The sequence below is a fragment of the Jeotgalibacillus salarius genome (genome assembly GCF_004405125.1).
Taxonomy (GTDB): domain Bacteria; phylum Bacillota; class Bacilli; order Bacillales; family Jeotgalibacillaceae; genus Jeotgalibacillus; species Jeotgalibacillus salarius.
The window spans coordinates 115,343-230,685 of the sequence record NZ_SORX01000005.1 but is presented as its reverse complement, the minus strand read 5'-3'; the positions used below and the strand labels follow the sequence as shown (position 1 = coordinate 230,685).

At 41.2% G+C, this 115,343-nt stretch carries 114 protein-coding genes, 1 tRNA gene, 1 other RNA gene, 1 riboswitch and 4 other annotated features (2 of these 121 running past the window's edge); of the genes, 13 read left to right on the top strand and 103 right to left on the bottom strand.

Annotated elements, in window-relative coordinates:
- The 3 genes from sda to sigK all read left to right on the top strand — a co-directional run.
- Nucleotides 1-86, top strand: the 3' portion of a protein-coding gene (gene sda / locus E2626_RS10495) for a sporulation histidine kinase inhibitor Sda (protein WP_134381701.1). Its footprint begins 28 nt before the window's first position; only the last 86 of its 114 coding nucleotides appear in the window; the start codon falls outside the window, past its left edge; it ends in the stop codon at nucleotides 84-86.
- An 86-nt stretch (nucleotides 87-172) separates the two neighbouring features.
- Nucleotides 173-310, top strand: coding sequence for a hypothetical protein (locus E2626_RS17200; RefSeq protein WP_166786793.1), 138 nt, complete (start codon nucleotides 173-175; stop codon nucleotides 308-310).
- 70 nt (nucleotides 311-380) lie between these two features.
- Nucleotides 381-1,067, top strand: coding sequence for an RNA polymerase sporulation sigma factor SigK (gene sigK / locus E2626_RS10490; RefSeq protein WP_424955131.1), 687 nt, complete (start codon nucleotides 381-383; stop codon nucleotides 1,065-1,067).
- On the opposite strand, the gene mtnN is transcribed toward sigK, so the two are convergent.
- A complete protein-coding gene (mtnN, locus tag E2626_RS10485; protein WP_134381699.1) occupies nucleotides 1,064-1,756 on the bottom strand; it encodes a 5'-methylthioadenosine/S-adenosylhomocysteine nucleosidase in 693 nt (230 codons plus the stop codon). The genes sigK and mtnN overlap by 4 nt on opposite strands.
- A 114-nt stretch (nucleotides 1,757-1,870) precedes the next feature.
- On the opposite strand from mtnN, the gene E2626_RS10480 reads away from it, so the two are divergent.
- Complete coding sequence (locus E2626_RS10480) at nucleotides 1,871-2,071, top strand: YrzA family protein (protein ID WP_134381698.1); 201 nt, start codon at nucleotides 1,871-1,873, stop codon at nucleotides 2,069-2,071.
- A gap of 245 nt (nucleotides 2,072-2,316) precedes the next feature.
- On the opposite strand, the gene E2626_RS10475 is transcribed toward E2626_RS10480, so the two are convergent.
- The 14 genes from E2626_RS10475 to cymR all read right to left on the bottom strand — a co-directional run bounded on the left by E2626_RS10475 (nucleotide 2,317) and on the right by cymR (nucleotide 17,069).
- On the bottom strand, nucleotides 2,317-3,042 hold the full coding sequence (locus tag E2626_RS10475; RefSeq protein ID WP_134381697.1) for a YrrS family protein: 726 nt from the start codon (nucleotides 3,040-3,042) through the stop codon (nucleotides 2,317-2,319).
- Nucleotides 3,043-3,256: 214 nt separating this feature from the next.
- Nucleotides 3,257-3,733, bottom strand: coding sequence for a transcription elongation factor GreA (greA, locus tag E2626_RS10470; protein WP_134381696.1), 477 nt, complete (start codon nucleotides 3,731-3,733; stop codon nucleotides 3,257-3,259).
- Between the two features lie 113 nt (nucleotides 3,734-3,846).
- Nucleotides 3,847-4,485 (bottom strand): uridine kinase, encoded by a 639-nt coding sequence (gene udk, locus E2626_RS10465; RefSeq protein WP_134381695.1) that lies wholly within the window; start codon nucleotides 4,483-4,485, stop codon nucleotides 3,847-3,849.
- A gap of 437 nt (nucleotides 4,486-4,922) precedes the next feature.
- Nucleotides 4,923-5,558 carry an O-methyltransferase gene (locus tag E2626_RS10460; RefSeq protein WP_341785739.1) on the bottom strand — a complete coding sequence of 212 codons (636 nt, stop codon included), beginning with the start codon at nucleotides 5,556-5,558 and terminating at the stop codon, nucleotides 4,923-4,925.
- A gap of 161 nt (nucleotides 5,559-5,719) precedes the next feature.
- On the bottom strand, nucleotides 5,720-6,904 hold the full coding sequence (mltG, locus tag E2626_RS10455) for an endolytic transglycosylase MltG (RefSeq protein ID WP_134381694.1): 1,185 nt from the start codon (nucleotides 6,902-6,904) through the stop codon (nucleotides 5,720-5,722).
- Between the two features lie 98 nt (nucleotides 6,905-7,002).
- On the bottom strand, nucleotides 7,003-7,284 hold the full coding sequence (locus tag E2626_RS10450) for a DUF1292 domain-containing protein (protein ID WP_134381693.1): 282 nt from the start codon (nucleotides 7,282-7,284) through the stop codon (nucleotides 7,003-7,005).
- A gap of 10 nt (nucleotides 7,285-7,294) precedes the next feature.
- Entirely contained in the window at nucleotides 7,295-7,714 is a 420-nt protein-coding gene (gene ruvX / locus E2626_RS10445; protein ID WP_134381692.1) for a Holliday junction resolvase RuvX, read from the bottom strand.
- Nucleotides 7,715-7,716: 2 nt separating this feature from the next.
- Entirely contained in the window at nucleotides 7,717-7,983 is a 267-nt protein-coding gene (locus E2626_RS10440) for an IreB family regulatory phosphoprotein (RefSeq protein ID WP_134381691.1), read from the bottom strand.
- A 72-nt stretch (nucleotides 7,984-8,055) separates the two neighbouring features.
- Nucleotides 8,056-10,689, bottom strand: a complete 2,634-nt coding sequence (alaS, locus tag E2626_RS10435; RefSeq protein ID WP_134381690.1) for an alanine--tRNA ligase — start codon at nucleotides 10,687-10,689, stop codon at nucleotides 8,056-8,058.
- Between the two features lie 61 nt (nucleotides 10,690-10,750).
- Nucleotides 10,751-10,953 (bottom strand) — a binding site (T-box leader).
- A gap of 45 nt (nucleotides 10,954-10,998) precedes the next feature.
- Entirely contained in the window at nucleotides 10,999-13,383 is a 2,385-nt protein-coding gene (recD2, locus tag E2626_RS10430; RefSeq protein WP_424955130.1) for an SF1B family DNA helicase RecD2, read from the bottom strand.
- 12 nt (nucleotides 13,384-13,395) lie between these two features.
- Complete coding sequence (locus tag E2626_RS10425) at nucleotides 13,396-14,064, bottom strand: tetratricopeptide repeat protein (RefSeq protein WP_134381688.1); 669 nt, start codon at nucleotides 14,062-14,064, stop codon at nucleotides 13,396-13,398.
- Nucleotides 14,065-14,357: 293 nt separating this feature from the next.
- Nucleotides 14,358-15,473, bottom strand: coding sequence for a tRNA 2-thiouridine(34) synthase MnmA (mnmA, locus tag E2626_RS10420; RefSeq protein WP_134381687.1), 1,116 nt, complete (start codon nucleotides 15,471-15,473; stop codon nucleotides 14,358-14,360).
- Nucleotides 15,474-15,497: 24 nt separating this feature from the next.
- Complete coding sequence (locus E2626_RS10415) at nucleotides 15,498-16,634, bottom strand: cysteine desulfurase family protein (protein WP_134381686.1); 1,137 nt, start codon at nucleotides 16,632-16,634, stop codon at nucleotides 15,498-15,500.
- A 15-nt stretch (nucleotides 16,635-16,649) separates the two neighbouring features.
- The gene (cymR, locus tag E2626_RS10410; RefSeq protein WP_134381685.1) at nucleotides 16,650-17,069 is read right to left on the bottom strand and encodes a cysteine metabolism transcriptional regulator CymR; all 420 of its coding nucleotides are present in this window, start codon (nucleotides 17,067-17,069) and stop codon (nucleotides 16,650-16,652) included.
- Between the two features lie 114 nt (nucleotides 17,070-17,183).
- Here cymR and E2626_RS10405 point away from each other — a divergent pair, with 114 nt between their 5' ends.
- Nucleotides 17,184-18,446 carry a replication-associated recombination protein A gene (locus E2626_RS10405; protein WP_134381684.1) on the top strand — a complete coding sequence of 421 codons (1,263 nt, stop codon included), beginning with the start codon at nucleotides 17,184-17,186 and terminating at the stop codon, nucleotides 18,444-18,446.
- Nucleotides 18,447-18,472: 26 nt separating this feature from the next.
- On the opposite strand, the gene E2626_RS10400 is transcribed toward E2626_RS10405, so the two are convergent.
- The 6 genes from E2626_RS10400 to hisS all read right to left on the bottom strand — a co-directional run bounded on the left by E2626_RS10400 (nucleotide 18,473) and on the right by hisS (nucleotide 24,635).
- On the bottom strand, nucleotides 18,473-19,414 hold the full coding sequence (locus tag E2626_RS10400; RefSeq protein ID WP_134381683.1) for an ABC transporter permease: 942 nt from the start codon (nucleotides 19,412-19,414) through the stop codon (nucleotides 18,473-18,475).
- Entirely contained in the window at nucleotides 19,407-20,339 is a 933-nt protein-coding gene (locus E2626_RS10395) for an ABC transporter ATP-binding protein (RefSeq protein WP_134381682.1), read from the bottom strand. Before E2626_RS10395 ends, E2626_RS10400 begins: the two co-directional genes overlap by 8 nt.
- Before the next feature lie 92 nt (nucleotides 20,340-20,431).
- Nucleotides 20,432-21,190, bottom strand: a complete 759-nt coding sequence (locus E2626_RS10390) for a tRNA threonylcarbamoyladenosine dehydratase (RefSeq protein WP_134381681.1) — start codon at nucleotides 21,188-21,190, stop codon at nucleotides 20,432-20,434.
- Nucleotides 21,191-21,335: 145 nt separating this feature from the next.
- A non-coding RNA gene (ssrS, locus tag E2626_RS10385) (6S RNA) lies at nucleotides 21,336-21,524 on the bottom strand.
- A gap of 57 nt (nucleotides 21,525-21,581) precedes the next feature.
- Nucleotides 21,582-23,357, bottom strand: coding sequence for an aspartate--tRNA ligase (gene aspS / locus E2626_RS10380; RefSeq protein WP_134381680.1), 1,776 nt, complete (start codon nucleotides 23,355-23,357; stop codon nucleotides 21,582-21,584).
- Nucleotides 23,358-23,369: 12 nt separating this feature from the next.
- The gene (hisS, locus tag E2626_RS10375) at nucleotides 23,370-24,635 is read right to left on the bottom strand and encodes a histidine--tRNA ligase (protein ID WP_134381679.1); all 1,266 of its coding nucleotides are present in this window, start codon (nucleotides 24,633-24,635) and stop codon (nucleotides 23,370-23,372) included.
- A gap of 72 nt (nucleotides 24,636-24,707) precedes the next feature.
- Nucleotides 24,708-24,923: a binding site (T-box leader), on the bottom strand.
- A gap of 139 nt (nucleotides 24,924-25,062) precedes the next feature.
- Between hisS and E2626_RS10370 the strand changes: the two genes are divergently transcribed.
- Nucleotides 25,063-26,598 carry an N-acetylmuramoyl-L-alanine amidase family protein gene (locus E2626_RS10370; protein WP_166786792.1) on the top strand — a complete coding sequence of 512 codons (1,536 nt, stop codon included), beginning with the start codon at nucleotides 25,063-25,065 and terminating at the stop codon, nucleotides 26,596-26,598.
- A 160-nt stretch (nucleotides 26,599-26,758) separates the two neighbouring features.
- Here E2626_RS10370 and dtd read toward each other — a convergent pair whose 3' ends face one another.
- The 7 genes from dtd to E2626_RS10335 all read right to left on the bottom strand — a co-directional run bounded on the left by dtd (nucleotide 26,759) and on the right by E2626_RS10335 (nucleotide 35,964).
- Entirely contained in the window at nucleotides 26,759-27,196 is a 438-nt protein-coding gene (dtd, locus tag E2626_RS10365) for a D-aminoacyl-tRNA deacylase (RefSeq protein ID WP_134381677.1), read from the bottom strand.
- A gap of 18 nt (nucleotides 27,197-27,214) precedes the next feature.
- Complete coding sequence (locus tag E2626_RS10360; protein ID WP_134381676.1) at nucleotides 27,215-29,407, bottom strand: RelA/SpoT family protein; 2,193 nt, start codon at nucleotides 29,405-29,407, stop codon at nucleotides 27,215-27,217.
- 157 nt (nucleotides 29,408-29,564) lie between these two features.
- Entirely contained in the window at nucleotides 29,565-30,077 is a 513-nt protein-coding gene (locus tag E2626_RS10355; RefSeq protein ID WP_134381675.1) for an adenine phosphoribosyltransferase, read from the bottom strand.
- Nucleotides 30,068-32,422 carry a single-stranded-DNA-specific exonuclease RecJ gene (gene recJ / locus E2626_RS10350; protein ID WP_134381674.1) on the bottom strand — a complete coding sequence of 785 codons (2,355 nt, stop codon included), beginning with the start codon at nucleotides 32,420-32,422 and terminating at the stop codon, nucleotides 30,068-30,070. The genes E2626_RS10355 and recJ overlap by 10 nt, the downstream gene beginning before the upstream one ends.
- 84 nt (nucleotides 32,423-32,506) lie before the next feature.
- A complete protein-coding gene (locus E2626_RS10345; RefSeq protein WP_134381673.1) occupies nucleotides 32,507-32,845 on the bottom strand; it encodes a LapA family protein in 339 nt (112 codons plus the stop codon).
- Nucleotides 32,846-33,221: 376 nt separating this feature from the next.
- The gene (gene secDF / locus E2626_RS10340; protein WP_134381672.1) at nucleotides 33,222-35,492 is read right to left on the bottom strand and encodes a protein translocase subunit SecDF; all 2,271 of its coding nucleotides are present in this window, start codon (nucleotides 35,490-35,492) and stop codon (nucleotides 33,222-33,224) included.
- A gap of 151 nt (nucleotides 35,493-35,643) precedes the next feature.
- Entirely contained in the window at nucleotides 35,644-35,964 is a 321-nt protein-coding gene (locus E2626_RS10335; protein ID WP_134381671.1) for a post-transcriptional regulator, read from the bottom strand.
- 99 nt (nucleotides 35,965-36,063) lie between these two features.
- Here E2626_RS10335 and spoVB point away from each other — a divergent pair, with 99 nt between their 5' ends.
- Nucleotides 36,064-37,563 carry a stage V sporulation protein B gene (gene spoVB / locus E2626_RS10330; RefSeq protein WP_166786791.1) on the top strand — a complete coding sequence of 500 codons (1,500 nt, stop codon included), beginning with the start codon at nucleotides 36,064-36,066 and terminating at the stop codon, nucleotides 37,561-37,563.
- Here spoVB and E2626_RS10325 read toward each other — a convergent pair.
- Nucleotides 37,550-38,185: a DUF421 domain-containing protein gene (locus tag E2626_RS10325; RefSeq protein WP_244094302.1), complete on the bottom strand. Its 636-nt coding sequence runs from the start codon at nucleotides 38,183-38,185 to the stop codon at nucleotides 37,550-37,552. The two genes, spoVB and E2626_RS10325, sit on opposite strands and share 14 nt — an antisense overlap.
- 91 nt (nucleotides 38,186-38,276) lie before the next feature.
- Between E2626_RS10325 and E2626_RS10320 the strand changes: the two genes are divergently transcribed.
- Entirely contained in the window at nucleotides 38,277-38,654 is a 378-nt protein-coding gene (locus E2626_RS10320; RefSeq protein ID WP_134381669.1) for a TIGR04086 family membrane protein, read from the top strand.
- A 51-nt stretch (nucleotides 38,655-38,705) separates the two neighbouring features.
- On the opposite strand, the gene yajC is transcribed toward E2626_RS10320, so the two are convergent.
- The 8 genes from yajC to safA form a co-directional block, all read right to left on the bottom strand.
- Complete coding sequence (gene yajC / locus E2626_RS10315; protein ID WP_134381668.1) at nucleotides 38,706-38,978, bottom strand: preprotein translocase subunit YajC; 273 nt, start codon at nucleotides 38,976-38,978, stop codon at nucleotides 38,706-38,708.
- 33 nt (nucleotides 38,979-39,011) lie between these two features.
- A complete protein-coding gene (gene tgt / locus E2626_RS10310; protein ID WP_134381667.1) occupies nucleotides 39,012-40,151 on the bottom strand; it encodes a tRNA guanosine(34) transglycosylase Tgt in 1,140 nt (379 codons plus the stop codon).
- A 15-nt stretch (nucleotides 40,152-40,166) separates the two neighbouring features.
- Nucleotides 40,167-41,192, bottom strand: coding sequence for a tRNA preQ1(34) S-adenosylmethionine ribosyltransferase-isomerase QueA (gene queA / locus E2626_RS10305; RefSeq protein WP_134381666.1), 1,026 nt, complete (start codon nucleotides 41,190-41,192; stop codon nucleotides 40,167-40,169).
- A gap of 12 nt (nucleotides 41,193-41,204) precedes the next feature.
- Nucleotides 41,205-41,408 (bottom strand): DUF2905 domain-containing protein, encoded by a 204-nt coding sequence (locus E2626_RS10300; RefSeq protein ID WP_041121025.1) that lies wholly within the window; start codon nucleotides 41,406-41,408, stop codon nucleotides 41,205-41,207.
- On the bottom strand, nucleotides 41,405-42,403 hold the full coding sequence (gene ruvB, locus E2626_RS10295; protein ID WP_134381665.1) for a Holliday junction branch migration DNA helicase RuvB: 999 nt from the start codon (nucleotides 42,401-42,403) through the stop codon (nucleotides 41,405-41,407). Before ruvB ends, E2626_RS10300 begins: the two co-directional genes overlap by 4 nt.
- 12 nt (nucleotides 42,404-42,415) lie before the next feature.
- Nucleotides 42,416-43,027 (bottom strand): Holliday junction branch migration protein RuvA, encoded by a 612-nt coding sequence (ruvA, locus tag E2626_RS10290; RefSeq protein ID WP_134381664.1) that lies wholly within the window; start codon nucleotides 43,025-43,027, stop codon nucleotides 42,416-42,418.
- Between the two features lie 176 nt (nucleotides 43,028-43,203).
- The gene (locus E2626_RS10285; protein WP_134381663.1) at nucleotides 43,204-43,491 is read right to left on the bottom strand and encodes a BofC N-terminal domain-containing protein; all 288 of its coding nucleotides are present in this window, start codon (nucleotides 43,489-43,491) and stop codon (nucleotides 43,204-43,206) included.
- Between the two features lie 67 nt (nucleotides 43,492-43,558).
- Entirely contained in the window at nucleotides 43,559-44,176 is a 618-nt protein-coding gene (safA, locus tag E2626_RS17485; protein WP_134381662.1) for a SafA/ExsA family spore coat assembly protein, read from the bottom strand.
- Nucleotides 44,177-44,270: 94 nt separating this feature from the next.
- Here safA and E2626_RS10275 point away from each other — a divergent pair, with 94 nt between their 5' ends.
- On the top strand, nucleotides 44,271-44,807 hold the full coding sequence (locus tag E2626_RS10275) for a transcription repressor NadR (RefSeq protein WP_134381661.1): 537 nt from the start codon (nucleotides 44,271-44,273) through the stop codon (nucleotides 44,805-44,807).
- A gap of 39 nt (nucleotides 44,808-44,846) precedes the next feature.
- Here E2626_RS10275 and pheA read toward each other — a convergent pair whose 3' ends face one another.
- The 30 genes from pheA to E2626_RS10125 all read right to left on the bottom strand — a co-directional run bounded on the left by pheA (nucleotide 44,847) and on the right by E2626_RS10125 (nucleotide 70,139).
- Entirely contained in the window at nucleotides 44,847-45,707 is an 861-nt protein-coding gene (pheA, locus tag E2626_RS10270; protein WP_134381786.1) for a prephenate dehydratase, read from the bottom strand.
- 22 nt (nucleotides 45,708-45,729) lie between these two features.
- Nucleotides 45,730-46,185, bottom strand: a complete 456-nt coding sequence (locus E2626_RS10265; RefSeq protein WP_134381660.1) for an ACT domain-containing protein — start codon at nucleotides 46,183-46,185, stop codon at nucleotides 45,730-45,732.
- Nucleotides 46,186-46,201: 16 nt separating this feature from the next.
- Complete coding sequence (gene obgE / locus E2626_RS10260) at nucleotides 46,202-47,488, bottom strand: GTPase ObgE (RefSeq protein WP_134381659.1); 1,287 nt, start codon at nucleotides 47,486-47,488, stop codon at nucleotides 46,202-46,204.
- Between the two features lie 20 nt (nucleotides 47,489-47,508).
- Nucleotides 47,509-48,060, bottom strand: coding sequence for a Spo0B domain-containing protein (locus E2626_RS10255; protein ID WP_134381658.1), 552 nt, complete (start codon nucleotides 48,058-48,060; stop codon nucleotides 47,509-47,511).
- A gap of 108 nt (nucleotides 48,061-48,168) precedes the next feature.
- Nucleotides 48,169-48,459, bottom strand: coding sequence for a 50S ribosomal protein L27 (gene rpmA / locus E2626_RS10250; RefSeq protein WP_039810086.1), 291 nt, complete (start codon nucleotides 48,457-48,459; stop codon nucleotides 48,169-48,171).
- 13 nt (nucleotides 48,460-48,472) lie between these two features.
- A complete protein-coding gene (locus E2626_RS10245; protein ID WP_134381657.1) occupies nucleotides 48,473-48,805 on the bottom strand; it encodes a ribosomal-processing cysteine protease Prp in 333 nt (110 codons plus the stop codon).
- 11 nt (nucleotides 48,806-48,816) lie between these two features.
- Nucleotides 48,817-49,125: a 50S ribosomal protein L21 gene (gene rplU / locus E2626_RS10240; protein WP_134381656.1), complete on the bottom strand. Its 309-nt coding sequence runs from the start codon at nucleotides 49,123-49,125 to the stop codon at nucleotides 48,817-48,819.
- Between the two features lie 16 nt (nucleotides 49,126-49,141).
- Nucleotides 49,142-49,217: a sequence feature (ribosomal protein L21 leader region), on the bottom strand.
- Between the two features lie 67 nt (nucleotides 49,218-49,284).
- Nucleotides 49,285-50,670: a ribonuclease E/G gene (locus tag E2626_RS10235; RefSeq protein ID WP_134381655.1), complete on the bottom strand. Its 1,386-nt coding sequence runs from the start codon at nucleotides 50,668-50,670 to the stop codon at nucleotides 49,285-49,287.
- Nucleotides 50,671-50,696: 26 nt separating this feature from the next.
- Nucleotides 50,697-51,506: a site-2 protease family protein gene (locus E2626_RS10230; RefSeq protein ID WP_134381654.1), complete on the bottom strand. Its 810-nt coding sequence runs from the start codon at nucleotides 51,504-51,506 to the stop codon at nucleotides 50,697-50,699.
- The gene (locus E2626_RS10225; protein WP_166786790.1) at nucleotides 51,484-52,086 is read right to left on the bottom strand and encodes a M23 family metallopeptidase; all 603 of its coding nucleotides are present in this window, start codon (nucleotides 52,084-52,086) and stop codon (nucleotides 51,484-51,486) included. Before E2626_RS10225 ends, E2626_RS10230 begins: the two co-directional genes overlap by 23 nt.
- A 75-nt stretch (nucleotides 52,087-52,161) precedes the next feature.
- The gene (minD, locus tag E2626_RS10220; protein ID WP_134381652.1) at nucleotides 52,162-52,962 is read right to left on the bottom strand and encodes a septum site-determining protein MinD; all 801 of its coding nucleotides are present in this window, start codon (nucleotides 52,960-52,962) and stop codon (nucleotides 52,162-52,164) included.
- A gap of 2 nt (nucleotides 52,963-52,964) precedes the next feature.
- Nucleotides 52,965-53,618, bottom strand: a complete 654-nt coding sequence (gene minC / locus E2626_RS10215) for a septum site-determining protein MinC (RefSeq protein WP_134381785.1) — start codon at nucleotides 53,616-53,618, stop codon at nucleotides 52,965-52,967.
- A 43-nt stretch (nucleotides 53,619-53,661) separates the two neighbouring features.
- A complete protein-coding gene (gene mreD / locus E2626_RS10210; RefSeq protein WP_134381651.1) occupies nucleotides 53,662-54,180 on the bottom strand; it encodes a rod shape-determining protein MreD in 519 nt (172 codons plus the stop codon).
- A complete protein-coding gene (gene mreC, locus E2626_RS10205) occupies nucleotides 54,177-55,058 on the bottom strand; it encodes a rod shape-determining protein MreC (RefSeq protein ID WP_134381650.1) in 882 nt (293 codons plus the stop codon). Before mreC ends, mreD begins: the two co-directional genes overlap by 4 nt.
- A 32-nt stretch (nucleotides 55,059-55,090) precedes the next feature.
- Nucleotides 55,091-56,092, bottom strand: coding sequence for a rod shape-determining protein (locus tag E2626_RS10200; RefSeq protein ID WP_134381649.1), 1,002 nt, complete (start codon nucleotides 56,090-56,092; stop codon nucleotides 55,091-55,093).
- Nucleotides 56,093-56,188: 96 nt separating this feature from the next.
- Complete coding sequence (gene radC / locus E2626_RS10195) at nucleotides 56,189-56,884, bottom strand: RadC family protein (protein ID WP_244094294.1); 696 nt, start codon at nucleotides 56,882-56,884, stop codon at nucleotides 56,189-56,191.
- A 28-nt stretch (nucleotides 56,885-56,912) separates the two neighbouring features.
- Nucleotides 56,913-57,467: a Maf family protein gene (locus E2626_RS10190; protein ID WP_424955129.1), complete on the bottom strand. Its 555-nt coding sequence runs from the start codon at nucleotides 57,465-57,467 to the stop codon at nucleotides 56,913-56,915.
- 94 nt (nucleotides 57,468-57,561) lie between these two features.
- Complete coding sequence (locus E2626_RS10185; protein ID WP_134381647.1) at nucleotides 57,562-58,233, bottom strand: hypothetical protein; 672 nt, start codon at nucleotides 58,231-58,233, stop codon at nucleotides 57,562-57,564.
- A 112-nt stretch (nucleotides 58,234-58,345) separates the two neighbouring features.
- Nucleotides 58,346-59,101: a prepilin peptidase gene (locus E2626_RS10180; RefSeq protein ID WP_134381646.1), complete on the bottom strand. Its 756-nt coding sequence runs from the start codon at nucleotides 59,099-59,101 to the stop codon at nucleotides 58,346-58,348.
- Nucleotides 59,102-59,132: 31 nt separating this feature from the next.
- Entirely contained in the window at nucleotides 59,133-59,573 is a 441-nt protein-coding gene (locus E2626_RS10175) for a type II secretion system protein (RefSeq protein ID WP_134381645.1), read from the bottom strand.
- Nucleotides 59,570-60,364, bottom strand: coding sequence for a pilus assembly protein PilO (locus E2626_RS10170; RefSeq protein ID WP_134381644.1), 795 nt, complete (start codon nucleotides 60,362-60,364; stop codon nucleotides 59,570-59,572). Before E2626_RS10170 ends, E2626_RS10175 begins: the two co-directional genes overlap by 4 nt.
- Entirely contained in the window at nucleotides 60,357-60,938 is a 582-nt protein-coding gene (locus E2626_RS10165; RefSeq protein WP_134381643.1) for a PilN domain-containing protein, read from the bottom strand. The genes E2626_RS10170 and E2626_RS10165 overlap by 8 nt, the downstream gene beginning before the upstream one ends.
- The gene (gene pilM, locus E2626_RS10160) at nucleotides 60,935-61,852 is read right to left on the bottom strand and encodes a type IV pilus biogenesis protein PilM (protein ID WP_134381642.1); all 918 of its coding nucleotides are present in this window, start codon (nucleotides 61,850-61,852) and stop codon (nucleotides 60,935-60,937) included. The genes E2626_RS10165 and pilM overlap by 4 nt, the downstream gene beginning before the upstream one ends.
- Nucleotides 61,853-61,979: 127 nt before the next feature.
- Nucleotides 61,980-62,480: a prepilin-type N-terminal cleavage/methylation domain-containing protein gene (locus E2626_RS10155; protein WP_134381641.1), complete on the bottom strand. Its 501-nt coding sequence runs from the start codon at nucleotides 62,478-62,480 to the stop codon at nucleotides 61,980-61,982.
- A 93-nt stretch (nucleotides 62,481-62,573) separates the two neighbouring features.
- Nucleotides 62,574-63,785, bottom strand: coding sequence for a type II secretion system F family protein (locus E2626_RS10150; RefSeq protein WP_134381640.1), 1,212 nt, complete (start codon nucleotides 63,783-63,785; stop codon nucleotides 62,574-62,576).
- Nucleotides 63,786-63,797: 12 nt separating this feature from the next.
- A complete protein-coding gene (locus E2626_RS10145; protein ID WP_134381639.1) occupies nucleotides 63,798-64,823 on the bottom strand; it encodes a type IV pilus twitching motility protein PilT in 1,026 nt (341 codons plus the stop codon).
- 11 nt (nucleotides 64,824-64,834) lie between these two features.
- A complete protein-coding gene (locus E2626_RS10140) occupies nucleotides 64,835-66,490 on the bottom strand; it encodes a GspE/PulE family protein (protein WP_134381783.1) in 1,656 nt (551 codons plus the stop codon).
- 19 nt (nucleotides 66,491-66,509) lie between these two features.
- A complete protein-coding gene (locus tag E2626_RS10135; RefSeq protein ID WP_134381638.1) occupies nucleotides 66,510-67,991 on the bottom strand; it encodes a VanW family protein in 1,482 nt (493 codons plus the stop codon).
- Nucleotides 67,992-68,009: 18 nt separating this feature from the next.
- The gene (locus E2626_RS10130) at nucleotides 68,010-68,705 is read right to left on the bottom strand and encodes a PRC-barrel domain-containing protein (RefSeq protein ID WP_134381637.1); all 696 of its coding nucleotides are present in this window, start codon (nucleotides 68,703-68,705) and stop codon (nucleotides 68,010-68,012) included.
- Nucleotides 68,706-68,744: 39 nt separating this feature from the next.
- The gene (locus E2626_RS10125) at nucleotides 68,745-70,139 is read right to left on the bottom strand and encodes a midas domain-containing protein (RefSeq protein ID WP_134381636.1); all 1,395 of its coding nucleotides are present in this window, start codon (nucleotides 70,137-70,139) and stop codon (nucleotides 68,745-68,747) included.
- A 92-nt stretch (nucleotides 70,140-70,231) separates the two neighbouring features.
- Here E2626_RS10125 and E2626_RS10120 point away from each other — a divergent pair, with 92 nt between their 5' ends.
- Genes E2626_RS10120 through E2626_RS10110 form a run of 3 tightly spaced genes read left to right on the top strand, consistent with a single transcriptional unit; the run spans nucleotide 70,232 to nucleotide 72,959 of the window.
- Nucleotides 70,232-70,735, top strand: a complete 504-nt coding sequence (locus E2626_RS10120; RefSeq protein ID WP_134381635.1) for a prepilin-type N-terminal cleavage/methylation domain-containing protein — start codon at nucleotides 70,232-70,234, stop codon at nucleotides 70,733-70,735.
- Nucleotides 70,728-71,327, top strand: a complete 600-nt coding sequence (locus tag E2626_RS10115; RefSeq protein WP_134381634.1) for a PilW family protein — start codon at nucleotides 70,728-70,730, stop codon at nucleotides 71,325-71,327. Before E2626_RS10120 ends, E2626_RS10115 begins: the two co-directional genes overlap by 8 nt.
- Before the next feature lie 12 nt (nucleotides 71,328-71,339).
- Entirely contained in the window at nucleotides 71,340-72,959 is a 1,620-nt protein-coding gene (locus tag E2626_RS10110; protein WP_134381633.1) for a hypothetical protein, read from the top strand.
- Nucleotides 72,960-72,991: 32 nt separating this feature from the next.
- Here E2626_RS10110 and E2626_RS10105 read toward each other — a convergent pair whose 3' ends face one another.
- The 28 genes from E2626_RS10105 to E2626_RS09965 form a co-directional block, all read right to left on the bottom strand.
- Nucleotides 72,992-73,867 (bottom strand): ankyrin repeat domain-containing protein, encoded by an 876-nt coding sequence (locus E2626_RS10105; protein ID WP_134381632.1) that lies wholly within the window; start codon nucleotides 73,865-73,867, stop codon nucleotides 72,992-72,994.
- A 57-nt stretch (nucleotides 73,868-73,924) separates the two neighbouring features.
- Entirely contained in the window at nucleotides 73,925-77,464 is a 3,540-nt protein-coding gene (locus tag E2626_RS10100) for an Ig-like domain-containing protein (RefSeq protein ID WP_134381631.1), read from the bottom strand.
- A 97-nt stretch (nucleotides 77,465-77,561) separates the two neighbouring features.
- Nucleotides 77,562-79,271, bottom strand: a complete 1,710-nt coding sequence (locus E2626_RS10095) for a sensor domain-containing diguanylate cyclase (protein ID WP_134381630.1) — start codon at nucleotides 79,269-79,271, stop codon at nucleotides 77,562-77,564.
- A 103-nt stretch (nucleotides 79,272-79,374) separates the two neighbouring features.
- Complete coding sequence (locus tag E2626_RS10090; protein ID WP_134381629.1) at nucleotides 79,375-80,649, bottom strand: bifunctional folylpolyglutamate synthase/dihydrofolate synthase; 1,275 nt, start codon at nucleotides 80,647-80,649, stop codon at nucleotides 79,375-79,377.
- 53 nt (nucleotides 80,650-80,702) lie between these two features.
- Nucleotides 80,703-83,342: a valine--tRNA ligase gene (locus E2626_RS10085; protein WP_134381628.1), complete on the bottom strand. Its 2,640-nt coding sequence runs from the start codon at nucleotides 83,340-83,342 to the stop codon at nucleotides 80,703-80,705.
- Between the two features lie 120 nt (nucleotides 83,343-83,462).
- Nucleotides 83,463-83,685, bottom strand: a binding site (T-box leader).
- A gap of 282 nt (nucleotides 83,686-83,967) precedes the next feature.
- Nucleotides 83,968-84,882, bottom strand: coding sequence for a hypothetical protein (locus tag E2626_RS10075; protein ID WP_134381626.1), 915 nt, complete (start codon nucleotides 84,880-84,882; stop codon nucleotides 83,968-83,970).
- Between the two features lie 98 nt (nucleotides 84,883-84,980).
- Nucleotides 84,981-86,276 carry a glutamate-1-semialdehyde 2,1-aminomutase gene (gene hemL, locus E2626_RS10070; RefSeq protein WP_134381625.1) on the bottom strand — a complete coding sequence of 432 codons (1,296 nt, stop codon included), beginning with the start codon at nucleotides 86,274-86,276 and terminating at the stop codon, nucleotides 84,981-84,983.
- 15 nt (nucleotides 86,277-86,291) lie between these two features.
- The gene (hemB, locus tag E2626_RS10065) at nucleotides 86,292-87,272 is read right to left on the bottom strand and encodes a porphobilinogen synthase (RefSeq protein ID WP_134381624.1); all 981 of its coding nucleotides are present in this window, start codon (nucleotides 87,270-87,272) and stop codon (nucleotides 86,292-86,294) included.
- 50 nt (nucleotides 87,273-87,322) lie between these two features.
- Nucleotides 87,323-88,084 (bottom strand): uroporphyrinogen-III synthase, encoded by a 762-nt coding sequence (locus tag E2626_RS10060; RefSeq protein WP_134381623.1) that lies wholly within the window; start codon nucleotides 88,082-88,084, stop codon nucleotides 87,323-87,325.
- A gap of 1 nt (nucleotide 88,085) precedes the next feature.
- Nucleotides 88,086-89,018 (bottom strand): hydroxymethylbilane synthase, encoded by a 933-nt coding sequence (gene hemC, locus E2626_RS10055; protein ID WP_134381622.1) that lies wholly within the window; start codon nucleotides 89,016-89,018, stop codon nucleotides 88,086-88,088.
- 34 nt (nucleotides 89,019-89,052) lie between these two features.
- Nucleotides 89,053-89,886, bottom strand: coding sequence for a cytochrome c biogenesis protein (locus tag E2626_RS10050; RefSeq protein ID WP_134381621.1), 834 nt, complete (start codon nucleotides 89,884-89,886; stop codon nucleotides 89,053-89,055).
- 15 nt (nucleotides 89,887-89,901) lie between these two features.
- Nucleotides 89,902-91,236, bottom strand: coding sequence for a glutamyl-tRNA reductase (hemA, locus tag E2626_RS10045; protein WP_134381620.1), 1,335 nt, complete (start codon nucleotides 91,234-91,236; stop codon nucleotides 89,902-89,904).
- A gap of 519 nt (nucleotides 91,237-91,755) precedes the next feature.
- On the bottom strand, nucleotides 91,756-92,343 hold the full coding sequence (gene yihA / locus E2626_RS10040) for a ribosome biogenesis GTP-binding protein YihA/YsxC (RefSeq protein ID WP_134381619.1): 588 nt from the start codon (nucleotides 92,341-92,343) through the stop codon (nucleotides 91,756-91,758).
- A complete protein-coding gene (gene lon, locus E2626_RS10035; RefSeq protein ID WP_134381618.1) occupies nucleotides 92,340-94,664 on the bottom strand; it encodes an endopeptidase La in 2,325 nt (774 codons plus the stop codon). Before lon ends, yihA begins: the two co-directional genes overlap by 4 nt.
- 140 nt (nucleotides 94,665-94,804) lie before the next feature.
- Nucleotides 94,805-96,076 (bottom strand): ATP-dependent protease ATP-binding subunit ClpX, encoded by a 1,272-nt coding sequence (gene clpX, locus E2626_RS10030; RefSeq protein WP_134381617.1) that lies wholly within the window; start codon nucleotides 96,074-96,076, stop codon nucleotides 94,805-94,807.
- Between the two features lie 231 nt (nucleotides 96,077-96,307).
- Nucleotides 96,308-97,597, bottom strand: coding sequence for a trigger factor (tig, locus tag E2626_RS10025; RefSeq protein WP_134381616.1), 1,290 nt, complete (start codon nucleotides 97,595-97,597; stop codon nucleotides 96,308-96,310).
- A 143-nt stretch (nucleotides 97,598-97,740) separates the two neighbouring features.
- A complete protein-coding gene (locus E2626_RS10020) occupies nucleotides 97,741-98,688 on the bottom strand; it encodes a tetratricopeptide repeat protein (RefSeq protein ID WP_134381615.1) in 948 nt (315 codons plus the stop codon).
- A gap of 137 nt (nucleotides 98,689-98,825) precedes the next feature.
- Nucleotides 98,826-98,899: transfer RNA gene (locus tag E2626_RS10015), tRNA-Arg, on the bottom strand.
- A 192-nt stretch (nucleotides 98,900-99,091) separates the two neighbouring features.
- The gene (locus E2626_RS10010) at nucleotides 99,092-99,595 is read right to left on the bottom strand and encodes a metallophosphoesterase (protein ID WP_134381614.1); all 504 of its coding nucleotides are present in this window, start codon (nucleotides 99,593-99,595) and stop codon (nucleotides 99,092-99,094) included.
- 9 nt (nucleotides 99,596-99,604) lie between these two features.
- Nucleotides 99,605-100,189 (bottom strand): XTP/dITP diphosphatase, encoded by a 585-nt coding sequence (locus E2626_RS10005; protein WP_134381613.1) that lies wholly within the window; start codon nucleotides 100,187-100,189, stop codon nucleotides 99,605-99,607.
- The gene (gene rph / locus E2626_RS10000; protein WP_134381782.1) at nucleotides 100,189-100,941 is read right to left on the bottom strand and encodes a ribonuclease PH; all 753 of its coding nucleotides are present in this window, start codon (nucleotides 100,939-100,941) and stop codon (nucleotides 100,189-100,191) included. Before rph ends, E2626_RS10005 begins: the two co-directional genes overlap by 1 nt.
- 52 nt (nucleotides 100,942-100,993) lie before the next feature.
- The gene (racE, locus tag E2626_RS09995; RefSeq protein WP_134381612.1) at nucleotides 100,994-101,791 is read right to left on the bottom strand and encodes a glutamate racemase; all 798 of its coding nucleotides are present in this window, start codon (nucleotides 101,789-101,791) and stop codon (nucleotides 100,994-100,996) included.
- 16 nt (nucleotides 101,792-101,807) lie between these two features.
- Nucleotides 101,808-102,260, bottom strand: a complete 453-nt coding sequence (locus tag E2626_RS09990; protein ID WP_134381611.1) for a MarR family winged helix-turn-helix transcriptional regulator — start codon at nucleotides 102,258-102,260, stop codon at nucleotides 101,808-101,810.
- 108 nt (nucleotides 102,261-102,368) lie between these two features.
- Nucleotides 102,369-102,581 (bottom strand): helix-turn-helix domain-containing protein, encoded by a 213-nt coding sequence (locus E2626_RS09985; RefSeq protein ID WP_134381610.1) that lies wholly within the window; start codon nucleotides 102,579-102,581, stop codon nucleotides 102,369-102,371.
- Nucleotides 102,582-102,658: 77 nt separating this feature from the next.
- Nucleotides 102,659-103,114, bottom strand: a complete 456-nt coding sequence (locus E2626_RS09980; RefSeq protein WP_134381609.1) for an acyl-CoA thioesterase — start codon at nucleotides 103,112-103,114, stop codon at nucleotides 102,659-102,661.
- A 116-nt stretch (nucleotides 103,115-103,230) separates the two neighbouring features.
- Nucleotides 103,231-104,004, bottom strand: coding sequence for a succinate dehydrogenase iron-sulfur subunit (gene sdhB / locus E2626_RS09975; RefSeq protein ID WP_134381608.1), 774 nt, complete (start codon nucleotides 104,002-104,004; stop codon nucleotides 103,231-103,233).
- A 2-nt stretch (nucleotides 104,005-104,006) separates the two neighbouring features.
- Nucleotides 104,007-105,767 (bottom strand): succinate dehydrogenase flavoprotein subunit, encoded by a 1,761-nt coding sequence (gene sdhA, locus E2626_RS09970; RefSeq protein WP_134381607.1) that lies wholly within the window; start codon nucleotides 105,765-105,767, stop codon nucleotides 104,007-104,009.
- A 58-nt stretch (nucleotides 105,768-105,825) separates the two neighbouring features.
- Complete coding sequence (locus E2626_RS09965) at nucleotides 105,826-106,434, bottom strand: succinate dehydrogenase cytochrome b558 subunit (protein WP_134381606.1); 609 nt, start codon at nucleotides 106,432-106,434, stop codon at nucleotides 105,826-105,828.
- A 384-nt stretch (nucleotides 106,435-106,818) separates the two neighbouring features.
- Here E2626_RS09965 and E2626_RS09960 point away from each other — a divergent pair, with 384 nt between their 5' ends.
- The gene (locus E2626_RS09960) at nucleotides 106,819-107,268 is read left to right on the top strand and encodes a YslB family protein (RefSeq protein ID WP_134381605.1); all 450 of its coding nucleotides are present in this window, start codon (nucleotides 106,819-106,821) and stop codon (nucleotides 107,266-107,268) included.
- A 42-nt stretch (nucleotides 107,269-107,310) separates the two neighbouring features.
- On the opposite strand, the gene E2626_RS09955 is transcribed toward E2626_RS09960, so the two are convergent.
- From E2626_RS09955 to E2626_RS09920, 8 genes are all read right to left on the bottom strand, one after another.
- On the bottom strand, nucleotides 107,311-108,540 hold the full coding sequence (locus tag E2626_RS09955; RefSeq protein ID WP_134381604.1) for an aspartate kinase: 1,230 nt from the start codon (nucleotides 108,538-108,540) through the stop codon (nucleotides 107,311-107,313).
- Nucleotides 108,541-108,651: 111 nt separating this feature from the next.
- Nucleotides 108,652-108,831, bottom strand: a riboswitch (Lysine riboswitch).
- A 57-nt stretch (nucleotides 108,832-108,888) separates the two neighbouring features.
- Entirely contained in the window at nucleotides 108,889-110,661 is a 1,773-nt protein-coding gene (gene uvrC / locus E2626_RS09950) for an excinuclease ABC subunit UvrC (RefSeq protein WP_134381603.1), read from the bottom strand.
- A gap of 92 nt (nucleotides 110,662-110,753) precedes the next feature.
- On the bottom strand, nucleotides 110,754-111,068 hold the full coding sequence (gene trxA / locus E2626_RS09945; RefSeq protein WP_041120966.1) for a thioredoxin: 315 nt from the start codon (nucleotides 111,066-111,068) through the stop codon (nucleotides 110,754-110,756).
- Between the two features lie 295 nt (nucleotides 111,069-111,363).
- Complete coding sequence (locus E2626_RS09940) at nucleotides 111,364-112,338, bottom strand: electron transfer flavoprotein subunit alpha/FixB family protein (RefSeq protein WP_134381602.1); 975 nt, start codon at nucleotides 112,336-112,338, stop codon at nucleotides 111,364-111,366.
- A gap of 34 nt (nucleotides 112,339-112,372) precedes the next feature.
- Nucleotides 112,373-113,146, bottom strand: a complete 774-nt coding sequence (locus E2626_RS09935) for an electron transfer flavoprotein subunit beta/FixA family protein (protein WP_134381601.1) — start codon at nucleotides 113,144-113,146, stop codon at nucleotides 112,373-112,375.
- 27 nt (nucleotides 113,147-113,173) lie between these two features.
- The gene (locus E2626_RS09930; protein WP_134381600.1) at nucleotides 113,174-113,947 is read right to left on the bottom strand and encodes an enoyl-CoA hydratase; all 774 of its coding nucleotides are present in this window, start codon (nucleotides 113,945-113,947) and stop codon (nucleotides 113,174-113,176) included.
- A 15-nt stretch (nucleotides 113,948-113,962) separates the two neighbouring features.
- A complete protein-coding gene (locus E2626_RS09925) occupies nucleotides 113,963-114,544 on the bottom strand; it encodes a TetR/AcrR family transcriptional regulator (RefSeq protein ID WP_134381599.1) in 582 nt (193 codons plus the stop codon).
- Nucleotides 114,545-114,654: 110 nt separating this feature from the next.
- Nucleotides 114,655-115,343, bottom strand: the 3' end of a protein-coding gene (locus tag E2626_RS09920; RefSeq protein ID WP_134381598.1) for a long-chain-fatty-acid--CoA ligase. Its footprint extends 1,006 nt past the window's final position; only the last 689 of its 1,695 coding nucleotides appear in the window; its start codon lies off the right edge, out of view; the stop codon is at nucleotides 114,655-114,657.

Sequence of the window (115,343 nt, the reverse complement as noted above, 5' to 3'; positions counted from 1 at the left end):
TCAAAGCATATGAAGCAGCGAAAAAACAAAAACTGTCCGATGATTTTCTTCATCTGCTTGAAATAGAAATTTTGAAAAAAAAATAATACTAGATTGATATAGCAGCAACGAGCAGCAGAGTCAGGTAAAATAAAATAAAGAGTTCGGAATATTCAATACAGGAGGACCCATCATGAGAATGATTGTGATTTGTCCAGGCTGTCGTGGAAGTGGCTCTGTTAAGAAAGCTGGCCTGCTGTTACGAAAATGTTCTGAATGTAACGGCTCAGGAAAGATCAGCAAAACACTCGCTGAATATAAGATGAATTAATGGGACTGGCAAGTTTTCTGTTTTCTGTCATACGGTGTAATAACCGGTGAAAGGAGGAGAAAGCTTGTCTATTTTTTTAATTTTATCTGCATTGATTGATCTGCCTGCACTCACAGGTTACTTTAAACAAAATGCATTCCCTGAGCCGCTCAGCAAAGAAGAAGAAAAAAAAGCAATTTTACAACTGCAAAACGGAAGTGATGATGCGAAGAAACTGTTAATTGAACATAATCTCAGGCTTGTGGCACATATTATCAAAAAATTTGAGAACACGGGAGAGACGACAGAAGACCTGATATCAATTGGTACAATCGGTTTAATCAAAGCGATCGACAGCTATTCCTATGACAAAGGAACTAAGCTTGCTACGTACGCTGCGCGATGCATTGAAAATGAAGTGCTCATGTTTTTACGTTCTCTTAAAAAAACAAAAAAAGATATTTCTCTTCATGACCCCATTGGAGAAGACAAAGATGGAAATGCAATCAGCCTGATTGATGTGTTGCAGAGCGATGAGGATGAATTGGATGAAGTGATCGCACAAAAAATGAATGGAGAAAAAATCAGACGTTTTGTAACGAAGCTAGATGAACGTGAGCGTGACGTCATCAGTGCACGTTTTGGGATAAATGGTGAAGAAGAAAAAACGCAGCGTGAGATCGCCAAAGAGCTGGGCATCTCGAGAAGCTACGTTTCACGAATTGAAAAAAGAGCATTAATGAAACTGTTTCACCAGTTTGATGAGGACACGTATTAAATTTCTTCTGTCATACTAATAATCAGATTTGCAGAGTTGATGGCAGCTGTTTTCAAATACTGATCAAAAGAGATATGTGATTCTTTCCCGGCAATATCTGAAAGAGAACGAATGATTACAAATGGAATCTGATATTGATATGCGACCTGAGCAATTGCTGCCGCCTCCATTTCCAATGCCTGTAATCCTTCAAATTTACCCTGCAGTGCCTCAACTCTAATTGGATCATTCATAAATGAATCACCAGTTGCAATCAGCCCTGATACGGTTTTTATATCCTCAATTAAACCCGCACACTTTAAAGCTGTTAATTTTAAATTTTCGTCAGCTTTAAAAGCAGCTGGCATATCCGGCACCTGACCATACTCATAATTAAAAGCAGTTACATCTACATCGTGATGCCGCACTTCATTTGAAATGACAATATCTCCAACACTGAGTTCCGGGTCAAAGCCGCCGGCAGAACCAGTATTAATGATTACATCAGGTTGATAGCGCTCCATCAGAATTGTAGTGGTCATTGCCGCATTTACTTTTCCAATACCACTTTTGACTAAAACGACTTCTTTACCTTTTAAAATGCCAGATGTAAATTCACTATTCGCAATTGTTTTTGTTTGAACATCTTCCATACTGGAACGAAGATATTTCACTTCTTCTTCCATTGCACCGATGATACCTAATTTCATCCGAATCCCTGCCTTCTGTCTCATTCTGAAAACTTATTTGAACTTACCATAGAGAATCGTAAAGATCAATAACCCCATGATATAATGGTCTAAAACGTGAATCGGAGGATGACAATGAGTTTTCAGCTGGATTTAATTAAGGATAAAATAGAGCTATTTGAAGCAGGCTCTTTAAAGGATCTCGAGAAAAAAATACAGGTGCAAATTGAGAATAACCATGCATTAATGCTGCGTGTGCACCATGTGGATCATCAAACCGTATTTACACCTGAAGGAAAACCATATTATACGGCAAGCGTTCACTTTAAATCATAACCCTTTCAAAGTCGGCTGTTAGTTTCCGCTTCAGGCGGATGCTTTCCGCGGCCGGGCGCTGAGCCATCAGGCTTCGCCGTGATCGTCTCACCTGTCCCTTCCTGCCGCAGGAGTCACCGCCTTACGCTCCAACCACCAGCTGTACAATAACAACAATAGGCTTTAACAAAGCCTCAATCATAAGAAAATGCTGCGGGCATCCGCAGCATTTTTTAATATCAGAAATATTTTGTGACGAATGCTTTTTACAGTTCATCCACTTTCACTGGTTTCCAGCCTTTTTTATCTACCCATTCCATATGAACACGATATTCAGCCTGACCCCCGGCTGACGAGGAAACTTCTACGACTGATTTTTGAGGTCCACCATCATTTCCTACCCACCATACAGTCATTGTGCTGGTGTCAAGACCTGTAGCATATGCAGCTGCCTTTAATTTTTCATTCCAGTCTACACTGCCCTCTTCATAAGAAGATACATGCTCACCTGTCTGCTTTGTGCCTACTGGCTTCCACTCTCCATCTTGAGGACTTGCTGTTTCCCTGTCGTTCTCGGCATCTTCTTTTTCTTCATCTCGTTTCTGTTGTTCTTCTTTTTCTTCATCTTGTTTTTGTTGTTCTTCTTTTTGTTCATCTTCTTTCTTTTTTTCTTCGACTTCTTCAGATGATTGTGTTTCATTTTTCTCATCAGTATTCTCTTTCTCTTCTGACTCTATTTCGCTAGCTGAAAGTTCATTATTTTCACCCTGATCAGATGAATCTTCATTTTCATCCTCAACGCCTGAATTTTCCTGGACCTGTTCAGCAATTGTTTTTTCTTCACTTGTCTCAGCCGCCTGATTTTCGTTATCTCCTAAAAATATAAATGCAGAAACACCGGCTATTAAGAGAAAAACAACTGCAATTGAACCGTTAAGAAGTATATTTTGTTTTCTCTTCTTACTTTGAACTTTTGCTCTTGAATTATTCACTTTATCACTCCTCGTTCAACTCTTCCCTTGTCACTTAAATCTAAACTAGCATATCACGGTTAACGGTTTCAGTTACAAGAGCCACTTTTCCTTTTATAAAAACAGTACATCTGTCCCGTATTTCATTAGACGTAATAATTCATTAAAAGTTTCAGTTCCTGTTCATGCAGAATGAAAAAAGGTATTCCGGGAGTTATCACGGAATACCTTTAGATTAGTTGATTGACGTAATACGAACGTCCATGTCGCCGCCTGGCGTTTGAACTTTTACTTCATCGCCGACTACTTTGCCAATAAGACTTTTGGCGATAGGAGAATCGTTTGAAATTTTTCCTTCAAATGGATCTGCTTCTGCACTTCCAACAATCGTGTATGATTCTTCGTCACCGTCAGGGAGTTCCACAAAAGTAACTTTTTTACCTAGAGAAACAACACCATCAAGTGTTTGGTCATCTTCAATTATTTTCGCGTTACGGATCATTGATTCAAGTGTAGAGATACGTCCTTCTACAAATGCCTGTTCTTCTTTAGCTGAATCGTACTCCGAGTTCTCCGAAAGATCTCCGAAGCTTCTGGCGATTTTAATTCTCTCTACAACTTCTTTTCTCTTTACTGATTTTAACTGCTCAAGCTCAAGTTCAAGCTTTTGCTTACCTTCTTCTGTCATTGGAAATATTTTCTCGTTTGCCAAATCCCTTCACTCCTTTAAAAATGCATGAGCTAGTTCATGCTATGTGACTGAAACCCCTTTTATGAAGTATGCTAAAAAGAGGATAAATTATCCTCTCAGCCTTTGCTATCATATTACACAATAGACTTTTGTTCAAGAATTGTTTGAATTTTCGTTACCATTAAATCAATGGCAACGTGGTTTTGCCCGCCTTCCGGAATAATAATGTCTGCGTAGCGTTTTGTAGGCTCAATAAATTGGTTGTGCATCGGCCGTACGACATTTATATACTGATCTACTACAGAATCAATCGTACGTCCTCTTTCATTTATATCACGCAGCAGACGGCGGATAATCCTAAGGTCTGAGTCAGTGTCTACATATAATTTAATATCCATCAGGTTACGCAGTCGTTCATCCTCAAGTACTAATATCCCCTCGACAATGATAACATCCTTTGGTTCTACCGGAATCGTTTTGTCCGACCTCGTGTGTACAGTATAATCATATACCGGTTTTTCAATAGCATTTCTGTTTAAAAGCAAACCGATATGTTCGATCAGAAGATCATTGTCAAAAGCGAGCGGATGATCATAATTTGTATTTAAACGCTCCTCATATGGAATGTTGCTTTGATCCTTGTAGTAATAATCCTGTTCAATCATTGCGATTGACTGGTCCTGAAAAACATCGTAAATTGCTTTGGTTACGGAAGTTTTTCCTGAACCGGAACCGCCTGTTACTCCAATAATAACGGGTTTATTATTCGTCATTTTGCCGTTAGCTCCTTTCTCAATTTGTTGAGTGGACGCGGCGGCTTATTCACTTTAAATTTTACAATTTGAAGCGGATGTCTTGCGGCGTCTGATTTTGTTTTGGAAAATATAAAGTTAATTCAGTAAAAATAATTCACATTTTGCTATAAGAGTTGAACAACACTATGTTACGACAAAGCCTTATATTCTGATGTTAATTAAAATTTTTCGATGTTAAAGCTGCCGGCTAATTTCCGCTTCAGACGGACGCTTTCCACGGTCGGGCGCATGTGGTGTCACCTTATGCTCTAATTACCTGCAGTTCAAAAACAACAATATGGACTTTAACATAGCTTAAGACTTTCAAATTTTAATTTAACCACATACAGAAAAGGTTTTACAAGTATTAAACGCTGAAAAACACTTCAGCGATTTATGCTTTCCTCATGATATTGTCACTTCTTCTTACTAATTGACAATCCGTCGCCAACAGGCAGGATCACAGTATGATATTCTTCATGATCTGCAATCCACTGATTAAAACGGTCGAGCTTTCTAAGCATTTGTTTTACATTTCTGCTTTCCGTCCCACTCTGCTCTGCTACAAGCCCTTTAAACAGTACATTATCAGTATAAATGCATGCACTTGCAGAGAAAAGTGGTTCATACAGTTCAAAGAAACGAATATTCTGGCTCTTGGCAGCATCTATAAACACTGCATCAAAATCACCAAAACCGGCAACTTGATCCGAAATCTCCAAGGCATCCCCTTCAAGCAGGTGGATCTGTTTATGAAACCCTGATTTTAGTACAAACTTTTTTGCCAGCCGTGCTCTTTCTGAATCTCTTTCTATCGATACAATTTCTGCCTCAGGAAGTGCTTCAGCCATTCTGACAGCCGAATACCCAATGGCAGTGCCGATTTCCAGAATCCTTTGGGGCTGTTGAATTCTTAACAGTTGAAGCAGCGTTTCGATTCCGGATGGTTCCATAATCGGCACGTCATTTTCTTTTGCGAATTGAGCCATTTCTTCCGCTATCTCAGAGCGGGAAGTAAACAGATTTTCAATATATTGATGGACTTTATCCAATGTTATCTCACCTTTTCTGCTCTCGGGTTCCATAAAAAAGAGCGCTCACATACAATCCTTGAGATCGAAATCCGGAAAGTAGTGATAAACGCTAAAAATTCTTTACTTATTCTAACACAAAGATTGAGGGAAAGTGAATGTTCTTTCCCTCTTTCAATACATTATTCTTCGTTATTCACATTATAGATATACTCTTCAGCTTTTCTTTCATGCTCATCCAGTGTTTCGGAGTAATACATTGCACCATCTTCTGCAGACGTAAGGAAGTAAAAGTAATCAGAATCCTCCGGAAGAATCGCGGCTTCTATTGAAGTTGCACCTGGAGCTGCAATTGGACCCGGTGGTAATCCCTGAACCTGATAAGTATTATAAGGATCTTCTATTTCAAGGTCTTCAAACAGTACTCTTTCCTGCCACTGACCTTTAGCGTAAAGAACGGTAGGATCTGTTTGCAGCGGCATGCCTTCTTCTAATCGATTATAGAAAATTCCGGCGATCATTGCTCTGTCAGTTGTTGCTGCTGCTTCCTCTTCAAGAAGAGATGCCATTGTGATGAGGTCATGAACTGTCATCACCTTTCCATCTTCAGCTTCGGCACCTGTGAAGTCGCCTTCCGAAAATTCTGCAAGCATGTCCACGTAAGGTGCAACATTATTATTCATTGCATCAACCATTTGTGTAATGATCACTTCGAGTGACGGATTTTCTTCGTAGTAAGGATACGTCGCGGGATACAAATATCCTTCGAGCGCCAGCTTTACATTTTCACCTTTTATCTCTTCAGTAATAAGTGATGGGTATTGCCCCATCAGAGAATCAATAAATGCTTCATCTGTTACTTTCTCCATAAATTCTTCCTGACTGTAATCGGTATTTTCAGCGATAATTTCCCCGATCTCTTCCAGCCTTAACCCTTCTGGAATGGTCACGTTAAAAATTGGTTCATGATAAATTTTGCCCGATTTAAGACTCTCTGCTATTTCGCTGAGTGTCATTGAAGGTGTCAGGTTATACGTCCCTGCCTGAAAATCCGATTCATTGTTAAACTTCAGGTAGTACTTGAATACCTGGGCATTTTTGATGATGCCATTTTCCTCGAGCGTTTCAGTAATCCCATCAACTGATGAACCGATAGGAATTTCCACAGAGACTGCATTTTCATCTGTATCATCCATTGGTTCTAACGCAGAACTGATGTAAGAGTATGCGCCTAACACAGCACCTACTGTCAAAAACAAAAAAACGATTAACAGGATAAATACGATCTTTCTGACTTGCTTTGCCTCATTTTTTCTTTCCTGCAGGTTCAACTTCCACTGATCTATTAAACTTGATTTTTCACTCAATCAATTTCCCTCCAAAAACTACTGCTCAATTTTCCCAATGGTCTCATTATACAATAAAAAGAAGCGGGGGCAAATAGCTGCCCCCGCTTTTAAATGTGTTATTCGCTTTCTTCTTCATCAAGGAATGTATTAAGCATTTCCTCAATCAGATCCCACTCTTCGTCAGTTTCAACAGGCTTAAGCTCGCCTTCTGAGTTTTCATCGTTAGGTTCAAATGAAGAAGCATGAATTTCGATCTCTTCTTCCTCTGTATCTCCTAGTGGATAGTAAAGAACATAAGATTTTTGGAATTGATCTGAATCGAATGTGAATAATACCTCACAAAGTACTTCATTTCCCTGTTCATCAATTACTGTAATTTGCTTTTCTCCGTGTTCCATTTCAGTCACCTCATTTAGTAGTGCTGTCTAAATACCCTTGAAGGATCATAACAGCCGCCATCTTGTCGATTACTTTTTTTCTTTTACTCCGGCTTACATCAGCTTCGAGCAATACCCGCTCGGCCGCCATTGTACTTAATCGCTCATCCCAGAATATGATCTCAGCTTCCACTCTTCTGCCGAGCATATCAGCATATCTTTGACTCGCTTCAGCACGGGGACCGATAGAATTGTTCATATTCTTCGGTAAACCTATGACAATTTTTGATACTTCATGTTCATCAATTAATTCTTTAATCCGCTTGAAGCCAAATTGCCCTGCAGCTTCATCAATTTTAACAGTTTCAATTCCCTGGGCAGTCCACCCGAGGGCATCACTGACGGCAACTCCAATTGTTTTAGAGCCAACGTCAAGTCCCATTGTTCTCATGTTTAACCCTCTTTATGATGCTGAAGATAGAACTTCACCAATTCTTCAATCATTTCGTCCCGTTCAAGTTTACGGATAACATTCCTTGCATCATTATGACGTGGAATATAGGCAGGGTCACCTGACAAAAGATACCCTACAATTTGATTGATCGGATTGTACCCTTTTTCTTCAAGAGCTTCGAATACCTGTACCAGAACGCGCTGCACTTCCTGATCAGCTGAATCATCTCCAAAGTCAAACCGCATCGTTTTATCAAATGAGCTCATCAACAACACCTCACTACGGAATCGAATTCCTATTATCCAACTATTGCTATTGTACACCAGATAGCATTAGAATCAAATTGATTTTACCCATTCCGGCACAAATTGAAGTGCTTCGTCTACACGGGATGGATCTTTACCGCCAGCTTGTGCCATATCTGGACGGCCACCACCACCGCCGCCACAAATTGCTGCAATTTCTTTCACGAGTTTACCTGCATGATAACCTTCTTCGATTAAGTCTTTTGTCACTCCTGCGATAATTTGTACTTTATCATCATTAACAGCCAGTAACAAGAGTACACCTGAACCGATTTTGTTTTTCACATCATCTGCCATTGTTCTGAGTGTGTTCATATCTGTCGCCTGGACTTTCTCAGCGAGTACTCTGACACCATCTACTTCCTGAACTTGATCCATAATACTTTTTGCTTCAATGTTTGAAAGCTTTGCATGCAGAGATTCATTTTCTCTTTGAACAGATTTAAGATCCGTTTGAACTGCTTCAATTCTGCTTTCAAGGTCTTTCGGGTTCGCTTTAAGCAATTGTGCTGAACGATTTAATACAGCAATTTGTTCGTTCATCAGACGATATGCTGATTCTCCGGTCACTGCTTCAATACGTCGTGTTCCAGCTCCAATACCAGCTTCAGAAGCAATTCTGAAAAGACCGATTTCAGCAGTGTTGCCTACGTGGCATCCCCCACACAGTTCAAGGCTGTAATCACCAATTGATACAACACGTACTTCAGAGCCATATTTTTCTCCGAATAATGCCATCGCACCCATCGCTTTTGCTTCATCTAAAGATTTTAGCGCAGTGTCCACTGAATAGCTTGTCCAAATCTTCTCATTCACAATCTCTTCAATTTTACTCAATTCTTCTTTAGTCACTTGACCGAAGTGAGAGAAATCAAAACGCAGACGATCCGGTTCAACAAGTGAGCCTGCCTGATTAACATGATCACCTAATACATCTTTAAGAGCCTGGTGAAGCAAGTGCGTTGCAGTATGATTTTTTGTAATTTTATTTCTTGACGCATCACTCACATTAGCCTGAATGCGTTCGCCTTTAATAAATTTGCCGCTTATTACAATCCCCGTATGAAGATTTTGTCCATTCGGAGCCTTTTTAACATCCTGAACTTCAATGACGCCGTTGTCATGTAAGACAGTGCCTTTATCACCGATTTGACCGCCACTTTCAGCGTAAAACGGTGTTTCAGCAAGGACAAATTGAACTTCTGAGCCTGCAATCACTTCTTCAGCAAAATCACCTGCAACAACAAGTTCTTCAATCGTTGTTGTATGGGACAAAGTGCTGTAACCTACGAACTTACTTTTAGTGTGGATATCTCCAAGAACACCACCCTGGACTTGCATCGATCCACTTTCCTGACGGGCAGCTCTTGCACGACTTCTTTGCCCTTCCATTTCATGCTCAAAACCATTCTGATCGATCGAAAGACCTTTTTCTTCAGCATATTCCTGTGTAAGTTCTACTGGAAAACCAAATGTGTCATATAATCTGAAAACATCTTTTCCACTAATTTCATTGGAGCCATCTTCCTGCGCTTTTTTCATTAATTCAGTGAGAATTGAAAGACCTTCATTCAGTGTCTCATGGAAACGCTCTTCTTCAGTTTTAATGACCTTTTGAATGAATTCCTGTTTACTTTTCACTTCCGGATAGAAATCAATCATGATATCTGCCACAACAGGAACCAGTTCATACATAAATGGACGGTTAATACCAATTTGCTTCGCGTATCTTACCGCTCTTCTCAATAATCGGCGAAGCACGTAGCCTCTGCCTTCATTTGATGGCAATGCACCGTCACCGACTGCAAATGAGACAGTTCTGATATGATCAGCGACTACTTTAAATGCCGTGTCTTCTTCTTCATTTTTACCATAACGCCTTTTGGCAACCAGCTCAGTCGCTTCGATGATTGGCATAAAGAGATCCGTTTCAAAGTTTGTCGGTACATCCTGAACAACACACGCCATTCTTTCAAGGCCCATACCAGTATCTATGTTCTGCTTAGGAAGTGGCGTGTACGTATCGTCAGCATTATGATTAAACTGAGAAAATACAAGATTCCAGATTTCAAGGTAACGCTCGTTTTCTCCACCAGCGTATAATTCAGGATCAGACGGGTCATGACCGTATTCTTCTCCGCGGTCGTAGAAAATCTCTGAGTTGGGACCACTTGGCCCTTCTCCGATATCCCAGAAGTTTCCTTCCAGCCTGATAATTCTCTCTTCAGGCACGCCTACTTTTTTATTCCAGATATCATATGCCTCATCATCTTCAGGATGGATGGTTACTGACAGTTTTTCAGGATCGAAACCGACCCATTTTTCCGAAGTAAGGAATTCCCATGCCCATTCAATTGCTTCTTCTTTAAAATATTCTCCAATTGAGAAGTTTCCGAGCATTTCAAAAAACGTATGATGTCTTGCAGTTTTACCTACGTTTTCGATATCGTTCGTTCTGATCGATTTTTGTGCGTTCACAATCCTCGGATTTTGAGGAACAACGCGACCGTCAAAATATTTTTTTAAAGTAGCAACACCGCTGTTGATCCATAAAAGAGATGGATCTTCATGAGGTACAAGTGAAGCACTCGGTTCTACGTCGTGATTTTTTTCCTTAAAGAAATCTAAATACATTTGTCTGAGTTGTGCACCTGTCCATTTTTCCATTCATGTATCCTCCTTTTAATTCCCGAAACGTCCTGAAAATAGAAAAGGGTCCTCAATCATACACAGGGACGAGATTACACTCGCGGTACCACCCTGGTTATGGATTGACAACCCATCACTCTCATTGCTTTAACGCAGCAGACGGCAGTATTTTACTGCACTCCGGATCAGCTTTCCACAGATACATCGATAAATTCCTTACAGCCTGAGGGAATTCTCTCTTCAAACGAGTTGTCTGTGTACTTGTTCCATCTTCGAGATTTATTATCCTATATGAAATTATATGAAAGATCGTCACGGTTTGTCAATTTAACCTTGTGAGGTTTCGAGAAAATCATATGGTGTGATGTCATCCATTCCGATCATTGGGTCCGCTCCACCTTCAAATGGATCTGCCCCTTCTTCAATTTGAATCTGTTCACCTGCAAGTCTCTCTTTAAGGGAAGTCATTCTCGAAAGATCGTCTTTTCTTTCTACACCATAACGAAAAGCATCCTCTTCACCACACATAATCAGAAACTTACTGCTTCGCGTAATTGCCGTATAAAGAAGATTTCGTCTCAGCATTCTTGAATAACTTTTTACAACGGGTAATACAACAATCGGAAATTCACTGCCCTGGGATTTATGAATTGAGCAGCAGAATGCGTGTGTGATCTGATTGAGATCCTGCCTCGTATAAGTAACCTCTACTCCATCAAATGAAACGAGAATCATATCCTGCTTCTCAGTGTTTTCTTTCGCATAAAAAATTGAAATCACTTCACCCATATCTCCATTAAATACGTTGCTTTCAGGTTGATTCACCAGCTGTAAAACTTTATCGCCGATTCTATAAACGACATCTCCCCACTTCAGCTCTTTTCTCGACCCGTCATCATTCGGGTTCATTAACTGCTGAAGAAGTGAGTTTAATTTATCTATTCCAGCCGGTCCTCTGTACATGGGAGCAAGTACTTGAATTTCTTTTGCAGTATACCCTTTTTTCATGGCATTCTTTACGATTTTCCCTACGACATCATCCATCTGATGCGCCTTGCATGGAATAAATGACCTGTCCGGAAAAGGCTGCCTGATCGAATCAGGTACTTGCCTTTTTTTCATGTGATGGGCAAGCTCAATAATTGATGAGCCCTCTTCCTGTCTGTATATATCAGTCAGCTCGACTGCTGGTACTTTTTTTGCCTCAAGTAAGTCCTGCAGTACCTGGCCCGGACCAACAGATGGAAGCTGATCCTGATCCCCGACAAGAACAACCTGCATTGATTCCGGCACCGCCTGCAGAAGTTTGTTGGCCAGCCACGTATCAACCATGGACATTTCATCAATGATCAGCAGCCTGCCCGAAATCATTCGGTCCTCTTCATCTTCGTCCATGTCTTCCTGACCATTAAATCCAAGTAAGCGGTGAATGGTCATTGCTTTAAGTCCGGTTGATTCTGTCATTCTTTTCGCAGCTCTTCCTGTCGGTGCAGCAAGTACAACAGGAAACGGTTCATCTTTTGAATAATTATCCGGATCAAGTGAAAGACCGTGAAGTTCAGCATAAAGCTCTACTATTCCTTTAATTACGGTGGTTTTACCTGTCCCCGGTCCACCCGTAAGAATCATAATAGGCGAAGACAATGCAGTTTGGATCGCTTCTTTTTGCGAAGGGGCATATGTAACCTGAATGCGCTCCTCTAAATCACCAAGTGCAAGCAGAAATTCCGCTTCGGGAAATTGATCATGTACGTCTGTATTGGACGTGATACTTTCAATACTCGATGCGATTCCAACTTCTGAGTAATAGAGCGAAGGCAAATAAACTTTCTTATTTTCTCCAACAATTTTCCCTTCTTCATGAAGCGCAACAAGACTTTTAGAAATATCACTGTACTCAATCTTTTCAGGCTGATGCTTCTCAAGGAGTTCTTTCACCCTGACCAGGAGCTGTTTTGAGTCAGCATAGACGTGTCCTTCCTGCATAGAAAGCTGGGTCACTGTATATAGGCAGGCCGCCTTGATCCGGTCAGGGTGACTGCCTGACAGTCCAAGCTGCCTGCCCAGCTCATCTGCTTTACCGAATCCTACACCTTCTATATCATTCACTAGCTGATAAGGATTTTCTTCAAGCACTTCGACTGTTTTTTCCTGATAAAACTGATAAATCTTCATGGAAAGCTGCGGACCGAATCCCCAGTCGTTTAATAGCACCATGATTCGCTCAAGACCCTGATGTTCAATCAGCACTTCATGGATATGGTGAGCCTTTTCCTCTGAAAGTTTTGGCACTTCAAACAGAACAGACTCATTCTCCATAATTTTAGTAATGGCATTTTCACCAAGCGTCTCAACAATTTTTTCTGCGGTTTTTCTTCCTACCCCGGTAAACAGATCGCTGGACAGATAATGAATCATTCCCTGTTTTGTCTGGGGCAGCTCTTTTTTGAACCGCTCTGTAATGAATTGAGGACCAAAGCGGGGATGTTCTTTGACTCTGCCGAAAAAGATATACGTATCCTCTTCCTGCATAGAAGGAAAATGACCGGTCACGACCATTTCCTTCTCAGCATTTGCAATGTTGGTATCAGAAACACGGATTCTGACGACTGAATACATATTGTCTTCATTATAAAAAATTGAAACGATTAACGTTCCCTTCACATATAACTCTTCTTCAGTAAACAGATCCGTCTGCTGATCCTTCATCAAAGACCCCTCCTATCAATTTCCGTCTATCGCCTGCTTCATCATTTCCCGGCCATTTAATGCAAGGTAATGGTCAGGCTGTACTTCGACCGCTTTTTCAAAACAGCTGAGCGCAGCTTGTGCATCTTCTTCAAAACCTGCATATGCTACGCCAAGATTGTAAAGTGCATCTGCATGTTCAGGGTCCAGTTCAACCGCACGTTTCAGCTGAGATACCGCTTCAGTACCGTGCTCAAGCTTAGCTAAAGCAAGTCCGAACTGAAAATGAACTTCAGCATCTTCTTTTGATAGTTCCGCAGCTCTTTGTAAATAAGGAACAGCAAGCTTTACCTGATCATTGTTCATAAACGACATGCCAAGCATAAAGTAAGCATCATGATCGTCAAGTCCTGCTTTTAATGCTTTCTCGTAAAGCACTGCTGCTTCTTTAAAACGTTCCTGATTATAGTAAAGGTTAGCGAGTGCATAGTATGCCGCACCTGCATTCTCATCCAGTGTAAGCGCTTTTTGATAAAAACGCTCTGCTTTTTCAACTTCTTCGAATCTTGCCAGAATATTTCCAAAGTTAATATATGCTGCCGGATCCTCAGGGTTTTTTTCAATTTGCTCATTTAACAGCTTTAATGCTGTTTCGATTTCACCTTTCTGAATAAGTTCGATCGCTTGTTCATTTAATGATTGCATGTGTCCTGTCTCCTTCGATCACTTTGATTTGGGCATAGTATACCATAAGGCACAAAAAATGACCTGATGTGAATCAGCTTCACAAAAGGTCACACTTATAAAAACTCTGTAACATTGCTGTTTATCGCAGCTCCAGGCGGAAGCTTTCCGCGCGGCGTGCGCTGAGCTTCCTCGAGCTAAAGCTCTGTGGGGTCTCAGCTGTCACGCTTTTCTGAGCCATCGCCTTCCGCAGAGATAAACAGTGTGCTAGTACAAGGTTATTATCCTCACAAAAATAAAATCAAACCCAGAAATTAACCTACGTACATCAGTTGTTTCGCGCTTTTAAAGATTTTATCAATTGTACCGCCGCCAAGACATTCGTCTCCGTTGTAGAGAACGACTGCCTGACCTGGTGTAACGGCACGTACAGGCTCGTCAAATACGATTTCTGCTGTACCGTTATCTTTCATATGCACAGTAACACCCTGATCCGGCTGACGATAACGAAATTTCGCTGTGCAATGGAATGATTCTGAAGGCGTTTGTTCAGAAGTGAATCCCATATCGACAGCTGTAATTGAATCTGAATAAAGCGCTTCATGATCAAACCCCTGGCCTACATAAAGCTCGTTCGTTTCTAGGATTTTACCAAGAACAAACCATGGCTCACCTGAACCACCGATGCCTAATCCGTGGCGCTGACCGATAGTGTAATACATAAGACCGTCATGCTTGCCGACTTTTTCTCCGTCCATCGTCACCATCTGTCCCGGCTGTGCAGGAAGATACTGACCCAGGAATTCTTTGAAGTTCCTTTCGCCGATGAAACAGATACCCGTACTGTCTTTTTTCGCTGCAGTAGCAAGACCTGCTTCAGCTGCTATTTTTCTAACATCTTTTTTATCGATATCACCGATTGGGAACATTACCTTTGAAAGCTGTTCCTGGGATAACTGGTTAAGGAAGTAAGTCTGATCTTTATTCTGGTCAATTCCGCGCAGCATTTTCACTTCGTCACCAGTGCGATCTGCTTGAGCGTAATGACCTGTAGCGAGATAATCTGCACCAAGCTTCATCGCGTGATCAAGAAATGCTTTGAACTTGATTTCCTTATTGCACATCACGTCAGGGTTAGGTGTTCTGCCTGCTTTATATTCTTCCAGGAAATAAGTGAACACTTTATCCCAATATTGTTTTTCAAAATTAACTGCATAGTAAGGAATACCGATCTGATTACATACACGGATCACATCATTATAATCTTCCGTGGCTGTACATACGCCGTTTTCATCAGTATCATCCCAGTTTTTCATGAAGATTCCGATGACATCATAACCCTGCTGCTTTAATAGGTATGCAGCTACAGATGAGTCAACGCCTCCGGACATCCCCACTACCACTCTTGTTTCAGCGGGTGTTTTTGTCATTTATATCACCTTTATCATTAACCGCTAAAAGCGGTCTGTAATTTTCTTTATACTTTGAGCAATAAACGCTGCATCTTCAACCGTGTTGTTATATCCAAAGCTAAACCGGACTGAATTAAAAAGCTTTTCACTATTTGCTCCATACATAGCAGCGAGCACGTGTGATGGTTCTACTGATCCTGCTGTGCAGGCTGAGCCGCTTGATGCAGCAATCCCTTCCAGATCAAGATTAATGAGCAGGGATTCAATCTCAGCTCCTGGAATGCTTAAGTTTATCACGTGTGGAAGTGAATGCTCAAGAGATCCGTTTACCTCAAATTGAACGTCCTGTTGATTTAATTCTGAAAGGAGCGTTTCTTTTAATTCAACCAGATACGCTGATTTTTCTTCACTTTTAGCAAAGCTCATTTTAAAAGCTTCAGCAAAGCCTGCAATCGCTGATAAATTTTCTGTCCCTGCTCTTTTCTTACGTTCCTGCTCCCCGCCAAATACTGTTGCGTGATGAGGGGTTCCATTTTTGATATACAAAAACCCCGCACCTTTTGGACCGTTAATCTTATGTGAAGAGGCAGACAACATATCAATTCCTTCTGCTTCAACATCAATTTTTATCAGTCCCAAAGCCTGGACAGCATCTGTATGAAAAATAGCCTGATGGCTCTTTACTACTTGTCCAATTTCGCTGATCGGCTGAAGCGTGCCTGATTCATTATTGCCATACATGATGGTTACCAATATCGTATCTTCACGAAGAGCCGCTTCAAACTCTTCCATCTTAACCCTGCCAGTGTCATCCACTTGAAGATATGTGACATCAAACCCTCGTTTTTCAAGCTCCTGGCAAGGGTGTAATACTGCATGGTGCTCAACAGCAGTCGTAATAATGTGTTTACCTTTATCTTTCATCGCATCAACTGCACCGAAAATAGCGAGGTTGTCCGCTTCAGTGCCACCGCTCGTAAAATGAATCTCATTAAAATGAACGCCAAGCTTACCAGCTATCAGCGTTCTCGCATCATCCAATATTTTTCTCGCTGCTCTTCCTGTCTGATGGATACTTGAAGGGTTTCCATATGTCTCCTCCATGATCTTTATCATTACAGTGGATACTTCAGGAAGCATAGGGGTCGTTGCAGCGTGATCAGCATAAATTCTGTTCAAACCAAAACCCTCCTGTTAAATATAGAACATGTAGGCGTCTGATTCGCCTTCTTCTGTATAGTTTGCTAAATCTTCAATTGTCGTATGGTCCAGAACATTCCTTACAGCATCCCTGATTCGGATCCATAATTCCTTTTGTGGCGGCGCTTCATTTTCAAGACCTTCAACAGGACTGATTGGCCCTTCTAACGTTCTGATAATATCTCCTGCTGTAATATTCGCAGGTTCATCTGCTAAAACATATCCGCCATAAGCGCCTCTGACGCTCTTTACAAAGCCTGAATTTCTGAGCGGAGCGATTAGCTGCTCAAGATAATGTTCAGATAAACTATGTGTTGTTGCAATAGATTTCAAAGAGATTGGACCTTCTCCATAATTTTTTGCCAGTTCAATCATGATTGTCAGACCGTAGCGGCCTTTTGTTGAGACTTTCATGTGTCATCCACCTTTACGCCTAATTTGCTTTTGCCATTATAGCATATAACCCTTAGAATTGGCATTGATGCAGTTTATATGATTATGATGTATAAAGTAAACGGAGGGGATTAAATGGCAGTTAAACCACTGGCTTTCAGAATGCGTCCTGCTGAGATTGATGAAATCATCGGGCAGGAACATCTGGTTGGAGAAGGTAAGATTATCAGAAGAATGGTAGAGGCTAATCAGTTGTCATCGATGATTTTGTACGGTCCTCCCGGAATTGGAAAGACGTCTATTGCTTCAGCAATTGCGGGCAGTACGAAATATGCCTTCAGAATGCTGAATGCAGTGTCCAATAATAAGAAAGATATGGAAGCAGTTGTTCAGGAAGGTAAGATGTCCGGCCGTGTAATTCTCCTGTTGGATGAAGTGCACCGCCTCGATAAAACTAAACAGGATTTTTTACTCCCTCATCTGGAAAACGGCACAGTCATCTTAATTGGCGCAACAACCAGCAATCCATATCATGCGATTAACCCTGCCATTAGAAGCAGAGTCCAGATTTTTGAATTGAAGCCGCTTGAAGAGCGTGAAATGAGAGCCGCTGTTGAAAGAGCCATTCATGATAACGGAAGAGGTTTCGGCGATAAGGTGATAGATATTACTGATGACGCGCTTGGTCACTTTGCATCAGCAAGCGGAGGCGATGTTAGAAGTGCACTGAACGCTTTAGAACTTGCGGTTTTGTCAACAAAAGAAAATGAAGATGGAAAGATAAAGATTACCGTCCAGACAGCTGAAGAATGTCTTCAGAAAAAATACTTTTCTCATGATAAAGATGGCGATGCGCATTATGATGTGATGAGTGCATTTCAGAAATCAATTCGCGGAAGTGATGCCAATGCAGCACTTCATTATTTAGGAAGGTTAATTGAAGCTGGTGATTTACCTACTATTGCACGCAGGCTGCTGGTGATCGCATACGAGGATGTTGGGTTAGCAAGTCCTCAGGCAGGTCAGCGAACATTAGCTGCAATTGAATCAGCAGAACGCCTCGGTTTTCCTGAAGCACGTATTCCACTTGCCAATGCAGTGATTGAGCTTTGTCTGTCCCCGAAATCAAATTCAGCGATTTCAGCGATCGACAGCGCATTAAGTGATATTAGAAAAGGAAAAGCAGGCGCTGTTCCTGACCATTTAAAAGATGCGCACTACAAAGGAGCGGAAAAGCTTGGACGTGGAACCGAATATAAGTATCCTCACAGTTATTCGGGCGGCTGGGTGAAGCAGCAGTATTTACCTGACACGATTAAACGGGCAGCTTATTATGAACCGAAAGAAACAGGAAAGTTTGAACAGGCCTTAAAGCAAATATACGAAAAATTAAAATAGGGTGCCGAAGAGCACCCTATTTTTTATTATGAAGCGATATCTCTTTTTGTAAAAATAGTAAAAGCCAATGTCATAAATACAGAGAAATAAATCAGGATCATGATGATGGAAAATTGCATCGTCATCCCTTCAACCAGCGGCATGTTCATTTCGTATAATGAAAGATTCGTATTTGCAAAGAGACTGTATTTTGCCCAGTCATAATATACTGCGATAAAGCCTGTTGCTGTTCCGCCAACAAACAGCAGGAACAGACTGATCCCAATCGCGAGAGAACTGCTGCGAAAAACTGCTGAAATCATAAATGCCATCGTTGTCAGCATGATGACATCAATTGAATTGAACAAGTATACACGCACAATGTATGCTGCCATACTTTTTTCAACTATCTGTCCATCTTCAAAAACAAGTCTGACGGAAGAACCCGGATCAAAGAAGATAAATCCTAAAATAACTGAAAGGACTGCAGTAATTGCCACCAGGAAAAGTCCAAAAGCACCTACCGTTATAAATTTTGATAAAAGAATTTTCCACCTGGCAATCGGCCGGATCATCAGTAGTTTGATCGTTCCCCAGGAGAACTCACCTGCGACGATACCAGATGCGACTATGATGGCAAACAATCCGATGATTGAAATCAAAAAGGTACTGTTCTCAAGGTATGTCCAGACAGTGTTCATATCATTTGGAGGGATGTTGTTATCAAGTGCATATTGATTGATCGCGAGCTGTTCTTCCGGATCCTGTCCCGCAAACCATTCTTCCCCATTTTCAATTGTCTGTTCAAGCTGCGCATTTTCAGCCTGAAGCTGAGATTGCCAATTATCACTCTGTTCTTCTCCCAGTGAGCTGATAAATAGCGTAATGACTGTTGCAGCAATGACAGCAAGGACGATCAATCCGGTCATCACATAGGTAGCCGGTCTGCTGAACAACTTCATCCATTCATTTCTGATCAAATTAAACATTAGCCGGTTCCCCCTTTTTATCAGAGGTTACTTCAAGGAATCTGTCTTCCAGTGTTCTTGCAGCCTTTGCTGCGCCATACACTGCAACCCCTTCTTCGACACACCACTTGATAATTTCCGGTATATCTTCTTTCTTACAATTGATCAGCAGATCCTGATTCACCAGTTCAATCTCCCAAGCAGAAAATGACGCTCTCATCTTGGCTACGATCTGATCAGCATTCGAGATCTCAATTTTATATACTTGAGACTGCGTGCCGACAAAGTCTTCAATTAATTGCACATCTTTCAATTTCCCATGCTGAATAATCCCAATTCGGTCGCACATCATTTCCATCTCTGAAAGCAGGTGACTCGAGACAATGACAGCCATATCTCTTTCTTTTGCAAGTTTTCTTATGTAATCTCTGATCTCACGTATTCCTGCAGGATCAAGTCCATTTGTCGGTTCATCAAGAATAAGTACTTTTGGGTCATGAAGCAGACTTTGAGCGATGCCAAGTCTTTGTCTCATACCAAGAGAGTATGTTTTAACCTTTTCATTGATCCTGCCTTCAAGACCTACCAGCTTGACTACTTCATCAATTTTTTCTTTGGAAATTCCTTTGTACATTCTTGAATAATGGACTAAATTCTTATAACCTGACATGAATTTATACATTTCAGGATTTTCAACGATTGCGCCTACATGGCGAACTGCATCTTCAAAATCGGTTTTAATACTTTTACCATTAATCACAATGTCACCTGAAGACATCTCCATCAAGCCCACAATCATACGGATTGTCGTCGTTTTACCAGCGCCATTTGGCCCCAGAAAACCAAAAACTTCACCAGTGTAAACGTTGAAAGAAATATCATCAATAATTGTTTTACTGCGAATTTTTTTCGTGACTTTTCTAAGTTCAACAACTTGCGTGCTCATTTTCCACTCCCCTTTTTTCTTTCTGATACTATTTACGCACCAAATGGAAAAAAGTTTCAGACAAAATAAAAAAACGGCATGAAAGCCGTTTTTTATCTTACAGTTTTAATCTCGATATCCTTTAAGAATTCTCTCATTACATAACTTGCCGCAATCAGCCCTGCTGCTGATGGAACAAAAGCATTCGAGGATGGCGGCATTTTTGCTTTTCTTATCGGCGCATTTTCTTTTCCGACTGTTTTATTTACCTCTTCACGTGTAATAATTGGACTTTCATCTGAAAAAATAACCGGAATACCTTTTTTAATTCCATCTTTTCGTAAGTGTTTTCGAATGATTTTCGCAATTGGATCTGTGTGCGTTTTAGATATGTCTGAAATCTGAAAGCCCGTTGGATCCATTTTGTTGGCTGCGCCCATACTTGAAATAATTGGAATATCTCTTTTCAGACACTCCTTCATCAAATGAATCTTATATGATATTGTGTCTGAAGCATCCACAACAAAATCAAGACCGTAACTGAAAAACTCTTCGTATGTTTCTTCTGTATAGAACATTTTTAAAGAGTGTACTTCGCAGTCAGGGTTAATATCCGCAATTCTTTCTTTCATCAGATCAGCTTTTGGCTGACCAACCGTTGACAGTAAAGCAATGATTTGTCGATTAACATTTGTAATATCCACATCATCTTTATCTACAAGGATCAAACGGCCGACTCCGCTTCTTGCCAGAGCCTCAGCCGCAAAAGAACCAACGCCTCCGATGCCAAGTACTGCTACAGTTTTACCTTTTAAAAGATCAAGTCCTTCCGACCCGATCGCAAGTTCATTTCTGGAAAATTGGTGAAGCATAAGATCAACTCCGTTTATTGGATTAGCGGTTTTTAGAATAGCGTAAATTTTAACTTCATGCAACTTACTGTTTATCTTTTTCAACACCTTACATAAAACAAGCCCGGAGCAAAAGCTCCAGGCTTGTTTCGTATGTAAGATGTGGGTAAATCCCGATTGTGCCGTTTGATGTAGGAATCTATCGTTTTGAACCCGCTCTCAGCAGGTGGGTGTCCTATTTTCAGTTTTATGCTTCCCCGCAAAGGGCGTGCAAGCGACTGAAAAACGCGAACTCCCGGATATTGAATTGTTCGGTCAAAACTGATGGATATTAAAACGAACACTTCAGGACTTACCTTGTGAAATCATCATAGCATACGATTAATCAAAAAACAATTGTTAAGACGAAAAATTATAGATTTTTCTGAAGATTCAGTGATAGATTTAATTCATCCAATTGTGCCTCGCTCACCTGGCCCGGAGCGTCTGTTAACACACAGCTTGCACTCGCTGTTTTTGGGAAAGCAATTGTGTCGCGCAGGTTTGTACTTCCGGCAAGAAGCATAACTAGTCGGTCAAGCCCAAGTGCGATCCCACCATGTGGAGGAGTGCCGTATTCAAATGCTTCAAGCAGGAATCCAAATTGATCTACTGCTTCTTCTTTAGAAAATCCAAGAACTTCAAACATCTTCTCCTGTATGTCCCTTTCGAAAATACGAAGAGATCCACCGCCCAATTCATAGCCATTTAACACTATGTCATATGCCTGCGCTCTGACTGCGCCAGGATCTGAATCCAGCAGGTGAAGATCTTCCCTTACCGGCATTGTGAAAGGATGATGTGCTGCGTAATAACGGCCCTCGTCTTCATCATACTCAAATAACGGCCAGTCAGTTACCCACAGGAAGTTAAATGCAGTTTCATCGATCAGGTCAAGCTCTTTACCAAGTTTCGAACGGAGCGCACCAAGTGCATCCGCTACAACTGATTTCTTATCGGCTACGAATAAAAGAAGATCTCCAGCTTCTGCTCCAGCTGCTGCAGTCAGCTCTTTTTGTTCTTTTTCATCAAAGAACTTTGCAATTGGTCCTGCAAAACCTTCTTCTGTTACTTTTAGCCATGCAAGACCTTTTGCTCCGTAGCGACCTGCAAATTCTCCAAGTGCATCAATATCTTTTCGGGAATACTGATCTGCTGCCTGTTTTGCATTGATCAGTTTAACCTGACCTCCGCTCGATACTGCTCCACTGAATACCTTAAAGCCTGAACTTTCAACAATGGATGAAACATTAATCAGTTCCATACCAAAACGCGTATCCGGCTTGTCAGAACCAAAACGTTCCATTGCATCCGAATAAGTCATACGCGGAATTGGCAGCTGAATTTCAAGGCCTTTCACGTCTTTCATCATCTGGAAAAGCATGTTTTCGTTCATCGTCATGATGTCTTCCTGGCTCATGAAGCTCGTCTCAATATCAATCTGAGTGAACTCAGGCTGTCTGTCAGCTCGAAGGTCCTCATCACGGAAACATCTCGCAATTTGATAATAGCGGTCAAAACCGCCGACCATTAACAGCTGTTTAAAAAGTTGTGGTGACTGCGGCAGTGCGTAAAACTCACCTTCATGCACTCTGCTCGGTACAAGATAGTCACGCGCACCTTCAGGCGTGCTCTTAGTCAGCATTGGTGTTTCAACTTCGATAAATTGCTCATCATCAAGGAATCTGCGAACAGACTTTGTGATACTGTGACGCATTTTAAAAGTCTCTGCCATCACAGGACGACGAAGATCAAGGTAACGATACTTCAGACGGATCTCTTCAGCAGTTTCGGCTTTATCCTCGATCGCGAATGGAGGGGTTTTTGCACTGCTTAAAACAGTTACTTCTTCTGCCTGTATTTCGATTGATCCGGTTGCGAGGTTTGGGTTTACAGTCCCCTCTCCCCGAGCCTGCACAGTACCTTCAATACTTAAAACATATTCGCTGCGAATTCCTTCAGCAGTCTCAAGCGCTTCTTTTGATGTTTCAGGGTTAAAGACAACCTGAACGATGCCTGACCTGTCACGCAGGTCAATAAATATCAGTCCTCCAAGGTCCCGTCTTTTTTGGACCCACCCTTTTAAAGTAATCTTTTCTCCAATTGCGGCTTCAGGTACTTCACCGCAGTAAAATGAACGTCCAAACATTTGAATTCCTCCCTAAGCTTTCTCTATATATTGTAAAATTTCATCAAAAAGCACTTCTTCCTGTGTGCCGCTTTCCATATTCTTTACAGCTGCCTTACCTGTATTCAACTCATCTTCACCGATAATTACAACATTAGCTGCTTTCATACGATCTGCCGCCTTAAACTGCCCCTTCATTTTGCGATTCAGGTAATCAAGTTCAACGCTTAACCCATTTTTACGGGCTTCAAAAGATAAAGCAACTGCTTTTTCTTTCGCTGCTTCTCCCATTGCAACAAAGTAACAGTCCACCTGATCATTGATCGGAAGCGCAATATTTTCAGCTTCAAGTGCTGCCATCAATCTCTCAATACTCAGTGCAAAACCAATGCCCGGCGATGCAGGACCGCCAATTTCTTCAGTCAGTCCGTTATAACGGCCGCCTCCACACAACGTTGTAATCGCACCAAAGCCTTCAGCATCACTCATAATTTCAAAAGCTGTGTGGTTATAATAGTCAAGTCCGCGCACCAGATTAGGATCAAGTTCATATTCAATCCCCATAACATCTAAATATCGCTTCACTTTTTCAAAGTAGTGTTGAGAATCTTCATTCAAATAATCCTTTAAGGAAGAAGCATTTTCTATCAATTCATGTCCCCGGTCTTTTTTACAATCAAGAATTCTAAGCGGGTTTTTATCGAGACGAACCTGGCAGTCTGAACAAAATTCATCAATTCTCGGACTGAAGTGTTCAATGAGCGCATTTTTATGAGCGCTCCGGCTTTCTGTATCCCCAAGACTATTCAGGACAAGCTTTACTTTTTTCAATCCGAGACGGCTGTATAATTCCATTGCAAGTGAAATGACTTCTGCATCAATTGCAGGATCATCACTGCCGATCGCTTCAACACCGAATTGAACAAATTGACGAAAACGGCCTGCCTGCGGTCTCTCGTATCTGAACATAGGCCCCGTATAGAACAGCTTGACCGGCTGAACCGGCTGACCATGCATCTTATGCTGAACATATGAACGCACTACGCTTGCAGTACCTTCAGGACGAAGTGTTAAATTCCGATCTCCCCGGTCTTTAAATGTATACATTTCTTTTTGAACAATATCCGTTGTATCTCCAACGCCTCTTTCAAATAACTCTGTGTGTTCAAAGATCGGCGTACGAATTTCTTTATATTGATACTGCCTGCAGATTTCTGCTGCAGTCTGTTCAATAAACTGCCAGTGCTCTGAGACACCAGGTAAAATATCCTGAGTACCTCTGGGTATATTAATTGCCATTTATATTTCCTCCTTCGATTAAATCCTGCTGGTGTGCAGACAAAATAAAAAAATCCCGTCCCTTGTTCGAAAACAAGGGACGGGATTTTCCGCGGTGCCACCCTAATTGAAGCCTGAGCTTCCACTTTAAGCAGTTAACGCCTGCTGACGTTCTTCCCTACTGCATTTCAGGAAAAAACCTACGGAGTGTTCATTCAACAAGGCGTAATGTAAGTCTGCTTCCAGCCTGTGGCAAACTCTCTCTATACATACATTCTCTCGTTTACTATTCTCCATCATCGGTATTCGTTCATATAATGTAATCAATCATAATCACCAAAAGCTGTGTTGTCAAGGGGTTAAACATAGTATTTAATTTTAAAAATTCTAATGACGATAGATTCAGTTTTCTATATGATTAAGACATGACGAATTTGAGGTGATAGGATTGAAACTGCTGTCTGGACTGATTACTTTTATTTTATTCATTTCTTTTTTTCCGATTGTCAATGTATCGGCTGAAGGTAATGTGGTTGAATCTGCACATGATAATATCCTGATTCGGGAAGGTCCCGGGCTTTCCTATCCCGCAGTTGCTTCAGGAAATGATGGCGATACTTACACAGAGCTGCAGCGAAGTAACGGTTGGGTTGAAGTTTCACTTGATGATGGAACAGGATGGATTGCCGATTGGCTATTAAGTACAGACAACGACATTCCAGAAGAACAACAGGATGTTCAGCCGTCTGAAACGAATGTTGAAGATAGCAATGGTACGATTCTGGTAGACAGATTAAATGTCAGAGTTGATTTTTCTACTGATGGAAGCGTGATTGGCACACTGAACACAGGCGATCAGGTAACAGTCAGTGACGAAAAATACGGATGGTTATACATAAGCACAGGCTCATTAAGCGGATGGATCAGCTCAGATTATGTTGAATACCATGCTGAATTGATTCAGGCAACACCCGAAGAAACAAGCACGGATGACATTCATATCACTGTTGATGGACTTCAGGTACGCGACGAACCGGATCGAAATGCTGAAGTTGTTGGAACGGTTAATTTATATGACTCTTTTACAGTAGAAGAGCAGTCAGGTGAATGGCTCAGAATCGAGTATGAGTCCGGTCAAAATGGTTGGATTGCAGCCTGGTTTACTGAGCGCGGCATTCACGCAGAAAGCAATATGGAGATTGCTGAAAGTGAAAAAGTGACTATTTTATATAATGGTTCGAATATACGAACTGAGGCTTCTACAGACGCTCCGGTTTTATACAAAGCCAATGCCGGAGAGTCTTTCTCAATTGTAAGTCAAAATGGAGATTGGTTTGAAATTACTATACCTGGCGGTGGCAGCGGATATATTGCTAATTGGATTATTTCGACTGATCAGGAAGTAGCAGTGCAAACTGAGGAAGAAAGTGATGAACCGGTAAAATCAATTTCTGACGCTACAATCGTCATAGATGCAGGTCACGGCGGTCGTGACGGCGGAGCTATCGGGGCTGCAGGAACCTTAGAAAAATCATTAACGATCAGAACCGCTGAAGCACTCTACCATATGCTATCAAGTACTGGTGCAAATGTCATAATGACGCGGGAAGATGACCGTTATATTGATCTTTACAGCCGTGTTGCTGCTTCAAAAGATCATCATGCAGACGCTTTTGTGTCTATTCATTATGATGCAATTCATGATCGGAGTGTGAAAGGATTCACTACTTATTACTATGGGGGGCCTGATGAACTTCTCGCTGACTCCGTTCACGAAGGTCTGTCTGACAGTATGACAATAAAAAACCGCGGCGTGCATCACGGTAACTTCCTGGTTTTAAGAGATAATGTAGCTCCATCTGTACTTTTAGAACTCGGTTTTATTAGTAACCCTTCAGAAGAAGCGTCGGTAACGAATGACCGTTTCAGAGAAATCGCTGCTAAAGGGATTTATAATGGTCTGACTGATTACTTTTCTAATTAAATGGCTCTATTTAGGTTGGCTGTTGGTTTCCTCATCAACCTGGTACTTTCCGCAGTCTGATGCAGGTTTCACTCCCTTAAAGCTTCAGCCACCAGCTGCGCAAAAAAAGAGCTTCAAATTATTAAAAGCGCTTCTCCGATTTTTTCGGAGAAGCGCTTTTTTAACTTTCAACGATTAGAGTGACAGGTCCATCATTGACGAGTGATACGTCCATCATTGCACCGAAAACTCCTGTTTCCACCTTAATCCCTTTTTCTATTAATAAATCATTAAATCTTTTATACAAAGGCTCAGCATGGTCAGGTTTGGCAGCATTCATAAAATTAGGTCGTCTCCCCTTTTTCGTATCACCATAGAGAGTGAATTGTGAAATAGACAGGATTTCTCCACCCTGTTCCAGTACGGAATTGTTCATTTTACCTTCCTCATCTTCAAATATACGGAGGTTTGCAATTTTGTCTGCAGCATAACGGCAGTCAGATTCTGTATCTTCCTGACTGATGCCAACTAAAAGGACTAATCCTGAATCAATTTTACCTTCAACCTGACCTTCTACTGTCACTTTTGCTTCTTTACTTCGCTGAACGACAACTTTCAAAATCATGTGCCTCCCAAACTAATTTACGATTCTTTGAACAGCGTAAATATCCGGTATTTGTTTGATCCGGTCAACTACTCTCTGCAAGTGTGTCACATTCTGAATCATGATCGACATACTGATCGTAGCCATTTTATTACGGTCACTTCTACCGCTTACCGCTGAAATATTTGTCTTCGTTTCATTCACAGCCTGCAGGACTTCGTTCAGCAGACCTCTCCTGTCATAGCCCGAAATTTCAATGTCAACATTGTATTCTTTTCTATTTTCAGTGGTCCCTTCCCATTCTACCGGGATCAGTCTTGCCTCAGAGTCACCCTGAATATTAGGGCAGTCGCTTCTATGAACAGATACGCCACGGCCTCTCGTAATAAAACCGATGATTTCATCTCCAGGCACAGGACTGCAGCACTTTGATAGTCTGACCAGCAGGTTATCTATCCCCTTAACAGTAACGCCTGCATCCTTTTTCTTTTTGGTGGACGGCGGTTTTATATCTGCCATGGCTTTTTCAAGTGTATCTTCTTCATCACGTAATTTGCGCAGGCGATCAGTTAAACGGTTTGCAATCTGAGCACCGGTAATGCCTCCGTAGCCGACAGCTGCATAAAGGTCTTCTTCACTCGCAAAATTATATTTTTCATACACACGTTTCATATTTTCTTCCGTCAGCACTTCTTTTGGTGAGAAATCGAGCGCACGAATTTCACGATCTACTGAATCGCGGCCTTTTTCAACATTTTCATCACGTCTCTGTTTTTTGAAAAATGCTTTAATTTTATTTTTTGCCTGTGACGTCTGTGCCAGTTTTAGCCAGTCCTGACTCGGACCATATGAATGCTTAGACGTCATAATTTCGATAATATCACCCGTTTGCAGAGCTGAGTCAAGAGGAACCATTTTACCATTAATCTTGGCACCTATTGTTTTGTTCCCAATTTCCGAGTGAACACGATAGGCAAAATCGATTGGAACTGAACCCGATGGCAGTTCCATTACGTCGCCTTTAGGTGTGAATACATATACCATATCTGAAAATAAATCGAATTTTAAAGCATCCATGAATTCTTCAGCGTCTGATGAATCCTGCTGAAATTCAAGGATCTCTCTGAACCATGTTAATTTTTTCTCGATCGTCTGTTTACTATCTTCATTTACTACCGTACCTTCTTTATATGCCCAGTGTGCAGCAACACCATATTCAGCAATCCGGTGCATATCAGCTGTTCTGATCTGCACTTCAAGCGGATCACCTTTTGGACCAATAACCGTTGTATGAAGAGACTGGTACATATTTGGCTTCGGCATTGCAATGTAATCTTTGAATCGTCCCGGCATCGGCTTCCAGCAGGTATGAATGATACCCAGGACTGCATAACAGTCTTTTATACTGTCAACGACTACACGCACAGCAAGAAGATCATAGATTTCATTGAACTGTTTATTCTGAACCGCCATCTTTTTATAAATAGAATAAATATGCTTTGGTCTGCCAAGAATATCAACGTCTATCCCAACATCTTTCACCTGTTGTTTGATTTCAGTGATGACTTCCTCTACATATTCTTCACGCTCATTGCGTTTCTTCTTCATCAGATTAACGATACGGTAATACTGCTGAGGGTTCAGGTATCTGAGAGATGTATCCTCCAGCTCCCACTTAATTGTGGATATCCCTAGCCTGTGTGCTAGCGGTGCAAATATTTCAAGCGTTTCATTGGAAATACGTATCTGTTTTTCCACGGGCATATGCTTTAATGTCCGCATATTATGAAGACGGTCAGCGAGTTTAATTAAAATCACTCTGATATCCTGTGCCATCGCGATAAACATTTTACGATGGTTTTCCGCCTGTTGTTCTTCTTTCGATTTATATTTAATTTTACCCAGTTTAGTTACGCCGTCAACCAGCATGGCAACTTCTTCGTTAAACTTTTCAGCCAGATCCACATACGTAAAAATAGTATCTTCAATTACATCATGAAGAAATCCTGCCGCGACTGTGGATGGATCCATTTGAAGTTCAGCAAGAATACCTGCAACTTGAACAGGGTGGATGATATAAGGCTCACCTGATTTTCTGAACTGCTCTTTGTGTGCTTCTTCAGCCAGTAGATATGCTTTTTGAACGAACTCTACCTGACTTTCATTCATATAACTAGAGGTAATCTCGAACACTTCTTCAACGGTAAGCACCCGATCATTTGCCATACAATTTATCACCTTTATCATGTTTAGTAGTTTTGAGTATTGTTTCTATTATTAATAAAAAATCAATTTATGTAAAGCCATTACAGACATTTCATTAAATAAAGCGGAAATATATTAAAAAGAGTCCCTGAAGAAGGACTCTTTTAACAATTGTTCATTAATATTCCATTAAGCGAAGCATGTCGTAACCGTTCAATTTTTCACGGCCATTCAGATAAGTTAATTCAATCAGGAATGCACAACCTGCAACAACACCGCCAAGTTCTTCAACCAGCTTAATTGTTGCTTCAATCGTACCACCAGTAGCTAGAAGATCGTCAGTGATCAGAACACGCTGTCCAGGTCTGATTGCATCTTTATGAATTGTCAGAACATCTTTTCCATATTCTAAGCCATAGTCAACTTTTACTGTTTCTCTAGGCAGTTTACCTTCTTTTCTTACTGGAGCAAAGCCTACTCCCAGAACATAAGCAACCGGACAACCGATAATGAACCCGCGCGCTTCAGGACCTACAACAAGATCAATGTTCATTTCTTTTGCATACTCGACAATTTGATCAGTTGCATAACGGTATGCATCACCATTGTCCATTAAAGTAGTAATATCTTTAAAACGCACGCCTTTTTTCGGCCAGTCTTCCACTATTGTCACGTATTGCTTTAAATCCATAACTTTTCCTCCTCAAGTTGCTCCATCCACCCAGAGCGCTCTTCAAACCATTTTTTAAAATCCTGAAATGATGAATATAACAATTCCTGCTCTAAATTAGCCAGCTTAGATTTTGCCTGATAAGCAGGGGATTCTGTCAGCTCACGCTTGTCTATGTGGTCATTCAGCGTAATGAATCCATCGTTTATTGTAACAAAATCCAGTTCAAAAAACACCTTTGTCATAAAATTAATTGTGTCCATAGACCAACCTTTATGAGAACCAAGTGCTTTCCCATGCTGGTTTAAATGGAATGTTTTTCTTTTCTTTAAAAAAGCAAAAAACCATGCAAAGTCTTCTCTTTTTGGAACAGAACTGAAGAATTGCGGGTCTTCCAGATAAAAATGCGCATAAATTCTGGAAGGTTTACAACTCTGTAAAACACCTTCGAGCAGGTTCGAGTCTTCAGGAAGATCGAGAAATACAACTGTTTTATCATCAGTATTTAATTTCGCAGCAGATTCAAGAGTCTGTATGAGCATAATATGGTGATCAGTCAGGACAGGATTAAACCTTTCAACGGTTGCTGGGTTAAACGCCACCACAATTGAATCATCAGGAATTGTTGGTGCCCACCTTGCAGCCTGAGAAATGCCTCTTATATCGAATAACTGCCATTCATTTATCCGTAAGTCACTGACAAACAGCTGCGGCTTTTTCATATTATTCCACTCATTGATAGAAAGCTCTCCGATTAAATCAAGCTTTGCAATCGGGGAAATCTGGTCTGCAACTTCTCCCATACCAAATGCAATTGCATCAAGTGCTTGGTCTTCATGTCTGACCGAAAGCTTCAGGTGGTTCTGACCAGCTCCGATTTTCCTGATAGAAGCGATATCAGTCTGTTCAATCAGCACTTTTGGCTTAGGGTTTTTCATTCCAAAAGGAGCAAGCATTTGCAGTTGCTGAATTGATTCAAGATCAATTTCCTGAACTGATGCCTTCACATCAATGTTTGTGACTGGTATAAAATCTTCGTCACTCATTTTTTCAGCCTGAGTGTTCAGGTTGATACGCAGCTTATCTATATCCTGTAAATTTAGTGTCATTCCCGCAGCCATCGGATGTCCGCCAAAGTGCGGCAGGATAGAACGATTTTCAGAAAGCTCTTTAAACATATTGAATCCTTCTATACTTCTTGCTGATCCTTTTGCCGTTCCCTTTCCATGATCTTCACACAGAATAATAACCGGCCGGTAAAATTTTTCTACCAGCTTGGATGCGACAATACCAACTACCCCCGGATTCCATCCTTCTTTGGTTAGTATAAGAACGCGATCGTTATTAAATTGTGATTCTGCCATTTCCATTGCTTCCTTGGAAATTTCCGCCACAATCGACTGCCGTTCTTTATTCATTGCATCTATTTCACTGGCAAGTGCCTCAGCAGTTGCCGGATCATCAGTCATCAATAACTCGACGGCCGGATCGGCATCAGAAAGTCTTCCAACCGCATTCAAGCGCGGCCCGATTGCAAACCCTACTGTTTCTTCATCAGCTTCATGTATAGAAGCGCTTGATTTTTTCAGTAAAGCGTGAAGTCCTTTGCGTTCAGAAGTTCTTAGCTGTTTAAGCCCTTTCTTCACTAATAAACGGTTTTCACCCGTTAATGGTACAAGGTCAGCGATTGTTCCAATTGCTGCAAGATCCATCAGTTCAACTGGTGGTTCACCTAATAATGCGTGAGCCAGTTTAAATGCAACCCCGACACCGGCAAGTTCTTTGAATGGATAGGAACCATTTTCGAGATTCGGATGAATAATTGCATATGCTTCAGGTATTTCAGGTCCGGCTTCATGATGATCCGTGATGATGAGATCTACACCAAGCTCTTTTAATACTCTGGCCTCCTGAACTCCCGATATTCCATTGTCAACAGTTATAACAAGCTTGTAACCCTGTTCTGCCGCATAGCGAAAAGCTTCTTCATTGGGCCCATATCCTTCGGTAAACCGATTTGGAATATAAAAGTCAGGCTGTGCACCGAGTTTTTGCAGCGCGCTCAGCATCACTGAAGTACTTGTTACGCCATCAGCATCATAATCCCCATAAATTAAAATGGATTCACTTTGTTTAATGGCAAGTTGAATTCGCTCTACAGCTTTTTCCATATCGCTGAATAAAAATGGATCGTGAAATTCCTTCTTATCAATATGTAAAAAATCAGCTGCAAGTTCAGAGGTTGTCATTCCTCTTTGTACCAGTAATTTTGCAATAAAAAGCGGAATGTTAAGATCAGCTGCAAGCTTTTCAGTTTCAGCTGTGCTGCTCTCCCTAACATTCCATCTTGTTTTAGACGTTAGCATAATTTCACCTCTTCAGATGTCTTCATTATACATGAGCAATCGTCATGATTCAATGAACTGAAGAGGCAATGATATGTTTGTGAATCATTCTCCCGCTGAGTCAGGTGCAGTTTTACGATACTCTTCGCGGCTTGGCAATTCTCCATTTTGCGATTTTTGTGCTTCTGTAAGCTTTTCATTCAACTGCTTATTTTCCGTTTCAAGCTGCTTCACTTTTCTTTGAGCAATAAACAGCCTGAAGAGTCCGACTGAACCCATAATAATCCCACCCATTAGGACTGATCCGAGAATGACTAGTATGAGAGGAAGATCAGCTTCTGAGAATCCGAAGTTAACTGTGACAGGATCTACGTTAATGACTGCAAAAATGGCTACAATAAGTGCAAATACAATACCTAATATTAATGTCCACTGAAATTTCATGTCATAACCTCCTTTCTTCTTATTATATCAATATTCAACAAGAACTTAATAATTTTTACCCTCTATGCAGAGACTTTATTCCTAAACAGCCTTTGGGTTCGTCAAATGTATTCAATATTGTTTACCATTAACGAATTTTAGATGTAAAAAGAGGCTGAGACAAAACAAACTCTTTTGTTTAGTTAAACAATATTTATATTAAATCTAAGTGTAGCGGAGCGTAAGGCGGTGACTCCAGCGCGAGAAGACGGACAGGTGAGACCCCGCAGGCGCGAAGCGATGAGGAGGCTCACCGCCGGCCGCGCGGAAAGCGTCCGCCTGAAGCGCAGCGAAACGAGTAAGAGGATGAGACAGCTTATGTCCCATCCTCTTTGTATTATACGACTGGTTCGTCAGTCCATTCTTTTTTCTCTTTGTACGTAACCAGAACACCATTCTTTTTCAACTGGCGTTTCTTCAGGACATACCAGAGCTGTGCAGCGATAAACACTGATGAATACGTACCTGCAATTAAACCGATCAATAAAGCGATCGAGAAGTTTAATATAGATGTGGCACCAAATATAATCAGTGCAACAACTACCAATACGACTGTTAATACTGTATTCACAGAACGGCCAAGCGTCTGTCTCAGTGATTTATTCACGATTGAAGCCAGCTCTTCTTTCGTCTCAATACGCTTCATCTTGCGCATATTTTCCCTGAGCCTGTCAAAGGTTACGATGGTATCATTAATTGAATAACCTATAACCGTTAACACTGCAGCAATGAATGTAATGTCCACTTCAAGTCTTGTTAAACTGAAGATGGCTACGATAAAGAATGCATCATGGACAAGCGCAACAATTGACGCGGCGGCCATTTGCCATTCAAAACGAAGTGTTACATATAAGATAATTCCGATTGAAGCGATTGCTACTGCCAATAACGCATTTCTTGCCAACTCTTCTCCGATAACCGGATTGACGGTAGAAATGTTAGGATCTGATCCATATTCTTCAGTGAAAAATGATCTCAATTCAGCAATTTCAGATTGATCCAGTTCTTCTGAAAATCTGGCAACACCAATTTCCTGATTATTACCTGAAATAACAACATTAGAAGCCTCGTAACCTGCTGCTTCAATATCCTCCGCAAAAGATTCATTCGTCAACGGTGTCTCAGATAAAACTTCCATCCTAGAACCCTCAGTAAATTCAATACCCAGGTTTAGTCTGAATGCCAGTAGAACTGCCAGACCGGCGACAAGTAATACAGCAGATAGAATAAAGAACTTCTTTCTTACTGTTACGAAGTCAAAGCGGTCAAACTTTGTAGGCAGATCGAGTGAATCGGGTTCTTCGTCTTCCTTATACTCAAGAATCTCTGATTTTTTAACCCCAAACCAGCCTTTACGCTGATCAAGGAATTTACTTCTCACCCAAAGACTCATAAACAAGCGGGTTCCAAACACTGCCGTAATGAAGCTTGTCACAATACTGATCAGCAGCATCGTTGCAAAACCTTTTACAGAACTCGTACCAAATGTGAAAAGTACGATACCGGCAAGCATTGTTGTCACGTTTGCATCTACAATCGTCAGCAATGATGAACTGCTGCCTTTTTTCCAGGCTTCACGAACAGTTCTGCCAACTCTTAATTCTTCTTTCATCCGCTCATAAGTGATAATATTGGCGTCAATCGCCATACCAACACCAAGAATTAAGGCTGCAATACCCGGCAGCGTCAGCACACCATTCATCCAGTCAAAGATCACCAGAATAAGATAAATATATACTGAAAGCGTAACAATCCCGATAAAGCCTGGGAAACGGTAAACGGCAAGCATAAATAGAAAAATAAGCGAAACGCCGACAATGCCTGCTAATATAGTCTGTTCCATCGCAAGCAGTCCGAACGAAGCACCTACTGAAGTAGAATATACTTCCTCAAGCTCAACTGGTAATGAGCCTGCACTTAACAAGTCCGCTAAATTATTAGCCTCTTCCAGTGTAAAGTTTCCCGTGATGGTAACTGTATCAGTATTCAGTACCTCACTTACATTCGGTGCTGAAATAAATTTAGGATCTTCTTTCGTTCTTTCTTCTTCGTACGAATCGCCCTCTTCATAATCAAGCCAGATGACCAGCTGATTTTGAGGTGCCATTGCTAAAATTTCCTGAGTGATTTGTCCGAATTGATCTGCATCCTTCAGTTCTACCTGAACGATTGGTGCGTTTGTGTCAGGGTTAAATGTCTGTGTCGCGCCGCCTTCAACAAGATCAGCACCGGTCATTTTCACCTCGTCATTAACGTCACGAAATGTCAGGTTTGCTTCCGTTGAAAGAATTTCACGTGCCTGGTTCTGATCTTCAACACCAGCAAGCTGAACACGGATTCTGTTTCCATCTTCAACCTGAATGACTGGTTCGTTTACACCAAGAACGTTGACACGCCGATCAAGTGCTTCAGCTGTATCTGCTACGACATCTTCAGTAATTTCCTGTCCTTCTTCGGCAGGATTTACCTGATAGAGAACTTCAAACCCACCCTGCAGGTCGAGCCCCAGTTTAATATTATTCAAAATTGTATTGGAAGTCAGTCCAATCGTGCCGCCAATTAATATGACTAATAGAAAGAACGCGACAATCCTGCTGCGCTTAATCATTATGTAAAAATCCTCCTCATATGTATATAGTCGATGACTATATAAGAACTGCCCCTCATGTAACAGGTCTGTAATTGTACTGAAATTTCAGCAACAGACTTATTATGTATTACTTCCCTGTGGGTGTCAACGAACTCTCTGATTATGTCAGTTAATGTTCATGATTCTGATTGCCATGCAGCAGAAGTTGTAATTCTTCATCCTCAAGCCCGGTTCTGCCTGCTGTCTGTTTATATTGCTCATTTGTCATAAAGTTCATATAGTCTCCGGCTTTCACCTGAAGAATCTCCTGAACGACTTTGTGGAGTCTGAAATGTTCACTTTCTCTTTTCCATTTTTTGTTGGTTAAGTAACGCCATATGTTTTCAGGTGTTGCCGTATCATATCCATACAGCCTGAGTTCCTGCGCTTTACTGATCAAAGCAGGACCAACAACCGGAAAAGCTTCTTTGTAGCTGGTGTGCTGATTCATTCTGTTGCTCCCTTCTATATTTGTGGCATAGCCGCTCATCATCATGGCATATGATTTATTGTATCTAAAATATGTGCTTTTGAGAAGATGGAGGACAAAGTGTCAAAACTTATTAAAGGTACCTTACTGCTTATGGCAGCAGCGTTAGTGACAAAAGTATTGGGATTTGTACATAGAATTATTCTTGCAGATATGGCCGGTGAAGAAGGCGTAGGTCTCTATATGATGACTTTCCCGGCGCTCATGCTCGCAATCACGGTGACCCAGCTCGGATTACCGATTGCAATTTCAAAATATGTATCAGAAGCGACTGCTAATAAAAATGAACAGGACGTCCGTAAAATACTGTCAGTGTCATTATGGATAACGGGTTCATTGGCACTCATTCTGACCCCTTGCCTGTTTTTTGCAGCACCTTTTATTTCTTCGACACTTCTGAACGATGAAAGAACATTAATCCCTTTTATCGCTGTGCTTCCAATAATACCGATCGCTGCTTTTTCAGCAGTTGTACGGGGTTACTTCATGGGCAGGCAGCAAATGGGCGTTACTGCAGCAGGTTCAGTTATTGAACAAACAATCCGGATTGTCCTGTTAATTGCAGCTGTCGGTTTTTTGAGCTCTAAAGGTGCCGCCTATGCTGCTGGCGGAGCCATGCTCGCTGCTGTAATTGGAGAATTATGCTCCCTGCTGTTTTTGCTGTTCATGTTTAAAATCAAAAAAGAAAAAGCGAATGTAAGGTCAGAAAAAACTTTTATCTATACGGCAAATAAGCTGCTTAAAATTGCACTTCCAAGCGCAGGAAGCAGATTTGTCGGCTCAGTTGCTTGGTTTCTTGAACCTGTAATTGTGATGAAGTGTCTTGTATTCACAGGAATGACGGCAACAGCGGTAACAGCTGATTACGGCCTTTTAACCGGCTTTATTCTGCCTGTCCTGCTGCTCCCATCATTTATTACAGTATCGCTCAGCATGGCACTTGTTCCTTCTATAAGTGAAGCCAAAGCATTATCCCAGGAAAGTGCTGTCATGCACAGAATCACCCAGGCTTTAAGACTGTCCGCAGTAACAGGAACGCTTTGCTGTCTTATTTTATTCCTCGAAGGAGACACAATTCTTCAGCTTTTGTATGGTTCAGATAAAGGATTAGGGCTATTAAAACTGATGGCATTATTGTTTATCTTTTATTACTATCAGGGACCATTACATGCCGTTCTTCAGGCATTTGAAGCTGCCGGCAAAGCCATGGTCAACAGTATCATCGGATCTGTGATTAAACTGACTGCTATGGCTGGTTTTATGATTTATCTGGAAGATATTAAAGGTGCAGCGATCGGTCTTGCAATCGGCACAGCAGCAGTTACATTTTTACATTTTAAAACTGTTAAAAAACTGTGTCATTTACCATTACCCATCGGACAGTACGCAGCTATATTGCTTGTCGCATTATGCTGCTGGCTCATTCACACAGGGATTTCATCCATGGAAGCGCCCGTTAGAATCATGATCATGATCATTATATTTTGTTTCCTGGCATCACGTGTTCAATTGATTCAACGCGAAGATTGGGCATTTTTCAAAGTGTTTAAGAAGAACTGATAAACCATTGTCCATCTTCATACGTGCAAAAAAATATATTTTTTACATCATTATGGCCCTGTTCCTTCAGTTCTTTTCTCAGCCAGCTTTCATTTTTCCCGATCAGATCTAAATGACGGCTTTGAATTCTTCCATCCATCACGAGTGGAAGGGAGAGCTGACCTGCACTCCGCTCTTTTCTCAACACAGACAATGTACCCGAAGGCTCTAAAATCGCAAAAGATACTTCCTGCAGGTCAAAAACTTCTTTTTCTCTTAACTGCTGCATAAGATCATCTATATTATATCGATTTTTTCTCATTTCATTTTCAACAAGTTCACCATTATGAATTAATATAGACGGTCTGCCATCCATCAGATCACGAAACTTTTTTGATTTCAGTGAGAACCAGGATAACAGGATTTGCAAACCCATTAATAAAACCATCGGAAAAGCAGCCTGCATAAAACTCATATAAGGGTCTTCTATCGCAAAAGCTGCCATCTCAGCAATCATCATAAACACAATCAGATCCAGCAGGCTCAGTTCTCCAATTTCACGCTTCCCCATCAGCCTGAAGATTAATAATATCAGCAAATATAAAGTAACCGCTTTTATACCTATCAGACTGTACATCTCTATCAATGTTCCGCACCACCTTTCACTTAGTGTGTGCGTTAAACAGCATTTTAATAAATTTGAAATCGTTTATAAGAAAGGGTGTGTGATCAATATGGTTACGTGGAAAAAGACAGCTGCAGGCCTGGGTCTCTCTTTTGGACTTGTAGTCATTATGATTAGCCTGTATGCGGCTGTAGCAGCATCAATTCTGCACTTTACTGATATCACTGAATTCTCTTTACAGAAGTGGCACGGCATGGCAGGTGCTGCCGCTGTATGTATCGGGAGTATCATCGGAAGTGCTGCCTCCGGTCAAAAAGGAATTTATATCGGTCTTCTTACCGCATTGGGTGTAATTGGCGGGGCACTGTTATTGAAAGAGTCAACTTTTGAATGGTCTCACCTGATTCATTACGGTCTTTTACTCGCTTGCGGGATGGCCGGTGGTATCGCAGGCGTTAATGTATTCGGACGCTCAAAAGACAGTTAGCATATTCATGCAAAATAAAAAAGCTGCAGCTGCAGCTTTTTTATTTTTGTATTACATGACTGAATCTTTCTCTACCACTTCACGAATTGCGTTGCGGTCATAAGTTAAGCGGCTTCCATCTCCACACTTAACAACTACCTGACCTTCATCAATTGCATCAATGAATCCGTGCAGACCACCAATCGTGACAATCTTGTCACCTTTACTTAAGCTATTTTGCATTTCTGCAACTTTTTTCTGACGCTTCTGCTGAGGTCGGATTAAGAAAAGGTACATTAATCCGAACATCAGAATAAGCGGCAGCAAGGTTACGATCATATCCATTACACTAAACTCCCCCTTTCTTTCATATATCTATTAAAAGTTTTTTGCATTCGGCTGGTTGAAACCGTATTGCTCAAAAAACTCTTCACGAAAGTCTCCCAGTCTGTCTTCTTTTATCGCCTGGCGGACATTCCCCATTAAGTTTATCAGAAAATGAAGGTTATGATAAGTCGTAAGTCTAATTCCGAACGTTTCTTCACATTTAATTAAGTGTCTGATATACGCTCTTGAATAATTTTTACAAACATGGCAATCACAGTTAGGATCGATTGGAGAAAAGTCGCGAGCATACTTCGCATTCTTTACAACCAGTCTGCCCTCACTTGTCATTAAGGTCCCGTTTCGGGCAATACGCGTTGGCAGCACACAGTCAAACATATCGATCCCTCTCATCGCACCATCTATCAGAGAGTCAGGAGATCCAACACCCATCAAATATCGAGGCTTATCTTCCGGCAGCCAGGGGGTTGTGAATTCCAGTACACGATTCATGACATCTTTAGGTTCTCCAACTGAAAGTCCGCCGATTGCATAACCCGGAAAATCCATAGATACAAGGTCGTTGGCACTTTGACGGCGCAAGTGTTCATACTCTCCTCCCTGCACAATACCAAACAGACCCTGATCTTCAGGACGGCCATGAGCCTCCAGACAACGTTCAGCCCATCTTGTCGTCCTTTCAACGGAATCTTTCATATACTTTTCTTCAGCAGGATATGGCGGGCATTCATCAAATGCCATCATAATATCTGAGCCCAGCGCGTTTTGAATTTCCATTGCTTTTTCAGGGCTAAGGAATAGCTTGTCTCCATTAATATGATTTCTGAAATGTACGCCTTCTTCCTGAATATTACGGAATTTACTCAGTGAAAACACCTGGAAGCCGCCTGAATCAGTCAATATCGGGCGATCCCAATTCATGAACTTGTGAAGTCCACCCGCTTCTTTAATAATATCGTGGCCCGGACGCAGCCAGAGGTGATACGTGTTACTTAAAATAATACCTGCATTTAATTCCTTCAAATCTTCCGGTGACATTGTTTTGACTGTAGCCATCGTTCCCACCGGCATGAATGTCGGCGTTTCGAAAGAGCCGTGCGGCGTGTGCACGATTCCCAGCCGGGCACCTGTCTGTTTACATGTTTTAATATGTTCATATGTGATTGCACTCAAAAAAATTTCTCCTCTCTATTTGATCAGCATGGCATCGCCAAAACTGAAAAACCGGTACTTTTTTTCTACAGCAGCTTGATAAGCAGTAAGTGTCTGTTCTCTTCCTGCCATTGCACTCACCAGCATGATAAGCGTTGACTTTGGCAGATGGAAGTTCGTCAGCAGTACATCGGATGCTTTAAATGTATATCCGGGATAAATAAAAATGTCTGTCCATCCCGATTGCGCTTCAAAATGTCCCTGCTCATCTGCAATTGTCTCCAACGTACGGGTGGATGTTGTGCCAACTGTAATAATTTTTCCGCCGTTTGCTCTTGCCTGATTAAGAATGTCTGCATTTTCAGCAGATAATTGATAATATTCGCTGTGCATATCGTGTTCTTCAATTGAGTCCACTGATACAGGCCTGAAGGTTCCAAGCCCTACGTGCAGCGTAATAAAAGCAATACTCACACCTTTAGATCTGATCTCATCAAGAATATCTTCTGTAAAGTGAAGTCCTGCCGTAGGCGCGGCAGCAGAACCTCGCTCTTTTGCAAAAACGGTCTGGTAACGGTCCTTGTCGTCAAGTTTTTCTTTGATATATGGAGGAAGTGGCATATCACCCAGCTGGTCAAGCAGCTCGTAAAAAATGCCGTCATAACTGAACTCGAGGATACGTCCACCCTGATCACCTGTATCGATGCATTCAGCAGTCAGCAATCCTTCACCAAAAGTGATCACCGTTCCAGGTTTAATTCTTTTCGCCGGCTTCACGAGCGTTTCCCAGCGTTCCCCTTCAAGCTGCTTAAGCAACAGTACTTCTATTGCAGCACCAGTCTCCTTTTTTTCTCCAATCAGGCGAGCAGGAAGCACTTTTGTATCGTTCAACACAAGGCAATCGCCTTCATGTAAATAATCCAATATATTTTTGAATGACTGATGTTCAACTTTCCCTGTAACCTTATCCAGCACCATCAGTCTGCTTGAAGTACGATCTTCAAGCGGAACCTGAGCGATCAGCTCCTCTGGAAGTTCAAAATCAAAATCATGAATATTCATTATGGCAGCTCCTTACCTGAACCTTCCGATTAAAAAGAAGATTCCAGTCAAAATTAAACTAATTAATATAGACGTAACGATCGGAAAATAAAATGTCATATTTTCTTTTTTAATCACAATGTCACCCGGCAGTCTGCCAGCTTTAATAAACTGCAGTAAAAATCCAGCCACTAAAAGTGCAGCACCTGCAATCATCAGCATTTTTGGCAGTGTCATTCAGGCACCTCCAAATTAAAGTGTTCGTAAACGAGAGGGGTCGCAATTCTTCCGCGCGGCGTGCGTTGGAGAAAACCGATTTGCAGCAGATATGGTTCGTATACATCCTCAATTGTTGAAGATTCCTCGCCGATACTCGCTGCAATCGTATCAAGCCCTACAGGACCACCCCTGAAACGCTCGACGATCCCTCTGAGGAGCTTGTGATCGATATGATCTAATCCCAGCTGATCCACCTGCAAAAGCTCAAGTGAGGCTTTAGCAATCGGCAGCGTAATATCACCCTCACCTTTAACTTGAGCATAATCTCTCACTCTTCTAAGGAGACGGTTCGCAATACGCGGTGTTCCTCTCGAACGGCGCGCAATTTCAGTAGCACCGTAATCATCAATCTCGGTTGCAAATATATCAGCAGATCGATTTACAATTTCTTTTAATTGGTTTTCATTATAATACTCAAGTCTGCTTAGTACGCCAAACCTGTCTCTTAAAGGTGCAGAAATGGCACCTGCTCGTGTAGTTGCACCGACCAGTGTAAATGGAGGAAGATCCAGCCTCACTGATCTTGCGCTCGGACCGCTGCCAATCACAATATCAAGACAAAAATCCTCCATCGCAGGATATAATACTTCTTCAATCGCTCTTGGCAGCCTGTGAATTTCATCAATAAAAAGCACATCTCCCGGTTCAAGTGCTGTAAGAATTGCTGCAAGGTCGCCTGCTCTTTCAACCGCGGGACCCGCAGTCGTTCTGAGATTCACACCCATCTCATTAGCGATCACCGCGGCGAGCGTTGTTTTACCTAACCCCGGGGGACCATACAGAAGAACATGGTCAAGGGTTTCCTGCCGATTTTTCGCTGCTTCGATATAAATTGCAAGATTCTTCTTTACCTGATCCTGCCCAATATAGGTTTCAAGCAACTGCGGTCTGATCGATTGTTCCAGCGATGTTTCATCCAGATTAGCTTCCCCTGATACAATACGCTCTTCCATCTAATCCCTCCTTTACTTAAGCTTCAGCATGAGCTGAAGACCTTTTTTAATATATTGATCTGTTGTCATCGATTCTTTTTGCAAAACAGGTTTTATTTTTTTCACTTCACGCTCGGAATATCCCAGCGCCTGTAATGCCATCACTGCTTCGTCAAGTGCCGAGTCATCCTGTCCCTTCAATTCTGCTGCATCATTAAACAGATTTGGAAAGTAATCCGGTACTACGTCCTGTAGTTTTCCTTTCAGATCGAGGATAATTTGTCTGGCAGTTTTCTTCCCTACACCAGGGAATTTAACAAGCAGCGTTTCATTTTCATCTTCAATTGCCTGAATGACCTGCTCAGGCGCACCGGAGGCAAGAATAGCTAAGGCACCCTTTGGACCGATTCCCGATACATTCAATAGCTTCGTAAATAAAAGCTTTTCCTCCATCGTAGGAAACCCAAACAATGTGAGCTGATCTTCTCTGACGTGCTGATAAGTAAATACCTGTACTGTTTCTCCCTGCTTAGAAGACATCACAAAAGGATTAGGCATATAAATTTTGTAGCCTAACCCATGATGATCAGAAACAATATACTCTGTTGAGATATATGTAATTTCACCTTTTATATATTCATACATGATAGAATCTTCCTTTCAATGCAAACTTCATTGTAACACAATTTCTAGTTGCTGATATGTCTGACTTTTTTATGATCGTTCGTTGTTGAGTCCTGTTCTTCTAACAAAACATCTGTTCTATTTTATCATGTAAGGTTACTTTTTTCAGCAATAGAAAAAACAGCCGCTTGGGCTGTTTAATCAATTTCATAATATCCGCTCAATTTCACGAGTGGAGAAACTTCCTTTTCAGATGTTCTCAACGTAATCAGCTCATTACTCATATCAATAATTTGCAAACTGGAGTAAGCCGCAAAGAAGTCTTCCATTGCTTCAAAAGACTCCGTTCTGTGCTCAATCCCTTTTTCTCCATTTTGGTAAATGGTTTCTATTGCTAAATTTAATGAAAGCTGAGCTGCATAGGTTTGATCCACGTGAATGCTCGATAATAACAGACACATTAACATTGTGACGAATATTTTCATTAAACCCTCTCCTAAAATATGCTCTTTAAGATAGGGTTTGTGTTTTAGCTGTTTTTATTCACAGGTTTTAAAAAGGTCCTCTGTATGGAAAATGACACGGACAACCACAACAGCAACAAACCGGCATCGGATGACAGTTGTGGTCCATCATAGGATGAAACATTTGTTCAGGCATAGGAGGCATATGCATTTGCTGCGGCTGCATCATGTGAGGCATCATATGCTCCATAGATTTTACAGAAGGTTTCTCGTTACAGCTGCAATATTTTTCCCCAATCATTTTTTCCCATTCATTCTTTTCATGGGCTTTAGGCATTTCAGGCATCTTTGGGATCTGAGGCATTGCAGACATATCAGGCATCTTCTGCATTTTTGGCATTACAGGCATCTGAGGCGTCGCAGGCATCATAAAACTGGGATAAGGCATAGCAGGCATTGGAAATGTCTCTTCTGGCAGTTGCGGAGAAGCAGGTTTATCATTTGTATATGGATGCATGTATTCGCTTTTCTTTCCAGCTGTTTTTTCAGCTGACTTTTCTGCAGGAATTTTAATTTTCATACCAGGCATGATCATATCAGGATTAGCCAGATGAGCGTTAATTGCTTTCAGTTCCTCGAAAGATACCTGATAATGTTTTGCGATCGTCCAAAGTGTATCTCCTTTTTGAACAACATGAATTTTCATATTGCCACCTCCATTATTCATTCCATATATCCTATGAACGAAATGGATTTATGATACAATACTTTCAGAACATCCTAGGAAAGAAGGGTAGCAGATGCCAAGTGACCGCCAGAAAACAGGTGAAGCCAGAAGAGAAAAAATATTACTAGCTCTCCGGCATTCCATTGGACCAATTACCGGCCGCTCTCTCGCCAAAGAAATGAATGTGAGCAGACAGGTCATTGTGAGCGATATTAATTTGTTAAAAGCAAAAAACGAACCAATACTTGCTACAAGTCAGGGTTATTTATATATGCCTTCAAATCCTGTTAGCCGGGTTTCAAGATTGATCGTCTGCAGGCATACGCCTGAGCAGACCGAACAAGAATTGCAGCTAATCGTTAAACACGGAGCAATTGTTAAAAATGTCGTGATTGAACACCCTGTCTACGGTGAGATGACCGCTTCACTCATGCTGCACAATCAGGCTGAAGTGAAACGGTTTACAGATCAACTCTCTTCTTCTGAGTCTTCACTTTTGTCAGAACTAACAGATGGCGTTCACATGCATGAAATCGAAGCTGAAAATGCTGCAATATTGGATCATATTGAACAGGAGCTTGATCATGCAGGAATATTGCATAAAGGCTAAAAAAACTGATTCTCTCAATGTGAGGAGAGAATCAGTTTTTTATTTCTGCGGCAGTAGCATATGTTTTTTATAACTTCCGAGAACTTTTACTGTACAGCCCAGTGCTTCAAGCTCTTCAATTGCTCCCTGCATCAATATGCCATCAACAGGACGCTCAACGTCAATGATGAAAAAGTAATTACCCAGACCTGTTTTGAGAGGTCTCGATTCAATTTTACTGAGGCTGAGCTGGCGCCATGAAAAAGCAGAAAGCACCTGATGGAGCGCACCTGGCCTGTCGTCTGAAGGAAGTGTAACCATTAATGTAGTTTTTTCAGCATCATGCTCAAAAGGCAGCAATTCAGTCTCTAATTCACTGGTCAATACAACAAAGCGTGTGTGATTGAAATGAAAGTCATGAATATTTTCTTCAACAACTGTTAACCCGTATGTATCTGCAGCCAGCGCATTACCAATCGCGGCAATATTCTCTTCAGGATGCGCGCTCACATATTGAGCAGCAGCTGATGTAGAGGTAGATGGCTCAAGTGTTACTCCTCTGAATCGGTAATATAAGTACTTATGGCATTGAGCAAGCGCATGTGAATGTGACATAATCCTGCTTACGTCCTGCCATTCGTGCTCATGATCCGGGTGAACCATTAAGTGCTGCTCAATCGGTGAGATTAATTCGGCAGTAATATGTAAATCCACATCATGAAATAAATAGTCTACAGTGATCGGGACAGAACCCTCAAGTGCATTTTCGAGCGGGACAACTGCCCGGTCTACCTTTTTCTCTGCAAGTGCCTCCAGGCAGTCAGGAATAGTAGGAAATGCAATATATTCTTCATTTATGAACACGCTTTTTACCGCATAATGGGTAAATGAAGCTTCCGGACCTAAATAACCAATTCTCATTTGTTCACCTTCTTCATCAAAATCAGGCACCTGAGCCCAGCACTTCAACTTTCTCAACAAACTCAAGTCTTTTTAGTCTGTTCATCATCTCATCAAGCGTCACATTCATATCTGTTACATTGAGTGATAAGGTAACGTTTGCCCGCCCCTGGAGCGGAATTGTCTGATGAATGGTCAATATGTTCCCACCACAGGTAGCAACCAGCTCAAGCAGCTGAGATAAGGTGCCTGAGCGGTCTTCCAGATGGAAAAAGAGCGTGATGATTTTTTCTTTCACAACCGTATGAAACGGGAAAACAGTGTCTCTGTATTTATAAAATGCGCTTCGGCTTAAATCGACTGAGCGCACAGCTTCCCATACAGATCCTGCATGTCCCCTCTCAAGCAGCTGCTTTGCTTCAAGCGTTTTTTGCATCGCTTCAGGAAGCACATCTTCTCTTACCAGATAGAATTTCTCATTTAGTTCCTTTTTTGGCACCTTATACCCTCCCGCTTTACTCTACGAAATCAAATTCAAATTCAATGATCTTAACTGTATCACCGTTCTTCGCACCTTTTTCACGAAGTGCATCATCAATACCCATTCCACGCATCTGACGCGAAAATCGTCTGATTGATTCTTCACGGCTGAAATCAGTCATTTTAAATAATCTTTCAAGTGAATCTCCTGTAATCACGAAGCTTCCATCAGGATCGCGTGTAATCTCGAATTTCGCTTCTTCCTGATGCTTATAAAGAACGCGGTTGATTGTTTCATCCTTTTCAGCTTCCTGCAGAGGGAATTCAGGTGTAGATTCAACAAGATCAGCAACAGTATAAAGAAGCTCCTTAAGACCCTGTCTGGAAATGGCCGAAACAGGAAAGACTTGTACATCTTCACCAATCTGTTCTTTAAATTTCTTCAGGTTCTCTTCTGCTTCAGGCATGTCCATTTTATTTGCAACAACTACCTGAGGACGTTCAGATAAGCGTAAGTTATATTCATTCAGCTCATTATTGATCGTCATATAATCGTCATAAGGATCTCTTCCTTCAAGTGCTGACATATCAACAACGTGTACAATAACACGTGTTCTTTCAATATGTCTGAGGAATTGATGTCCAAGCCCAACCCCTTCATGCGCACCTTCAATTAATCCCGGAAGGTCTGCCATGACAAATGTCCGGTTATCTTCAGTTTCCACCATGCCCAGGTTCGGTGCAATTGTCGTAAAGTGGTACTCAGCAATTTTTGGCTTTGCAGCAGATACAACAGATAATAGCGTTGACTTCCCTACACTAGGGAATCCTACAAGCCCAACATCGGCAAGTAATTTCAATTCCATTACGATGGTTTTTTCCTGACCCGGTTCGCCTTTTTCAGACAGTTCCGGCGCAGGATTTGAAGGAGAAGCAAAACGGGAATTTCCTCTGCCTCCGCGTCCGCCTTTTGCAATCACAGCCTGTTGTCCGTGTTCTGTAAGGTCAGCAATGACTTCACCAGTTGCTTCATCTTTTACGACTGTGCCTGGTGGAACTTTTACGACCATGTCAGACGCACCTCTGCCGTGCTGATTTTTAGTCATTCCGTTTTCACCTTTAGGTGCTTTGAAGTGGCGCTGATAACGGAAATCCATCAGTGTTCTTAAGCCTTCTTCAACTAGAAAGATTACATTGGCGCCTTGTCCGCCGTCTCCACCGGCAGGTCCGCCCTTTGGTACATATTTTTCTCTACGGAAAGCGACCATTCCATCTCCGCCGTCTCCGCCTTTTACATATATCTTTACCTGATCGACAAACATAATTGTGGATCCTCCTATTGTTAAACTTTCACTCTTGGTACAGGGTAATCAAAGGTCAGCTTTATTGAAAAGGATGCGCATGTATCGTGAATCCATTCAACCTGTGCTTCTTCCGGCTCCTGTATAATGTTTTCCGGAGAGGATTGAAGAGGCTCCCCTTCATATTCCACAACAATGGAAAAGCTTTCTTCCTGCTGTTCAAATAAAAAGTAAAGCTCCTGATCCGACGGTGTATTTAATGCTTTATCCACCGCTGCAGCAGTTTTTTTCGCCCAATTTAGAAGCAGCATATCATACGCTTCCGGAATTTTCATTCTTTCTGTGAATTCGTATCCGAGCTTTAACGGCCCGGGACGATACCAATTATATGTCAGCAGCCATTCTGAAAAACGTGGCGTTCCCAGTGCAGTCAGTAATGCCTCCTGCCTGGATTCAATGACCATTTCGTCAATCATTTGTGCCGCTCTGTCTGTATTCAACAGCTCGAGGTTTCCTTTAATCATCTGCAATTTATTCATCCAGTCATGACGGCAATGCTGCAGGAGTTCGAGCTTTAGCTTTGATTCTATCATCAGGCTCCTCCTAAAGAGTGTTACTTAACCTACAGTATATCAAAGTACGCGCTAATGCTGAATATAAAAAGAAACTCTGGCTGTTTATAACCAGAGTTTCTTAAGAAATTAAGCTTCTTGTGCAGCTGGGTATACGCTGACCTTTTTCTTGTCACGGCCCATACGCTCGAAGCGTACAACGCCATCAGCTTTCGCGAATAGAGTGTCGTCTCCTCCGCGGCCTACGTTTTCTCCAGGATAAATCTTAGTTCCACGCTGACGGTAAAGGATTGATCCGCCTGTAACGAACTGGCCATCCGCACGCTTAGCGCCTAGACGCTTAGAGATTGAATCACGACCGTTCTTAGTTGAACCTACTCCCTTTTTCGAAGCGAAAAATTGAAGATCTAATCTTAGCATGGTTTTCCACCTCCTACTTTTTGAAGGTTATTTTAATGTATTGCCCGTATTCCTGTTCAATTGTCTGCAAGGAGACAATCATACTTTCCAAGATCAGTTGAGTACGGCTGCCTGCTTCACCTGCATCACGAGGAAATTCTACTCTGAGATAACCTCCATCATCTCCCTGGTGAATGACCGGTTCAGTCCCAGTAAGAGAAAAAACTGCGTTCACTGCGCCAAAGGAAACTGCAGATGCGCCGGCACAGACTAAGTCTTTGCCATGCTCCGCATAATCAGCGTGCCCTTCCATTTGAAAAGCTCTTATCAGACCGTTCGGCTCCTGTTCAATGACAACCTGTATCATATCGGGACCTATTAAGCGTTGATCTTGCCGATTACAACTTTAGTGTAAGGCTGACGGTGACCAAGCTTACGGTGTTGATTTTTCTTCGGCTTGTATTTGAATACAGTGATCTTTTTAGCGCGACCCTGTTTTTCAACTTTACCTGTAACAGTAGCGCCACCAACTAGTGGGCTTCCTACTTTTACATTATCTCCGCCTACGAAAAGAACTTTGTCAAACGTAATTTCTTCGCCTGCTTCAGCGTTAAGCTTTTCGATGTAGACCTCCTGGCCTTCAACTACTTTAATCTGCTTTCCGCCTGTTTCAATAATTGCGTACATTCCAATGCACCTCCTTGAGTTCACTCAGACTCGCCATATACCAGGTGACTTTTCAGTGCTTAAAGACCTGTTATGAGCGGTTGCAGCACGGGTGCTACAAACAGTAACATATGAATGTTATCACATGAACGAGAACAGTGTCAATGACATTCTCTATTTTCACCTAAGTTCATAATAAGAATGCGTATGTTCGATTTCTATTAATTTTACCGGAATGTTCAATTCGTCTTCAATCCAGGTAAGAAATGCTGGATCTTCTTTAATCAGACTGAGTATATCTTTTGTGAGCTTAATTTCAGCTTTTTCAATGATTCTTCTCCTGATTAACAATTCTTTCTCCAGTTCAAGCAGACAGCTTTCCGGTGAAGGGACACGGCCTTTTCCGGCGCAGACCGGACACGGAACTGTATAGACGGCGTGATAGGATGCCTTTGTTTTTTTACGGGTTAACTGATAAAGACCCAGTTCGGTAAAACCTGCAGTAAATACATGTTTGACATCTTTTTTAGCTTCTTCTTTAATGATTAAATCAATCTCAGCACGATCACTGGCACTTTCCATATTAATGAAATCAATGACAATGATCCCATGCATATCCCTGATCCTCATTTGGCGAAGCGATTCCAGTGCTGCTTTTGTATTGATTTCTTTAGCAGCCGTCTGATGATGTTTACTACCAGTCTGTTTCGAAGAATTGACATCGATCACAGTCATCGCCTCAAGAGGATCAATGACAATTGAACTCCCGCCATCCAGCCAGACAATTTGCCTCGTCATCAGCTGAACGATATCTTCTTTTAAATATGCTTGAAATAAATCTTCGTCTGCTGCGTGCAGTTCAATGTTCGTTTTCAGATTTGACTCGCTCACAAAGGATTTAAGACGGCTCGACATTCCGGCTGTGTCAGTAATCACTTCATCCGGTGGGCTCTTTAATACAACTTCTTTAATATCATCAAGAAATTTTGAAGGCTTGTCCAGCAAGTGAACACCTTTTTTTGAATTAAAAGTTTGAATAAGCATGCTGAAACGACTTTGCAATTCATTTAGTTCAGCCGAAAGAAGTGCTTCATCTGCAAATTCAGCTTCACTTCTAATTAACAGACCACCGTTTTTCTTAAGCGAATGTTCCGCCCATTTGTTCAGCGTTTTTCGTTTAGCCGGACTGATCTTCTTGGAATGCCTGACCATTTGTGTAAAAGGGAAATACACCATATATCTGCCGGATAATTCGATATCTCCTGTCAGGACAGGCCCTTTGGACGCTTCCTCATCTTTTTTCACCTGTACTAATAGTCTCATTCCCTGATGGACCGGTCCGGCATCAGGGATGCTTTTTAATGGCAAATAACCTTTAGGCCCATTGTCAAACATCACAAAAGCAGCATGCAGTGACGGTTTAATACTCGCAATCGTACCGCTGTATATGTTGCCTACTTTTGTTTGTGAAAATGGCGGATACAATTCAAGACGGTCAAGACGTTTGTCGTTGACGAGTGCCCATTTTTTTTCGCTGGTTTTATCACTTATAATGAGTTGTTTCAATTTGTGCACCTCTTCTGAAGCCGCTTTTATTTGATTGCGGAAAAGTATCGTTTTATTATCATATCATCACTTACATTTCCGATCATCTTTCCGTCTTTTAACAGGATGAACTGCTGACTTCTGCCTTTATATAGTCTGTCTATCAACTCTCTTACACTTACTTCCGCATCGATTATTTCTACTTTTTTCTTCTGTGAATCAGTTGGCGCATTCCACTTTTCAAGTATAAATTGGTGATGCTGCATATGCCTGTTACGATGCATAAGCCAAATACTCACCCCGCTGTATATAAATAACAACAGCCACTGAAACTGCAGCTGGTCAATCATTACGACCAGTGAAACTGTTAGACAGACAATGCTGATCATGACGGACAAATGAATGCTTTTTTTAAAAGGAAACATCAAACACAAGACACAATACACCATCCTCCCGCCATCAAGCGGCCAGACAGGTAAAAGATTAAAAATGAGCAGCTGAATATTAAGATAATAGATTTCCTCAAAATACGGGATTGAAGGATGAACAGAGACCAACAGCAAATGGAGCAGAATGTGAAACAGTGGTCCACTAATTGCAACTGCCATTTCTTCAGAAATTGATTTATTTAGGATGCCTTTCACTTCAAGCTGACCACCAAATGGCATCAGTGTCAGTTTTTTTATGTCCCATTTAAAAAAAGCTGCAGTCAGTCCATGTGCAGCTTCATGAAAAATGACAAGCATAAACAAAATGAAGAAAGATAAAAATTGCCCCGTCAAAAATGAAGCTGCAGCCATCAGCCATAACATTGGATGGATGATAACATTCAGTTTAATTCCTTTCATTGATTTCATTCAACAGATCATTCATATTCATTGGTGTATTTTCCGGCTTCAATATAAATTGGTATACGTCGTTTTCTGCGTATCCAATCTGCTCTCCTGCACTGATCAAATCAAACGTTTTGATCTTATCCGGCACAACTGACACATACACCGTTTTCTTTCTGTCAGTATGCTGCATCACTACCACGTTTTCGCCTGCTGACTGACCTGCAAATAAGATGACCCCGCTTCTTGGAGCAAAAATCGGCTCACCCGCTACGGATGCAATAGATGTTTGATTTCCTTCGAGTGCTTCCTGGCTAAAAGATACTGATACAGGCATAACTGTTTGATGATTTGTCATTCCTTCATTTGACAACCCCAAATGTTTACCCCAGTTTTCGTAATGAGTGGCAAATTCAAAAGATGAATAAAGTACATCCTGTGCATCAATAAGCTGCGGCAGTGACCAAAGATCGTCTTCACTCGCAGTAAATAAAACGGCAATTAATCCTGCAAAGATCGTTTTTACCAGAAACTTTTCCGGGAACCCTGGTCTCACGCCGCGTTTTTCACGCATTTTATCTGCATATTTTTTGACAGGGGACATACCTGCACTCTCCCTTTTCTCAGCCTTCTGCTTCATCCTATGAAAAAAACCGGCAGCACATTCGCTGCCGGCTTTTTACTTCTTGCCGAGAAGTTTAAATATCTTTTGAAAGAATGTCGGTTTTTCATCTGATAATGACATAAGTGGAATTGATTCTCCCAGAATTCTTTTCGCAATGTTGCGATAAGCAATCGATGCTTTACTATCCGGGTTCATCGTAATAGGTTCACCTTTGTTAGAAGCGGTAATAACCATATCATCATCCACAACGATCCCAAGCAGATCAATAGACAGATGTGTCGTGACTTCATCAATATCCAGCATGTCACCTGACTCCATTAAATGGTTTCTGATTCTATTAATGATCAATACAGGAGGCTCATGGGTTTCCTGTTCAAGAAGTCCGATAATTCTGTCAGCATCCCGTACAGCAGATCGTTCAGGTGTCGTAACAACAATTGCACGATCCGCACCTGCAACTGCATTTTTGTAACCCTGTTCGATCCCTGCAGGACAGTCAATCAATATATAGTCATAATCCTGTTTCAGCTGATCGACAAGCTCTTTCATCTGTTCAGGATTTACGGCTGATTTATCACTCGTCTGAGCAGCCGGCAGAAGATACAGCAGACCATCAAAGCGCTTATCTTTTACAAGTGCCTGATTCGGCTTGCATCTTCCCTCCACTACGTCTACGAGATCATAAATAATTCTGTTATCCAAACCGAGAATAACGTCCAGGTTGCGCAGGCCAATATCAGTATCAATTAAACATACTTTCTTTCCCTGCATCGCGATTGCTGTACCTAGATTGGCAGTCGTGGTCGTTTTACCGACACCGCCTTTACCTGATGTAATGACAATTGCTTCGCCCACTGTTATATTCCTCCTTCAACCTTAGTCATACCGGGACGGATTTTTCTTAAAACCTGTAAACGGTCAACAACAATTTGATCTCTGTCATCTATGTAAGCACATTCCATTTCGTGTGATTCATCATCCTGATCAGGTGCCCGATTCAGTTTTGATGCAATACGAATCTGGGCAGGAAGCATTTGTGAAGCAACAATTACTGCCTCTTTTTTGCCATAACAGCCTGCATGTGCAATTCCTCTTAATGTACCAAGAATATAAATATTACCGCCTGCCATAATCATGCCGCCTGGATTTACATCTCCAACCAGCAAAAAGTCGCCTTCAACCTCGATCACCTGACCTGATCTCACAATTCCGGTCATGGATGACATTTCTTTCTCTCTAACTCTTTGTTCAGCCTCGTCTTTCGTGATGACGTTACTGTAGATATCGTCTACGAGAAGGCTTTTCTGCTGATGAACAATTTGCCTGATTTCTTCCTGCTGCTCCTCAGTTAAAAAGCGGTTACCAGCTTCTATCCTGGCTTTCACAGCCTGACCATCCGCAGGCGCTTTATATTGAACAGAAAGCTTTTCGATTAGTTCCTCTTTTAACACTTCATAACCACACTGGTCATTCAGCATTAAAATAAAGCCATCCTTTGTACCTTTAATCATTACGTTTTGCGCACCCACATTATTCACCCCAAACCGTAGCGTATTAGTCCTCCAGATGTTTGAGTCTGACAGATGCCATCCAAACCTTGAAAGGATAAGCGGCAATCAAGATAAAGACCGCATTGAAAAGCAGTGTTGAATATAGTCTCTGATTTAAAAATGTTTCTACATTCATATCAGCTATACCAATCAGGAGGTTAAACTGATAAACAATCCACTCAAGCAGCGCAATCATAACCAGTGTCACAAGACCACTGACTGCAATGTTTTGATAAATCACCCTGACGATCATCGCTGAGATATAAATTAACAGCGGAAATAAAAACATATAAATCCCCAGAACACCTGTAAAGAAAACATCATACATCAATCCAAAAACGAATGCATAAACATAAGATGCATTCCGGTTATAATAAAAACTTAAAAATATCAGAAACACAACCAGAAAGCGCGGAACCAGAAGCCTTGTATCACCTGCAGCTTCTATTGGAGAGAAAGTCGCAAAAATACTTTCACTGTAAAAGACTGCAATACCGATTAACGGAAGCATAAATCGGATCATTCTTCATCCTCCTCAGCTTCCGTTTCGATCTCTTCTGCTCCGGCAGCGGTTCTTTCAAGCACCATCACATGTTCAATGTCATAAAGACTTGCAGCGGGGTTCACAAAAGCTGTTTGTGTCAGTCCGTATTCATCCGAAGTTACTTCAGTTACTTCCCCGATCAAAAGACCTCTTGGGAAAATACCTCCAAGTCCTGAAGTAATAACCTGAGAACCTACTTCAACAGGTACGTCGAATGGAATCTTCTTGACCATTAGTTCTTCACGCTCCGTGTCAAAACCTTCTACAGTCCCAAAAACATTGGATTCTTCTGTCTGGAGAAGTGCTGAAACTCTATTAAGGGAGTTTCTGGCACTCAACAGTTCAATCGTAGATGTAAACTGACCGGTATCTTTTACTCTGCCGATCATACCGCCTGCCGTCTGAACGGCCATATCTGCTTCAATCCCGTTCACCTGACCCTTGTCAATAATGATCGTATCCTGCCATTGATCAGGGTTGCGGGCAATGACTGTTGCATTAATGATGCTGTAATCACGAATGTTACCTTCCACATTCGTCTGTTCCCTCAACTCATCATTGTCTCTTTGCAAATCCGTTACCTGCGTTTCAAGCAAAGCAAGTTCTTCAAGACTAGATTTCAATTTCTTATTTTCGCTGTAAGTATTCAGAAGGTCCTGAACGCTTTCAACACCACCCTGAACAAAGCTTGCCGGCTTCGATGCAATATTCTGTCCAAACCCGACGATATCTTTTACAAATTGCTCCGGAAGAGAAATATTTTCTCTTTCTCTAAGTGAAAACCCAATTAATGCAACAAGCAGTATAATACTGACGAGCAGCACAATCAGCCTTTTATTTCTAAAAAAAGAAGGCATTTTCTGCACACCCCAATTAGCTGTTTTCCCTGTTACTTCTGTTTCTTAAAGTAGTCGATGTTATCTAACGCTTTACCTGTACCAATTGCCACACAATCAAGAGGCTCTTCGGCAATATGAACCGGCATTGATGTTTCTTGCGTCATCAATTGATCCAGTCCTTTCAGAAGCGCTCCTCCACCTGTCAATACAATTCCGCGATCCATAATATCCGCTGAAAGTTCGGGCGGTGTATGCTCAAGTGTACTTTTCACTGATTCGATAATTGTAGAAATCGTATCTGCCAAAGCACCCTGAATTTCTTTTTGCGTAATTTCAATTGTTTTTGGAAGTCCCGTTAACAAATCACGGCCTCTTATTTCCATCTTCACTTCAGTTTCATTTGATACTGCAGATCCAATTTCCATTTTGACTGCTTCAGCAGTACGTTCACCAATCATCAGATTATATTGTTTTCTAATGTATGAAACAATTGCATCATCCATTTCATCACCAGCTACACGGATGGATTCACTTGTTACAATTCCTCCAAGCGAAATGACTGCTACTTCCGTAGTACCGCCACCAATATCAACAACCATACTGCCAGTCGGTTCCCAAACAGGAAGCCCGGCACCGATTGCAGCTGCGAATGGTTCTTCGATCGGGAATGCGTCTTTTGCACCCGCCTGCCTTGCAGCATCAATCACTGCACGTTTCTCTACTGATGTGATCCCTGATGGCACACACACCATAACATACGGCTTTCTAGAAAATGAACCACTTTTCAATGCCTGATTCATATAATACTTGATCATCGTAGAAGTAGTTTCAAAGTCTGCAATGACACCGTCTTTCATCGGGCGTAGTGCTACAATGTTTCCTGGCGTTCTGCCAATCATATTTCTTGCTTCATTTCCCACTGCTACAATATCTTTCGTATCCTGTCTAAGCGCTACGACTGAAGGTTCTCTTACAACGATCCCCTTACCTTTTATGTAAACAAGTGTATTAGCTGTTCCTAAATCAATTCCTATATCTTTCGTTCCAAACATGGAGTATCTCCCTTTCTCATTAAGCAAATAGCCTTTTACAGGCCGGTCAAAAACCATAGCTTTAATTATAGCTTACACGCATCCATTTTAACAACGTTACATATACCCTTTTTCCTTTAAACTTACATACTTCTTTTCACCAATGATTAAATGATCAAGCACTTCTATGCCGATCATTTTTCCACATTCGACCAATCTTCTTGTCACATCAATATCTTCTTTAGAAGGTGTCGGGTCACCGCTCGGGTGGTTGTGAGCACAGATAATAGAGGCGGCGGAGCGCTTGAAGGCTTCTTTGAAGACCTCTCTGGGGTGAACTATGGAGGAATTTAACGATCCTATAAAAATCGTTTGCTGGTGGATAATCTGATTTTTCGTATTGAGATACAGGGCGACGAAATGCTCCTGGGTCAAAAAGCGCATTTCATTCATCAGGAAAGTCGCACCATCTTCAGGTGAACGAATTGTGAACCTGTCTTCAAATGTAATATTTGCAATACGGCGTCCGACTTCAACAGCCGCTAAAACCTGTACTGCTTTTGCATGACCAATTCCTTTAATTGAAATCAGCTCGTCAAAAGAAGCTTCTTTTAACGTTCTTAATCCATTAAACTCCTGAAGCAGTTTATTCGCAAGATTGATCACCGACTCTTCTTTAGAGCCAGTCCGGAGTAAAATCGCAATTAATTCCTGGTTTGATAAACTTTGAGCACCTTGATTTATAAAGCGTTCACGGGGCTTGTCCTCGTCATGGTAATCTCTGATCATTAACGTTTTCTGTGGAATCAGCATCATTTTCCTCCTGTTTGGTGGAAAACAGCTAAGAAAGCAAAGCGTCAAGCTCTCTTTTTAACCGGGCAAGGGGAAGTCCGACTACAGCATAGTAATCACCGGTAATCTCTTTCACAAATAATGCGCCTCCGGATTGGATACCGTATGCTCCTGCCTTGTCGTAAGGGTCCTCTGTCGCAGCGTAATCGCTTATTTCTTTCTCAGACAGCGGCCAGAATGTGACAGACGTCTTTTCGGCAAATGAAGTAGCTATTCCATCTTTCATCAACACAACCCCTGTGTAAACAGTATGTGTCTGACCGGATAAACTTCTGAGCATTTCCGCTGCTTCCTCAGCCGTTTTCGGTTTACCTAAAATTTGTTGTTGAAAAACAATCGTATCACTGCCGATGACAACTGATTCAGGAAACTTCTCTGCTACATCAGCAGCTTTTCCTTCAGCAATTTTTAAAACGGCTTTTTCCGGATCTTTCTCTTTGATCGTGGATTCATCAAATTCTGAAGGATGTATCAGGAAAGGGTAAGGAAGCATTGCCATCAATTCTTTTCGACGAGGAGATTGTGAAGCTAAAATAATGTCCATGATTCATTCACCTCAATGCAAAATAATAATAGGGAGATAGCTATAGTATAGCATATCTCCCTGATATCAATAACATTTAATTACAAATGAAGAATTACTCACTGATTTTCTGTTCAATCTGTAAAATCGCACTCAAACTTTGAAGAAAAGCTGTTTCACTGTTTCCGTTTTCGATTGAGCGATGAAGATTTTGCAGATCACTATGCTCCAATTGGTCAACGGGAATTGCAGTAAATGATGTACTCGGTGATGACAACTTTTGATTCATGGCACCGATTGTAGCTGATAGCCATTCATGATCTTTTTCAGAGACATTGAGTTGAAAGGCATCAATCATTACTTTTTTTACATAAACATCACCAGCATGTCCTGCTGAGAGTGCTTTTGCCTTTTCTTCGGTTCCGGCTGCCCCTATCCATAAAAGTTGCATATCATCCTGCTTCACAAGCACGTGGGAGGTGTCAGCGGGCAGTGTTGAAATGAAATCACCGGCTGCTTCTTCAGTGCTGAACGCCCCGGCCTGCAACACCCAGAAAGATATTGGCGGCACTTCAAATAAGGTTGTCTCTTCCACAGGTTCTGCGAGCAGCGGCTGCTGATCAGGCTTTTCTAAAAAAAGATTGAGTATTAGTCCAAAAATTACCGCACAGAGGATACCAGAAAAAATCGGAAATAGTATTAACCCTTTTGTTTTTCTCTTATCCTGAGATGCCGGAAAATGAATAATCGTTCCATCTTTGTTTTTCGAGGCCGGTTCCTGTTTCATTTATGCAGCTCCTTCTATTACTTATATAGTAAGAGACTAGCACGTGAAATCAAAAAAAGAACAAGACATTTGTCGTCTTGTTCACGTGATTTTCCGACACATTTAATGAAAATCAGAAAAACAGATTCATATATGACGTGATGAAGATCTCACCCCAAAAATAAGCAATTAAAGCACCAATCGCAATTGAAGGACCGAACGGAACAGGCTCTTTTCTCGATTTCTTTTTCACATATATCGCATACAGCCCTGCCGCTGTCCCGATAAACGTCGCAAGAAAAAATGAAAGCAATGTCAGCTTCACACCAAGCACCAGTCCAATCACAGCATACAGCTTAATATCTCCGCCACCCATTCCTCCTCTTGAGATAATCCCAATCAGGAGCAACAGTACGAAACCGGCAGCTGCACCTGCGAAAGCGTCCCACCACGGTGATAACGGAATTAGTATTCTCAGTGCAACCATCATGACACCGAAAAAAAGTAAAATCCGATCAGGAATAATCATGTACTCAATATCTGAAACAGTAATAATCATTAAAAGAGATACAAATATGAGACTGACGAACAGTTCACCAGTAAATCCAAAATAATAAAAACTGTAAGCAAATAAAAGTCCTGTGAACAGTTCGATCGCAGGATATTTAATAGGAATTTTTAAGCGGCAGCTTTTACACTTTCCCTTTAACAATAAGTAAGAAATCACAGGGATTAATTCATACCATTTCAATTGATGGCCACACTGCGGACAGGCAGATCCCGGATAGGATATAGACTGCTTTTTAGGTACCCGAAGACCCACAACATTATAAAAAGAGCCAAAGATTGTACCGTAAAGAAAAAATAACGCTGTCAGAAAGATCGACATGTGGATTGACTCCTTTTAATAAATTTGGGGGCTAATTCGGAGTAATACTGTCGCGGGAAAGTTCACTGAACGACGATGGCGCTTCTTCGTCTTCACTTCCGCATATTTTATAATTTTCGGCATAAAGACAAATGGTTATTGGCTCAATTTCAGAAAACATGACATAGCTCCCATTGTTATCTGCCAGAAGCTCGCCGGTAAACGGATCCTGCATTTTTTCGATCAGACCTTCAGCTAATAATTCCTGATAAGTAACCTGATCGACCGGCGATTCATCTATGCGGTGATAGAGCGCATACTTTCTGGCTGCTTCCTTCATCGTATAGGCATTTGATATAAAAGCATCCTGCTTTGCTTTTGACACAGTTGTCTGAATCATGAGTGCACCAATTGCAAGAATAATCCCGAGAATAACGAGTACAGCCAGCAATTCAATTAATGTAAACCCACGCTCGCTTCTTAATCTTGTCACTCTTCTTCCTCACTTTCTAGATCCGGAAACTGTGATAGAGGATTATTTTTATCAGCAGGTGGCGGTGCATTAATCAGCGGCAGTTCATTAATTAGCTCCTCAAGTTCCGGATAGTAAAATGCAGCGACTGCCATTGTATAAATAAGCGGTTCTGATAAATCATTTACAGAAATCTGCTCGCTGTCATCAGAAAAGCTGATCTGTTCAACTTCCATTATCCGATTGGAATCTTCTAAAACATTTAAAAACTGCTGCATTTCAAAATAGCTGTCTGAAGTAACTGAAAGGTTCATTAGTACTTTATAAAGTCCTGATGGCGCCTGAATGTCTGCGGGAGCAGGATCAGAATCTACAATCACTTCATCAGTTTCTTCGTCCACAGATGCATTCCCTTCTGAAGGAGTATCAATCGGATTTTCCATCTGCTCCGGTGCTTCTTCAACTTCTGAAAGAGACGTGACTTCCGCCTCAGTTATGGCGATTGATGCAATCATACTGTCTGAAACAAGTTCAGCTTTCTCCAGTTCAAGAATAAGCTGATCGACAAGCGGTTTAACCGGAATCTGCTTCTGAAGCTCAGCGCTGCTTTCGAGTGACACAGCTTGACCGTCACCTCTGCTTAGCAGCATCGCTTCGATCAGCTGTTCTTCGTTTTTAAGCTGCTGCTGTTTTAAATCCACTTCAGCATTCAGCGGATAAATCAGTAAAAAATAAAGTATGACAGGGAGTAAAAGTGCAACCGTACCGAGGGCAATGGTCAGAAGTGAAGTTCTATTAAACCTATTATTCAATTACTTCACCCTCCCTGATAGCCTGCTGATTCAGCATTACTGTATATTGTGCGACATACCGCGGTAAAACTTCATCTGATCCAGCCGAATCCAATTCTTCTGTGACAATACTTTGCAGAGACGCCTGCGTAACTTTTTCTGACTGTTCAAGCTGATGCAGATAAAAAGCTGCTTCTCTGCTCATGTCAAATTGAACAGTTAGCGTAATCAGTCCTGTGTCAGTATACTGAAATGATTCGAAGAACCCTCTTTCAGGGAGAAGTTCGGTAAAGTGGTTCAGTACCTCTACTGTTGGAATCGGATAACTTTCCATGAACTGAATAGCCGATTCAAGCTGATCAATTCCGCCAACTGATTCATTACGCTGATTTTGCTGTTCAAGTAATGCCTTTTCCTGTTGCGCCTGCGACAGCTGCGAGTCGATTCTTTCGAGTTCTTCCCCTTTGGACCACTGCAAGACAAATACAGTAGCTGTAAGTAAAACAAGTACTGCAATGATCGGAATAATAAACGCCATTCTGAACCGCTGCTTCTTTTGTTTTTTCGGTAGTAAATTGATTGAAATCTGACTCATCTGATTCCCTCTTTTAACGACAGTCCGATTGCTACTTCAAATCCTCTTATATCGTGGTCCAGCAGGCGTTCAAACTCTCTTGTTTTTGACGGTTTTTCCACCCGGACAGTTGTTTCTGCATTCAGACCATCATGAAAATCCTGGATCTCTGCGTGGTCCCCGCTTAAATAAATGCTGCTGATCTCACCGTCATCCTGCAGGACTGAATAACGGTAAAAGCGCATAATCTTTTCGATTTCACTGTACAGTTCTTCGAATTCTGTCGTTTCTTCGAGCGCTATCGGCCTCATAAAGAGGGGGAAGCCATCGTGAAACACTGAGATTGTCAGCTGATGCGATTCCATATGTATAAACATCAGGTGATCTTTCTGATCAAGTGTCCCTGTGTGGTCATAGTATCTGTAAAGAGCAAGTGGCGTGATATCTGCTGTTAACGGCTCCAGATGAACCTTGTCCAGCAAATCTCTGTAGCTGCTCACAATATCTACAGGAGAAGCAAAAATAACAATTTCCTTCTTTTCATCACCCGGCAATTTCACAAAATCAAATACGGGGTCCTCAAAGGGAATCTGAATTCTGTTGCCGAGCTCCATATATAAATAACCGTGAATTTCCTGATCTGAAAGATTCTCTTTCAATTCAAGCTGTCTGACAATCACAAACGGGTCAGGTACAGTGAATTGCACTTTTTTATTTTTAATTTTCCAGTCGCGGACACACTGTTCCAGAATTGTTTCAAGCGTTTCAGCATCTTCAACCCTGCCACGCTCAATGATCCCATCTGGCAGCTCATAAAACTGAACCTGCTTAATGTCAAGCGGTTCAAGCGATCTGAGCTCCACCATACGGATGGCATTCTCTGAAAACACAATATGTACAAGCTGACCTGATCTTTTAAATAAGGACTGTATCATAGAAAATAACCCCTTCTAAGCTGAGTTCAGCTGTCAATGCAAATGGACCTATACTAAAATAGGATAATACTATTATAACGTATTCAGAACTTTTGGATAGTAAAAAAACAAGCCCGAGGGCTTGTTTTTAGTCGAAAACTGAACGATTTAAGTCACCTTCAGCTTCTGGGGCTGCAGGCGTACCAATATCCCGCTCACTCCCGTCAAGGTGAACATTATAAGTTAATTGGGTAGTGGCATCCCCTCTAGCTATTTCTACATAAGACCCAGTTGTTGGTCTTGTCGTTAGAGGTGCTGTATCCGGAGCATCAGCTGAAGTGTAACCCCCATTATCAGGATCCTCCAACGTTTCAATATATCCACCATCTTCTAATTCTTCAAGAGTAATAAAAGTACTATTCTCTTCTGCAGGTATAAATCGATTATCCCCCGCCACAGCTATTTTCGCCGAACTAATCATCTGCTGCGCATTCGCAACATGTGCATCTTTACGTGTGTTGTCGATAATACCACCAATTGCCGGGATTGCGATTGCAGCGATGATACCGAGAATGACGACAACTGCGAGCAATTCAATCAGAGTAAGACCGCGTTCATTTTTAATCATTGATTTCATTTTCTTAAACATATATTTACCTCCAAGATAGTATTCAGCATTACTGTACTTTTATACTACTACATTTACCTATGAAAAATACAGTATAAAATAACTAGAATGTGTCTAATATTGTTGAACGTCGTTAAATATCTCGAACATCGGTACCATAATCGCGGTCACAATTGTGCCTACAACTGCCGCCAGAAATACGATCATCAGTGGTTCGATAAGCGACTTGAGCTGTTCAGTTGCGTGATCAACTTCTTTTTCATAGAAATCTGCAACTTTTCCGAGCATCGCATCTAAAGACCCCGTCTGTTCACCGATCTGGATCATTTGTGAGATCAGCGGTGGAAATGCCCAGTGATTTTTCATCGGTTCTGTTAAAGAATTACCCCGCTCAAGAGAGTCTCTTGATTCACGAATAACCTTTGCGACTACTTCGTTTTCAACAATGGTTTCAGCTATTGCAAGCGCCTGTAAAATTGGTACTGAGCTTGAAAAAAGTGAGCTCAGTGTTCTTGTCAGTCTCGCCAGCACAGCTTTTTGGATCAACTTCCCAAAAAGAGGGATCCTCAGCACGAAAGAATCAAACTGATATTTCGTTTTCGGATGCTTTTTCAATGTTGAAATGCCTGCAAACAGGCCAACAATCAACAATATAACGATATACCACCAATCAACCATAAAGTCACTGGCGTTCAGCACGAACTGCGTAATCAGAGGCAGTTCACCGCCAAAATCAGCAAACATATTGACGAATGTAGGTACGACTGAAGTTAAAAGGAAAATGACTACGCCCAGTGCGACAATCCCGACCACGATCGGATATGAAAGCGCTGAGCGAATCTTTTGTCTCGTATTATATTGCTTTTCATAGTGATCTCCCAATCGCTCAAGCGTCTCATCAAGGTTCCCGGAGGCTTCCCCGGATCTCAGCATGTTGACGAAAAAAGGCTCGAATATCCGATTGAATTTACTGAGTGCATCAGACAGAGTATTTCCTTCACGCAGTTCTGATTCAACAGATAACAGCGCTTTTTTCAGCGGTTTACTTTCAGTCTGTTGTGCAAGAATGGCAGTCGCATCCACGACCGTAACGCCTGCTTTCAGCAAAGTTGAGAATTGTCTGACGAAAATAACAAGGTGCTGCAGCTTAACCGGATTCCCGATCGCGATATCTTTATTGAGCAGCGTTTCCTGCTGCTCTTCAATATCCGTTACCCGTATTCCGTCGCCTGCCAGCTGTTGGATCGCTTCTCTTCTTGTAACTGCTGATACAATACCTTTTTTCAAACCACTTTTCGTTCTGCCTTCGTATTTAAAACGTGCCATGACAGACTCCCCTTACATATAAGGTTTCGCGGTTTCCTGCGAAATCATATTTTTATCATACAGCTCTTTCACACTGGATTGAATAAGCTGCATACCCTGCGCCATTGACGTTTGTATGACTGACGGCAGCTGATGCACTTTTTCTGTGCGGATCAGATTGGCAACAGCTGCATTATTCGTCATAATTTCAACGGCTGCAATTCTGCCTTTCTTCTCTTTAAGCGGGAGTAACCGCTGTGAGATTACTCCTTTTAATACGCTTGCCAGCTGCAGTCTGATTTGTGGCTGCTGTTCAGGCGGAAACACATCTATAATACGTTCAACCGTTGATGCGGCACTCGATGTGTGAAGTGTTGCGAAAACCAGATGCCCTGTTTCAGCTGCTGTAATCGCCGTCTGGATTGTTTCAAGGTCACGCATTTCTCCTACCAGAATAATATCCGGGTCCTGCCTGAGCGCACTTCTCAGACCATTGGCAAACGTTTTTGTATCATAGCCGACTTCCCGCTGATCAATAATACAGCCGCTATGGCTGTGTAAGTATTCAATCGGATCTTCGAGCGTAATAATATGCTTTTTTTCAGTCTGATTAATGTACTGAATCATTGATGCAAGCGTTGTGGATTTGCCGCTTCCCGTTGGACCGGTTACCAGCACCAGTCCCTGTGGATAATGGGCAATATCTTCAAGCACTGAAGGAAGCTGGAGACTTTTCAATGTAGGGATTGATGTTGGAATCACCCTTACTGCAAGCGATATACAGTTTCTCTGATGATAGACATTTATCCTGAAACGCGATACCCCTGGAAGGCCATATGAAAAATCTAGCTCTCCTTTTTCTTTAAAATCATCCCATTTACCTTCCGGAAAAATCGCTTCTGCCATGTTTTCGGTATGTTCCATTTTCAGCTTATCTTTCCCGAGCCTCTTTAAGCTGCCATCGATTCTGAGAACCGGTGGAGATCCGACTGTGAGATGCATATCTGAAGCTCCGAGTTCAAATGCAGTTTTTAGCAAATAGTGAATTTCCTCTTTCATATAAACGTCCCCTATTCTATTGCTACGCGCATAATCTCTTCAGTTGTTGTGATGCCCTGCTTTACTTTTAAAAGACCGTCATCAATCAAAAAGATCGTTTTATTTTTAATCGCTACTTCACGAAGTTTTGAAAAAGACTCCCTGTTCAGAATAATACTTCTCATCACTTCATCGATCATCAGTACCTCATGAATCGCAATCCGGCCTTTGTAGCCGGTCATGTTACAAGATGTACAGCCCCGCCCTTTATAGACGGTTTCGATCTTAATGCCTCTTCTCGCAAAAATTTCTTTTTCACTGACAGAAGCTTCCTGTTGTTCTGCACAATCGCGGCAAACTTTACGAACTAGACGCTGCGCTACTACACCACTTAAAGAAGAGGCAATAAGAAATGGTTCAACGCTCATATCGAAAAGCCTTGTCACGGTGCTAAGTGAATCATTCGTGTGAATTGTACTTAAAACGAGGTGACCGGTCAGCGATGCTCTGATTGCGACTTCAGCTGTTTCCTGGTCACGGATCTCACCGACCATAATGATGTTTGGATCCTGACGGAGGATTGCCCGAAGTCCTTTTGCAAACGTAAGCCCTACATTCGTGTTTACCTGAATCTGATTAATTCCTTCAAGCTGATACTCAACCGGGTCCTCAACAGTGATAATATTCACATCTTCACTGTTTAATTTGTTCAAAGCCGCATAAAGGGTTGATGATTTACCAGAACCGGTTGGACCTGTGATCAGCACAATGCCGGTTGGCTTTTCAATCATAGACTGAAAACGTTTCATGTTGAGGCTGTTAAATCCTAGCGTCTGGATATCATTAAGCGAGCTGCTCAAATCCAGAATACGCAGCACAATTTTTTCGCCGTAAACTGTCGGAAGCGTAGAGACACGGAGGTCAATCGGCTTGTAATCCACATTGATTTTAATTCTTCCATCCTGTGGAATACGCTGTTCTGTAATGTCAATATTCGCAAGTATTTTAATTCTTGCTGTCAGCATGGCTTGAATATGTTTTGGCAGCACACGCTCTGTCCTAAGCACACCGTCAACCCTGATTCTGACAAGTACTTTCGTTTCCTGAGGGTCTATATGTATATCACTTGCCCGTTGAGAAGAAGCCGCAGATAAGAGCTGGTTCACAAGTCTTATGATGGGGGACTCCATATCAGTCAGTTCCTGAGCTGACACATCCTTCGTTTCTTCTATTTTCAGGTCTTCAAAGCCTTCTTCAGTTTCATAATATTTATTGATTGAGCGGATAATGTCATCTTTTGTAGAAATAACCGGCCTTATATCAAAGCCGGTTGAAAGTCTAAGGTCTTCAATTGTGTAAAAGTCCATTGGGTCGCTCATGGCGACAAACAGTTTATCGCCCTCTTTTTTCAATGGAATAATAAGCTTTCTTTGTGCATCTTCTTTCGGAATAAGCGTGAACAGATTTGTATCAAACGGATATCTGTAAAGGCTGACCCGTTCAATCCCAAGCTGCACTTCGAGTACTTCGATCAGCTGCTGTTCCGTGATGTAACCTCTTTCAAGGAGCGCATCACCAAGCTTCAGGTGCTGCTGTTTTTCAGCAAGTGTTTTTTCAAGCTGCTCCTGTGTAAGTACACCTGCCTCGAGCAGCATATCACCAAGACGCTTCTTCGGTTGAACTGACATCAGCCTTTCCTCCTGACTATTATTTCGGATCTCTGTTCTGATCAGTTGAACGATTCTGACCGTTTTCGTTTCTTCCCTGTTGCTGACTCTGTGAGTTGTCGTCATCAGCTTCTCCTGATGAACTCTCACGATCAGATCCAGGGTTATTCGTATTGTCGTTTTCTGATGGACTTCCAGAATGATTGTCTGTGAGATTGTCTGAATCATTACGATCTACGGATTCATTGTCATTATTTTCATTATTTGATCCATTTTGACCCGTTCCACTATCATTGCCGGAACTTGTGTCATCACCATCAGTATCAACAGAGTCCTGATCGTCTTCCGCCTGTTGTTCAGGCGACTCAAGACTGCTGACTTCTACCCGATGAACTGGAGGGTAAAAGTCTTCATACAGCAATTCTCTCTCAATCTCAATGGAATCAGCATCAAGTGTGACCCTCTCAACAGGTATGAGCTGACCATCAATACCCGTTTCAGGCACTTCAGTTGCCCCATCAGCTACGAAAGGACTATATTGACGAATCGTTCTGAATGGCAGTACTTCCGATTCACTAATATCAGCACTGAATGTAAATGGTTGCTCAGGTCCTGTTACCCGGATATAAAGTGTTCCCTGAACTGATTCAGCCTGAACCGTAAATTCAGATTCAGTGGCGTTTAATACCTTATAGTCATTCCCGCTACTTGATGTAACCCTTGCTTCTTTGCCCGGTGAAGCGTATTCAGGAAGGCGCGTACTAATATGACGCTCAGCAATCGTAAGTGGCGTATCTAAAACTGCTTCATGAATGACAGTCGCAATTTTTGAAAGTTCCTCATCAGAGATTTCGTAGTCATCTGAAGTCTCAATGATTGCTTCTGAAAGATTTAATACCGAGTAATACTGACCTGGAGACAGCGTCACGGATTCATTGGCGAAAAGATAGTTCTGCTGACCTGCCGTAACTGTAAATGTTCCAGCTGCCTCAGCAATTAATGTTTCACCTGAACCAGCAGACAGCAGGTTCGATAACGGAATTGAGGTGATCTCATTCGATTCCAGAAAAGCAGATCTTTGCTCAATTTCATTTTGTACTTTCATTGGATCAAGCACATCTGATTCCGGTAACCCGAAGTCACGCTTCAGCAGTGTAATTACATCTCCCATTTTTACGTTCAATTGAACAGGATTCGACTCTCCATCAACTGCAGTGCTTACGGCTTCTTCAGGGAAAAACTCTATCAGTTCAGGACTGAGCACAGATACTTCTTCACCATAAGAGACCTTTAAAGAAGATTGTTGTTTCCAGACTGCAATATCCTCTGACACTGATGCAACAGCTTCTTCTTGAGACAGCCCGGAGACATCCGTACTTCCTACAACCGTACCTTGACTAAAGGGAACCGATTCATTGTTCGAACCGGGAAGCAGCAGCGGTCCGGCCTGCGTAGCTCCAGCGATGATAAAGAATGACAGCAAGATCACTGTAAGCATTTTCAAAGCCTGGTTTTGGCTCATATGATCCACCAACTTTCATTATTCAACTGATGTTGCCAGCTTTGCAAAAGTGGAAGGTCCTTTTTGCTTGGTCAATTCTATTTGTTCTTGTGTCAGCACGTCACCTGCTGAAAGAATTTTTTCACCACTGTAGTCAGTAATATCATTTTTCAGTGTTTTACCGACAAGCATCGTCATCTGTTTTTCTTTCATCTGATCAACTTTTGAGACTTCAGCTGTGGCTGTTTCAAGAGATTCACTGATGGCAGACAATGCTTCTTCTTCAAGCACAATAATGTCTTTTCCATATGTGATCACGTGATCAGCGTCAATAAACCCGTTTTTTTCAGATGATTCAATGTTCAGTTTCTCTATTGAACCTGTATCTTCATTGAAGTAATATTCTATGATCTCTCCGGCAAGTGCACCTTTTTTTGTGATTGCTTTTGTATCTGAGACAGAAATCTTTCTGTTTAACAACTGATTTGCAATTGGGATTTCATTCAGATCAATGACTGCCCCGCTGTTTTCAACAGTGATTGCATAACCGCCAAGCCCAATAATTTTCTTAAAAGGGATCGCTCTGACACTGGTTTGCCAGTCTTCATGTTCGATCGCAATAAAATCAACCGATCTTTTTTCTGGGTTTACAACGATTGATTTAACCGTTCCAATTTCTGTTCCATCTGTGATTGAAATGACTGGAAGGCCGATAAGTTCTGTACTATTTTTCATCAATTTCACACCTATTCTATTAAAGTTTAATTTTTATAACTATGTGAGTAAATTACGCAGTTCTTCCATTTCTCTTTTGATCACCGGATGATCAAATTTCATTGATACTTCTTCACTCGATTCAATCGCTTCATTATAAAGTTCTTGTCTCATAAAAAATTCTATCATTATTCTATAAAGTGCGAATTGCTGAGATTCATCTGATGTCAGCCCTATCGTTTCATGCACTTCATTTTTAAAGAGTTGTATATCTGATCCCACATAGGAATTAAACTCCAATGTTATCATGCTGAAAATGTCGTCATTAATCCTGCCAGGGGAAGATATTTGTGATTCAACATCATCTGCTTCATCATGTAAGGTGTCTTCTTCCTCTGCTGCTGGTTGTTCGATCGCAGCATCATTGTCAGTGTCAGGATGATCTTTCATTCGGTCATCAATTGCTGAATCAGTGAAAACGAAAGCTTCTGATTCTTGTTCATCTGCCGTTTCTTCTGGTTCATGACTATTTTCTATTAGATTCAGTTCATGTTTTTGCGCTGATTCCGGTTCAATAGTATTGTCTTCAATCTCTAAATTACTAAATAAAGGAGTGGCTATATCTTCGCTTTCCTGAATATGCGGGGTTTCAATGTCACCATCTTCATCTGGTTCAGATATTTTATCACTTTCAATAGTTGGCTCATCCTGAATCTCAACCGGCTGATTTATATCAACATCGTAGATTGCAGCACTTTCAAGCCACGAACGATCAGTTTCTATTGTATTTTCCTCTTTTGATAAGACATCAGGTTCATCCTCAAGTGATTCCTCCTGAGAATATTGTTTCTCAAAATGCTCTTTGTCTGACAGTTCTTTATCTTTTTCGATATTTTCTGACAACATGAATTCATTTCTCGATATTAGAAGTTCGTCAACTTCGTCAGATTCACTTCTCTCTGAATCTGACCGCTTGTCTTCAGATACTTCAGTTAATTCTTTCTCTGCAAGTGAGAAATCTTCCTCATCAACTGCCTTCTCCTGTTTATCCTCATCAACTTCTTCTGACGAACTCATTATCCAGGTATCTGTGGACAAAATGACATCAGAAGGTTCATCTGGCTCTTCTGCTCTATCTGACTCTTCGCTTATATGTATATCATCTTTAGCATGATCTTTATCTGTGAAATTCAAATCCGGCTCTTCTTCCTCTTCTATCATGAAAGACTTTCCTTTTTTCTGAAGAACAATGACACCGAGTAAGATTAAAGCGATACTCGCAAGCAGTGCCGTCCAGATATTCAGTATATTCTGAAGTGAAATCATCAATAATGCTGCTGTGAAAGCAATCCCCACCATAATAAACGTTCCTCCAGATGAGAAACCGAGTGGAAGAAAATATAAAATTGGAATCACGATCAGCATTCCAATGATGGCAAATACATAAGTTGCCATTACTTCACTCCTATTCACTTGAATTAGTACATATGATATATACGTTTATTATTGTATAATAAAACTATCTAAATTGAAAGAAGTGAAAAAGCATGTCTTTTTACATATTTCAAAATAAAAAAGGATTCACTTTAATAGAAGTACTTGCATCTATTACACTTTTAAATATCATCATTTTCTCATTTTTAACGTTTTTTCTTAATTCTTATAATTATACATTTGCTAATCAGGATCAAACGGTCGGTAGTAACGTTGCCCGGAATACAGTTACATATATAGAAAGTCAGGACTTTTTACTATTTCAAAGCTATTTAAATGCTGGTGGCGGTGATAGAACTCTTACGGCTGGTGACTGTACTGCTAGTGTCAACGGGACGAATCTTTTTGAAGAACCCAATGCATGCCTGGCTGTCTTTCAACCTGTTATTAATAATCAGTCCTATACTTCAGAAGTGAGTCTGACTTTTTACATTGCTGACACAACCCAGCAAACCGAAGCATTAAAAGATGAAATGATTCAGGTCGAATCTACAGTTGTCTGGGAGAGAAAAAGGAATGATGAAGTCACGGTAAGGGGGGTGTTACGCCGTGAATAGATTAAATGAAAGCGGCATGACACTGATTGAAGTATTAGCAGGTGTTACCGTTGCTGCCATTTTCAGTGCATCTATATATGGAGTATTCGTTTCAGGCTTATCACTTTATGAGAAAACATCTTCATTAGGACAGGCACGTGATGAAACTGATTATCTTGCAACAATGATTATGAATGAAATGTACATCCAAAAACCTGATTTCGTTATACCATATGAAGATGGTGAAAAGTCAGGCGTTATGCTTAGAAGGTTCTCAGAGAAAGAAGTTGAGAACTATTTGATAGAACAGCCTGATACTTCAGATGACACATATATATACTTTGAACAAAACCGAATTGTATTTGACACGATCACGGCAGACGAAAAAACTTCAGGCAGCCCTGAGGCAGGAACTTCCCCCGAACTTGTATTAACCGGAGAAACGATCGTTCTACAGCCTGCTGACAGCTATATCCGAATGAGGTGTCAGGCAGATTGTTCAGAAGGATTGCCCAGCGGTATTATTGAACTGAATCTGTCCATTCTACCAGGTAATTCACGTGTAGCAGAAACAATGGACCCTATACAATTACGATCAGACTTTGGGTATTAAGAGGTGAAGTATATGAAAAATGAACAAGGCTACACATTGCTCACAGTGATGTTGATCATACTGGTCTTCACGACTCTTGGTGCTGTTCTGCTGACGGTTACAATTGGAAGCACGCAGCGTACAGAGCTGAGAGAAGATACAATTGTGGAGGATTCGGATGCGATCAGAGCGATTGAACAGGGAACAGCCATTCTGAAGTATCAAGTTCAAAATAATCAATTTCCATCCCCTGGCCCCCTATATCAAAATGAACTGGATACAATCATTGCAGCACTATCTTCTGAAGGCTTAAATATTGATATAACTGATAAGTCATCAGGCTACGATATCAGTCTTAACCATGATTATACGCGTGTCTACGAGATTAGAAGCAGCGGTTATAACGAGGACTACTCCAAACTCGTTTATATTACAGCTATGCCCAGCTTCCTGAAGTACGCAGCTGGCGCAAGAGATGAATTGAATCTCCATGGAGGTATGTATATTGATGGTGACGTTTATGCAAATCAGCAGTTAAACATATCTAATGAAGCAAAATATATTTATGAAGGCAGTTATAATACTGTGAAAAATGACTTTCCAACGGTATCTGAACGGTCAAGACTTATACTTGAAGGTGTGGCAAGCAGCTGTGACCATCAATCTGTGCCGGGGTGCTTTGAAACCAATGGCAACAATTTCACCAAATCTATTCACTGGCAGCAAAGATCTGTTGAAGAGTTACTTTCAAATGCATTCAGCTACCAGTCTCCTACACTTGGTGAAGAAGCTGATTACATTGATGTTAGACTGCTCCCGACAGTTACTTCAAAAATGAAGGTAATGGATACTTCATTCGAGGATACGCATGCAGAAGCGATTGCAGCAGGTGCCTCTCCTCTTACTGTAAGAGGATTTTCAAGTCCTGAGGAATATGAAAGCATTCTTTCTGCAGACACCGTTCTTCATACTGAAAATGTTATCAGCACACTTCAATCTGACCGGAATCATATATTCCTTTCAGATGCCTATCTTAATACTTCCTCATTATCTGTTGATCAAGATAAGTGGGTGATTGTAATGGGCGATCTGATCTTAGAAAGTGCTGCCGGGGAACCGGCTCAAATCAGTTCAAATATTATTGTTTTTGGTAATGTAATCATGCGTGGTGAGTTAGCAATGGACTCAGTTTTATACGCATTGGGAAGCACAACAGTTTTTAATGCGAATATTCAAAAGATCAGCGGAGAAGGTGAACTGATTTTAATGAGCAGAGGACCTCTTGACATTGCTTTACTTAATTCCTTCAGTAATCCGACTGATTATACTGAATTTCCAAATCAGTTAAATGCTTTTTTATATACAGATCAGGATGCTGAGATCTATTCAGTTGGCTCCTATGTCTACATTGATGGAGGAATTTTCAGCAAAGGAACTCTTGAGTTTAACAGCTTCCGGGGTGATACTGCAGAAGGAGAAAATGACATCATTTTCAGTCCCTCATCTGATGGAGAATCAGCGTTTCAGAAATCACGCCTATATATTCGCAACAATCAGAGGTTGTTTCTTGATAAACTTCAGGCACTTCCCGCCGTGGAAAAACTTGATGTCATAGAAGATTCATATAGAAGAGTGGACCAAAATGAATCATAAAAGCAGCGGGAATAAATTCTCCCGCTGCTTTTTTAATTGGCGTTCAACAAGGCTATTAATGCCTTATTATCATATTTAAGTGCGATATCCAAAGCACTTTCTCCGCTATCGTTTTGCAGTTCCGGGTCCGCGCCAAGCTCCATCAGAACTTGTGCTGACTCCGTAAATCCATAATCCGCAGCGAACATAAGCGGGGTCCATCCAGCTTCATTTTGAGTGTTGACATCGTCTGTTTTCAAAAACTCTTTAATCCATTCAGTGTGATTTGATTTAACTGCAATTAATAAAGGTGTATCACCGTCAATATTTGTTTTACCACCCGAATAATCAGCTTCATCAGTTATAAATGAAAGTGAGGAATAAGGAAACCTTGCAGCTGAATGAAAGATTGTTTCACCCGAAGCGTTTATGACATCTGTATTAAGACCTTGATTATGCAGCCAGTTGAACAACTCTTCATGTCGCAGCCTTATTGCTTCAAATAGCAACGTTTCATCCTGTGCATTCACATCTGAGATTAATTCGCTTTTTTGACTGTGAATTTCTTTTATGATCTCAAGGAGTTTCTCATTCAAGTTGTCTTCATCAATCGCCGGGTCAATCATGGACTGTGCTGACAGCCATGCATCACCCTCAACAGGTTCCGCTCCCTCAGAAAGGAGCATTTTCGCAATATCCGGCTGTTGGTATGAAATTGCAGTCTGAAATGCAGTCATTCCGTTTTCACCCTTTATATTTAAAGCCTGCCCCTCTTCGATCAGTTCAGAAACAGCTTCCTGATCACCGCTCGCAATAGATTCGAATAAAGCTTCATTATCTATTTCTTTTGGTTCGTTCAGATAAAATACAGTTAATATGATGATGACTAATAGTATTGCCGACAGGATGATGATCCATTTTTTACTCATTGTGCTTCCCCCCACAAAACCATTCCTTAAAAAAGAAAAGGCTGATTTCTCAGCCTTTTAATATCTGTCACCGTTCTCAGGACTTTCTTCATCATCTTTCTCTCTTACGTGAATGATGATTGTATCTGTAAAGATGTTTCCATCATTCGTTGTTACTGTTACCCGAACAGTATTATTTTCCCCGATGCGCTGACCGAACACTTCTCCGTTATTATCGACTGTGATAAAAGGATTTGGTCCATCATTCGTAACATCTGTATAAATAATACTCTCTATATCGGTCGCATCAGCCGGTGTAATTTGCAATTCTGTCGCGAGAGGATAGGTATCACCCTTACCAATGACGATGACATCTTTAACAAAACCTGCATCTGTTAATGGAGAAGTCACATTCACTGTTACTTCATCCCGGATACCATTTGGCGCTTGAATGTATATAACAGTTCTTCCAGCCCCAACACCTCTAATCACGCCAGGGGATACCATTTCAGCAATCGAAGCATTTGCGGAAGTCCATGTCAGGTTATCAGTTTCTGCATATTGAGGTTCAACTGAAACAGTAAATGAATCAAATGTTTCATATTTATTAATCGTGATTTCCCCCGGTTCAACATTCAAACCGGTAATTTCTTTACTTCTCACTTGGATAATCGCTTCTGCAGTTACGACAGTTCCATTTGCATTAATACCACGAGCTATTGCTTTCGTTGTCCCAGGCTTCAACCCTGTAACCTTCCGTGTTGCTGCATTAACAGAAGCAATCTCATTATTCTCAAGAGTGATCTCGATGCTGCCTGAACCATCAGATGGATTAACAGTCAACGGAAGATCAACAGTCTCTCCTGCAAACACTTCAACATTATCTAAACTAATTGATTCAATTGGTACCCGCACTGACACATTTGACGTTTTTGTAATCTGGTTGCCAAATGAATCTGTTACAGAAACTGTTACGACAGCATCACCTTTTCCATTTGCCCTGATAATGCCATCCTGAGTAACTGTAATTACATCCGGTCTGGAAGACTCCCATTCAATTTTTTCGATGGCAGCTTCAGCAGGTCCATAACTGAAATCCCCTGAAGCTGTAAGGTTTCTTTCCAAGCCTTCATCAATTGTAATGGATTCAGTCAGGTTCACTTCTTCCAAAGGGTAGCCTGCTGTGAAATCAATCCGGTTGAACGTTTCTGTAAAACTTTCATTCAGATAGTCCACGTCATATACGACGGCTGAATCAGACAGGGAATAGCTGCCTCCCTGAAGTGCACTAATTGCAATTGTAAAGTTTACCGGATCGGCACTTCTCCAACCGCCTGGTGGACTATTATCCGGGGTATCTCCATTAAAGTCTTTAGAATAATTAATGTCTTTAATCAACCCTTTAACTGTATATCCTGAATCGATGTCACCGCTTTTTGTAAATCCAGCAGGAAGATTCAAGATCTCTATCCCTGCAGGAAACACTTCTTCAAACTCAATGTTTTCTAATGCAGCTGTTTGATTGCCTTTAATTTCACTTCTGCGAACAGGCTTTGGATTAAGTGTATAATCCAGCTCAATCACATCATTTACTACTTCATAAATTGATTTAACCGGTTGGATCGAACGTGAAATTTCAAGAAGGCTTTCAGACTCATATACGCTGACAGTTCGTTCCTCAATCGTCTCTGCACCTTTTTCATCAGTTGCCACAATTCGAATGACAACAGGTCCTTCACTCTCCACACCGTGTTCAAGCTGAAGATTGATCGTTTCCCCATTTCTGGAGTTTTCCTTTGTATAAGTTAGTAAGTCATTCACAAACACTTCTACGTTGTTAGTTTTAGCAGAGAGGTCATAGTCCTCCACTGTAAAACTTAAAGGAATTTTTTGATTAATAGGAAAACGTTCATCGTCCTGAGGCGTATGCACGTTAATCTCAGGTGCATGATTAGCACCAAAAAATGCACGGTACATTGTATTAACAAACAGTCGCTGCTCTGAGTCCGGAAAATTGGACGAGGTGTGCCCAGTCCCGGAGTAGGTCACATTTCCTTTCGAATAAGTATAGAAGTGGTTCCAGCTATCATCTTCGTCACGATTACTGCCAATGATGTTATACCACGGAATTACATTTTCATCTTCAAGATCGAGCGTGTAGTACTGATTGTGAGTAGTTGCGATTGACACATTTTCAGGTAGATCAAATGGAAATGTCGTCATTAGTCCTTCATTTACTTTTTTAGTACTTTTAGACGTGTTTGGAGCGCCATTACCCAGATTCGTTTCTGGTGCAATTTGACCCGTAGTCTCCATAAAATTATCCACCCAAACATTATTTCGGTTAAATATCGTATCATGTGTAAACATGACACTCTGCTGGGAATCGATATATTGTTTTAAAGAACCTACAGCTCCCTGACTTAGATTAGCGTAATTATAAGTATCAGAAAAACCAAAAATGACCATATCATACTTGCCGTTAATCTTCTCATGAGAATATAATCTGCTTTGAGATGAAGCATTTGCACTGCTATTAAAAACGTCAAAGCTTGTTGCATCAATATTTATCTGATATTGATTATTGCTTGTTAAGTAACTTTGCTTCATGTTGTTACTATTTTTCAAAGAACTGTTACTATTTCTATACACCTGCAGTACATTAATTTCAACTGGCTTATCTTCAAATAGGAACTGTCCGGTTTCATAATCACTTAGTACGTAATTATTTTGAGGTTGTACGAGTTCAAGCTTCCACATTCGTGGTCCTGAAAATCCAAATGGAAGCTCATAGTTAAGAACATTTTCATTTCCCCGTACGTCAATCTCTTTAACAATTTCTTCAGGTTCAAAGCTGTCATTAAAATCCTGATCAATGTAAAGTCGGAGTTTCATACGATTAACAGATGAATTATGAACATTGACAGAAAAATTGATGCTGTCACCTGCTTTATATACATTTGAGAAAGAGGCATTTCCAACAGCAGGTTTAGATGCAACTTCGAATGAAGGTTTTTTGATAAAGCTTTCATTCATATAGTTTTCAAACACCTTTGAGAAACCATTTGAAGTCGACACTGTTTCATCACATAAATACCAAATCCAGAAGTATCTGCAGTTTTCCTGTTCCGTTACAATTTCATTACCATAGTAAATAACAGAGCTGGAATTTAGACCTGAAAATTTCTGCTGAAGGATACCACCGTTTTCCATACTTTTTCCATGTAAAAAAACAGGCTGGTTTTTTGCTGCAAAGTGATTAATGATTTGATTCGCTTTATAGTTTGTAATATCATTCTGCACATTTGAAGTGTTATGGTTTCGCCCATTAACCTCTTGAGTAGAATACGTTCCTTCACCAATAATAATGCCGTCATACTTCCCATCAATTTCTTCTCTGCTTGCGACAAATTTCTTCATTGAGACGGTATCAACTTTAACGTTATATTGACTTGCATTACTGAAATCAAGACCTGTAGAATGTCCATCATCAGTAATTTCCAGCAAATACACTTCATTTAATTTGTGATTCGATGCTGATGCTTCGTCCAAAAAGTGGGCACTGAAAGGCACCCATACTATTAAAACCGATAAAAGTAGAAAAAGTACTTTCCTCACAATCGCCCACTCCTTTGTATCTAATACTATATGATTATTTTAACATAAATTTTATAAAATCATACTTTTAACTCATAAAAGCATGATCATTACATATTTACTTCGAATAAACCGCAACCTTATTCCGGCCTTTTTGTTTAGCCCCTATATATAGCGCTCTGTCAGCATTTCTGAGGAGATTTTTTGCTGAGTCTGTATCTTCCGGTGAAGATGCGACACCGATGCTGACTGTCATATTTATTTTTGTGATTTCTCTGTTCTGACTCAAATCATGCTGAATTTCAAATTGATGGTTTTCGATCACTGCTCTGATTTTTTCTCCTATTGACTGTGCTTCTTCTTTTGTTTTATCACTTAACAGCAGGACAAATTCCTCTCCGCCGTAGCGTGCAATCAATGCTTCTCTTCCCGCAGTCTCAATTAGCAGACCTGCGAGCTCCTGTAGAAGGTCATTTCCGCTCTGGTGACCATAAGTATCATTCACTTTTTTGAAGTGATCGATATCCAGCAAAATGAGTGAGAGTGCATTCATACGTCCCTGTTCCAGTCTTGAAAATTCATTACTCAGCTGTTCATCAAAATATCTGAAATTATATAAACCCGTTAATGCGCAGCGCTCACTTCTCTTTACATTGCGCTGATAGTTTCTTGCGTTTTGCATGGCAATTGCGAGATAAGAACAGAGAATTTCCAGGATTGCCAGTAAATGTGTGCCAAAAGCATTCTTCTTTTTTGATGCTGCTAAAAGGACTGCAACGGTTCTTTTATTTCGCTGAATCGGCACACAAATGATACTTTCAATATCAGATGGAATATAGCCCTCAACCTCTTCAATCCAATCCTTTTTCTTGTTAAAGAGGAGAGCTTCCCCTGTTCCCCACACTTTCCCTGAGATGCCTTCACCTTTCCGGACTGGAGACAAATTATTTGATTCCAATTGTCCGTTTTCAATTCTTCTTAAAAGGATCAGTTCATTCTTTTTTGTGTTAACGTCTAAGATGTATGTATAGTCCAAAGGCATTAAGTCTGCTAGTTTATTTGTAAATAAATCCAGTACTTCATTCACATTTAAACGCTCAGTGAGCTGATGTCCGATTTTTGCTGATTTTGCCAGGTCATTATTTACTTTTTCAGACGTATTGTACAACCTTAATATAATGGTTACGGCTAAAAAAGGGATCCCTAATAATAGTGTTGCTGCCGGGCCTACTGATTGAAGTAAATAATAGAGTGCAAGACCAAACGGCATACTTAACATCGTGGCTGCATAGTCCAGCTTTGTATCGCTGCTGAAAAATGGATATTTGTTACCGATTAGTCGATTAAATGAAAATAAATATACATGATTAGCGAAAATATGAATAAAAATGTATATGGCTGATGCGAATACCAGCGCCCAGAAACCGTCAGCTGATCCTATTCCGGTGCTGTAAAAGATCATTCCTGCCAGCAGGCTGATCAGCATAAACATCGTTGAATTCAGAGGAAACCGGTAAAGTGTTTTCAGTGTAATTTTTGATCTGATCAGTAAAGGAATTAACACGAGCTGCATTAAAATCATTTCATAAAATAGGCCATAGGTTAGAAAGGCTGCAAGATTGATCCAGTGAATAATAAATATAGTAGAGTGATCTACTTTAAACGGGAGATAAGCAGAAATAACTGCCAATAAGATCAGACTTAGTGCAATCCTCCAGTCCAAATCAGGAATTGGACTAATCTGATAAGCGATCAGCAGACCAGTTGGGAAAACAATTAACCACATAATCCATAATACCCATTTAACTGGCATAGTTATTTCTTTCATCTTATTTCACCTCATTTTATTATGATAATAGTCTCATGTAAAACTAATCATACCAAATTAAATGGGTATAGTCACATAAATTTAAATTAATGACAATATTCTTTCAATTGGAGTGAATTTTCTTTAATTCCCGGTAGATGCCTGACAGAAAGTATAAAGATCCTGTCACCATATATAAAATATCATTTGAACGCTTAATTTCAGTTATCCAATCTCTCTGATCAGCAGTTTTCTTATTATGATGACTGCTCAACTCATATAACTGATCTGATTTCGCTGCTCTCGGAAAATCAAATGAAGTAAAAGTGATTTTATCAGCATGATGATCAAGTACTCCGATCATTTGTGATAAGTCCTTATCCGAAACAGCCGCAAATATAAAATGAACTTTTTTATCACTGTATTTTTCTTGTATTGTCTTCATCATCATTTCAATTCCTTCAGGATTATGTGCACCATCCATGACGATCAGCGGATCCTGACTGATCAATTCAAAACGTCCCGGCCAATAGGTGTTTTGTAACCCTGTCTGAATTACCTGATCCGTCATTTCAGGTTTAATCAGCCTGGCTATTGTCACAGCAAGAGATGCGTTTTCTGCCTGATGCAGACCGCTCATTGCCGTTTTCAAATGCAGGGTGCCATTATATACAAATTTTTCTCCCTGCTCATTTGACTGTTCATGCGCAATGTGAAACTGTCTGCCCAATTCATAAACAGATGAACGCATTTTTTCAGCTTGTCTTATAATGACTCCTCTGGCTCCATTATGATTTACATTTAAGACAAGCGGGATATCGTCTTTGATAATGCCCGCTTTTTCAAAAGCAATCTCCTCATAAGAATTTCCGAGTATGCTGACATGGTCCAGACCGATTGAAGTGATGCATGTACAAACGGGCTGAACAATATTTGTTGAGTCAAACCTTCCACCCAACCCTACTTCAATGAGCGCAATATCTACTTTTTTCATTTCTCCAAAGTAATAAAACATCATGGCAGTAATGACTTCAAATTCAGTAGGTCCTCCTAGGTCGTGCTGTTCAAGCTCATCAGCCAGAGGTTTAATCTTATTTACTAATTTCGTCCACTCCTCTTCAGGAGCAGGATATCCATTTACAGAAATTCTTTCATTAAAAAACTCAAAGTAAGGTGAAGTAAATGTGCCCACTGAATAGCCGTCTTCCTGGAGGATCTGCCTCAGAAAGCTAAGTGTTGACCCTTTTCCATTTGTACCGCCTATATGTACTGCTTTTATTTTTAAATGAGGGTTCCCCAGCCGATTCATCATCCATTCCATACGTTCAAGGCCGGGTTTGATCCCTAATCTTAACCTTCCGTGAATCCAGTGGACTGCTTCTTCGTAATTTTGAATCATTTTATTCACTCCTAAAAAAGCGGACAGACAGTTATGTCTATCCGCTCATCAATTTATATCGTTCGCATTTCTTCAATTCTTGTCTTAACAGCAGCATGTTTTGACAGATAATCTTTTTGCTTTGCACGTTCTTCTTCTACAACTGACTCCGGTGCTTTACTTACAAAACGCTCATTGCCAAGCTTCTTCTCAACTCTCTCAACTTCTTTGGTCCACTTGTCCAATTCTTTTTCAAGGCGCTCAATTTCTTCGTCAATGTTGAGTAATCCTTCAAGAGGAAGGAATAGCTCTGCATTTGTCACAACAGCAGTCATAGCTTTCTCAGGTGCTTTTACATCTGTGCCAATGATCAGGTTTTCAGGGTTACAGAACTTTTCAATATAAGCACTGTTTTTATTCAAACGATCCGCTGTCTGATCATTTGATGCACGGATCATCAGGCTGACTTTCTTACTCATTGGTGTATTCACTTCTGCCCGGATATTACGTACTGAACGGATCACTTCGATCAGAAGCTTCATTTCCTCTTCCGCTTCACGATCGTTGAAAGATTCATCCACTGTCGGCCAGGCTGCTTCTGTAATAGATTTACCGTCATGCGGCAGGTTCTGCCAGATTTCTTCCGTAATAAATGGCATAAACGGGTGAAGCAGACGCATTGTCTGATCCAGCACATATGCAAGGATTGAACGGGTTGTCTTCTTCGCTTCTTCGTCTTCACCATTTAGCGGCAGTTTTGCCATTTCAATATACCAGCTGCAGAAGTCATCCCAAATGAAATTATACAGCGTACGGCCTACTTCTCCGAATTCATAGCGGTCCGCCAGGCTCGTTACATTTTCAATTGTGTCATTCAAACGTGTAAGAATCCACTTATCCGCAACAGATTTCTTACCTGTTAAGTCAATTTCCTCGACAGACAGTCCATCCATGTTCATCAAAGCAAATCTCGAAGCATTCCAGATTTTGTTCGCAAAGTTCCAGATTGACTCCACCTTTTCCATTGAAAAACGGAGATCCTGACCAGGAGATGAACCGGTTGTCAGCACATAACGCAGTGAATCAGCGCCATATTGTTCGATTACATCCATCGGGTCAATACCGTTACCAAGGGACTTCGACATCTTACGCCCATCTGCGTCACGTACCAGACCGTGGATTAACACGTCATTAAATGGACGCTCACCTGTGAATTCAACGCCCTGGAAAATCATACGTGATACCCAGAATGCGATAATATCATAGCCCGTCACGAGCGCTGCAGTCGGATAGTAGCGCTTGAAATCAGCTGCTTCTTTATCTGGCCAGCCCATCGTTGAAAATGGCCAGAGCGCTGAAGAAAACCAAGTATCCAGCACATCTTCATCCTGGTGCCAGTTTTCAAGATCTGACGGTGCTTCTTCACCTACATAAAGTTCACCAGTTTCATTATGATACCAGGCCGGAATGCGGTGACCCCACCAAAGCTGTCTTGAGATACACCAGTCTCTGATATTTTCCATCCATCTCATATACGTATTTTCAAATCGGTTCGGCACAAAGTTTACCTTACCTTCAGTTTCCTGAATGTCCATCGCCTGTTTCGCAAGTGGTTCCATCTTGACAAACCACTGCGTTGATAGATAAGGTTCAACGACCGCACCGCTTCTCTCAGAGTGTCCTACTGAATGCAGATGCTCTTCAATTTCAAACAATACGCCGTCTTCCTGAAGGTCTTTTACGATCTGCTTACGGCACTCAAAACGGTCCATGCCTTTATACTTCCCGGCATTGTCATTCATCGAGCCGTCTTCATTCATCACAAGTACTCGCTCAAGGTTATGACGGTTACCGATTTCAAAGTCATTAGGGTCGTGTGCAGGTGTAATCTTTACTGCACCTGAACCAAATTCCATGTCAACATAATCATCTGCTACAATCTCAATTTCACGGCCTACGATCGGAAGCTTAACTGTTTTGCCTATCAGATGCTTGTAGCGGTCATCTTCAGGATGCACAGCTACTGCAGTATCACCCAGCATTGTTTCAGGACGCGTAGTCGCAATCTCAATATGACCGCTGCCATCTGTAAGTGGATATCTCATATGATAAAACGCACCCTGCACATCTTTATGAATGACCTCAATATCTGAAAGGGCAGTCTTTGTCGCAGGATCCCAGTTAATAATATACTCACCGCGGTAGATCAGACCTTTATTATAAAGGTCAATAAATACCTTTTGAACGGCTTTTGATAAGCCTTCATCCAACGTGAACCTTTCACGGCTGTAGTCAAGGCCAAGACCAAGCTTCGACCACTGCTCACGAATATGTTCAGCGTACTCATCTTTCCATTTCCATGATTCCTCAAGAAATGCTTCGCGCCCTAATTCATAGCGTGATTTACCCTGTTCACGAAGCTTCTGGTCAACTTTAGCCTGTGTTGCAATTCCGGCATGATCCATTCCAGGCAGCCACAGAACATCATAGCCCTGCATCCGCTTCATGCGTGTCAGGATATCCTGGAGTGCTGTATCCCATGCATGTCCCAGGTGCAGTTTACCTGTTACGTTAGGTGGTGGAATGACGATCGTATACGGGTCTTTACTTTCATCACTTTTCGCTTCAAATACTTTTTCTTTCAGCCACCATTCGTAACGGCCTTCTTCTATTGCCTTTGGATCGTACTTCGTAGGCATTGATGTTTCACTCATAATATTCCCTCCATCGCTGTATTTAGTACTTTCTAATAGCCTGTCCCATGCTCGTCCTGTTGGAATCAATAAACGATAATGCACGCTGTAAAGAAGAAAACAAAAAAATCCCTCTCGCCGTAAAAGGACGAAGGGATTTGATTCGCGGTACCACCTTTTTACACAGACTGCTGCCTGTGCACTTAATTTAGATAACGGCTTCTAACCGGCACGGGCTACTTTTCATTCACCAGTACTGCTCACAGGCGACTTCGGCAGGGTCAATTCTGGAAATTCTCTCACCACATGAATTTCTTCTCTGAAGAACGACAGGCTGCTTACTACTCCTGATCAATGCATCTTATATATGATCTATCATAATCAAAATCCAGTTGTTTCGTCAATAAAAATCGCAAAAAATCTTACTGTGCATAAGATATTGCATACCATGATTTTTTAATAGGGGGTAACCCATGGGAAAGAGATTATTTCCAAAACCCAAACCGCCGTGGTGGAGAAAATGCCGCTGCTATATGCAAACCATCATCTTACCACTCTGCATCTTCCAAACGATCCGTCTGCTGCTCATTCCTTCAACGCTAGACGTTCTGATACTCGGTTTTTTAGTAGGGGTTGCCTGCGTCCTTTATTTTGAATGGGTTTGACGATCCGGAATTCGAATCAGCTCTCCTCTGTCAAATGGACGCCTGGATTCAAATTGGTTCACTTTCATCAGCTGAAGCATCGGTACACCATAACGCTCAGCTACAGTTTCAGGTGTTTCATCCTGCTGAGCGATATGTATTTTAATGACTGTACGCTCTTCATCAAGCGACTTAATAAAACGTGTAAAAGTATCTTCCTCATTGTTTTTTTCGGATGATCCTTCTTCACCGTCAGCTCTTGGTTCGACGTTATCGTCCCCGTCGTTCTGCTGGTCCTCGTCTGACTCAGGCTCCACAGTTTCGTCTTCAGGCGTTCGATCTGGCTCCTCAATTACATTTTCCTCACTTACTGCTTCTTCCTCATTATATACACTTTGCTCTTCATCTTTTTGTGGCTCTTCTTCAACCATTAACCCTGTCCATTCTTCAAGAGGGTTAGGGAGCACCCTGGAATCTTCATACACCTCTTCAATTTCTGGTTCAGGTTCTGGTTCAGGTTCAGAAATTCCTTCAATCATAATGTCGGCAGTCACTTGCAAAATTCCGTTTTCAGGAATCTCATAATCAACGTGATCAATATAGACTTCTACATCCTGCTTTCTCGGAACTCTACCTGAAGCAATTGAAATTGACAGTGGAAAATGATGCTCGAAATATAAAATATCTTCCTTGATTGTTGCAGCCTGAACCTCTGCATATTTTGAATCCCGAGGTTCATCAGAAGGTTCAAAATCACCTTCTCCAGCAAGCAGAAGTGTACCTTCAACAACTACCTGATCAGAATGCTCTGTAATTGATACGCTTGGCTCAAATGACAGAGAGCGTAATTCACTTAAAGCATTTTCACCTTTGAAAGTAATATGTTCCTGTAATTTATATATTGTGTTTTTAGCCATCGCTGCCTCCTTCAAATAGGTTCTCTTACAGCCTATGAAAAAATTGGCGCGCGTATGAATAAAAAACCAGCCCGATCATGATACCGGGCTGGCAGGATTTATCTTTTAGATGCAATTTCTTTAAATGACGCTTCCACAGCTTTAAGCGTGCGTTCAATGTCTTCGTCAGAATGCACCGTTGACAGGAACCAGCCTTCGAATTGTGAAGGTGGTAAAAAGACGCCATTTTCGGCCATCAGCCTGTAAAATTCACCGAACAGCTCTAAGTCTGACGTTTTAGCCTTATCAAAGTCTGTCACTTTTTCATTTGTAAAGAAAAAGCCCAGCATTGAACCGGCACGGTTAACTGAATGCGGAATATTGTATCTTTCAGCAAGTTCAGTAAAGCCTGCTTCAAGTTGATCACCAGCTTTAATGAAATGCTTGTAGCTGTCTTCTGTAAGCTGTGAGAGAGTCGCATATCCTGCAGCCATTGCAAGCGGGTTACCCGAAAGTGTTCCAGCCTGATAAATTGGACCTGCAGGTGCAATGTGCTCCATGATATCTTTACGTCCGCCAAATGCACCGACTGGCAGACCTCCACCAATTACTTTTCCAAGGCATGTAAGATCCGGCGTTACGCCCAGATGACCTTGTGCACAATTGTAACCAACACGGAAACCGGTCATGACTTCATCAAAAATGAGCAGTGAACCGTGTTCTTCCGTTAAGCTTTTTAACTCTTCAAGAAAACCTTCAACTGGTGGCACAACACCCATATTTCCAGCTACGGGTTCTACAATGACACCAGCAATTTCACTCCCGTACTCTTTAAATACATATTGAATCGATTCAAAATCATTAAACGGAACTGTTATTGTATTCTGAGCGACACTTGCAGGTACGCCGGGTGAATCAGGAAGGCCCAATGTTGCAACGCCTGAACCCGCTTTGATCAAAAGGCTGTCTCCGTGTCCATGATAGCAGCCTTCAAACTTAACGATTTTGTCTCTTCCCGTGAATCCGCGTGCAAGACGCAGCGCACTCATTGTCGCTTCTGTTCCTGAAGACACCATTCTTACTTTTTCAATAGACGGCACCCGCTCGATCACAAGCTCAGCTAATTTGTTCTCAGCAAGGCTTGGCGCTCCAAAGCTTGTTCCGCTTTCAGCTGTTTTCTTAATTTCATCAATTACATGATCATCAGCGTGACCAAGAATTAAAGGTCCCCATGACAGTACGTAGTCAATATACTCATTACCATCAATGTCATAGATTTTTGACCCTTTACCTTTTTCCATAAAAATTGGATCCATGTTCACGGATTTAAATGCGCGAACCGGGCTGTTAACGCCTCCTGGCATTAGTTCCGAGGCTATTTTGAATGCTTCTTGAGACTTTTCATATGAACGCATGTTACCGCTCCCTTCTTATTGCTCTTTAATCCACCGTGCTGCTTCTTTTGCGTGGTAAGTGATGATTAAGTCTGCACCTGCACGCTTCATGCTTGTCAGTTTTTCAAGAATAACTTCCTGTTCATTAATCCAGCCATTCGCTGCAGCTGCCTTAATCATCGAATATTCTCCGCTTACGTTATAAGCAACAATCGGTAAAGCATGACGGTCCTTCACTTCTCTCATGATATCCAGGTAAGAAAGCGCAGGTTTTACAATTAAAAAGTCTGCACCTTCATTCACATCAGAGTCTGCTTCTCTGAGTGCTTCAAGACGGTTAGCCGGATCCATCTGATACGTTTTACGATCACCAAACTGAGGTGAGCTGTGTGCTGCGTCTCTGAACGGGCCGTAAAAGCTTGAAGAGTATTTAACAGCATAACTCATAATTGGCACATCATGAAAGCCCGCTTCATCTAATCCGTAGCGGATTGCTGTTACAAAACCATCCATCATATTTGATGGCGCAATGATATCTGCTCCAGCTTTTGCCTGGCTGACAGCTGTTTTAGCAAGTAAGTCAAGAGTCGGGTCATTTAGAACCTTGCCATTTTCAACGATGCCGCAGTGTCCGTGGTCTGTATATTGGCATAAACATGTATCTGCGATGACAACCATCTCTGGTGCTTCTTTTTTAATCAGTCTGGTCGCCTGCTGAACAATCCCTTCTTCAGCATACGCCTGACTTCCGTGAGAATCTTTATCTTTAGGAACACCGAACAGTATAATAGATTTTATTCCAAGTTCTATACATTCATTAATTTCATTCATCACGCCATCAAGTGATACGTGGAATACTCCTGGCATAGAAGGTACTTCACGATGAATATTTTCACCTTCGACAACAAAAAGCGGGTAAATAAAATCTTCAGTTCTAAGCCATGTTTCCCGGACCATTGCGCGTAAGGCATCAGAACCTCTCAATCTGCGGTGCCGATCAAATTCCAGTTCTTTCATCAATAAACCCTCCTGCTTCTATTTAACGCTTCAATGTTTCATTTATTTGCTTATCTCAGGGACGCCACAATTTCAAGCATCATCGCTTCAATTGTATATTCTGAAGGTTGGATATGTACAGGCAGACCTTTTTCCTGCAAAGCATGGGTCGTTGTAGGGCCTATGCTCGCAATCTGATAGCTGCCTATTTTTATCTGATCAATAAATTCATGATCATCACAGACTGCCTCATAAAAATTTTCAACAGCAGATGGTGAGAAAAACGTAATTGTATCTGACTGCTTCAAACTGAATATCATTTCTGAGGTCATTTCAGGAATAACATTCTGATAGACAGTCCATTCAAAACAATGATTTCCTCGTGCAGTTAAAAACTTTGCAATTTCACCACGGGACAAATTCCCCTGAGGAAAAAGCACAGGACCATCTATATTTTCTTTAAAATCTTCAGCGAAACTTGCGGCCGAAAAGAAAGGTGGAATATAATCGACTTTCACACCTGCTTTGCTTAAAGCTTCAGCTGTTTTTTTGCCAACCGCACCTATCTTTTTATTGACCGTTAAATGTTCTCTCCGGGCATCCTGTATAAGTTCATAGAAATACTGAACGCCGTTCTTACTCGTGAAAATGATCCACTCGCATTCTTTAAGTTGATTAACTTTACACGCATCAAGTTCAATACCGGAGGGTTCAATCTGAATCATCGGAGATACAATTGGTATCCCACCCATTTTTTCAACAAGTATTCTGCCGGTTTCGGATGAAAACTCATCTCTCGTTAAGGCGATCTTTCTGCCGTTAAGGGCAGTCATTTCACTGACCTTCCTGTTCTTCTTTTACCTGGTCAATTAACGTTTTTGCACCTTGCTCTGTCAGAATTCCTGCTGCTTCAAGTCCAACTTCAACAGGGTCATTTCCATTCACTACTTCTTTATAAACAGTTTTGCCATCCGGCGAAGCGACTAACACCGTTAATGACACACCATCTTCAATCTGAGTTGCATAACCTGCGATCGGAACCTGGCATCCGCCCTCCATCTTGTGAAGGAAAGTACGTTCAGCAGTAACCGTTAACGTTGTTTCCTGATCGCTGAAGCGACCTAACAGTTCTCTCAGCTCAGTATCATTATCTCTGCACTCAATCGCTAAGGCTCCCTGTCCGATTGCAGGAAGACAATCCTCTGGTGAAAGGAATTCAGATACAACGTCTTTAGACCATCCCATTCTTGAAAGACCAGCTGCTGCAAGAATAATAGCATCGAAATTTTCAGTCTCAAGTTTCTTCAGACGCGTATCAATGTTTCCTCTGATCCATTCAACTTTAAGATCAGGGCGTGCAGCAAGTACCTGGGCACCACGACGCAGACTGCTAGTACCGACAATTGCACCTGCCGGCAGCTCAGCCAGCGTTTGTTTGTTTTTTGAAATAAGCGCATCTCTTGGATCCTCACGCTCCGGAATACTTCCTATGATCAGTCCCTCAGGTAACTCAGCCGGCATATCTTTCATACTGTGAACAGCCATGTCAATGTCACCGTCGATCATCGCCTGCTCAATTTCTTTTACGAACAGCCCTTTTCCACCAACTTTAGAAAGTTTCACGTTTTGAATCTGGTCACCTTTTGTGACAATTTCTTTTATCTCAAATTCAGTACCCGGATCAAGTTCTTTTAATTTTTCAATGACCCATTTAGTCTGCGTAATTGCCAGTTTACTTCTGCGTGATCCTACAATAATTTTTCTCATGGTTAAAATGCCTCCAGTAATAATTAATTCAAGCTCAGACTGACCAAAAATGAAATGATGACAACCTGCTACCCAGCAGGAAATTGATTAGCAGACAGCCAAAAGCTACAGTGTTGAACAAAGCGAGTGATTTTCCGGACTGCCCTTTTCCAAACCTTCTGTATAAAAACACACCATATATCGCTAACAGTAAAAATGATCCTGAGATTTTAATGTCATACCATAGGACGGTAGGTAATGAAACGACAGCCCACTGTACGCCTAAAATCAAACTTAAAAGGAGCATCGGGAAACCTATACTATTTAAAATCACTGAACCTTTTTCCAGCTTAGCAAGGTCTGTGATACGCTGAATTTTTTGTCCCCACTTTTTTTGCTTCAATAATCTGTACTGAAGCAAATAAAGAATTGAGAAGACAACCGATATGGAAAATGCCGCATATGACACAATCGCCATTGTAATATGGACAAGCAGCAGTTCAGACATCAGTCTCTCGGCTGCTGCTTCAGTACTGGCCTGTACCGGGGCGAATGTATGTATGGCCATAAATGTAAAGCCGATTACGTTGACAAAAAAAACGGTAAAGTCCACTCTCATTAAACGGTTTAAAGCTAATGATAGTGTTACTAGCACCCAGGCATAAAAATAGATTCCTTCAAACAAGGTCAGAACTGGAAATCTTCCCGTTCTGAACATATACAGAAATAAAAAAATTGTTTGAAGAACCCAAACAATTGATAAAAGCCAGAAGGCAACGCGATTCGCCTTCTGGTCTTTTTGTAAATAATCCATAAAATATAAGAGCACGCTGATTGCATAGAGGATAATCATTACTTCATGCAGCCGTGTCATTGACAGTTCAAACATGTTTCATCCTCCAAATTAACTTTGCAGTGAAAGCTGTGGCTGTAGAGTTTCTGATTTTGCAGTTTCAACTTCATGATGTTCTGCTTCCTGTTTCAAGTTGAAGATCTGCTTGAACAGCTCAAGTTTTTCATCTCCATCTGGCAGTGCTGCCAGCTCTTTCGCCTGCAAAATCGGATCTTTTAATAACTGATTAATGATGCTCTTTGTATGCTTGTTCAACACTTTCCGTTCACGATCTGTAAGACTTGGCATTTTACGTTCAATGCTTTCCATTGTATCAGCCTGAATAGCCAGCGCTTTTTCACGGAGTTCTGAAATAACTGGAACGACTCCCAGCATATTAAGCCATTCTTTAAAAGCAACAATGGACTCTTCTACCATCAGACCGATTTCTTCAGCAGCCTGTTTGCGTTCTTCAAGGTTCGCCTGGACGATCCCTTCTAAATCATCAATATCATATAAAAATACATTATCAAGTTCGTTAATTGCAGGATCAAGATCTCTTGGCACTGCAATATCCACCATGAAAAATGGACGGCCTTTTCGCATTCTTTCAACATCCGTCATCATTTCTTTACTGATCAGCGCTTCCTGGGCTCCAGTTGAAGTGATCAGAATATCTGCTTCGATTAAGGCGCATTGAAGTTCTCTTAAGTGTTTTGCGTTACCTGAAAACTTGTCTGCCAGCGCAGAAGCTTTTTCAAATGTGCGATTAATGACAGTCACTTTCGTTGCACCACTGCCCTGAAGATTCTGGATTGCCAGTTCACCCATTTTTCCGGCACCAAGAATCAAAACATGTTTTTTATTTAAGTCTCCAAAAATCTTTTTAGCTAGTTCTACTGCAGCATAGGATACTGATACTGCATTAGATGCAATGTCAGTTTCAGAATGTGCTTTTTTCGCCAGTGTAACAGCCTGCTTAAAAAGCTCATTAAAAACGGTACCGGTCGTACCATTTTCCTGACCTGTAAAGAAGCTTTTACGAACCTGTCCAAGGATTTGTGTTTCGCCTACAATCATTGAGTCGAGACCGCAGCTGACTTTAAACAAGTGTTCCATCGCACCGTCTTTTTCATAAATAAATAGATATGGACTGAATTCCTCTTTATCAAGATTAAACCAGTCAGCCAAAAATTGTTTTATATAATAACGACCTGTGTGAAGCTGATCTACTACTGCGTAAATCTCAGTACGGTTACATGTCGAAACGATGACGTTCTCCAGAATACTCTTACGGGACTGGAGCTCCGTCATAGCTTTACTTAGATCCGCTTCCTGGAAAGAAAGACGCTCTCTCATCTCTACAGGGGCCGTTTTGTAATTCAAACCTACCACTATAATGTGCATGTGCTGAATGACACCCCCACGAATTAATCATTACTACTATTATAACATGTTATGTAACATGTCCTATTGGTAAATGTGAACAAGCCTTGAAACTGACTACACAGTTACTGATTACTACCAGTTCGCACAACTGTATATCGTTTTCATCTGAACTAAGGTTACCAAACCACCCGGGCGTTTTCAACACTTCCGCTCAATATCAGAATCTTCTATGAAAACGTTTTAATAATATAATGATTCACTACTTTAGTCATTTATAAACCTGATAATTAATTCGTGCTATAACTTTGGCGATCGATCTCCGCTTCAGGCGGACGCTTTCCGAGCGGTGGTCGCTAAGCCTCCTCGGCTTCGCCTGTGGGGTCTTAGCTGTCCCACTTATCGCTCTGGAGTCGCCGCCTTCCACTACGATCGTCGCTGTGCATAATAAATATTTAGTAGAACTCGGAAGTAATTTAAACAAATAAAAAGAGAAACGCACTGAGTGAATCAGAGAGTTTCTCTTTTATAACTAATCTATTACTCTTTCATTTTTTTCTGAATAAAGTTCCACGCGTTGTCTTTGCCGAGGCCAGTTTCTGATGAGAACATGATGAGCTCATCGCCTTCTTCGATACCAAGTTCTTTGCGCGTTACGCTTAGATGCTTTTGCCATTTACCTTTTGGAATTTTATCAGCTTTTGTGGCAACGATTAAACATGGGATATCGAAATGCTTCAGGAAATCATACATCATGATGTCATCCCTGGTTGGCGGATGACGCAAATCGACGATCATGATGACGGCTTTTAAAGGCGCTCTGTCTGTCATGTATGTTTCGATCATTTTTCCCCATGCCGCACGTTCTGTTTTTGATACTTTTGCATAACCATAACCTGGTACGTCTACAAAGTAGAGCAGTTCGTTCAGAAGGTAAAAATTCAGCGTCTGTGTTTTGCCGGGCTTTGAAGAGATACGGGCTAACGCTTTACGGTTTATCATCTTATTAATAAAGGAGGACTTACCGACATTTGATCTGCCCGCTAGTGCAAATTCGGGCAGACCTCCTTCTGGATATTGTTCGGGCTTAACAGCACTTATTACAATTTCTGATTGGGTAATTTTCATTCTTTTCCACCTGCCAGTGCAATTTTAAGCACTTCATCTACGTGTGATACCGGTATAAATGTCAGTTCAGCACGAACACTTTCCGGAATGTCATCAATATCGCGCTCATTATCTTTTGGAATAATAATTGTCGTAAGGCCAGCTCGGTGTGCACTTAACGACTTTTCTTTAAGACCACCGATCGGCAACACTCTTCCTCTAAGTGTTACTTCACCAGTCATGCCTATTTCTTTTTTTATTGGTCGATCTGTCAGTGCAGATACAAGTGCCGTAACGATTGTAATTCCTGCTGATGGACCATCTTTAGGTACTGCACCTTCAGGCACGTGGATATGAATATCTTGTTTTTCATGAAAATTTTCATCCAGGTTTAGCTGCTCAGCTCTGGATCTCACAAATGATAAAGCAGTTTGTGCAGACTCTTTCATGACATCTCCCAGCTTACCCGTTAACACGAGTTTGCCTTTACCCGGAGAAAGTGACACTTCAATTTGCAACGTATCTCCGCCTACAGTGGTATAAGCGAGACCTGTTGCTACACCAATTTGATCCTCTGCTTCAGCCTGACCATATCGGAACTTTTTCTTACCAAGAAAGTCTGACAGGCTTTTTGACGTAACGACAACTTTTTTCTTCTCTTCGCCGACGATCATTTTAGCAGCTTTTCTGCAAACCGTTGCCAGCTGACGTTCCAGGCTTCTCACACCGGCTTCACGGGTATGATAGCGTACAATATCTTTAATTGCTTCATCTCTTACCTGAATTTGCGATTTTGTTAATCCATTTTCTTTAATCTGCTTTGTAAGCAAGTGGTTTTTCGCAATATTGATCTTTTCAATCTCTGTATAACCTGCAATCGTAATGATCTCCATCCGGTCGCGGAGTGGTCCGGGGATGGTAGATAAATTATTGGCCGTCGCAATAAACATTACTTTAGAAAGATCATAAGGTTCTTCAATAAAATGATCACTGAATGAGTTGTTCTGTTCAGGATCTAATACTTCAAGCATTGCAGAAGAAGGATCTCCTCTGAAGTCATTAGACATTTTATCAATTTCATCTAGGAGGAAAACAGGGTTTACAGTACCTGCCTTTTTCATCCCCTGAATAATCCGTCCAGGCATCGCACCTACATAAGTTCTTCTGTGCCCCCTGATTTCCGATTCATCTCTTACACCACCAAGTGATGCACGGACAAATTTACGCCCTACAGACTCAGCAATAGATCGGGCAAGGCTTGTTTTACCTACACCGGGAGGTCCTGCCAAACAAAGGATTGGTCCCTTCAATGATTTCGTCAGCTGTTGAACTGCCAGATATTCCAGCACGCGTTCTTTGACTTTTTCGAGGCCGTAGTGATCGCGGTCCAGAATCTTTTCAGCTTTCTTAATGTTTAAATCATCTTTAGTCGACTGAGACCAGGGAACGGTGATGAGCCATTCAATATAATTGCGAATGACAGAGCTCTCAGCTGATGTTGCAGGTACTTTTTCATAGCGATCCAGCTCTTTTCGTGCTATTTTTTCGATAGAATCCGGCATTTCTGCCTGTCTTATTCTTTTCGCAAGATCAGAAATCTCTCCTGTTTTTCCATCTTTATCTCCAAGTTCTTTTTGAATCGCCTTCATTTGTTCACGAAGATAATATTCTTTTTGCGTTCTTTCCATTGATTTCTTTACACGTTGACCAATCTTCTTTTCGAGACTTAAAACTTCTTTTTCATTATTAATTGTTTCAATCAGCCTTGTGATCCTTTTCTTTATATCAGTCGTATTAAGAATCTCCTGCTTCATTTTAAGTTTTAGCGGTAAGTGGGAAGCAACGATATCTGCGAGTCGACCTGGTTCTTCAATGTCAATAACAGTATTAAGCGTTTCCTTGGAAACCTTTTTAGACAAAGCAATGTATTGTTCAAAGTAATCCGTCAGCGTTCGCATCAAAGCTTCAAATTCAGGCGTCTTATCAGGATCGTCAGGAAGGGATTCAACAGTAACAGTATAAAACGGATCATTGTCTTCAAAAGAAGTTACTTTTGCCCGTTCTATGCCTTCAACTAACACCCGAATTGTACCATTCGGTAATTTCAGCATCTGTTTTACTTTTGTCAGTGTACCCATTTCAGCCAGGTCGTCCTCTTCCGGCTGATCAATGGCCATATCTTTTTGTGTAGACAGGAAAATCATGTGATCATCCATCATTGCTTTTTCCAGTGCCTGTATAGATCTTTCTCTTCCAACATCAATGTGCAGCACCATCGTTGGATATACTAATAAACCGCGCAACGGCAGTAATGGCAATGTTTGTGTTTTATGTTCAGCCATATGTAACACCTCCAGGTAATATCAATAAACTTCAGTTATTTGGTTCTTAACAATACTGTACCCTTTCACTGTGCAAAACATCCAATAAAAAGATGAAAAAAAGCTGGCTCTATATGATGAGCCAGCTTTTGTCTTAGACTTTAAGCAGATGTTTTTTCTTCATCATCAAGATTAATTTCAGATCCATCTTCTCGTTGAAGAATTGGACGTTCAGTCTGTGCGACCGCTCCAGGTGTAATAATACACTTCTTAATTTCTTCTCTGGAAGGAAGGTCAAACATAACGTCCAACATTAGATTTTCAATAATCGAACGAAGTCCACGGGCACCCGTTTTACGTTCAATCGCTTTTTTAGAGATTTCACGTAAAGCTTCATCTTCAAACTCAAGTTCAACATCATCGAGCTCCAGCATTTTCTGATATTGTTTTACTAATGCGTTTTTCGGCTGAGTCAGAATTGAAATTAAGGCTTCTTCATCAAGCGTTTCAAGCGTTGCTGTAACAGGAAGACGGCCGATAAATTCAGGAATTAATCCGAATTTCAGAAGATCTTCAGGAACAAGCTTGGAAAGCAGTTCACGTTCAGTCAGGTCACCTTTTGATTCTCCTGATCCAAATCCGATTACCTTTTGGCCAAGACGGCGCTTGATAATTTGATCGACACCGTCAAACGCACCTCCAACAATGAATAAAATGTTGGTTGTGTCAATTTGAATGAATTCCTGGTGCGGATGTTTTCTTCCACCCTGAGGAGGTACGCTCGCGGTTGTACCTTCAAGAATCTTAAGAAGTGCCTGCTGTACGCCTTCACCTGATACGTCACGAGTAATTGACGGATTTTCAGACTTACGCGCAACTTTGTCAATTTCATCAATATAGATGATTCCTTTTTCTGCACGCTCAACATCATAGTCTGCAGCCTGAATCAGTTTGAGCAGAATGTTCTCTACATCTTCACCTACGTAACCTGCTTCAGTGAGAGAAGTAGCATCCGCAATCGCAAATGGCACATTCAGAATTCTTGCCAGTGTTTGAGCTAATAGCGTTTTACCTGAACCAGTTGGCCCGATCAGACAAATATTACTTTTAGAAAGTTCTACATCATCCACTTTACTATTGGATTTAATTCGTTTGTAATGGTTATAAACGGCTACTGAAAGAGACTTCTTCGCACGTTCCTGGCCGATTACATAATCCCCTAATATAGAGAGAATTTCTTTCGGTTTTGGTACATCTTTAAATTCTACTTCTTCTTCTGTACCTAATTCTTCTTCTACGATTTCAGTACATAGTTCAATGCACTCATCACAAATGTATACACCCGGCCCCGCAACAAGCTTCCTTACCTGCTCCTGGGTTTTGCCGCAGAAAGAACATTTCAGCTGTCCTTTTTCGTCATTAAATTTAAACATTACGTTCACCCCTTTATCATTCTCGCTCTGATTTAGAGCAACAGTTAACTCTGTAGAAAAAATTGTACCATACTGAACCATTAGACGGAACTAACTCGATTTTTACGATATGCTTCGCTAATAAACAATTATGTATGTATCATTCAAGCCGCGATCAAAAATCATTTCTTCACTCATATGTTATAAAACAAGGCACGATTTTATCGCGCCTTGCTTCACTCTTACTTATTATTATGCAACAGTCTTGCTGTTATCTACAAGAAAATCAATTGCTTTTTGAACACGCAGATCATTTTCAAGAATTTCAGTTGATCCACCAAGTGCAGCTTTGATTTGATCTACAGACATATTGAATTGCTCAGTCATGCTGCTAAGCTCAGATTCAATATCTTCTGCAGTTACAGTAATGTTTTCAGCATTCGCAATTGCTTCAAGTACAAGGTTTGTGCGCACTCGCTTCGCAGCATCTTCCTGCATTTGTCCACGTAATGCTTCCTCATCCTGACCGCTGAACTGGAAGTAAAGATCCAGGTTCATTCCCTGTCCACTAAGGCGCTGTTCGAATTCCTGCATCATGCGGTCAACTTCAGTGTTAACCATTGATTCCGGAATGTCAATTTCAGCGTTTTCAGAAGCTTTTTCGACTACTGAGTCACGAAGAGCCATGTCAGCAGCATTTTGTTTTTCTTCTACAAGGCGATTCTTCGTTTTTTCTTTAAGTTCAGCAAGCGTTTCTACTTCTTCGTCTGCATCTTTAGCAAATTCATCATCAAGCTCAGGAAGTTCCTTCGCTTTAATTTCATGAAGTTTCACTTTAAATGTTGCCGGCTTTCCAGCAAGTTCTTCTGCATGGTATTCCTCAGGGAAAGAAACTTCTACGTCTTTTTCTTCTCCAGTAGAAAGACCGATTAACTGTTCTTCAAATCCTGGAATAAATGATCCGGATCCAATTTCAAGTGAATAGTTTTCAGCTTGACCGCCTTCGAATGCTTCTCCGTCTACGAAGCCTTCAAAGTCGATTACAACTGTGTTTCCATCTTCAACTTTTGCATCTTCTTTCACGACAAGCTCAGCCTGGCGCTCCTGAAGTTGAACAAGCTCTGCATCAACATCTTCATCAGTTACTTCAGCATCAAGCTTTTCCACTTCAAGTCCTTTGTATTCGCCAAGTTTAACTTCTGGCTTAACAGTCACTTTAGCTGTGAAAATTAACTCTTTACCTTTTTCCATTTGCTCTACGTCGATTTCAGGACGATCAACCGGTATGATACCTGCTTCGTCTACTGCATTCGCATAAGCTTCAGGAAGGATTTCATCTAAAGCATCCTGATACAGTGATTCCACTCCGAAACGTTTTTCAAACATTTGGCGAGGCATTTTCCCTTTACGGAATCCAGGTACGTTAATTTGTTTAACTACCTTTTTGAATGCACTATCCAATCCCTGATTAACTGTTTCAGCGTCTACTTCAATCGTCAATACGCCTTCGTTTCCTTCTTGCTTTTCCCATTTTGCTGACATAAATAATTCCCTCCAAGACATCTATTAAGTTAATGGTTTCATGTTGACCATGAAATCAATGATTCTTTCATTTATCGATTAAGAATCCCATTATACAACCATTTTATTATAACATACGCGGTTTGTCTTTCAACTGCAAACCATTAGCCCATGTCTACTTTCTCAAGGCTTCTGATTTCTTCAAGAAAATCCTGATGCTCAAAGTCTTCAAATGCATTCTCAATACCCATATACTCTTTTGCAAGCCGCAAATACGCATCTGCGATCAAATCATGAGAACCGCTTCTCCATGTGAAAGGATAAAGTAAAAACACATGTTTTTGCAATAGTTCTGCCGCAATTTCTGCTAGTTGAGGCTGATTATTTTCTTCTCCAATAATCACTGCAGCTTTTTGAAACAGGTCCTGATCAAATGGTTCTACCAACTCAGATGGGTTTACTGAAATCTGGGTTCCCCACTTAGTCACCACCACTTCATCTGTGATGCCCTGTTCTCTCAGGATATTTAAAAGCATGGTTTTAATAAAAGGATGCGTTTGCTCTGTCTCAATCTCACTGATAATATCGTCCTTCATCGGTCTGATATTCTGTTTTGACAGAGCAGCTGACTGAATCATTTGCTGTTCTAAGTCTTTCTGTAATTGAAAAGACTCAAAGGATTCGTCTTCTGCTTCCTTTACTTCTTTTTGCTCCTGACTCAGGTCTATCAGGCTTTTAAGGCGAGCTGCTTTCTCCGGCTGCAATTCATGCTCTTCTAACAAAGGCTCAATAAATGAGGATATCTCATTAAACTTTCTTAATTGTATTAAATTCATTACATAAAGTTCAATTAGTTCGTCATATTCCCCTGACCCCTGCTGAAGCATTTTTTTACAAAGATCTGCAGATTCAGACCACTGATTATTTTCATAATAGGCTACAGCTAATGAAGTACCTGCTGCTGCATCTTCCTGATCCATTTCAAGCGCTTGCTCTAAAAGGCTGATGGCTTCAACATTTTCCTGATTCTGCAGCATGTCTAATCCACGCTCAACCAGCCGGTCTTTTAACCCGGGAAACGGGATTACACGTCTGCCTTGCTGCTCAGACATATGCGATGAACCACCTTCCGTTTTAATTTGTGAATTGAGTGTAGCATTGTCATTAAAATAATGCCAAGAAAAGCCCCGTTCTGTACACAAAGAAAAAACCTGCCAGTTACGGATTGTAACGGACAGGTTTTTGATAGCGTCCCAGGAGAGATTCGAACTCCCGACCGACGCCTTAGAAGGGCGTTGCTCTATCCAGCTGAGCTACTGGGACAATATGTAGTCTGTGTTAAGGACACTTATTATTATATTAATACATTGATTAAAAGTCAACGCATTTTTAAATATTATTTTAAAATAAGTTAAATCAGGCTAATATCATGCGGGTGGATAGATGCAGGAGAGTCCGAACACCTTGATATCAGCGCATCCGGATCCCCGCAATTCCTTTTTATTTGAGGTTTTTCTAAAAAGATCCATCCCATGATAACAGTTTTTCATGTTCATCCGTATAGAACACGACCTCTACATGATTACCCTCAATCTCCACAACTGCATAAGTTGGTTCATTCCGATCCCGTGGCAACCTTACACTGCCTGGATTCAAAAACAGAATATGATCGGTCATTTCAGCACCAAGTTGATGTGAATGGCCGAAAATCACGATATCAGCCTGTTGCTCTTCTGCTTTATATCTGATTCTGTCCAGTGATGACTTAATCCCATACAGATGGCCATGTGTGATAAAAACCTTTTTGTCACCGCATTCAACCAGCGCATCTTCCGGATACGATGAATCAAAATCACAATTGCCTCTGACCTTCGTGAAATGACTCATTGTCTCTGAAGCATAGGGAAGTTCTGAATCTCCTGCGTGTAACATATAATCCACTTTGCTAATCCAGCGATTTTTCACTTCTGAAATAATATTTTCATCTCCATGATTATCGCTGACAACTAATAATTTCATATGATCACCTCACTGAAACTTTGATTGCAATTTCTTGAGTGCTTTTGCCCGGTGGCTGATTTGATTTTTTTCATCATGTGTCAGTTCGGCAAACGTTTTTCCAAAAATGTCTGTGAAAAAAATCGGGTCATAGCCGAAACCGTTTTCGCCGGCTCGTTTGAAAGTAATATACCCTTCAGTTTCACCCGTAAACAGCAATGTATCTTTATCCGGTTCAGCTAATGCAAGCGTACAATGGAAACGGGCAGTCCTTTTTTCCTTAGGGATCCCATCCATCTTTAATAACACTTTTTCAATATTTTTCTGATCACTTTTATCGGCACCCGCATACCGTGCTGAGTAAACACCCGGTTCACCGTTTAGCGCGTCAATCATTAAGCCGCTGTCATCAGCAATGACAATTTCCTTCAATTGATTAGAAATTGTTTCAGCTTTTAAAGCCGCATTTTCAGCAAAAGTAGTCCCTGTTTCTTCAACTTCTTCAAGTTCAGGATAGTCAGTAAGTGTCTTCACTTCATAACCAAGCGGGTTGAATAGCCTTTCAAAGTCTTTCGCTTTTCCCTGATTATTCGTTGCTATAATAATCGGTTTCATTATTTTACACCACTAAGAATGAGTGCAGTCAGTTCTTCTCCGAGTATTTCCTGCTGTTTGCGAATGATGTTTTCAATACCGGTTTTACCAATGCTCAGCATATCAAGCAGTTGCTGATGAGTAAACTCTGCTTCTTCACCCGTACCCTGCAGCTCAACGAAGTTTCCTTTTCCAGTCATGACAATATTCATGTCTACATCCGCTGTACTATCCTCAGCATAATTCAAATCAAGAATTGCCTCACCATCTGTATTAATACCTGCCGATACGGCTGCGAGAAAATCTTTCACTGGTAAAACAGTCAGTTCTTTTTCTTTAACAACTTTGTCTATTGCAATCACCATTGCAGCATAAGCTCCGGAAATAGATGCAGTACGCGTACCTCCATCAGCCTGAATAACATCACAATCAATCCATACTGTTCTCTCACCAAGCGCATCGAGATCAACAACTGAGCGCAATGCGCGGCCGATTAACCTCTGAATTTCCATTGTGCGCCCGCTGACTTTACCTTTGGAAGATTCACGTATCGTTCTCTGTCCGGTAGCTCTTGGCAGCATTGCGTATTCAGCAGTAATCCAGCCTTTTCCCTGCCCCCTCATAAATGGAGGTACCCTCTCTTCAATGCTTGCTGTACAAATGACTTTTGTGTCACCAAAAGAAACGAGTACAGACCCTTCCGGGTGAATCAAATAATTTTTTTCGATTTTAACATGTCTCATTTCTGAAGTTGTTCTACCATCGGGTCTCACAGTTATCCACTCCATCTAATTTTTTCGTAACACGACAAAAGCCGTGATCAGCTCACGGCAATTTTACGGATTCAACCAGCAGAGAGTGATCGTTCATCCATTCTCTTGCAACTTGTCCAAATATCACAGAAGAACCTGTTGTATAAAAAACATTTAGTTTCTTTTCGTGACGGGCATTCAGTTCTCCACGGTAAGACAATATCGCACTTACTTCTCTCGCAGTTTCATCACCGGAACTTATCACTTTTACAGTTTGTCCAACATATTGTTCAATTAAAGGTTGCAGCAGTGGATAATGAGTGCATCCAAGGATCAGTGTATCAATTGGGTGCTGCCTCATTTCACTTAGTGTCTCTGCTACAATTTTTTTCGCCATTGAACTGTTATATTCACCACTTTCCACCAGCGGCACAAATTTCGGACACGCCTTCGGAAAGGTCTGAATGCTTTCTTTTAAGCTGCGCAGCACTTTTTCATAAGCTTCACTTTTAATTGTTCCGGCAGTCCCCAGTATCCCTACACAATTGTTTTTCGTGTATTTAATTGCTGATCGGGCTCCCGGCGAGATAACACCGATGACCGGAATATCAAAAGCAGTCTTGATTTCTTCAAGCGCAGCAGCTGTCGCTGTATTACAGGCGATCACTAGCATTTTGATATCCTGTCTGTATAAAAACTCAGCCATTTCCCAGGTGAACTTTCTGACTTCCTCTTCATCTCTTGGTCCATATGGACAGCGGGCTGTGTCTCCTAAATAAATAATATTTTCATTTGGAAGCTGGTAGATGATTTCTTTGGCAACTGTTAGTCCACCAACACCAGAGTCCATTACACCTATTGCTCTACTCAAGAAAAACGCCTCACTCTTATTTCATTTCTCCATGTAATTTATTCAGCGCTTTCGCAAGTGAAGAGACTTCTTCTTCAGTAAACTCTGATAGAACATCACTTAAATCATGCTGACGCTTTTTAATTACTTCTTCAATAATTCTTTCACCCTCTTCTAAAAGGTGAATTCTGACAACACGACGGTCGTGTTCATCTTTCACTCTGACCACAAGGTTGCTTCTTTCCATCCGATCAATTAAGTCTGTTGTCGTACTGCATGCAAGATACATTTTATTTGATAGTTCGCCAATCGTCATGTCTCCTGCTTCAAAAAGCCATTGGAGTGCCACAAATTGCGGCGGAGTAATTGTATACTGACTAAGGATTTCGCGACCTTTCTGTTTGATCAGTCCGGAAATATAGCGGAGGTCTTTTTCGATATCTGCTACAACCTCTCTTGGATGAAGCTCCTGTATATCTTTCGTTTCCATCGGTTCATACACTCCCTATGTTTCGTGATACTAATATTGTCGCTTTTTTAATGGGAATAATCAAGAAAATTTACATAAACGCACAGAAACAAAAAAACTGTCTCCTCGTTAAAGGGACAGTTCTTCGAGTCTCAGCAGTTCAACAATTGCCTGTGATCTGCCTTTCACTCCAAGCTTTTGAATTACATTTGATATATGATTACGAACTGTTTTTTCACTGATAAATAATTCTGAAGCAATATCTTTAGTCGTCTTATCTTTAAGTAAAAGTATAAAGACTTCCCGTTCTCTTTTCGTTAAAATTGAAGTTCTCCGCGCCACACTCTCTTCCCCCTTATCCAAAAACACCGTTTGTTCAGTGTATGAATAAAAGGATTGATAAGTGAGGGTTCAGCAGTCTATTTTAAAGCTGGAGCAAGAAATAATTCTTTCTGCTCTTCTGTCCACTTTAAGCCTTTGCCGGTTTTTTTAGCCATCTGTACCATTGTTCCTCTGCCGCAAAAAACAGGCTGTCCATTCTCATTTATTCCGAAATAATGTATGTCTACAGATGAATTCCCAACAGAGTCTGCTTTGACATAGACTTTTATTTCTTCATCAAAAAAAGCCTGGTTAAGAAAGTCACATTGTAAATTCGCCACTACTGGTATGGAGTCACTTGCAGGATCGATCCAATCCTGCATAAAGCCAAGATGTTTAAAATATTCAATTCTTGCCTGTTCAAAATAAATAAAAGGGACAGTATTATTCATATGTCCAAATAAATCTGTTTCTGAAAATCTGACTTTCACAGGGTAGTGAAAGTCAAACCCCGCTCTCCATTCTTTTAAATCTTTTATGTAAGGTACTTTCATTCACTGCCATCTCCCTTCATCCATCGAATGAATGATCATTCATTTTTATTTTACACAATAGAATGCGTTTTGAACAGTAAAAAACCAGATGCACTGTGGCATCTGGTTCATTCATTTTAGACTTCTTTATCGCTTCCAAAGAAGTTTCTGAACATTTGAAGGTTTGTGTCACGATTTAATGCTGCAATTGACGTTGTTAACGGAATGCCTTTAGGACAAGCTTCTACACAGTTTTGTGAGTTACCGCATCCTGAAAGACCGCCATCTTCCATCAGCGCCTGCAGACGTTCGTTTTTATTCATCGCACCAGTTGGATGTGCGTTGAAAAGACGTACTTGTGAAAGTGGCGCAGGGCCGATGAAGTCAGATTTACTGTTCACGTTCGGACAAGCCTCAAGACAAACGCCGCAAGTCATGCACTTAGACAGTTCATACGCCCACTGACGTTTTTTCTCCGGCATACGTGGTCCGGGTCCAAGGTCGTAAGTTCCATCGATCGGAATCCATGCTTTTACCTTTTTGAGTGAATCAAACATTCGGCTTCTGTCAACCTGGAGGTCACGCACAACCGGGAATGTTTTCATCGGCTCAAGTCTGATTGGCTGTTCAAGCTGATCAACTAACGCCGTACAAGACTGACGCGGCTTACCGTTGATCACCATTGAACACGCACCACATACTTCTTCAAGACAACCCATATCCCACGAAACAGGCGTTGTTTTATCACCTTTTTTATTGAATGGGTTTCGTCTGATTTCCATTAATGCAGAAATAACATTCATATTCGCACGGTATGGAATTTCAAACTCTTCGAAATAAGGTGCAGCATTCTCATCATCCTGGCGGTGAATTTGAAACTTAATTACTTTTTCTTCCGTAGCAGTTGTCATGATCATTTTGCTCCTTTCTTCTTAGAGTAGTCGCGCTTACGCGGTTCAATTAGTGATACATCAACATCTTCAAAATGGAACTCCGGTGAGTTGGTTGATGGATTATATTTCGCCATTGTTGTTTTCAGGAACTTTTCGTCATTACGTTCCGGGAAGTCAGGTTTATAATGCGCTCCACGGCTCTCATCACGGTTTAGTGCACCAATTGTCACAACGCGTGCTAAGTGAAGCATGCCTTTCAACTGGCGCGTAAACACTGCACCCTGGTTACTCCATTTAGCCGTATCATTAATATTGATGCGGTTAAAACGTTCCTGAAGCTCCTGGATTTTCGCATCAGTTTCACGCAGTTTGTCATTGTGACGAACAACAGTTACGTTATCTGTCATCCATTCACCAAGCTCTTTATGAATGACATATGCGTTTTCGTCGCCGTCCATTGCCATAATTTCATCCCACTCCTGTTGTTTCTCCTTTTCAAAGCGAGTGTAGATTTCTTCCGGCATATCTTCGACTGTTTTCTCAAGTCCCTGAATATATTTAACTGCGTTAGGTCCGGCAACCATACCGCCATAAATGGATGATAACAGTGAGTTTGCTCCCAGACGGTTTGCGCCGTGAATTGAGTAATCACATTCACCGGCTGCAAAAAGACCGGGGATATTCGTCATCTGATCGAAATCTACCCACAGACCACCCATTGAATAGTGTACTGCAGGGAAAATTTTCATTGGAACTTTACGTGGGTCATCACCCATGAACTTTTCGTAAATTTCAATGATGCCGCCAAGTTTAATATCAAGCTCTTTAGGATCTTTATGGGAAAGATCAAGATAAACCATGTTTTCTCCATTGATCCCAAGCTTTTGACGCACACATACGTCAAATATCTCACGTGTTGCAATATCCCGGGGCACAAGGTTTCCGTATGCAGGATATTTTTCTTCAAGGAAGTACCAAGGCTTACCGTCTTTGTAAGTCCAGACACGCCCGCCTTCTCCACGTGCTGACTCACTCATTAAACGCAGTTTGTCATCACCAGGAATTGCTGTCGGGTGAATCTGAATGAATTCCCCATTCGCATAATACACACCTTGCTGATAAGCGACTGATGCCGCTGCACCAGTATTAATCACTGAGTTTGTAGACTTTCCAAATATAATTCCCGGTCCGCCTGTAGCAAGGATGACTGAATCACCTTTGAAAGACTTAATTTCCATGGTTTTAAGGTCTTGTGACACAACGCCGCGGCATACGCCGTCGTCGTCCAAAACAGAACCGAGGAATTCCCATCCTTCATATTTCGTTACAAGACCGGCAACTTCATGACGGCGCACCTGCTCATCTAAAGCGTAAAGCAGCTGCTGTCCAGTTGTAGCACCAGCAAATGCAGTACGGTGGTGCTGTGTTCCTCCAAAACGTCTGAAATCAAGAAGTCCTTCAGGCGTTCTGTTGAACATAACACCCATACGGTCAAGAAGGTGAATGATGCCCGGTGCTGCATCGCACATTGCTTTTACAGGAGGCTGGTTTGCAAGGAAGTCCCCACCGTAAACCGAGTCATCAAAATGTTCCCACGGAGAGTCTCCTTCTCCTTTTGTATTAACTGCTCCATTTATACCGCCCTGGGCACAAACAGAGTGTGATCGTTTTACAGGTACAAGCGAGAAGAGGTCTACTGACATTCCTGCTTCAGCTGCTTTAATCGTTGCCATCAGGCCGGCTAGTCCGCCACCTACAACGATAATTCTACCTTTACTCATTTTGTCACTCTCCTTACTGATATCAAAAGCTGCCTATTGCAGCTGAAAGTTCTTTTTATTAAACAAATGCAAGAATTGAACGGATACCAATGATTGTCAGTACAACAAATATGCCTAGAGTTGCATACGTTGAGATTTTCTGTGAACGAGCGCTCACAGTGATTCCCCAGCTGACCATAAATGACCATAGCCCGTTAGCAAAGTGGAATGTTGTAGATACGACTCCAAGTATGTAAAAAGCAACCATCCATGGATTCGCCAGAATTGCTTCCATCATGCCGAAATTAACATCTGCTCCAAGTGCTGCCTGAATCCTTGTTTCCCACACATGCCATGTGACAAAGATCAGAGTAATTACACCTGTGATACGCTGCAGGAAGAACATATAGTTACGAAGTGTTCCATAACGTCTCGTATTGTTCTTGGCTGTGAAAGCAATGTATACCCCGTAAATTGCGTGGAAGTATAATGGGATAAAGATAATAAATAGTTCTAAGAAAATTCTAAATGGTAAACTTTCCATAAAATGAGCTGCATCGTTGAAAGCCTGTTCGCCTCTAGTAGCGAAATGGTTGACAACTAAATGTTGAATCAGGAAGATCCCTACTGGTATAACACCCAGCAAAGAGTGCAGCCTCCTCCAATAAAACTCTCGATTTTCCGCCATCGAATGTAACCCCCTCTTAAATAAGTAAAGCTGCTGAAATCCACTCCCTAGAATGATAGATTCAGCAAAAATTTCGCACAGTATAACATTTATGTGACAAATTTATTGTACTCCTCTACTAATGGAGCGTCAAGAAAACGTATACATAAAAACAATTCAAAATATTATCATACAATCCCCAAAGTAAAATGAGTGATGAGCTGCCAAAAACGTATGGAAACTTCACAAAACGTCCACAAAATCATTTTTCACAATTTATTATTTCAAAAAAACTGCTCTTCTATGTGACAATTTGCCGATTTCACTATAAAATCTCTTTTTGACCTTACACTTTATCTACTTACACTTTATAATTAAGAGATTGAAAGTGAGGTTCGGTAAGCAATGAGTGAGAATGAAAAAACGACCCAGGACTTATTTGGCTACCGGTTAATCAGGGATGAACTGATACCGGATCTTTTAGGGAGCCATACAAAAGATATTTTATATTGGGCCGGCAAAAAACTAGCCAGAAGCTATGAATGCAAAAATGAAGGTGAGATCATTTCATTTTTTGATCGTGCAGAGTGGGGAGACCTCTCTATCGTAAAACAAAAAGGTGAAGAGATACACTTTGAACTTTCCGGAAATGTGGTGATGGAAAGAATTCATCATCATGATCCTGTATTCACTTTAGAAGCAGGATTTATCGCTGAACAGATCGCGATGATAAAGCAATACCAGACTGAGGCTGTTTACACCAGAAATAAAAAAAACTTTGTGGAAATCGAGCTGAAATGGGATCAGAAAGACCCTTACATATTGCCATCCCGAAAAACCGGACAGAATAAATGACAAAATAACAGCAGGTTCCTGAAAATCGGAACCTGCTGATTTTTAAACTTCTACAGTGTGTTTATTTAAACCGAAGCTTTCATGAATTGCATTTGCTGCTTTGATCATATTGTCTGTATCCACAACAGCTGAAACTTTAATTTCAGAAGTGCTGACCATTTTAACCTGAATTTTCTGCTCTGCCAGCACGCTGAACATCTGTGCAGCGACCCCGGGATTGGAAACCATGCCGGATCCGACAATTGACACTTTGGAAAGATTCGTTTCGTGTTCAATTTCCTGATAGCCTATCTTTTCTTTATAATCGGCAAGTATTTGCAGCGTTTCTTCTAATGAAGATTCTTTGATGGAAAAGGAAAGATTCACTTTACCTGTATCCAGCTTACTCTGAATAATAATATCAACATCGATATGATTTTGGGCTAGAATTGAAAAGACCGCCGGAAAACCTGTCAGCTCATTTTCAAGACCAACGACTGTCATTCTTACAATTTCTTTATCAAATGCTACGCCTCTTACGACTAAATGCTCTTCCATTGGTGCATCCTCCTCAATTAACGTTCCTTCTATTTCTTCCATACTTGATCTTACTGTCAGTTTAATTCCGTAGTTTTTGGCAAATTCGACAGCTCTCGGGTGCAGGACACCAGCTCCGAGGTTAGCAAGCTCAAGCATTTCATCATAAGATATCCCGTTTAGTTTTCTGGCGCCCTTCACATAACGAGGGTCTGTAGAATACACGCCGTCCACGTCTGTATATATGTCACATCTCTCAGCATTCAAAGCAGCGGCAAGCGCTACGGCAGTCGTATCGGAACCTCCACGTCCAAGCGTTGTAATTTCACCGTTTTCGTCCATTCCCTGAAAACCTGCTACAACAATAACCCTTCCTTCATCAAGTAAAGTTGTCACGCGATTTGTTTTTACATCAGTAATTCTGGCGTTACTAAAGACAGGTTCAGTTCGAATTCCTGCCTGCCATCCTGTTAAAGAAGTGCTCTTATAACCTCGGTTTTGAAGCGCCATTGCCAGCAAAGAAGTAGACATTTGCTCTCCGGTAGTCAACAGCATATCCATTTCTCTTTTCTCAGGTCGTGATGTCATTTCACCTGCAAGTCTCACTAACTCGTCAGTTGTTTTACCCATGGCAGAAACGACCACAATCACATCATTTCCTTTTTCTTTTTCCAAAATGACTCTGTTTGCAACATGGTGTATTTTCTCAACAGACCCGACTGATGTTCCTCCAAATTTTTGAACGATGATTCCCACTTTATGTTCCTCTTCTCTTACATTATTTCTCAGCCAATTGCGACAACAAAAAAAGCAACAGGAAGAAGTCTCCCCATTGCTTTTGTACAGACAAAATCATCTGAATCGCACAGGTGAGATAGCTCTCCAAAGCATTACAGCTCTGACAGCCCTGCATTTTTTAAATACAGAACCAGCAAAAAATCTGATGAATGATTTTCTGCTTCGGCGATCCGCACCTTTCACGCTGTATCAAAGGGGTTCATCACCCTCAACAGCGGTACTCTTTGCGTCCGCACCTCTATCACCACTTTAAATAAAGTGTTTAATTGTCAATCATTATAGCATGAGTAGTTTTTGGCAGCAATGTTATTCCTGTAATTTTTCAATGATTTTCTCAGCTGTTTTAGAAGGCACTCCTGCTTTGACCACTTCTTCAAGTGTCGCCTCACGCAGTTTTTTTACCGAGCCGAAATATTTTAACAGCTGTTTCTTACGTTGAGGTCCTACTCCATCTATATCATCAAGCACTGACTGAATGGAATTTTTCCCGCGCAGCTGTCTGTGAAATGCAATGGCAAACCGGTGCACTTCATCCTGTATGCGCTGCATAAAATAAAATTCCTGGCTGCGTCTATTGAGCGGTACAACTTCTAAAGGATCCCCGAATAACAGCTGGGAAGTATTATGTCTCTCATCCTTTGCAAGACCTGCAACCGGGATATCCAGACCAAGTTCATGACGAAGAATTTCTTTAGCAGCTTCGATCTGACCTTTCCCGCCATCTATTACTATCAAATCAGGAAGTGGAAGACCGTCTTTTAACACTCTTGTATACCTTCTTCTCACGACTTCTCTCATTGATTCATAATCATCCGGCCCCTGAACCGTCTTGATTTTAAATTTACGATAATCTTTTCTGGCAGGTTTACCATCAACAAAGACGACCATCGCTGAGACAGCGTCTGAACCTTGAATATTTGAATTATCGAAGGCTTCAATTCTGTATGGAGTGTAGATATTCATGGCTTGTCCGAGATTTTCAGCCGCCTTAATCGTTCTTTCTTCATCACGCTCGATTAATGCAAACTTTTCTTTTAATGCAATTGAAGCGTTTTTAGCAGCTAAATTCACCAGGTCTTTCTTCTGCCCTCTGACCGGCTGCCGTACATTTGTTTCGAGAAGTTCTTCTGCCATGGTTTGATCAATTGATTGAGGAATCAGTACTTCTTTAGGTATAAAGTGATTCGGTTTCATATAGAACTGTCCAAGGAATGATAAAAACTCTCCCTCAGCGTCATCATAAATTGGAAAAAGTGAAACATCACGCTCAATCAGTTTACCCTGACGAATGAAAAATACCTGTACACACATCCAGCCCTTATCAACTGCATAGCCGAATATATCCCTGTTAGTAAAGTCATTCATCGTCATTTTCTGTTTTTCCATTGTTGCTTCAATATGAACGATCTGATCACGGAACTCTTTCGCCCTTTCGAACTCAAGGTTTTCGGCTGCCTTTTCCATTTTTACTTTCAGATCTTTTTTAACCTCTTTAAACCCGCCGTTTAGAAAACGGGAAATGTCTTCTGTCATTTGTCGGTAGGTACTCTGCTCTACTTTGAACTCACATGGCGCCAGACATTGTCCCATATGATAATACAGGCAAACTTTATCAGGCATTGTTCTGCACTTTCTTAAGGGATACATTCTGTCCAGCAGCTTTTTCGTTTCATTCGCAGCCTGAGCGTTTGGATAAGGACCAAAATATTTCCCTTTATCTTTTTTTACTTTCCGTGTAATTAACAGTCTTGGATGTCGCTCAGCAGTTACCTTTATGAAAGGATAATGTTTATCGTCCTTTAACATGACATTGTATTTCGGATCATGTTTTTTTATCAGATTCAGCTCGAGAACGAGCGCTTCCATATTGGATGAAGTCACGATATATTCAAAGTCTTCAATTTCAGAAACGAGTCGCTGGGTTTTTCCATCATGGGAACCCGTAAAATAAGATCTGACTCTATTTTTAAGCACTTTTGCTTTCCCTACATAGATAATCGTACTTTGTCTGTCCTTCATGAGATAACAACCAGGCTGGTCAGGAAGGACTGCAAGTTTATGTTTAAGTTGATCTTTCATTTCATTAGCCTCCTGCACGCATATTACCTATATTTTACTCAATTCAGAAGCAAAATCATAATAAAAGCCGGGCACATGGCCCGGCTTCATTATTATGCGTGTTTGTTCAGCAGTTCTTCCAATGCTTCTTTCGGCTGGAAACCTACAACTTTGTCAACGATTTCTCCGTCTTTAAAAACGACTAGTGTTGGGATGCTCATTACGCCGTATTTGCTTGCAGTTTCCTGATTTTCATCAACATCAAGCTTTACGATTTTAACTTTGTCTCCCATATCTGTATCAAGTTCTTCAAGAACTGGTGCAATCATTTTACAAGGTCCGCACCAAGTAGCCCAGAAGTCTGCCAGTACTAAACCTTCTTGTGTTTCAGTAGCGAATGTTTGATCAGTTGCGTGTGCAATTGCCATTTAAAATTCCTCCTTGTTGAATGCGAATATAATGAAAGTATAGCAGGGAGTATATTGTATTTCCACGTTTTTGCCTGAGAATTGAAAAGAGCCTAAGACAAAGTGTCAGGCTCTAACAATCGTATCGCTATGCTTCAGACGGACGCTTTCCGGACGGAGGTTGTTGAGCCTCCTCAGGCTTCGCCTTCCGGGGTCTCAACTTCCCTCTAATCGTCCCGGAGTCGCCATCTTACGCTTCGCTGCACTATATTTCACTCTAAATTTTATGATATATTTTAACCTAATTTACACCAAATTATGATACCTTAACTTTTTTGAACTCTTCGATTAGTAATGGTAGTACGTCAAACAGGTCTCCCACAATTCCGTAGTCAGCTACTTTAAAAATATTTGCTTCCGGATCTTTATTGATCGCTACAATTACTTTAGAGTTCGACATCCCAGCCATGTGCTGGATTGCGCCTGAGATTCCGCATGCAATGTAGAGATCAGGTGTTACGACTTTACCAGTCTGACCGATTTGGAGTGAGTAATCACAATAATCAGCGTCACACGCTCCACGGGAAGCTCCTACTGCTCCGCCAAGAAGGTCTGCTAACTCTTTAAGAGGTTCAAATCCGTCTTCACTCTTCACGCCGCGTCCACCCGCAACAATTACTTTTGCTTCCGACAGATCAACACCGTCAGTCGCTTTTCTTACTACTTCTTTAATAATTGTACGAAGGTCAGTAATGTCAACGCTTACAGAAGAGACATCACCTGAACGGCCATCTTCCTTCTCAAGTGCCGGGATATTGTTAGGGCGAATCGTAATGAAAGTTAGTCCGTCTTTAATTACTTTTTTCTCGAAAGCTTTTCCACTGTAAATCGGGCGGATGAATTTTGGTGAATCTCCGTCAGCTTCAATTGCTGTTACGTCTGACACAAGACCGCTGTTTAATCTGCTGGCAAGTTTAGGCGAAAGATCTTTACCAAGTGCTGTGTGACCCATTACAATGCCTTCAGGATTTTCCTGCTCAATGACAGCAAGTAGAGCCTGCGAGAAGCCATCCGAAGAATACTGCTCGAGTTTCGCATCTTCAACAGTAATCACACGGTCAGCACCATATGCCACTAATTCCTGTGCAACTTCAGCAATTCCATGTCCGATCAATACGCTGATTACTTCACCACCGTCAGCAATTGTCTTACCAGCTGCAATCGCTTCAAATGATACGTTTCTTAATGAACCTTCTCTAGTTTCTGCTAATACAAGTACTTTTTTGCTCATCAGTTAAACCTCCTGAATAATTAGTTGATATCGATTAGACTACTTTTGCTTCAGTGCGAAGTAATTGAACCAGTTCTTTTACCTGGTCGTCAACTTCACCTTCAAGAATGCGTCCAGCCTCTTTTGCCGGCGGAAGATAAATTTCAACAGTTTCCGTTTTTGGTTCTACATCGTCTTCTTCTAAGTCAAGATCGTCGAGCTCAATTTCATCAAGCGGCTTTTTCTTTGCTTTCATAATTCCTGGAAGTGATGGGTATCGTGGATCATTCAGTCCCTGCTGAGCAGTAACAAGAAGTGGCAGTGACGTTTCAATTGTTTCTGAATCCCCTTCTACATCACGCACGATTTCTACTTTTTCACCATCTATTTTGATGCTTGTAATTGTAGTTACATAAGGAATGTTCAGGTAATCTGCAACACGTGGTGCTACTTGCCCTGAACCGCCATCGATCGCGACATTTCCACCAATAATTAAATCTGCTTCTTTATCTTTCAGGTATTCAGATAAAATTTTCGCAATCGAAAATTCGTCTGTCATATCAACGTCGTCTTCAATGTTAATTAAAACTGCTTTGTCAGCTCCCATTGCAAGCGCAGTTCGAAGCTGCTTTTCAGTTTCTTCATCTCCAACAGAAATGACTGTAACTTCTCCGCCGTGAGCATCCTTTAACTGGATTGCCTCTTCTATTGCATACTCATCGTAAGGGTTGATAATGAATTCTGCACCGTCTTCAGCGATTTTTCCGCCTTGGACAGAGATTCTTTCCTCAGTGTCAAAAGTTCTTTTCATTAGCACGTAAATGTTCATGTATGTTCCCTCCTGGTAATAATATAATTAACGTCCTTTAAATTCAGGCTTTCTTTTGTCAATAAATGCCTTGATACCTTCTTTTGCATCTTCAGAAACAAAAACTTCTCCGAAAATCTCAGCTTCTTTTGCTACACCTTCATGAAAATCAGCTGTCTTAGAATATTGAAGCAAATCTAAAGCTGCTTTTACTGAAACCGGACTTTTTCCGGCAAGCTTAGATGCAAGCGCTTTCGATTTTTCTAACACTTCATCCTCCGGAAAAGCTTTATTCGCCAGCCCCCATTGAACTGCTTCTTCTCCGGTGATTGGATCACTGGATAGCAGCATTTCTGCTGCCTTCGCAAATCCAACGAAACGCGGAAGGCGCTGTGAACCGGCAAATCCCGGTACCAGTCCAAGCTGAAGCTCAGGAAGTCCAAGCTTAGCTGTTTCGCTCACATAACGAATGTGGCAACCCATCGCGAGCTCCAGTCCGCCACCTAGTGCAGCTCCGTGAATAGAGGCAATGATTGGCTTTGAGAACGCTTCCATTCTTTCGAATACTTTTTGGCCTCTCTCAGCCAGTTTTGAGAACGCTGCTCCCGAATCAATCTGAGTAAATTCTTTAATATCCGCGCCTGCTGAAAAGAAACGTCCTTCTCCGTGAATCAGCAATACACGAACATTGTCATCATGCTCAACAGCATCAAGCCAGCCGTCAACTTCATTAATCAAATCGCTGGCAAGTGCGTTAGCCGGCGGCCGGTTGATGACTGCAGTAGAGATGTACTGATCATTCTCCCATTTCAAGAAGCTCATTTAATGATCTCTCCTTCATTTACATAATCCCTTAACTAAAAGCCTATGTATCCCTGGCGACAGTTCAGTGATTGAATACTTCTGATCATTAATCACCCAGGTCGTTGCCACCTCATCAATCGTACCAAATACCATCTGCCTTGCCAATCGTATATCCAGATCCTCAGATAAAACGCCAGTATCAACACCATTCTGAAGTACGTCATCGACCAGCACCAGATATTCTTTCAGCACTTTATTAATTTTCATTCTGATATCCTTATTGGATTGCCTCAGCTCAAGCTGTGTTACAATAGCAAGATGGTGATCATCAGAAAGCATTTGAAAGTGACTTTCAACAAGTACTTTCAATTGGTCAACTGCATCTTCAGTATCATCCATTTTTCTTCTGATTTTTTGAACAAACTGCCCCATTTTTTCTTCAAAAAGAGAAATCAGTATGTCTTCTTTATTCTTAAAGTATAAATAAATCGTGCCGTCTGCTACACCAGCCTGTTTAGCAATCTTTGAAACTTGTGCATGATGGTAGCCGTTTTCAGCAATGACCACTACGGCTGCATCAATAATTAATTTATATTTTGGTTTATCTTTCTTCATCTGGTCATCACCCTTCAATCACATATAAAAAAGACGAAAATATGAATGACTATTCATTCATATTTTCATCTTACTAAGAAAACCTCTATTCGTCAAGAATAATCATTTATCTAAGAAGAATGTTTTTGCTGCTGCTTTTCTCTTTCTTCTTCAACTAATTTTCTTCTCAGAATTTTACCAACAGCTGTTTTAGGCAGCTCTTCCCGGAATTCGTAGATTCTTGGTACTTTATAAGAAGCCATATGTTTTCTAGCAAATTCATCTAATTCTTCTTCAGTCGCCTGGTGATTTTGTTTTAATACGACAAAGAGTTTAACTGTTTCCCCACGGTATGCATCGGGCACTCCAACAGCTACTACTTCCTGAATAGCAGGGTGTTCATACATCACTTCTTCAATCTCACGTGGATAGATGTTAAAACCGCCAGCGATAATCATATCTTTCTTACGATCCACAACATAGAAGTAACCTTCTTCGTCCATATAACCCAGATCGCCAGTGTAAAGCCATCCGTCACGAAGAATTGCTGATGTTTCTTCAGGCTGGTGCCAGTAACCTTTCATTACCTGAGGACCTTTCACAATAATTTCTCCAACTTCTCCAGCAGGAAGTTCTTCACCGGTTTCCATTGAAATAATCTTCGACTCAGTATCCGGCCACGGTACACCAACGCTTCCTTTTATACGCTTTGCATCCCATATAAAGTTCGAGTGCGTGACGGGTGAAGATTCTGTCAGTCCATACCCTTCTACCAATTTACCTCCGGTTACTTTTTCAAACTCTTCCTGAACTTCAACCG

What these genes read in the sequence shown, in the direction of transcription:
- E2626_RS09960 (WP_134381605.1), top strand. Translation starts at nt 106,819, where the DNA reads ATGAGTGAGAATGAAAAAACGACCCAGGACTTATTTGGCTACCGGTTA.
- E2626_RS10105 (WP_134381632.1), bottom strand. Translation starts at nt 73,867, where the DNA reads ATGAGTAAAAAATGGATCATCATCCTGTCGGCAATACTATTAGTCATC.
- ruvA (WP_134381664.1), bottom strand. Translation starts at nt 43,027, where the DNA reads ATGTATGAATATATAAAAGGTGAAATTACATATATCTCAACAGAGTAT.
- E2626_RS09925 (WP_134381599.1), bottom strand. Translation starts at nt 114,544, where the DNA reads ATGAAGAAAGATAAACCAAAATATAAATTAATTATTGATGCAGCCGTA.
- lon (WP_134381618.1), bottom strand. Translation starts at nt 94,664, where the DNA reads ATGGCTGAACATAAAACACAAACATTGCCATTACTGCCGTTGCGCGGT.
- E2626_RS10400 (WP_134381683.1), bottom strand. Translation starts at nt 19,414, where the DNA reads ATGTTTAATTTGATCAGAAATGAATGGATGAAGTTGTTCAGCAGACCG.
- E2626_RS10275 (WP_134381661.1), top strand. Translation starts at nt 44,271, where the DNA reads ATGCCAAGTGACCGCCAGAAAACAGGTGAAGCCAGAAGAGAAAAAATA.
- hemA (WP_134381620.1), bottom strand. Translation starts at nt 91,236, where the DNA reads ATGCACATTATAGTGGTAGGTTTGAATTACAAAACGGCCCCTGTAGAG.
- E2626_RS10095 (WP_134381630.1), bottom strand. Translation starts at nt 79,271, where the DNA reads ATGAAAGAAATAACTATGCCAGTTAAATGGGTATTATGGATTATGTGG.
- mtnN (WP_134381699.1), bottom strand. Translation starts at nt 1,756, where the DNA reads ATGAAATTAGGTATCATCGGTGCAATGGAAGAAGAAGTGAAATATCTT.
- radC (WP_244094294.1), bottom strand. Translation starts at nt 56,884, where the DNA reads ATGCTGATTCCACAGAAAACGTTAATGATCAGAGATTACCATGACGAG.
- alaS (WP_134381690.1), bottom strand. Translation starts at nt 10,689, where the DNA reads ATGGAAAAATGGACAGGTGCACAACTCAGACAAATGTATTTAGATTTC.
- secDF (WP_134381672.1), bottom strand. Translation starts at nt 35,492, where the DNA reads ATGATTAAGCGCAGCAGGATTGTCGCGTTCTTTCTATTAGTCATATTA.
- E2626_RS10050 (WP_134381621.1), bottom strand. Translation starts at nt 89,886, where the DNA reads ATGTTTGAACTGTCAATGACACGGCTGCATGAAGTAATGATTATCCTC.
- E2626_RS10300 (WP_041121025.1), bottom strand. Translation starts at nt 41,408, where the DNA reads ATGACACTGCCAAAAATGCTGATGATTGCAGGTGCTGCACTTTTAGTG.
- yihA (WP_134381619.1), bottom strand. Translation starts at nt 92,343, where the DNA reads ATGAAAATTACCCAATCAGAAATTGTAATAAGTGCTGTTAAGCCCGAA.
- recJ (WP_134381674.1), bottom strand. Translation starts at nt 32,422, where the DNA reads ATGCTAACGTCTAAAACAAGATGGAATGTTAGGGAGAGCAGCACAGCT.
- minC (WP_134381785.1), bottom strand. Translation starts at nt 53,618, where the DNA reads ATGATTAAAGGTACAAAGGATGGCTTTATTTTAATGCTGAATGACCAG.
- E2626_RS09965 (WP_134381606.1), bottom strand. Translation starts at nt 106,434, where the DNA reads ATGGCGGAAAATCGAGAGTTTTATTGGAGGAGGCTGCACTCTTTGCTG.
- mreD (WP_134381651.1), bottom strand. Translation starts at nt 54,180, where the DNA reads ATGATCCGATTTATGCTTCCGTTAATCGGTATTGCAGTCTTTTACAGT.
- E2626_RS10355 (WP_134381675.1), bottom strand. Translation starts at nt 30,077, where the DNA reads ATGGATTTAAAGCAATACGTGACAATAGTGGAAGACTGGCCGAAAAAA.
- E2626_RS10245 (WP_134381657.1), bottom strand. Translation starts at nt 48,805, where the DNA reads ATGATACAGGTTGTCATTGAACAGGAGCCGAACGGTCTGATAAGAGCT.
- E2626_RS10180 (WP_134381646.1), bottom strand. Translation starts at nt 59,101, where the DNA reads ATGTCGATCTTTCTGACAGCGTTATTTTTTCTTTACGGTACAATCTTT.
- pheA (WP_134381786.1), bottom strand. Translation starts at nt 45,707, where the DNA reads ATGAGAATTGGTTATTTAGGTCCGGAAGCTTCATTTACCCATTATGCG.
- hemB (WP_134381624.1), bottom strand. Translation starts at nt 87,272, where the DNA reads ATGAAAGAACTGGAATTTGATCGGCACCGCAGATTGAGAGGTTCTGAT.
- E2626_RS10135 (WP_134381638.1), bottom strand. Translation starts at nt 67,991, where the DNA reads ATGAGCCAAAACCAGGCTTTGAAAATGCTTACAGTGATCTTGCTGTCA.
- E2626_RS10165 (WP_134381643.1), bottom strand. Translation starts at nt 60,938, where the DNA reads ATGAGTCAGATTTCAATCAATTTACTACCGAAAAAACAAAAGAAGCAG.
- ruvX (WP_134381692.1), bottom strand. Translation starts at nt 7,714, where the DNA reads ATGAGAACAATGGGACTTGACGTTGGCTCTAAAACAATTGGAGTTGCC.
- E2626_RS10335 (WP_134381671.1), bottom strand. Translation starts at nt 35,964, where the DNA reads ATGAATCAGCACACCAGCTACAAAGAAGCTTTTCCGGTTGTTGGTCCT.
- E2626_RS10425 (WP_134381688.1), bottom strand. Translation starts at nt 14,064, where the DNA reads ATGCAATCATTAAATGAACAAGCGATCGAACTTATTCAGAAAGGTGAA.
- obgE (WP_134381659.1), bottom strand. Translation starts at nt 47,488, where the DNA reads ATGTTTGTCGATCAGGTAAAGATATATGTAAAAGGCGGAGACGGCGGA.
- E2626_RS10405 (WP_134381684.1), top strand. Translation starts at nt 17,184, where the DNA reads ATGGCAGTTAAACCACTGGCTTTCAGAATGCGTCCTGCTGAGATTGAT.
- E2626_RS10060 (WP_134381623.1), bottom strand. Translation starts at nt 88,084, where the DNA reads ATGACTGCCCTTAACGGCAGAAAGATCGCCTTAACGAGAGATGAGTTT.
- E2626_RS17200 (WP_166786793.1), top strand. Translation starts at nt 173, where the DNA reads ATGAGAATGATTGTGATTTGTCCAGGCTGTCGTGGAAGTGGCTCTGTT.
- rplU (WP_134381656.1), bottom strand. Translation starts at nt 49,125, where the DNA reads ATGTACGCAATTATTGAAACAGGCGGAAAGCAGATTAAAGTAGTTGAA.
- E2626_RS10390 (WP_134381681.1), bottom strand. Translation starts at nt 21,190, where the DNA reads ATGCTTCACCAATTTTCCAGAAATGAACTTGCGATCGGGTCGGAAGGA.
- E2626_RS10285 (WP_134381663.1), bottom strand. Translation starts at nt 43,491, where the DNA reads ATGAAAATATTCGTCACAATGTTAATGTGTCTGTTATTATCGAGCATT.
- E2626_RS10090 (WP_134381629.1), bottom strand. Translation starts at nt 80,649, where the DNA reads ATGATTCAAAATTACGAAGAAGCAGTCCACTGGATTCACGGAAGGTTA.
- E2626_RS10150 (WP_134381640.1), bottom strand. Translation starts at nt 63,785, where the DNA reads ATGGCACGTTTTAAATACGAAGGCAGAACGAAAAGTGGTTTGAAAAAA.
- hemL (WP_134381625.1), bottom strand. Translation starts at nt 86,276, where the DNA reads ATGCGTTCATATGAAAAGTCTCAAGAAGCATTCAAAATAGCCTCGGAA.
- E2626_RS10345 (WP_134381673.1), bottom strand. Translation starts at nt 32,845, where the DNA reads ATGAAATTTCAGTGGACATTAATATTAGGTATTGTATTTGCACTTATT.
- cymR (WP_134381685.1), bottom strand. Translation starts at nt 17,069, where the DNA reads ATGAAAGTCTCAACAAAAGGCCGCTACGGTCTGACAATCATGATTGAA.
- E2626_RS10125 (WP_134381636.1), bottom strand. Translation starts at nt 70,139, where the DNA reads ATGGCAACTTATGTATTTGCCATCATTGGAATGCTGATCGTGATTCCA.
- E2626_RS09990 (WP_134381611.1), bottom strand. Translation starts at nt 102,260, where the DNA reads ATGGAAACGAAAGATATACAGGAGCTTCATCCAAGAGAGGTTGTAGCA.
- mreC (WP_134381650.1), bottom strand. Translation starts at nt 55,058, where the DNA reads ATGCCTTCTTTTTTTAGAAATAAAAGGCTGATTGTGCTGCTCGTCAGT.
- E2626_RS10230 (WP_134381654.1), bottom strand. Translation starts at nt 51,506, where the DNA reads ATGAAATCAATGAAAGGAATTAAACTGAATGTTATCATCCATCCAATG.
- ruvB (WP_134381665.1), bottom strand. Translation starts at nt 42,403, where the DNA reads ATGGAAGAGCGTATTGTATCAGGGGAAGCTAATCTGGATGAAACATCG.
- uvrC (WP_134381603.1), bottom strand. Translation starts at nt 110,661, where the DNA reads ATGAAAGATCAACTTAAACATAAACTTGCAGTCCTTCCTGACCAGCCT.
- E2626_RS09980 (WP_134381609.1), bottom strand. Translation starts at nt 103,114, where the DNA reads ATGAAAGTACCTTACATAAAAGATTTAAAAGAATGGAGAGCGGGGTTT.
- E2626_RS10145 (WP_134381639.1), bottom strand. Translation starts at nt 64,823, where the DNA reads ATGAAAGAGGAAATTCACTATTTGCTAAAAACTGCATTTGAACTCGGA.
- rpmA (WP_039810086.1), bottom strand. Translation starts at nt 48,459, where the DNA reads ATGCTAAGATTAGATCTTCAATTTTTCGCTTCGAAAAAGGGAGTAGGT.
- queA (WP_134381666.1), bottom strand. Translation starts at nt 41,192, where the DNA reads ATGAATATTCATGATTTTGATTTTGAACTTCCAGAGGAGCTGATCGCT.
- E2626_RS09940 (WP_134381602.1), bottom strand. Translation starts at nt 112,338, where the DNA reads ATGAGCAAAAAAGTACTTGTATTAGCAGAAACTAGAGAAGGTTCATTA.
- clpX (WP_134381617.1), bottom strand. Translation starts at nt 96,076, where the DNA reads ATGTTTAAATTTAATGACGAAAAAGGACAGCTGAAATGTTCTTTCTGC.
- E2626_RS10255 (WP_134381658.1), bottom strand. Translation starts at nt 48,060, where the DNA reads ATGATAGAATCAAAGCTAAAGCTCGAACTCCTGCAGCATTGCCGTCAT.
- trxA (WP_041120966.1), bottom strand. Translation starts at nt 111,068, where the DNA reads ATGGCAATTGCACACGCAACTGATCAAACATTCGCTACTGAAACACAA.
- hemC (WP_134381622.1), bottom strand. Translation starts at nt 89,018, where the DNA reads ATGAGAAAAATTATTGTAGGATCACGCAGAAGTAAACTGGCAATTACG.
- sdhA (WP_134381607.1), bottom strand. Translation starts at nt 105,767, where the DNA reads ATGAGTAAAGGTAGAATTATCGTTGTAGGTGGCGGACTAGCCGGCCTG.
- E2626_RS09930 (WP_134381600.1), bottom strand. Translation starts at nt 113,947, where the DNA reads ATGAGCTTCTTGAAATGGGAGAATGATCAGTACATCTCTACTGCAGTC.
- mnmA (WP_134381687.1), bottom strand. Translation starts at nt 15,473, where the DNA reads ATGACAAAAACACCCGCTGAAACAAGAGTGGTAGTGGGGATGTCCGGA.
- E2626_RS10395 (WP_134381682.1), bottom strand. Translation starts at nt 20,339, where the DNA reads ATGAGCACGCAAGTTGTTGAACTTAGAAAAGTCACGAAAAAAATTCGC.
- E2626_RS10085 (WP_134381628.1), bottom strand. Translation starts at nt 83,342, where the DNA reads ATGAGTGAAACATCAATGCCTACGAAGTACGATCCAAAGGCAATAGAA.
- E2626_RS10020 (WP_134381615.1), bottom strand. Translation starts at nt 98,688, where the DNA reads ATGTCTGAGCAGCAAGGCAGACGTGTAATCCCGTTTCCCGGGTTAAAA.
- E2626_RS10360 (WP_134381676.1), bottom strand. Translation starts at nt 29,407, where the DNA reads ATGGCAAATGATCGGGTGCTTACCGTTGAAGAAGTGTTCGAGATTACC.
- E2626_RS10130 (WP_134381637.1), bottom strand. Translation starts at nt 68,705, where the DNA reads ATGAAAAATAGTACAGAACTTATCGGCCTTCCAGTCATTTCAATCACA.
- E2626_RS10005 (WP_134381613.1), bottom strand. Translation starts at nt 100,189, where the DNA reads ATGAAACCGATTATTATAGCAACGAATAATCAGGGAAAAGCGAAAGAC.
- E2626_RS10010 (WP_134381614.1), bottom strand. Translation starts at nt 99,595, where the DNA reads ATGAAATTATTAGTTGTCAGCGATAATCATGGAGATGAAAATATTATT.
- E2626_RS10200 (WP_134381649.1), bottom strand. Translation starts at nt 56,092, where the DNA reads ATGTTTGGAACGAAAGATATAGGAATTGATTTAGGAACAGCTAATACA.
- safA (WP_134381662.1), bottom strand. Translation starts at nt 44,176, where the DNA reads ATGAAAATTCATGTTGTTCAAAAAGGAGATACACTTTGGACGATCGCA.
- E2626_RS10120 (WP_134381635.1), top strand. Translation starts at nt 70,232, where the DNA reads ATGTCTTTTTACATATTTCAAAATAAAAAAGGATTCACTTTAATAGAA.
- E2626_RS10480 (WP_134381698.1), top strand. Translation starts at nt 1,871, where the DNA reads ATGAGTTTTCAGCTGGATTTAATTAAGGATAAAATAGAGCTATTTGAA.
- E2626_RS10225 (WP_166786790.1), bottom strand. Translation starts at nt 52,086, where the DNA reads ATGTCCCCTGTCAAAAAATATGCAGATAAAATGCGTGAAAAACGCGGC.
- E2626_RS10185 (WP_134381647.1), bottom strand. Translation starts at nt 58,233, where the DNA reads ATGAAACAGGAACCGGCCTCGAAAAACAAAGATGGAACGATTATTCAT.
- E2626_RS10320 (WP_134381669.1), top strand. Translation starts at nt 38,277, where the DNA reads ATGGTTACGTGGAAAAAGACAGCTGCAGGCCTGGGTCTCTCTTTTGGA.
- E2626_RS10440 (WP_134381691.1), bottom strand. Translation starts at nt 7,983, where the DNA reads ATGAGCTCATTTGATAAAACGATGCGGTTTGACTTTGGAGATGATTCA.
- E2626_RS10075 (WP_134381626.1), bottom strand. Translation starts at nt 84,882, where the DNA reads ATGGCTAAAAACACAATATATAAATTACAGGAACATATTACTTTCAAA.
- E2626_RS10140 (WP_134381783.1), bottom strand. Translation starts at nt 66,490, where the DNA reads ATGTCAGTTCAACCGAAGAAGCGTCTTGGTGATATGCTGCTCGAGGCA.
- E2626_RS10190 (WP_424955129.1), bottom strand. Translation starts at nt 57,467, where the DNA reads ATGGACATTATTTTAGCTTCACAATCTCCTCGTCGAAAAGAATTGATG.
- sdhB (WP_134381608.1), bottom strand. Translation starts at nt 104,004, where the DNA reads ATGACAACTGCTACGGAAGAAAAAGTAATTAAGTTTCAAATTCACCGC.
- tig (WP_134381616.1), bottom strand. Translation starts at nt 97,597, where the DNA reads ATGTCAGCAAAATGGGAAAAGCAAGAAGGAAACGAAGGCGTATTGACG.
- pilM (WP_134381642.1), bottom strand. Translation starts at nt 61,852, where the DNA reads ATGATACAGTCCTTATTTAAAAGATCAGGTCAGCTTGTACATATTGTG.
- udk (WP_134381695.1), bottom strand. Translation starts at nt 4,485, where the DNA reads ATGACGAATAATAAACCCGTTATTATTGGAGTAACAGGCGGTTCCGGT.
- E2626_RS09935 (WP_134381601.1), bottom strand. Translation starts at nt 113,146, where the DNA reads ATGAACATTTACGTGCTAATGAAAAGAACTTTTGACACTGAGGAAAGA.
- hisS (WP_134381679.1), bottom strand. Translation starts at nt 24,635, where the DNA reads ATGGCAATTAATATACCCAGAGGTACTCAGGATATTTTACCTGGTGTC.
- E2626_RS10450 (WP_134381693.1), bottom strand. Translation starts at nt 7,284, where the DNA reads ATGGAACACGGAGAAAAGCAAATTACAGTAATTGATGAACAGGGAAAT.
- E2626_RS10110 (WP_134381633.1), top strand. Translation starts at nt 71,340, where the DNA reads ATGAAAAATGAACAAGGCTACACATTGCTCACAGTGATGTTGATCATA.
- yajC (WP_134381668.1), bottom strand. Translation starts at nt 38,978, where the DNA reads ATGGATATGATCGTAACCTTGCTGCCGCTTATTCTGATGTTCGGATTA.
- E2626_RS10155 (WP_134381641.1), bottom strand. Translation starts at nt 62,480, where the DNA reads ATGTTTAAGAAAATGAAATCAATGATTAAAAATGAACGCGGTCTTACT.
- aspS (WP_134381680.1), bottom strand. Translation starts at nt 23,357, where the DNA reads ATGTTTGGACGTTCATTTTACTGCGGTGAAGTACCTGAAGCCGCAATT.